Genomic DNA, 114,146 nt, shown 5'->3' with positions numbered 1-114,146 from the left:
GACGGCTACCACGATGTTGCGATCGCCTATCAGGCGGTGTCGCTGTGTGAAGACGTTCGCGCCTATCGTGCCGATGATTTTTCGGTGTCAGTGTCGGGACCCGTCGACCTTTCGCGGGTACCCACCGATGGTTCCAATATCGGTATCAAAGCCGCTCGACTGCTGGCGCGTCGCACTGGCTACCGCGGCGGTGTTCGCCTTGAGATCGAAAAGCATGTTCCCGTAACCGGGGGCATGGGTGGTGGTTCTGCGGATGCCGCGGCAACACTTCTTGCCTGCGACGCACTCTGGGGCACCAACATCTCTCGCGAAGAAATGCTCGGTCTCGCGTCGGAGCTTGGCTCCGATGTGCCGTTCGCCCTCACCGGAGGAACAGCAATTGGAACGGGTCGTGGCGACCAGCTCAGCCCAGCCCTGGCTAAGGGCCAGTTTCAATGGGTGTTGGCCCTGTCTGATTCGGGGCTCTCAACCCCGGCGGTATACGAAGAGCTCGACCTTCACCGCCATCGTCACGCTCAAGACATTTTTCCGGCCGACGCCGCGCCAATCGTCGATGCGGATGTTCTCCAAGCTTTGCGTGCCGGTGACCCGCACATGCTTGCCGAATGTCTCCACAACGATCTGCAGGCTCCGGCGCTCCAGATGGAACCATCGCTGGCCGCGGTTATCGAGTTGGGCGAGAAGAACGGGGCGCTCGCCGGAGTCGTTTCGGGTTCTGGGCCCACTGTCGCGTTTCTCACCGCCGACCTCGATTCGGCCCTTGAACTGCAAATCGCATTGAGTGCGGCGCAGATGAAGGTGGTGCGCGCGACCGGCCCCGTTCATGGAGCGCGAATCATCACCGACTAACCCCGCTAGAATTTCCCGAATGGCACATCTTCTTGGCGCTGAGGCTCTTCATCTCGAATTCCCGACCCGCGTAATCTTTGACAGGGTCACTATCGGCCTTGACGAGGGCGATCGCATTGGCATTGTGGGGCGCAACGGTGACGGCAAAACAACGCTCATGCGCATGCTTGCGGGCACCCTCGAACCCGATGATGGGCGAGTAACTCGCCGCAACGGTGTCACCCTCGGAATGCTCGACCAGGCTGACGAACTTGATGGCACCAAGACGGTGCACGAGACCGTCATCGGCGATATCGATGAGCATGTGTGGGCGGGCGACCCCAAGGTTCGTGACGTCATTGCGGGTCTCGCCGCCGACATCCCGTGGGAGGCCAAAGTTGGCGACCTCTCCGGAGGTCAACGTCGCCGGGTGGCTCTGGCAACCCTGCTGATCGGCGACTGGGATGTCATCTTCTTGGATGAGCCCACTAACCACCTCGACGTCGAGGGCATTTCGTGGCTTGCCGGCCACCTCAAGCGCCGTTGGGCAACGAACTCGGGTGGGTTGCTGGTTGTCACTCACGACCGGTGGTTCCTCGACGAGATCTGTACCGCCACGTGGGAGGTGCACGACCGCCTCATCGAGCCCTTTGAGGGTGGTTACGCTGCCTACATTTTGCAGCGTGTTGAGCGCGACCGCATGGCGGCCGCCTCGGAGTCGAAGCGTCAAAACCTGATGCGCAAAGAGTTGGCGTGGTTGCGCCGCGGTGCTCCCGCACGCACAACGAAGCCCAAGTTTCGTATTGACGCCGCCAACGAGCTAATCGAGAATGAGCCACCCGCCCGCGACAGCGTCTCGTTGTCATCGATGGCGATGCAGCGGCTCGGCAAAGATGTTGTCGACCTCGAAGGCGTGACGGTCACGTACCCCGTTGTTGACCCGGCATCCGGTGTCGCGGGAGAAAAGATGGTGCTGAACGACATAACGTGGCGCATCGCTCCGGGGGAGCGTACCGGCGTTTTGGGCGTCAACGGTGCCGGAAAGTCGACTCTGTTGTCACTCGTCGCGGGCAGCCTGCAGCCCACGAGTGGTCGCGTGAAGCGCGGTAAAACCATCAAGGTCGCGACCCTCACGCAGCAGCTGGCTGAGCTGGAGGACATTTGGGATGAACGCGTTAGCACCGTGATCGGTCGTCACAAGAGCAGCTATGTCACCGGTGGCAAAGAAATGACGCCCACCCAAATGTTGGAGCGTGTCGGCTTTACGAGCGCCCAGCTCTCGACTCCGGTGAAAGACCTGTCGGGTGGCCAAAAGCGCCGGCTGCAGTTGCTGCTCATTCTGCTGTCTGAGCCCAACGTGCTGATTCTGGATGAGCCCACTAACGATCTCGACACCGACATGTTGGCGGCGATTGAGGACCTGCTCGACACGTTCCCCGGCACACTACTTGTCGTGAGCCACGACCGGTACCTCATTGAGCGCGTTACCGACCAGCAGTATGCGGTAATGGATGGCGGCTTCCGACACCTGCCTCGTGGTGTCGACCAGTACCTTGAGTTGCGTGTTCAGCAGCAAAGGGCGTCGTCGGGGGCCAGTGGTGCTGCCGCTGGTGCTCCGGATGCCACAGAAGCCAAGCCGAAGCCGTCATCGTCGTTGAGTGGGGCAGAGCTGCGCAATTCGCAGAAGGAGCACGCGGCTGCCGGTCGCAAGATTGCGAAACTGCAGGGTCAGATTGCCGAGTTGCATCAGAAGATGGCCGTGCACGACCAGTCAGACTTTGCTGGCCTTGGCGCGCTCGTCGGCGAACAGCAGGCCGTGCAAGAGGCGCTCGACACTGTCGAAACCCGCTGGCTTGAGCTCGACGAACTCCTGGCTTAGCCCAGACTTTAGGGGTACTTAGCCGAGCGCAGCGACTCCTGCAGCGCGAGCGATCTCGACGGCACCGAGCGACAGCAGAGCGATGACAGCCCACGAGATGAGGGCGACAGCGAGTGCGCGACCGCCGGTGCGGACGAGGTTGCCGATGCTGATCGTTGCGCCTAGGCCGAACAGGGCCATACCCAGCACGAGCTCTTGGCCGTAGGCGGCGACCTCGAGGAAGCTATCGGGCAGCGGCACGAAGGTACGCACCAGGACGGCCGCGAGGAATCCGACGACGAAGAGTGGCAGGATCGCGGGGCGCTTCACAGGCGTGAGGTCCGCAGCGGTGCCGACTGCAGCATCCGACTCATCCAACTCATCTGACGCACCAGAAGCACCCGCAGCCTTGCGATCGCTACGAGCAACCACAACACCGGCAAGAGCAACCATGGGGGCAAGCATCGCTACCCGCGTGAGCTTAACCACGACGGCAACGGCAAGTGCGGTCGCCCCCGCGATTTGGGCGGTAGCGACGACCTGGCCGACGTCGTGCACACTCGCCCCCGTCCACATCCCGAACTCGGCAGAATCGAGACCGAGCAGTGGACGCAGTGCCGGCAAGACGGCAATGGCAAGGGTTCCACACAGCGTTACGAGAGCGATCGGTGTGGCCGTATCGGAGTCTTTAGCGCGCGTCATACCCGCCATAGCGCCAATAGCTGAAGCGCCACAGATCGAGAATCCGGCAGCAATTAACAACGACTGCTGACCGGGGAGGCGCATCATCCGACCCAACCCCCACGTAAAGAAGAATGTGATCACGACGATCAGCACAATCATGCCGAGCACCAGCCAGCCCAGCTCAGCGATGTTCACGAGGCTCAATTTGAAACCCAACAGCACCACACCGATTCGCAGCAGACGACGGGCAGCAATCGCCAGCCCCGGCTTCACCTCAGTGCGCACAAAATTGCGCCACGGCAGTGCGCTAAACAGGATGCCCAACACCACGCACGCCGTCAACGTGGGTATTGCTGGCACCAGAAAACTGATCAGCAGCGCAAGCCCAAAAGCTACAAGTGCGAGGGCCAGACCGGGGGAGATGCGTCGGAGCGAAGCGCTGTTAGCGGCTCTATTCACCGTCGAGACTCAGTTTTCGAAGCAGAGCACTGAGTCGTTCTTGTTCGCCGGCAGACATGCGAGACAGCAGCGCCGTTTCATCGTGCACGAGCGACGTGATTGCGCCATCCACTCGTTCACGGCCCGTCGCCGTCATCACCACAATCACTCCCCGCCCGTCATTGGGGTCAGTGCGACGTTCGACAAGGTGGCGCGACACCATGCGATCGATGCGGTTTGTCATCGTGCCACTGGAGACCATCGTCTGCTGCACCAGTGCGGTGGGGCTCAACTGGTAGGGAGAACCCGTTTTGCGTAGGGCCGATAGCACATCGAATTCCCACGGCTCAAGACCAGAAACAGCAAAAGCAACTTTGCGAGCTCGCTCCAGGTGCTTGGCGAGACGGCCAACACGACTCAAAACATGCAGCGGCGCAAAGTCGAGATCGGGGCGCTCACGCGTCCACGCTTCGACGATCCGGTCCACTTCGTCGCGTTGGGGCATCCGGTTAGTATCTCAGTTTCGGCACCCGGATGTGCACCGCGTGGCTGTCTTCGAGAGTCCGGCAAACGTGTGTGAAGGCTCCGAATCGCAGAAGGTGCACAAAACAGGTCCAATGATCTGGCAGAATTGGTTGGTGCCTTCGGGCGCGGTCCGCTTTGGTGTAATGGCAGCACGGCAGCCTTTGGAGCTGTCCAGTCTAGGTTCGAATCCTAGAGGCGGAGCTTTTCTTTTACCTTCGGCCACTTCAGGCCCAGCGTTTTGAGTGCCAGTCATTCAGGGCACAATAGGTTCATGACCGAACACAAACTCGCCGTCATTGTTCTCGCCGCAGGCCAAGGCACCCGCATGAAATCTGCGAAACCCAAAGTGTTGCACCGCCTCGCCGGTCGCGAACTTATCGGGCACGTCGTGGCTGCGGCACGTGAGCTGAATCCCGACCACGTGATCGCGGTGGTGCGACACCAGCGCGACGAAGTTGTGGCGACCCTGTCAGAGCTCATGCCCGACATTCTCATCGTTGACCAGGATGACATTCCTGGCACCGGTCGTGCCGTCGAAGTAGCAGTCGATTCGCTGCCAGCCGACTTCGACGGGGATGTTGTGGTCGTCAGCGGTGACGTACCGCTTCTTGACTCCGCCACCCTGGCCTCGCTGCTCGCGCAACACCGCGCGCAGTCCGCCGCCGCCACCGTGCTCTCAGCAATTCTCGAAGACGCCACCGGCTACGGTCGCGTCGTGCGTGACGCCGATGGCGGCCTTGACCGCATCGTTGAGCAGAAGGACGCGACGGTCGACGAGATCGCGATCACCGAAATCAACTCTGGCACCTACGTCTTCCGTGTTGGGCCGCTGCGTGAACAACTGGTGCGCATCACCACCGACAACGCACAAGCAGAAAAGTACATCACCGATGTTGTTGGGCTCCTGCGGGGTGTTGGAGCCATCGTCTCCGCCATGCCCGTCAGCGTCGGCTGGATGGTCGCCGGAGTCAACGATCGCGTGCAACTGGCAGTAGCCGCACGCCGCATGAACGAACTCATTGTGCAAAAGTGGCAACGCGCAGGCGTCACCATCGAAGACCCCACAACAACCTGGATTGACGCAGACGTCACCCTCAACCCCGACGTCGAAATTCTTCCCGGCACCCAGCTCAAAGGCGCAACCCTCGTGCAGTCCGGCGCCATCATCGGGCCAGACACCACCCTCGTCGACTGTGAGGTTGGCGAGAATGCTGTCGTCAAACGCACCGACGCAACGCTCAGCGTGATCGGTGCCGGAGCATCCGTCGGGCCATTCGCCTACCTTCGCCCCAACACCAACCTGGGCGTTGGCGGCAAAATCGGTACCTTTGTCGAAACCAAAAACTCCACCATTGGTGAAGGAAGCAAGGTGCCACACCTCAGCTACATCGGTGACACCGAAGTGGGGGAGCAGTCCAACATTGGGGCCGGAACGATTACCGCAAATTACGACGGAGTGAACAAAAGCCGAACAGTAGTTGGCTCTCACGTGAGAAGTGGGTCGCACAACGTCTTCGTCGCTCCGGTTAGGATTGCTGACGGAGCGTACACCGGAGCCGGTTCGGTCATCCGAAAAGATGTCCCGGCAGGGTCATTAGGCATCACTGTCGCTCCACAGCGCAACATCAGTGGCTGGGTTGAAACCAATCGGGCGGGCACTGCAGCGGCAAAGGCAGCCGAAGCAGCAAACGACGATTCTGACGCCTAACCGACGAACGCCGTAACCGCGGCAGAGAGCGAGTCCCCGTGGCCAGCATCAAGATTTCCGGTCAGAAGCGACTCGTGATTGTCTCCGGGCGGGCACACCCGCAACTCGCGCTCGACATCGCCACCGAACTGGGGAGCGATCTTGTGCCCACCGACGCACGCACCTTCGCGAATGGTGAAATCTATGCCCGCTACGACGAGAGTGTTCGTGGATGCGATGCCTTCGTCATCCAGTCGCACACCGACCCCATCAATGAGTGGCTCATGGAGCAACTGATCATGGTGGATGCCCTCAAGCGGGCATCGGCCAAGCGCATCACCGTCGTCTCGCCCTTCTACCCCTACGCCCGTCAAGACAAAAAAGGCCGCGGCCGCGAGCCGATCAGCGCGCGCCTCATCGCCGACCTCTACAAAGCTGCCGGCGCCGACCGCATCATGAGTGTCGACCTGCACGCCGCCCAGATTCAAGGATTCTTCGACGGCCCGGTCGACCACCTTTTTGCGATGCCAGTGCTGCTCGAGCACTTCCGCAAACTACTCGACCCCGAAACCCTCACCGTTGTCAGCCCCGACATGGGTCGCGTGCGCGTTGCCGACATCTGGAGCGACAAGCTTGGTGCGCCGCTCGCGATCATCCATAAGCGTCGCGACCCGCTGGTTCCCAATAAGGTCACCGTTCACGACATCGTCGGCGAGGTCGATGGACGAGTGTGCCTCATCGTTGACGACATGATCGACACCGGCGGCACCATCGTGAAAGCAGCCGAGGCGCTCAAGCGCGCCGGTGCCCTCACGGTTGTGGTGGCCGCCACGCACGCGATCTTCTCCGACCCGGCACCCACGATTCTGCAGAGCGATTTCATCGACTCGGTGGTCGTCACCGACACACTGCCGATTCCGGAGCACAAGCGGTTTCCCACACTCACGATTCTGCCGATAGCACCAATGCTGGCCCGTGCCATCCACGAAGTCTTCGATGACGGCTCGGTCACCTCAATGTTCGACGGCGCAGCCTAACCGTCCACAGGGAAGCGGTGCGCTCTGGGTAATTGAGTGCGCCAGACCGACATAGAGTTGAGGGATGACTGTGTTGTCCGAACGCCCTTGGCTCGCGAATTACGCCGACGGTGTGCCCAACGAAATTCCACTACCCGACGGGTCCCTTTACGATCTCGTGGCAGCGTCTATCGCTGAGTACCCGCGCGGTGTCGCGCTGGAATTCTTTGGCAGAGAAACCACCTACGCCGAACTCGGTGCGCAGATCGATCGCGCGGCCGAGGGTCTTCGGCTGCTGGGAGTGCAGAAGGGTGACCGGGTAGCGCTCGTGCTGCCCAACTGCCCGCAGCACATTGTTGCTTTCTATGCGGTGCTACGCCTCGGTGCGGTCGTCGTCGAGCACAATCCGCTCTACACGCCTCGCGAGCTTCGGCATCAGTTTGAGGATCACGAAGCGAAGGTCGTGATTGCGTGGAACAAGGTGGTTGATACGCTTCAGGACTTTCCGACTGATGTTGCGGTCGAGAAGATCATCTCTGTCGATGTCACCCGCTCGATGCCATTTCTCACGCGGACGCTACTGCGCCTGCCGATTGCCAAGGCGCGCGAGTCCCGCACTGCGCTCACCACCTCCGTTCACGGCACAATCGTCTGGGAAGAACTGCTCAAGTCAGCCCCGATCGATGCCCACATCGTGAGGCCAGAGGCCGGAGACCTGGCGCTCATCCAGTACACGAGTGGCACCACCGGGTACCCCAAGGGTGCGATGCTTACCCACCTCAATCTTTTGACCAACGCCGCGCAGGCCCGCGCGTGGGTGCCAACAATTCCGCTCGGTACCGCCGTTGTTTACGCGGTGCTCCCCATGTTTCATGCCTACGGGCTCACGCTGTGCCTGACCTTCGCGATGAGTATGGGGGCACGGCTCGTACTGTTCCCCAAGTTTGACCCCGAGCTAGTGCTTGCCGTGATCAAGAAGCATCCCGCAACGTTTTTGCCAGCGGTGCCTCCAATTTACGAGCGACTCACTGCTGCAGCAGATGCGGCAGGCGTGTCACTGAAGGGCATCGAGATTGCGATCTCGGGAGCGATGCCGCTGGCTGCCGCCGTTGTGGAGCCGTGGGAAGAGCGCACGGGTGGCACTCTGGTTGAGGGCTACGGCCTGTCCGAGACGAGCCCGGTGCTCATAGCCAACCCCGTCGGCCCCACTCGTCGTGCGGGCACGGTCGGTCTGCCGCTGCCCAATACCGAAATCCGAATTGTTGATCCGGAGAACCCGACTGTCGATCGAGGCCCGGGGGAGGAGGGCGAACTCATTGTGCGCGGCCCGCAGGTGTTCTCGGGTTATTGGGGCAAGTCAGAAGAGACCACCGAAGTTTTTGTTCCCACCGAAGACGATGGCAAAGACTGGTTTCGCACGGGCGACATTGCCACAGTCGACGCTGACGGTTTCGTGAAAATCGTCGACCGCATCAAGGAGATCATCATCACCGGCGGTTTCAATGTTGCCCCGAGTGAGGTTGAAGAGGCTCTCCGCCAGCATGAATCCATCGCGGATGCCGCCGTAGTTGGGCTCCCAAGCGAACGCAACGGTGAGGATGTCGTTGCCGCGGTGGTGCTTGCCGAGGGTGCAACTCTTGATGAGAATGCGGTGCGCGACTTTGTGCGAACAAACCTCGCCGCGTACAAGGTGCCGATCCGTGTTGTTAGCGTTGAGGAGCTGCCCAAGTCGTTGATCGGCAAGGTGCTGCGCCGACAGGTTCGCGATCAGTTGGTTGATAAGCGTTAAGCTGTGCGGCAACTGCCAGGCAGCCCTAGGTGTTGTCCGCCGGCTGCGACGGAATGATCGCAGGCCCGGGGATGAGCCCCATCGAGCGCAGCAGAGTTTCGGTGCCGTTGAACGCGATCGCATAGCATTTCCAGCCCGGCTCACCCTGCCCCAACAGCTCAAAACGAATGTCGAAAGACACGGCCTGCGGTGCCAAGTAGTCTGTGTAGATGGCGCACGTGCGCGTTGCAGTGCTACTGGCTGTGCCAACAGCAGACACAATGCCGGGCACAACGAGCCCGATCAGCCCAAGCACAACGACGACACGAATCACCTGCATATAGGCGCGCGAACGCAGCGGACGATCCCCGTGCGGCACATAGCCTGACAGCTCTGGCTCGTCGTCGTATTCGCTCATCGTTCACCCATTCTGTCACCGCAGGCAGTGGGCCCGCCGCAACGACGGTTAGTGCGAGTCGGTCACTTCAATCTCGGTGCGGTCGCCCGACCACAGGGTGTGGAAGGTACCATCCATGTCGATGCGCTTGTAGGTGTGCGCACCAAAGAAGTCGCGCTGTCCCTGCACGAGTGCGGCAGGCAGGCGCGGGGCACGCAGGCTGTCGTAGTAGGCCAGCGATGACGAGATCGCTGGTGTCGGGATGCCGGCGGCAGCAGCACCCGCAACAACGCGTCGCCATGAATCTTGTGTGCCCGCCATTGCCTCAGTGAAGTACGGCGCAGTCACAAGAGCGACCAGTGCGGGGTTCTCGGCGTAAGCCTCAGTGATGCGGTTCAAGAAGCGTGCACGGATGATGCAGCCACCGCGCCAGATCTTGGCGATCTCGCCCTTCTTGATATCCCAGTTGTACTCTTCAGCCCCGGCAACGATGGCGTCGAAGCCTTGGCTGTAGGCGATGATCTTCGACGCGTAGAGGGCTTGGCGAACATCCTCGATGAATGCAGCCTTGTCGGCGATCGCCGGTACCGAGCTCGGTCCCGGGAGTGCACGGGATGCTTCACGTTGAGCAGGCCGCGAGGAGACGGCGCGCGCGAACACGGCTTCGGCAATTCCTGACACGGGAACGCCAAGATCGAGCGAGGTTTGCACGGTCCACACGCCGGTACCTTTGGATCCGGCCTGATCGAGGATGACATCCACGAGTGGCTTGTCGGTTGTGGCGTCAACCTGGCGCAGAACTTCGGCGGTGATCTCGATGAGGTAGCTTTCGAGCTCGCCCCTGTTCCACTCGGCGAAGATGTCGGCGATCTCGGCGGGGGTGACTCCGGTGGCTTGGCGGATGAGGTCGTAGGCTTCAGCGATGAGCTGCATGTCGACGTATTCGATGCCGTTGTGGATCATCTTCACGAAGTGGCCAGCACCGTCGGTGCCAACGTGGGTCACGCAGGGCTCGCCGTCGACGACTGCGGCGATCGACTTGAGGATCAGGCCCAGGGTCTCCCATGCTTCTGCAGAACCGCCGGGCATGATCGAGGGGCCGAGAAGCGCCCCCTCTTCGCCGCCCGAGATGCCGGCGCCAACAAAGTTGATGCCCGTCTCGCGCACCGCCTTTTCGCGACGGATGGTGTCAGTGAAGAGCGCGTTTCCGCCATCAACAATGATGTCGCCGGGCTCGAAAACTTTGGTGAGGGCGTCGATGACAGCGTCGGTTCCCTTACCCGCTTGCACCATGATGAGGGCGGTGCGGGGTGTCGACAGTGATGCGGCAAACTCTTCATAAGTGGATGCTGCAACGAAGTGTGCTTCGGGGTGCTCGGTGAGCAGCGTCTCGGTCTTCGAATAGGAGCGGTTGTAGATTGCAACAGTGTTGCCTTCGCGGCTTGCGAGGTTGCGGGCAAGGTTGGAGCCCATAACTGCAAGCCCTACTACGCCAATGTTTGCGGTTGCCTGCTCAGCAGCGTTCATGTGGTGCACTCCTTGACTCTGGGACACAGTGGTGGGTGGTAGCCCAATCATCAAGCCTAGGATACCGCGCGGGCACGGTTTGCGGCATCCGTTCAGGATGCGTGCGGAGCAGAGTTGGGGGGTGCACGTGCTCAGCGATCAGAGAGTAGCGTGAGGGTATGAGCAAGCCAGTGATCGTTACCGCCACATTCCACCTTCGGCTCGAGAGCCGCGAGATTGTGTTGGATGCGCTCCGCACTGCCATTGCCGCAGTGCATGAAGAATCAGGGTGCGAGCTTTACGCCATCCACGAAGCCGCTGATGGCTCACTCGTGATGATCGAGAAGTGGGAGTCGGCAGAGTTGTTGGATGCGCACGGTTCCAGCCCGGCGGTTGCGGCGCTCGGCGCCGCAATAGGGGAGCACCTCATAGCCCCGGTCGAGGTTGTTCGGATGACGGCGATCCCCATGGGAGCTCTGGTGCAGGGCGCACTCTGAGGCCCTCGGTCAGTACCGTTCGGGTTCAGTACCGTTCGGGTTCAGTACCGTTCGGGTTCAGTACCGTTCGGGTTCAGTACCGTTCGGGTTCAGTACCGTTCGGGTTCAGTACCGTTCGGGTTCAGTACCGTTCGGGTTCAGGCCCGAGCGTGAAGCGACGCCCGGAGACCTCGGTTGGAGTGATCTCAACCCACACGTATTTGAGGGTGGGGATGAGTGGGTGCAGCGGCAACTTGTCGGCCTCGTAGATCTCATCCTGAGACTCGATTGCGCGCGCCGTTCCTTTGACTACCACGCTCCAAGCCGTGTGCGCGCCCACTGAGTCTGTCTCCAGCGCGACCTTGTCGTTGATGGTGAGCTTCAGCAGTTTGGTACCCTGCGCTGTGCGCATCAGTAGCCGATTATCGAACGCGATGAAGTTGACCGGCGTGATTTCTGGCTCACCCCGAAAGCTGACAGCAATTCGGCCGAAGCTGGCAGTGCGCAGCAGCTCCCAGCAGGTCTCCAGTTCTAATTCTTCGACTGGATCATTCAGATCCTCGCTCATGGCATCATCCTTCCGTAACATTATTGTGCCATGGTGATCAGATTAATATCAGACTTAACGCGGCGTCGATTGTGAGGAAGACTGTGACTTCACAATTTCTGCCCCTCATCGTGATGGGTGTTTCAGGATCAGGTAGATCAACTGCTGGCGCTTCCCTCGCCCGCGAACGGGGCATGTAATTTATCGACGGTGACGACCTTCACCCCAGCGCCGACGAAAAGAAAATGGGTGCAGGCCACGCCCTCAACGATTACGACCGAACCCCCTGGCTAGAGATCATTGCCGAGCGCATCGGTGCAGAGATCGCCGCGGGCAATCCCACCATCGTTGCGTGCTCAGCTCGCAAGCACTCGTACCGCCAGCTCCTCACCGAGAAGTACCCGGTCTGAACAGCAACCGTGTATAGTCGAACGTTGAACTTCGGCGAGGGAACTTTCGGGTTCCGTTATCGACGCGGCGGGCAAGTCACAGGGCTTTTCCTCACGTGGCAGGCGATCAGCCTGCCGGCGTTCGAGTTGAACAACAGACATCATCTGGGCGCTGTGCCTATAACTACGGTGCCCACCACGGATCACGGTCCTTGAGGAGAAAACAATGGCTAAGCCAGGCGTCAACCACGTAATCACGGATACCCGTGATTCCTTCGGCAAGGGTGCTGCCCGCAAGCTCCGTGCTGCAGGCAAGATTCCCGCAGTGATCTACGGTCACGGCACCGACCCCATCCACGTTGCCCTCCCGGGTCACGAGATTGCGCTCATCCTGCGCAAATCGAACCAGATCTTGGACCTCGACATCAACGGCAAGAGCCAGCTCGCTCTCGTCAAGGATGTTCAGAAAGACCCAGTTCGTCAGATCATCGAACACATTGACCTTGTTGTTATCCGCAAGGGTGAGAAAGTCATCGTCGATGTGCCCATCCACGTTGTCGGAGAGACTGCGCCCGGCACCATCTACAACCTCGACGCACCGACCATCTCGGTCGAATCTGAGGCAACTCACATTCCCGAGTACTTCACCGTTGATATTGAGGGCCGTGAAGAGGGCGAGCACGTCTACGCCAAGGACGTCACCCTCATCGAGGGTTCGTCTCTTCTCTCCGATGATGACCTTCTGGTGATCCTCGTGAGCGTGCCGCGCGCATCTGTCGAAGCTGATGCCGCTGAAGAAGCCTCCGAAGCAACCGCTGCAGAAGGTGCTGCCGCTGCTGCTGCCGCTGAGGACTCCGAATAATCCGATTCTTTCGCAAGCGAGAAATCGTGGATGACCAATGGTTGGTAGTCGGGCTCGGTAACCCCGGGCCCGGCTACGCCGGTAATCGCCACAATGTGGGCCACATGGTGTTGGCCCACTTGGCAGACGAGCTCTCTGCCAGCTTCAAGAATCACAAAGCCAATGCTGCTGTTGCTGAAGGCCGCAGCTTTGGTGACGCCCCCAAGCTCATTCTGGCCAAACCTAATTCGTTCATGAATCTTTCTGGTGGCCCCGTGGCGGCACTGATGCGCTTCTACAAGATTCCTGTAGAGCGACTCATCGTCGTGCACGATGAGCTCGACATTGATTTTGACTCGCTGAAGCTCAAAGGCGGTGGCGGTCATGGTGGCCACAATGGCATCCGCGATATCGCTGCGGCTGTCGGATCGCCAGACTTCACCCGTGTTCGGGTCGGCATCGGGCGGCCCCCCGGTCGCCAACCAGCGGCGGACTTCGTCTTGCGCGACTTCTCGGGCGACGAACGCAGTGTGTTGCCCAACCTTCTTAGCGACGCGGCGGATGCCGTTGCCCTGGTGGCGAGCGACGGCCTCGAAGCTGCCCAACAGCGCTTTCACAGCCCGCGCTAGCGTGCTGCATCGCTTTCGTACCGCCGTACCGCCGTACCGCCATGCTGCCGCACCGCGGCGCGCTGCTGCATGCCGCTGCGCTGTGGGTGAACTCGCATCGTGCTGTCGGTAGCCCCGAGTAGAATTCTCCGGTGACTCTCGACGGACTTATCTCAGCGCTTTCGCGCGCCCATACTGTGGAGAACGCACTGCGATTCTTCGATCAGAGCGCAGATTTCTCGCTCGTTGAGGGCCTTCGCGCACCGCTACTGGGGGGTCTGCTCACGAAGAGCGATGCGCCACGTTCGCTGCTCGCCATTACGGCGACCGGCCGGGAATCAGAATCACTCCGCCGCTCGCTGACGAGCTACCTTCCCGATGCGCAGATCGTGGAATTTCCGGCCTGGGAGACGCTCCCGCACGAACGCTTGAGCCCGAGTGCAGAAACCGTGGGAAAGCGGATGCAGGCGCTACGCGATCTGGCGCGGTGGCAAGAAAATCCGGTAGGCCAGTTTGTTGTGGTGGCATCGGTTCGCGCGGCCCTTCAGCCAATCGCCGACAACCTCACCGCTATCGAGCCCATTGCGTTGACGGCGGGGGGCAGAAACTACGATCTCTCGGCGCTGGCCGAGCGCTTGGTTGCCCTGGCATATTCCCGTGTCGACATGGTGACTCGTCGGGGTGAGTTTGCGGTGCGCGGCGGAATCCTCGACGTGTTTGCCCCCAACCACGAGCATCCGCTTCGCCTCGAATTTTTTGGCGACGAGTTGGAACAGTTGCGCGAGTTCTCCGTCGCCGACCAGCGTTCGATCGACGGCGACATTGTCTTTGCAGAGTTGGTGCCCAGCCGCGAAGTGCTGCTGAGCGACTCGGTGCGTCAGCGTGCGCGCGAAATGCAGCACGAGTTTCCGAGCCTCTCGACAATGCTCGCGAAGATCGCTGAGGGTATCCCCGTCGACGGCATGGAGTCGCTGGCACCCGCCCTGGTAGACCGACTTGTTCCGCTCACCCACTACCTCCCGGCTGATGCCGCCATCGCCGTGCTGTCGCCAGAGAAGGTGTCATCTCGAGCGGTGAACCTCGCCGAAACGAACCGCGAATTCTTGAGCGCCGCGTGGAACGCAGCAACCGCCGGAGCCGAAGAACCCATCGACTTGGATGCCGGAGACTTCGTCACCCTCAACTCACTTCGAGCCTCGGCCGGCTCACGCCCCTGGTGGACCTTCAGCAGCTTCGATTCAGGGGAGGCGGATGCCGACAGCCTGCTCGATGCTGCAGAAGAAGCCTCCGAATATGTGCGCATCGATGCCGCGGCGATGCCCTCATTCGCGGGAACCATTGATGGCGCGCTCGATCACGTCGGCCGGTTACTTGCTGATGGTTGGACGGTGGGGATCATCGCTGAGGGCAGTGGACTCGTGGAGCGCACGGCCGATCTGCTGGCCGAGCGTGAGCTGTCGGGGCGTGCCGTTGAGTCGTTCCCCGCGGTGACTGAGCCAGGGGTTGCGTATCTGCTGCGGGCATCCGTCGACCATGGTTTTGCCATTGAGTCGATCAAGCTTGCCGTGCTCAGCGAGGGCGAGTTCTTTGGTCGTTCTGTCGGTTACGCCTCGCGCCCGACGCGCAAATTGGCGACGCGACGCAAGAACGTTGTCGACCCGCTGCAGTTGAAGACGGGTGACTTGGTTGTGCATCACACTCACGGCATTGGCAAATTTCTTGAGCTGGTGACCCGCCAGGTGAGTACCGGTGGTCGTAACGCGGTGAAGACTCAACGCGAGTTCTTGCTGCTGGAATATGCGCCCAATAAACGTGGATACCCCGGCGATAAGCTCTATGTGCCCACTGATCAGCTTGACCTGCTGTCACGCTATGTCGGCGGCGAAGCCCCCACGCTCAACAAGATGGGCGGCAGCGACTGGTCGGCGGCCAAAACCAAGGCCCGCCGTGCTGTACGCGACATCGCCGTCGAACTGGTGAAGCTTTACAGCGCACGCATGGCCAGCAGGGGCTACGCCTTCTCGGCCGACACTCCCTGGCAGCGCGAGCTCGAAGAAGCTTTCGCTTTCGCCGAAACCCCCGACCAGCTGACCACTATCGATGAGGTCAAGGCTGACATGCAGAGCCCGATTCCGATGGATCGTTTACTGAGCGGTGATGTCGGGTACGGCAAGACCGAGGTTGCTGTGCGGGCGGCGTTCAAAGCGGTTCAGGATGGCAAGCAGGTTGCGATGATTGTGCCCACTACGCTGCTGGTGCGTCAGCACATCGAAACCTTCGCCGACCGGTTTGCCGGGTTCCCGGTGCACTTGCGGGCCCTCAGTCGGTTCCAAACCGACAAAGAGGCGCGGGAAACCCTCGCTGGCCTCACCGACGGAACCGTCGATGTCGTCATCGGAACCCACCGCCTGCTGTCAAAAAATGTTGCCTTCAAAGATCTTGGGCTCGTCATCATCGACGAAGAGCAACGCTTCGGTGTTGAGCACAAAGACGCTCTCAAGAAGCTCAAAACCAATGTCGACATTTTGGCTATGACCGCAACCCCGATTCCTCGAACCCTCGAGATGGCGGTGACGGGCATCCGCGAAATGTCGACGCTCGCGACACCACCAGAAGACCGCCACCCCATCCTGAGCTTTGTGGGGCCGTATTCCGAACGCCAGGTTTCGGCGGCGATTCGTCGCGAACTGCTGCGCGAAGGTCAAGTTTTTTATGTGCACAACCGGGTCAGTTCCATCAACCGGGCAGCAGCCAAACTTGCCGAGTTGGTACCGGATGCCCGCATCGCGGTAGCCCACGGGCAACTGCCGGAATCGGTGCTCGAACAGGTGATGGTCGACTTCTGGGAGCGCAAATTTGATGTGCTCGTCTCGACGACCATCATCGAAACCGGGCTAGACATTGCCAATGCCAACACCCTCATCATTGACCGTGCCGACAAGTACGGCCTCAGCCAACTGCACCAGCTGCGTGGCCGAGTCGGTCGCGGCCGCGAACGTGCCTACGCCTACTTCCTCTACGACGAAGAAAAACCCCTCAGCGAAACTGCCCACGATCGCCTCGACACCATCGCAGCCAACAACGAATTGGGTGCCGGAATGCAGATCGCGCTCAAAGACCTCGAAATCCGCGGTGCCGGAAACCTGCTCGGTGGCGAACAATCCGGTCACATCGCCGGGGTCGGCTTCGACCTCTACTTGCGGATGATCGGCGAAGCCGTCTCGACCTTCCGCGGCGACGTTGCCGAAGGTCAAACCGAGCTGCGCCTCGAATTGCCGGTAAACGCCAACATTCCCGAAGACTATGTGGAAAGCGAGCGACTGCGCCTCGAGGCCTATCAGAAGCTTTCGACGGCCAGCGCCCCGGCGGCATCCGCAGACAGCATCGATCGGGTGTCGGAAGAACTGACCGACCGCTATGGTGAGCCACCAGAACAAGTTCAGCACCTGATTGCGGTGTCTCGACTGCGCCGAATGGCTCAAAAAGCGAACCTCAGCGAGGTCGTGGTGATGGGGGACAAACTTCGGGTTGCGCCCGCCAACCTTCTCGACTCGATTCAGGTTCGTCTGCAGCGCATGTATCCGGCATCGAAATATCACTCGGCAGCATCGACAGCGATTATCCCGCTGCCGACGGGGGCAAGCGACGGTCAACTCATCGAGTGGACCAAAGACTTGCTCATGTCGATCTTCGGTGCGCGCGATACCGTCGCCGAGCTTGCTGAAGTTGCGGCAGCCGAAAAGGCGGCTGCCACCGAAGCCGCCACCGTCACAACAAAGCCGGATGCTGCCAAGGCGTAGCTGAGCGAGCTTGCGGCGTCGGTTCCCGAGTGTTAGCGCTGCGGCGCTAGACCCCAGCCGTCAGTTTTCAGGCGTCTGCGGCAGCGCTGCGGTCGGAGCAGGTTTCGCCGCGAATGCACGCGGGGTGGTGCGCCCGTCAATGCGGTGCACGCCGCCAATCGCCATCGGGATAACCACGAGCGATCTCAGATCGAGCACGGCGTGCGCAATGATCGCAATGAGGATGCTGCCGGTCAACACATAGATCGCCATGAAGATAGCCCCGATGACGGCTGTGCCCACGATCCCAGCGACCCCCTGATACGAATGCATGAGCCCAAACAGCACCAAGCTTCCGACGATCGCGACAATCGCATTGCCGGTGGTCGCGAACAGCAGTGCGGGCAGCGCGAGTCTGAAAAGCAATTCTTCGACAACACCGGCATTGATGGAGAGCAGCCCCCCGAGCACAAGCTCTTGGCGGTTGCGCGGCAAGATCGCTTGAATATCACCAACACTCATGATTTCATCGCCCTCTTTGCGCACCGCGACTACCCCGACGATTGTCAGCGCGACAACACCAATGATCAGGCCGATGATCACACCGCCGGTGACAGATGGTCGCGCCTCGAGAATCGACAGGAGAGCCGACACCCACGGCCATGCCTGCACCTCGGCGAGCAGGGGAGCGGCAAAGCGCCCGCTCGCCAGCAACGCAATAGCCGTCATGCCGCCAAACAGTGTGAAGGAGATGAGCAACCACCGGCGCAGCATGAGCTGGCGACGCTTTGTGGTGCGAAACTTCTTAAAGCGGCGGTATTCGCGCTGGTCCCGACGGATCGTCCGCAGCGTGAGTGTGGCGAGTACCCCAACGAGGGTGAGCCACAAGAGCACGAGCATGACGGGATTGGCGGGGTCGAGCATCCACCAATCGTGTCATGTGCTTGCTGGGATACTGGCTAGCACTGACCCCACCTGCCGAGCTGCGCCGCGAAAGCCTCGTCTTCGGCACTCTGTAGTGCGGGCCAGAAGCGATCGTTTAGTCCCACCTTGAGCGCTTCGGCGGCACCGAGTTCGATCATCGCGAGATTGACGAAGGTTCCATCGCCGAGATAGACGTAGAGCAGCGAGCGCTCGTAGCGATCCTCGGGTTCGCGATCTTCGACAGCCCATACCGCCGTACCCTCCGGGAGAAAATCTCTCAGCAGATCGCGGGCCTCCTCGCCGTAGCATTCGCCGGCATCAGGCTGTTGCGCGCTGTCGAGTTCGGGGGTGTCAATTCCGATCAGGCGCACCGTGAGCTCGGTGCTTCCGTTGTCGAGGTAGAGGGTGTCGCCATCGTGCACGTAGGTCACGGTTGCCGGGAATGCATCATCCGGGATGTCCGGGGCAGCTTCACGGGTTGCTGCCGCTCGCGAGCATCCGGCCAGCGCTACGGCTGCGATAAGTGCAACAACAATAGCGGTACCGGCACTGAGGATGCGAGGGCGTTGTCGGGGGGAGGGCACGGAAAGAGTCTTTCACGCAGACCCGCGGTTATTGAGTTCCCGAGAGGTTTAGAGCGCCGCCGCGGTCGCCGCGCCGAGTTGTTGTCCCCACAGCGCATGGACTGTTCGCCAATTGAGGTTGTCGTGAACAAATTTGGTGCAGGTGTCGAGGCTGGGGAAGGGGGAGTAACTGACGCCGGGGAGCGAATCCACCACCTGAAGCGAGCTTCGATTGAGGCGATGAATCTGCAGGGCAAGAATGCGCTGCACGAATCGTGGCATCGCGCGAAAGCGATACATCGGCGGAATCGCTGAGACAACCACCGCGCACTCGGGGTTGGGCCCCTGCCGCACAGTGCCGATCAGTTGGCGGAGTTTCGTTGACCATTCTGTCGCGGTTGTGCCAAGCAATACGTCTGGCGGCCCCAGGATGATGACAACAACATCCGCGTCGGTTTCGGCGGTCGCGAGGTGAGCTGCCGCGCGCGACATGGTGAGCTCTGCGTCGGTGATGGTGCTCCACGAGCATCCACTGTTCCGCTCTCGTGCCACCGAGCGTGCAGTTTGAGATACAACGGCAAGCCCGTGATTGAGTACCCCATAGCCGGATGCGGCAATGTCACCAACGAATAGCATGCGGCGGGAGTCTGGAGCAACAACTTCGCCCTCGGGGGTGCCCGCGGGGAAGAGAGAATCAGCGACCTCTGCCCGATAAGCCACCATGTTCATTTTAAGAAACGGTCGGAACAGTCGAAGCGCTGCTCCGGTGATTCCGCGGTGAAGGGCACCGCGCGGAACGACGCCGGTGGCGTCAACTGAGCGAGAGCTGTTCCGGACCATAAGTGTCAGTCTGGTGGAGGCTGCGCCCGGCGAAGGTCAAGACATGCCCAAAGGTGGATTATGACCTTCACTTACTTTATTGAGGTGGGAGGATGGTGCCATGACCGAGCCCGCAGCATCCCACCCCGAACTCAAGAAACTCATTGGCACTCTAGAGCGACTGCGCGCCCCCGGGGGTTGTGCGTGGGATCGTGATCAGACGCACGAGTCGCTTGTGCAGTACCTCGTTGAAGAGACGTACGAACTGGTCGAAGCGATTGAGGCTGGCGAGCAGGCAGACTTGGTCGAAGAGCTGGGGGATGTGCTCTATCAGGTGCTGTTCCACTCCGATATTGCTGCCGAAGCGGGGCGGTTCACTCTCGAAGATGTTGCTGCGAACATGACCGCCAAGATGATCGGCCGCCACCCGCACGTGTTTGGTGACGCCACCGCAGAAACCGCCGACGATGTTATCGCGGTCTGGGATGACCTCAAAAAAACGGAGAAACCGAACCGCACGAGTGTCGTGGATGGCATACCGCAGGGGATGCCGGCGCTCGCGCTCGCTGACAAGCTGCTGGGTCGTGCCCACAAGGTTGGACTTCTGAATGCCACGGTGCCGAGTGCAATCAATGTCACGGAAGAAGACGAACTCGGCCCGCTATTGCTCGCGATTGTGGCCTCCGCGAAAGCCAACGGTCTCGATTCGGAGCGGGCGTTGCGCACGGCCCTACGAGGCTTGAGCGCTGAGATTCAGGCTCACGAAACCGAGGGTTCCGAAAGCAGTAACGCTCCACAGGAGTGAGTGTGTGGTGCCCTCCCTAACCCGAATAGAGAGGGCACCGGCGCGACACCACTAGATGAGACATGTGATCGCACGTCGATCATCTAGTTGTTGGCATCGCGCATCGAAGGATCGGTAGGACTATCCGGCCGACCGATCCAGCGTGGGAGAAGCCCTTGGTGAGGAGGGCTTCACGTGTGTCGTGCGCGCACAACTATGTTTGAGCACGAAAGAAAATCGTAACCGTTGCTGACACCATTAGCAAACACCCGTTATGTTAATTATTATGGCACGCAAACCCGACCCCACGCGCAAGCCAGTGCTGATCCAGCAATCCCTCGAGTTTCTGGTGGATAAGCCGCTGTCTAGCCTCACTTTTCGTTCTCTGGCGAGAGCCCTCGACGTCAGTACCTTTACTCTTGTGTACCATTTTGGGTCGCGGGCGGAGCTGGTACGGGAGCTCATTCGCGCCAACGCGCGCGGGTCGAGCCCGGAGCAGGCCCGACTGTTGCCCGCCGACACTCTCGATGCGTACATAGCGAGCATCTCGCTGTCGTGGCAGTGGACTCAGCTTCCGGAGAATCTGTATCGTCAGCGCCTCGAACTAGAAGCGACGCTTCTCGATGCGGTTGAGCACGACGAAGGAGGGATCACCCGCATCTACTTTGAACAGTGGGTGTCGCTCGGAACCGAAGCGCTCGTGGCGTTGGGTGTTGACCGCCACCACGCCGAAGTCGAGTCGCGCCTGCTCATGAACATGTTTCAAGGAATTCAGCTCGACCTAGTGCTCAACGAGAATGTTGCGGCATCCACTGCCGTCTTCGATGCCGCAGTGAGGCAGCATCGCCAACGCATTGACGCACTCATCGGCGAAGTTGCGCGCTAACCGCACAATCGTGGTGTGTGCGAGAGAATGGAGATCATGGCGTCAACTGTTAACCCTCCTCGCGGTATGCGTGACTTTCTTCCAGCAGAAAAGGCCCGCCGTGAGCGGGTGCTCGGCGTGATCCGGGGCAGCTATCGTGCTCACGGTTTCGATGAGATCGAGACACCGGTGATGGAAGACAGTTCACGGCTTCATGCCGGGTTGGGCGGCGATAACGAGAAACTCGCGTTCGCTGTCATGAAACGGGGGCTGACCGCAGAGAAGCTGCAGGCCGCATCCGAGGCTCTCGATCTTGCCGACCTGGGATTGCGTTTTGATCTCACGGTGCCACTCGCGCGCTTCTACGCCACCCACCGAGCCGAGTTGCCCAAAGTGTTTCGGGCGATTCAGATTGCGCCGGTTTGGCGAGCGGAGCGCCCGCAGAAGGGTCGCTTTCGGCAGTTCATGCAGTGCGACATTGACATCATGGGCGAGCCAGGGGTCAGCGCCGAGATCGAGTTGATTGCGGCAACGGCGGCAACGCTCGACGCGCTCGGCATTGCGGGCTGCACCATTCGGGTCAACGATCGTCGCCTGCTCGCAAGTGCGCTCAGTGCTCTCGGTTTTCCGGCGAAAGAGCACGACGCGGTGCTGATCACTGTCGACAAACTCGACAAGCTTGGTGCTGACGGGGTTATCGCAGAGCTGCGCGAGCGCGCGTTCCCCGACGAGCCGGTCGCGGCCCTCGCCGAATTTCTTAGGCGCCCTGCACCGCAAACTAAGCCCGAGTTCACGGCGGAGGCAATGCGCGCCGCCCTGCCGGACGGCGTGAACGAGGCAGTAGTTCTTGAGCTTGCAGCGATCGGTCATGCCGTCGAAGCGAGCCGTGGCACCCCCGGTGCGCTCATCGAGTTTGATCCGTGGCTGGTTCGCGGCATGGGGTACTACACGGGGGCGATCTTCGAAGTCGCTCACCCGTCGCTCGGCTATTCCTTGGGTGGCGGCGGCCGCTATGACGGAATGATCGGTCGATTCTTGGGCAGCGATGTTCCCGCCGTGGGGTTCTCGCTCGGATTCGAGCGCCTCGTCGACCTTGTCGAGTTGGATGACGCTGCCAGCGACGATCAGGTTGCCCTCGTCTATGACGCCGACGTTGACCCCGCAGCGCTGATCCGGCTGCAGGCTGAGCTCATTCACGCCGGCAAGCGGGTGCGTCTTGAGGCCCGGCCACGCAAGTTGCCACAGCTGCTCGAACAGCTCCGCGACAGCGGATTCCACAGTTTTGCGACAGTGCGTACAGATTCTCTCAGCATTGCTAGCCTTGAATTCAAGCCGCTCAATGGGCAGTAGTTTCGTCGAACAGTGCCACGTCCAGGGGGATTCTGTAATGCGTAAGACCGTTCCGATTACCATATTTGTGTTGCTCAGTTTTGGGCTCTCGTGGCTCATCGCGCTGCCGTTATGGCTGGGCGGTGGTCTCGCCAATCCGTTCTTTACGCTTGTTGCGCTCGCGATAATGTTCACCCCGGCAATCGCCGCCCTCGTGGTGGTGTTCTTTGTTGAGAAGCACCCCGATGGGCGTTCGCGTTGGCGCGCTCTCGGTTTAGGCTCTGTGCGGCCAGTTGGTCGATTCTTGCGGTATCTCGCGCTCGCATTGGTCGTGCCGCCGGCACTCATCCTCGCAGCGCTTCTGGTCGGGGCGGTCACCGGGGTCTATCCGGCAGACTTCGTCAACTTCTCTGGCTTTCAGGAGACCGTGGATGCTCAGCTTGAGGCGCTCGGGCAGGCTTCGGTCGCGGTCCCCATCGGTATTCTTGTCGCCGCGCAGTTCATCAACGTAGCGATTGGGGCGGTCATCAACACGATTCCCGCGTTCGGAGAAGAGCTCGGATGGCGCGGGTGGCTTCTGCCCAAACTTTTGCCGTTGGGCGTCGTGCCTGCAATTTTGATCTCGGGCGTTATCTGGGGGCTCTGGCACGCACCCCTCATCCTGCTCGGCTACAACTACGGCGCTGTGCCTGGTGGGCTCGCGCTCGCGGCAATGGTGGGCATGACAATCGTGATCGGTGCGGTGTTCTCGTGGCTGCGCATCCGCTCGGAGTCTGTGTGGCCGGCTGCTCTCGCACACGGTGCGTTCAACGCTGCAGTCGGCTTTTCGCTCGTTTTTGTTATGGCTGGCGAAACCTTTAGTCCACTCAATGCAACCATTCTTGGGTGGACCGGATGGCTGGTGCCTCTGGTACTTGTCATCGTTTTGTTGGCAACCGGGCAGTTCCGTGCCCCAGCGACGCGCCAGTCTGTGGCACCTGTCGAGTCGGTACCGGTTGCTGGCTCGGAGTAGGCTTTCATCCGGACATCCACCACTAATAGTCCAAACAATCTTTCTTGAAGGAGATCCCCTGTGGCTTTGATTGAAGCAGTTGGCGCCCGTGAAATTCTTGACTCGCGGGGGAACCCGACCGTTGAGGTCGAGGTTTTGCTTGACGATGGCATTGTTTCGCGCGCCGCAGTTCCCTCCGGAGCATCCACCGGCGCCTTCGAGGCCTATGAGCTGAGGGACGGCGACAAAGATCGCTACTTCGGCAAGGGTGTGCAAAAAGCTGTCGATGCTGTCATTGACGACCTTGGCCCCGCCATTGAAGGTTTGGATGCCTCAGACCAGCGTCTGGTCGATGCCGAACTCATTGCCGTTGATGGCACCGAGAACAAAAAGAACCTGGGTGCCAACGCGATCCTCGGCGTTTCCCTTGCTGTGGCCAAGGCCGCTGCGGATTCCGCAGATCTGCCCCTGTTCCGCTACCTTGGCGGCCCCAATGCTCATGTGCTGCCGGTGCCGATGATGAACGTCATCAACGGTGGCTCACACGCCGACAGCAATGTCGACATCCAAGAGTTCATGATTCTGCCGCACGGCGCCGACACCTTCAGTGAGGGACTCCGTTGGGGAGTCGAGACCTACCACGTGCTTAAAGGCCTGCTCAAGAGCAAGGGACTCAGCACGGGCCTCGGCGACGAAGGTGGCTTCGCCCCCGACCTTTCCAGCAACCGTGCAGCGCTCGATCTGCTCATGGAAGCCATCGAGAAGGCCGGCTTCACTCCGGGCAAGGACATCGCCGTTGGGTTGGATGTTGCGGCCACCGAGTTCTACAAAGATGGCGCGTACAGCTTTGAGGGCGTCTCGAAGTCGGCCGGAGAAATGAGTGCATACTACGCCGAGCTCGTGTCTGACTACCCGCTGGTGTCGCTCGAAGACCCGCTCGACGAAGACGACTGGGAGGGCTGGGCTCAGCTCACCGCCGAAATCGGTGCCAAGACTCAGATTGTTGGCGATGACCTCTTCGTGACCAACCCGAAGCGTTTGGCCAAAGGAATCGAACTGGCAACGGCAAACTCGATCCTCGTTAAAGTGAACCAAATTGGGTCGCTCACCGAAACCCTCGACGCGGTGTCGTTGGCTCAGCGCAGCGGCTACACGGCCGTCATGTCGCACCGCTCCGGCGAGACCGAAGACACCACGATCGCTGACCTCGCCGTCGCGCTCAACACCGGCCAAATCAAGACCGGTGCGCCTGCCCGGTCCGAGCGCGTCGCCAAGTACAACCAGCTCCTGCGCATCGAAGAAGAGCTAGGCGATGCCGCAGTTTACGCCGGTCGTTCCGCGTTCCCGCGGTTCGTCGGCTAGCGCTCACCAGCGTCGTCTAGCATCGAACGCATGGCGGGGCGAGCACGAACGAAAAAGGTAGCGGTAGCGCTGCCCGAAGAGAGCGCGCCCGAACACTGGTTGCGCACGATACGCTTCTCCGGCTTCACCGTGCTGATGCTTGGTGTGCTCATCCTCGCCGTCGTCGTTCTTGCGCCCAACCTGCGCATCTTGATCGAACAACAGCAGACGATCACCCAATTGCAGACAGAAGTGGATGAAGCTCAAGAGTCTGTCGACGACCTCAGCGAGAATGTGGCCCGGTGGGGTGACCGTGCCTACATCGAGTCGCAGGCGCGTGACAGGCTGTACTACGTGTATCCCGGTGAGGTGAGCTACCTGGTTACGGGCGAAGCTGCCGAGGTGACCACCATCGACGGGGTGCCGGTGAGCACGAGCATCCAGACCACCACCATTGATTGGGTGAAGACGTTAGTCTCATCGATCTATAGTGCTGGGCTCACCGAGAACGCCCCCAATGAGCTGATCGCCCCCGTGATAGAAGGAACAACGCAATGACCACGCCACCGTTTGACACTGTCAGCGATGACGATGTGCGCATTGTGTCGCTGCAACTGGGCCGACCCGCCCGAGACGTGATCGGCATCGCCGCACGCTGCGTCTGCGGTGCGCCGACCGTGGTCTCAACCAAGCCTCGACTGGGCGATGGAACACCGTTTCCTACCATCTACTACCTTTGCCACCCGGCCGCCACCGCATCCGTCTCTACCCTCGAAGCCGAGGGTCAGATGCCCGCATTGGCCGCACTGCTCGAGGGCGATATCGGTGCGCAGTATCAGGCCGCGCATGATGCCTATATTGGTGATCGCGATGGTATCGAAGTTGTTCCTGAGCTTGCCGGTGTTTCCGCCGGTGGCATGCCCACTCGCGTCAAATGTCTTCACGCGCTGGTGGGGCATTCGCTCGCTGCCGGTGCCGGAGTGAACCCGATCGGCGATATCGCGCTTGAGCGTGCCTCGTGGAGCCCCACCGTGTGCCAGTGTCCTGACTATTCGGATACTGGGGAGGCTGAGCAATGAAGCGTTGGGCGGCGGGGGCGGTGCTGATGGCGAGTGTTGCTTCGCTGCTGGTGGCGACACCGGCCCACGCGGATGCCGTTCGTGATCAACAGTATTGGCTGCAGGAATACGGTATCGAGGCCGCGTGGACGGTTACCAAGGGCGCCGGCGTCACAATCGCGATCATTGATACCGGTGTTGATGGCACCGTGACAGAGCTTGTTGGGGCCGTGACCGGTGGCACCGATTTTTCGGGTAAGGGTGCGCCAAACGGGCAGAGGCCCGTGGGTGACGACAACCCTGCCCACGGCACACTTGTTGCGTCCCTCGCCGCTGGACGGGGAACGGGCGCCGACTCTGGTGTGCTCGGAGCCGCACCCGCGGCGAACATTTTGGCCATCTCGATTGGATTCACGGGAGGCCCGATCAGTTCTGACGATCAGATTGCGCAAGCGGTTCGTTATGCGGTCGACCAGGGTGCCGATGTCATTAATCTGTCGCTCACTCGCGAAACCCTGGATTGGCCACTCAGCTGGGATAGCGCATTTCTTTATGCCATGCAGAACGATGTAGTTGTTGTGGCGGCTGCGGGCAACCGTGGCAGCGGAACAACTTCGGTGGGTGCGCCGGCGACGATGCCCGGCGTGCTGACTGTTGCGGGCGTTGATGTGAACGGGGTGGCGAGCTTCAACGCCTCCACTCAGGGCATCACGATTAGTGTTTCGGCGCCGAGCGAAGATCTTGTGGGGGTCGCTCCCGGCGGATCCCACGTGCTCTGGAATGGCACAAGTGGGGCAACCCCGATCGTGGCCGGCATTGTGGCGCTGGTGCGAGCTGCGCATCCCGAACTTGACGCTGCCAACGTGATCAACCGGATTGTGAAGACTGCGCACGACACGGGAGCTCCGGGAACGGATGCCATTTACGGCTACGGGCTCATCGATGCCGAAGATGCCGTCAAGGCGCGGATTCCGCTAGTGGATAAGAACCCGATGGGGAGCCTTGCGGAGTGGATCACGATCTACCGTCGTGCCGCGTCCACTCCGGTACCGCTGCCCACGTCGAGCGAAACATCGACACCAGCGCCTGTGCCGAATGCTGCACCGGATGCCGCGGGCCCGGCTAGCCCGTTCGGAACACTGCTGCCTACCGTGAGCATGCTTCGCAATGTGGGGGTTCCGCTCGCCATTTACGCCATTTTTCTTACAATTTTGGCCGCGTGGGGCCTCGCGGTGTGGCGTCGGTTTAGGTCTACGCGCGAGACAGAGTAAGTTTGGGTGCGAACTTGCCTTTGAGGAGACCTACACTCGTGCCAAAAATCTTGATTGTCGGCGGCGGTTACGCCGGTTTTTATACTGCTCGTAAGCTCGAAAAGTGGCTGCGTCGCGGCGAAGCTGAGGTCACCATGGTTGACCCTCTTCCCTACATGACGTACCAGCCGTTCCTGCCCGAGGTTGCTGCGGGCTCGATTGAGCCGCGCCACGCGGTGGTTCCGCACCGCCGCCACCTGAAGACCACCACGGTGGTCACCGCCAAGGTCACTGCCATCGATCACGCCACGAAAACGGCAACGATTCAGCCCGAGGTGGGTGACTCGTGGCAGGTCGACTACGACATTGTCGTTGTCACGGCCGGTGCCGTGTCGCGAACGTTCCCGATTCCGGGTGTCGCGGATGAGGCGATCGGTATGAAGACGATCGAAGAGGCCGTTGAGGTGCGTGACCGCATCCTCACCAACTTTGATAAAGCCGCTAACTTGCCCGCGGGCCCTGAGCGCGATCGCCTGCTGACCTTCGTTGTTGTCGGTGGCGGCTTTGCTGGTATCGAGGCCTTCGGTGAAATGCGCGGTTTGGCTTCGTCGCTGCTTCCGCTCTACCCGAGCCTCAAGTTTGAAGACACCCACTTTCACCTCATTGAGGCGATGGGGCGCATCATGCCCGAGGTTTCGTTGGAGACCAGCAAGTGGGTTATCAAGGATCTCGCTCAGCGGGGTGCCCAGATTCACCTTGAGACTCAACTGAAGTCTGCTGTGGGCGGCGTAGTTGAGCTGTCGACCGGCGAAAGCTTCGAGTCAGACACCATCGTCTGGACCGCCGGCGTTATGGCGAACCCGGTTCTGCGCGGGACTGACCTCCCGACCGACGAGCGTGGACGCATGCGCGTGCAGGCTGACCTCCGCGTCATCAACGATGACGGTGTCGTCGAGGGTGCCTGGGGCGCAGGCGACGTGTGTGCGGTTCCGGATCTCACCGGCGGTGGCGTTGGTGGCTTCTGTGTTCCAAACGCTCAGCACGCTGTTCGCCAAGCGAAGCTGATGGCTAAGAACGTTGTGGCGTCGCTTCGCGGCGAGGACACCAAGGACTACTTCCACAAGAATCAGGGAGCAGTTGCTGGTCTCGGCCTGTATGACGGTGTTTTCCAATCCGGAAAGATCGCGATCAAGGGCTTCCCGGCGTGGCTAATCCACCGTGGATATCACGGTATGGCCATGCCCATGTTCGAGCGCAAGGCTCGCGTCTTTGGCAACTGGATTACGAACTTCTTCTGGGGTCGCGACACCATTTCCCTTGAGGCAAGTGAAGAGCCGCGCCGCGCCTTCGAAGAGTTCGCCTCACGCCCTAAGTAGTGTGATGCTGTGCCCCACGCGCTGCGTGGGGTGCGCCCCGGTAGCCCAATGGCAGAGGCAGATGACTTAAAATCATCCCAGTCAGGGTTCGAGTCCCTGTCGGGGTACTGTTTGTGATCACGCTGCGGCCCTCGTTGCTGCGCTCGTTTCCGTGCTCGTTCCGGTGCGCGCAAGCGGCGGTGCTCAGTCGGGAAGGATCTCCGCGAGCAGCTTCTGGATGCGCGCCTTGATGTCATCGCGGATGGGGCGCACCTCGTCGAGGCCTTTGCCCCGGGGATCAACAAGTTCCCAGTCCTCGTAGCGCTTGCCGGGGAAGATGGGGCAGACGTCGCCGCAACCCATCGTGATAACGACATCCGATGCCTGCACCTGGTCGGTCGTCATGAGCTGGGGCAATGCCTGTGAGATGTCGATGCCCTCTTCGGCCATGGCCAAAATTGCGGTCGGGTTGATCTCGTTGCCGGGTTCTGAGCCGCCCGAGCGCACATCGACGGCACCATTCGACAGAGCCGTCATGTAGCCGGCCGCCATCTGTGAACGGCCAGCATTGTGGATGCAGACGAAAAGGACGACGGGCTTGCGGTTGGTAGAAGCAGCGGGTGCAGCAGTCTCGGTGATCATAGCTAAAGCATAGATGAATATCTATGGGTTAAGCAGGGCGCGCGAGCGCGGGCCGACGTTAGTTCACTCAGCGTTCATCGACGGCAGCGAGCGCAACAGCTCGCGCACCCGACGATCGATGTCATCGCGCACGGCACGCACACCATCCATCGACATCTCGGCGGGGTCGGGTAGTTCCCAATCGAGGTAGCGACGGCCAGGGTAGATCGGGCACGCATCGCCGCAACCCATCGTGATCACGACATCCGCCCCCCGCACCACCTCATCGGTCAGCGGCTTCGGGTACTCGCCATCAACCGAAACCCCAATCTCATCAAGCACCGCGACGATCTTGGGGTTGATGGTTTCGGTCGGCTGCGACCCCGCGGTCGACACCCGCACCCGGTCTCCGGCCAGAGAACGCAGAATCGCGGATGCCAATTGCGAGCGACCCGCATTCTGCACGCACACGAACAGCACGTCAGTGCCAGAACCGGATGCCGCGTCATCCACGTCAGCCAGAGACCCCAGTCGGTCGGCGGCGAACCGCGACGTGTGTGACGACAAGTGGCGATCGCGCGGAGCGCTCTGACGCAACAATTTGTAGCTGCTGGCAACGTATTCGGCCACCGTTTCGCGCGAAAAAACTCCGGCAAAACGCAACGCGAGATCGTCAGTGATGCGCTCGAGCACGGCAGGGGCAACAGGCGACGGCGAGGCGTCGGTGGGGGAGCGCTGCACAAAGTCAAACACGTCCGCGAGCCGCGATGGCACAAGTGAATACCAGGCCTGACGACCCTCCTGCGTGCCCTGAAGGATGCCATCGTTGGCCATGATGCGCACGTGGTGGCTGACGGTCGGTTGGCTGAGGCCTAAACGACCGGCGAGATCGGTGACTCCGCGGCGGCCATCCGGGGCATCCATGAGCAGTCGGAGAATCTGCACCCGGGTCGGATCGGCAATCGCCCGCATGCTCTGGGCGATACGTTCGGCGACAGCGCGTTCGGAGGCCTGGGGTGCGGTCGCTGACATAGAAGGCAGTCTAAACGCCCAACACCAATTCATAGACAGTTATCAATGTTTCGATATGATCTCCCCATGACCGCGCCCCACCGCTTTGCCCTTGCCCGTCGTCTGACCGCAGAATTCGTCGGCAGCGCCGGCCTCGCCGCCGTCGTCATCGGTTCCGGTATCGCCGCCCAGCAGCTCTCGCCCGGCGACGTCGGCCTGCAACTTCTCGAGAATGCCCTCGCAACCGCATTCGGGCTTGGCGTGCTCATCCTCGTGTTCATGACTGTCAGCGGTGCGCACTTCAACCCGGTCGTCTCCATCGTCGATTCACTCAGCGGTCTGCGCTCGTGGCGAGACACTGCGCTCTACATTCCCGCTCAGATCGTCGGATGCATCGCCGGAGCCATCCTCGCGAACCTCATGTTTTCGCAACCCGCCATCACTTTCAGCACCACCGACCGTCTCACGCCGGGCCACTTTCTCAGCGAGGTTGTGGCCACCGCCGGACTCATCGTCGTGATCTTTGTGCTTGTGCGCACCGGCCGCGCACCGCTTGCCCCCATCGCTGTTGGCGCGTACATCGGAGGGGCCTATTTCTTCACAAGCTCCACAAGCTTCGCCAACCCCGCCATCACCATCGGACGAATGTTCAGCGACACTTTCGCAGGAATCGCCCCCAGCTCCGCTCCCGGCTTCATCGCCGCCCAACTCATCGGTGCCGCCATCGGGTTTGCCCTAGTGCGCTGGTGGCTCCCCGAGCGCCGAATCGCCTCACAGTAATGGCTACCTGAATGCTCGCGAGTTGCAGCGATGGCTGGTGAGCTTCGGCCGACACCCAGAGTTCCGAAACAAACACGATGTCGGGATGCTCGTCGATGACGCCCAAGCGGTTGCGGGGTCTGGGCACAGTGGAACGTTCTATAGTGAGGACATGGAACTCCTGATCGTAATTGGCGTCATCGTACTGCTCGTCGTCATCGTGGGTATTTACCTGTGGGCGACCTACAACTCGCTCGTGACCCTCAATGTTCGCGTTGATGAGGCGTGGAGTGACATCACGGTGCAACTGAAGCGTCGAGCCGATCTTCTGCCAAACCTTATCGAGACGGTGAAGGGCTATGCGGCTCACGAGAGGGGTGTCTTTGAAGCCGTCACTAAGGCTCGTGCCGAAACGCTGAGTGCGGAGGGCCCGGTGGATGCCGCTGCCGCTGAGAATCACATGCAGTCGGCTTTGAAGAGCATCTTTGCGGTCGCTGAGGCATACCCCCAGTTGCAGGCTAGCCAAAACTTTCTCCAGCTTCAGGGCGAACTGGTTGACACGGAGGACAAGGTTCAAGCCAGTCGCCGCTTCTACAACGGTGGGGTTCGTGAGCTCAACACCAAGATCAAGCTCTTCCCGAACACGCTGTTCGTGCGCGGCCTTGGCTTCACCGAGCGTGACTTCTTCGAGGTGGCGGATGCCGCATCCATCGCCGAGCCGCCCCGCGTGCAGTTCTAATTCTGTTCTTCTCCGAGAGCGTCGCTAGGAAACCTCGATGTATCGCGCCATAGCAAAAAACAAGCGCAACACCGTTTTTATCATCATCCTCTTTGTCATCATCATCGGGTTTCTTGGTTTCGCGCTGAGCTTCCTCATGGGAGGCGATCCGCTGACGGTCACGATCGGTACGGTTATCGGTGCGGGGATCTTCACGGCGATTCAGTATTTCGCGGCGTCTCGCCAGGCATTGTCGATGAGCGGTGCGATCGAGATCCAGAAATCAGACAACCCGCGGTTGTACCGGATCGTCGAAAACCTGTCGATCACGACGGGAACGCCGATGCCGAAGGTTTACATCGTTAACGACCCGGCTCCGAACGCGTTCGCCACCGGCCGCGACCCGGAGCACGCTGCGGTCGCAGCGACCACGGGCATTCTCGAACTGCTTGACGATGCTGAGCTTGAGGGCGTGATGGCCCACGAGATGGGTCACGTGCAGAACTACGACATCCGAGTTTCGATGATCGTGTTTGGCCTTGTCGTGGCGGTCGGTTTCATCTCTGACATTGCGCTCAGATTCACCCTATTCGGCGGGCGTGGCAACAATAACAACTCCAACCCGATCATGATCGTCGTCGGTCTTGCCGCCCTCGTCATTTCTCCACTCGTTGCCGCGGCGGTGCAGGCGTCCATTTCGCGCCAGCGTGAATACTTGGCGGATGCCACGGGGGCACTCACTACGCGGCATCCGGATGCTCTCGCCAGTGCCCTGCAAAAACTTTCGGACTACAGTCGACCGATGAAGAAGCAAAACTCGACGATGGCCCACATGTGGATCTCTGACCCCACCAAACCGGGCATCGTGGATCGCCTGTTCAGCACTCACCCGCCGCTCGCCGAACGCGTGAAGCGCCTCGGTGAGATCGGCGGCGGCTTCTAGCAAGCACTGTGCCGAGCACCGGCACCGGCCTCGGCGGCAGTCGGTGTGAGAACGCTAGTGCCGCAGTTCTGCCGCAATCGCGGGCGAAAGAGTGCCGCGACCGACAACGATGATGGCTTCCATGCCCTGCCAGTGCGCGATTTCGCGCAGCGTCGGCACGATCCGCTCCGCGAGAGCGCCGAGTGCGCCAGCCTGTGCCTCTAAGCCGTCCTCATGCCAGGCCGATTGCACGCGCAGCACACGGGCGTGCCGGTCGGTCTTGAGGTCAATGCGCCCGACAAGTGCATCATCCACCAGAACTGGCAGTGAGTAGTAGCCAAACTGACGCTTCGGTTCAGGTGTGTAAATCTCGATGCGGTAGTGGAACCCAAACATGCGTTCGGCCCGTTGGCGATCCCACACCACGGGGTCAAAGGGGGAGAGCAGTGCGACGTGCTCGATGCGGCGCGGCAGGCGGGCATCCCGGTGCAGCCAGGTCGGCTGCTTCCAGCCCTGCACCGTGACGGGTACAAGTTCGCCGCTGTCGGCCAGCTCGGCAATAGTTGCACGAACGTCGACAAGCTTGAGCCGAAAGTAGTCAGCCAGATCGGATGCCGTGGCAACTCCCAGCGCCTGTGCTGCTTGTGAAACCAGGGCGAGGTGCGCGTCGGCGCGGGACACCTCGCGCTCGCGTAGTTGCGCAGGAATGACCTGCTCAGTGAGCGCATAGCGTCTTTCGAAGCGGGTGCGGCCAGCGCTAACGACCTCACCCCAGCGGAACAGCATCTCGAGGCCCTGTTTCACGTCTGACCAGCCCCACCATGGTCCGGTGCGGCGATTGGCGTCGTGCTCAATCTCGCGAGCCGAAATAGGGCCAGTGCTGGCGAGTTCTTCGCGCAACCACTGCAGCATTGCTTGGTTGTTGCGCGCCCAGTCGTAGCGTTCCGGGTCGCGACGGCTGAGGGCATCCATTTTCCACCGCCAGAGAGGCCATGATTCGAGGGGAATGAGGGCTGCCTCGTGGGCCCAGTATTCGATGCAGCGGCGGGGTCTGCTCGCGGTGGCTTTGCCAAAAGTGAGAGCGTCAAGCACGCTCTTGTCATAGTGGCCGAGGCGGGCGAACACGGGTTGGTAGTGGCTGCGCTCGAAGACATTCACGGAGTCGAGCTGAAGCAGTCGGATGCGGTCGAACAGCAGATTGAGCTGTCGCGTTCCGGCGGGTCTAGTTGCTGTCGCGGTGGGCCGACCGAAGCCCTGGGCAGCCAAAAGAACACGGCGCGCCTGGGATGCAGAAAGTGAGTCGACCACAGAGCCGACTTTACCGAGGGGCGAGGACATCCGGCGCGAATGAAGCTCGCGGAGAGTGTATTTGTGTCGTTCATAGATCGTTTACCCGTGGGCAACGGAGCACACCATGCCACTGAGTACGGTCATCAACGGATCGTTTCTGTTTCCTCAGCCCGCAAACTGCGCGGGCGGCCGTCACGATCACTGGAGGAACTCTTGTTCACTAAGCGCACCCTCGCCGCTGTCGCACTCGTTGCAGCTTCGGCGATCACCCTCAGCGCCTGCAGCACGCCTGAGGCAACAGCTGGAGACGTCGACGCATCGGTAGCAACCAGCGTTGAAGACTTCGGCGGCATGGACGCTCTCATCGCAGCCGCGCAGGCTGAGGGAGAACTCAACGTCATCGCTCTTCCCGACAACTGGGCGAACTACGGCGAGATCAAGGCTCTCTTTGAAGAGAAGTACGACATAATCGTCAACTCCGCTGACCCCGATATCTCGAGTGCCGAAGAAATCGCCGCCGCAGACAACCTCAAGGGTCAAGACACCGCACCCGACGTCTTCGACCTCGGAACCGCTGTAGCCCTCGACAGCCTTGACTACTTCGCTCCCTACATGGTTGCCAACTGGGATGAGATTCCCGAGGGCAACAAGGAAGCAACCGGCCTCTGGGTCAACGACTACACCGGCAGCATGTCAATCGGCTATGACTCCAACTCGGTTCCCGAGCCCACGAGCCTCGACGACCTGCTCAAGTCCGAGTACCGCGGTGCTGTTGCGTTGAACGGTGATCCAACGCAAGCAGGAGCCGCGTTTGCTGCTCTCGGACTTGCCACGGTCCACAGTGGTGGAACGCTCGACGATTTCACCCCCGGCATCGAGTTCTTCAGTGAACTCAACAAGGCTGGCAACTTCATTCCGGTCAACGTGACGGGAGCAACGATTGCTGCCGGCGAGACCAAGGTTGCTTTCGACTGGAGCTATAACAACCTCGCTGCGGCGGCAACGGTCGATGGCTGGAAGGTCACCACGCTTTCCGGTCCGGTGTACACGAGCTTCTACAACCAGGCCGTCAGCAAGGATGCCCCGCACCCCGCCGCTGCTCGCCTGTGGCAAGAGTTCCTCTACAGCCCCGAAGCGCAAAATCTGTTCATCGTCGGTGGTGCTTACCCCGTAACGATCCAGGCTATGCAGGATGCCGGAACGGTTGACACCGACGCACTCGACGCCCTCGGTGCGCTCGAGGGCGAACTTGTCACCCCGACCCCGGAACAGGCGGAAAAGAACGCAACCATCTTGGCTGAAAAGTGGGCTGCGGCAATCGGCTAACGCCCATTCCGCTAGAGCTCATTTCACAAAACACATCGTGTCGCTAGCAACTGCGCCGGCGCCCGAACAGGATGGTGTCGAGCACTCCGCTCGGCACCATCCTCGGGTAGCACCGGCCAAGCCGTCGAATCGGCGTCGTCGCCTCGCCTATGCGGGGCTCACACCATTTGCGGCCTACGTTCTCATTTTTCTTGCTCTCCCCACAATCCTCGCGGTCGTCACGGGGTTCTTCTCCGACGACGGCACGCTGACGTTCGACAACGTGACCGGGTTGTTCACTCCGACCATCCTCACCACCTTCGGTGGTTCGTTCTGGCTCTCCGGGGTCACCGCCGTCATCGGTGCTGTTGTCGGCGCTCTCATTTGCTACGCCATGCTTGGCACGAAAGTGGGCGGCCTACTGCGCACCATCATCGAGTCGGCAGCCAGTGTGCTCGCCCAATTCGGCGGGGTGATGCTCGCCTTTGCGTTCATTGCCACAATCGGCGTGCAGGGGCTCGTCACGGTTATCCTGCGTGACACTTTCGGGATCGATATTTTTGCGGATGGTGTTTGGCTTTACCAGGTGCCGGGCCTCATCCTTCCCTACGTCTACTTCCAGGTTCCCCTCATGGTGATTACCTTCTTGCCCGCGCTCACCGCGCTGCGACCGCAGTGGGCTGAGGCCAGCGCAACTCTCGGCGGCACACGCTTTGCCTACTGGCGACACATCGCTGCCCCCGTGCTCGCGCCCGCCTTCCTCGGCTCCCTACTGTTGCTCTTCGCCAACGCGTTCTCGTCGTTTGCGACCGCCGCCGCCCTCATCAGCCAGGGTTCGCAAATCGTTCCCCTACAGATCCGTTCGGCTCTTGTCAGCGAGACCGTGCTGGGCCGCGAAAACATGGCCGGTGCACTCGCGCTCGGGATGATCGTGGTCATGGTCGTCGTCATGTGGGCATACTCGGTGCTGCAGTCCCGCACCTCACGGTGGCAACAGTGAGCGCCAACGTCGCGGCCCCCGTGCATCCGGTCGAGCCGCCGAGCACACGAACGAAGCCCGCAAACCACGCCGCGCGCATTGGGGCCGAACCCAGCGCACTCGCGCGTCGTCTCATCCTCGGAATTATCGGCACGATCTTTTTGATTCCCGTGATCGCGATGATCGAGTTCACGTTCAGGGACGGTCTCGCCGGCAGCTATACCGTCGTTCACTGGACAGGTCTGTTCAGCGAAGACAGTGCGCGCACCTACCGTGGCCTGTACCAAGCGATTGAGAACTCACTCTTGCTGGCCGCCATCACCGTCGGCATCGTGCTCGTACTTCTACTGCCGACGATGGTGCTCGTGCACATGCAGTTTCCGCGCCTCAAGCGCACGCTCGAGTTCATCTGCATCATCCCGATCACAGTGCCCGCCATCGTGCTCGTCGTGGGCCTCGCCCCCGTCTATTCGATTGTGGTGAAGGTGCTCGGTGGCTCAACCTGGACTCTCGCTTTCGCCTACGGCATCACCGTGCTGCCCTACGCCTATCGCGCCATCCAGTCGAACCTTGACGCGATCCCGGTGAAGACCCTCAGCGAGGCGGCCAGCACTCTTGGCGCCGGCTGGCTGACGGTGCTCTGGCAAGTGCTGCTGCCGAACCTGCGCCGAGGAGTGCTCGCGGCATCCTTCATCTCCATTGCGGTAGTGCTTGGCGAGTTCACGATCGCTAGTCTGCTCAACCGTCGTAACCTTCAGACCGCGCTGCTGCAGGTTTCACAATCCGACCCCTGGGTTGCCGTGATCTTTGCGCTCTTTGCGCTCGCCCTGGCCTTCGTCTTGCTACTCATCATTGGTCGACTCGGATCAGCGACACCCGCTAGGAGAAAATCATGACCACAACGCTCACCGACAGTCGTGCAACGAGCGCACCCGTTACCGGAGCGACCGTTCAGCTCAGCGCCGTCGTCAAAGCCTTCGCTGGCCACACAGCGCTCAACAGCATCGACCTAAACGTTGCCCCCGGTGAGCTCGTCGCACTGCTCGGGCCCTCCGGTTGCGGCAAGACCACGGCGCTGCGCAGCATCTCGGGGCTTGAGAGCATCGACGGCGGGCGCATCCTGATCGATGACGAGGATGTCGCGGACATCCCCACAAACAAACGCGACATCGGAATGGTCTTTCAGGCCTACTCGCTGTTCCCCCACATGTCGGTGCTGGAGAATGTGGAGTTCGGGCTGAAGATGCGCAAAGTCCCGGCCGCTCGTCGTCGTGAGCGCGCCCTCGAAACACTCGACATGGTTGGTCTCACCAAGCACCGCGACCGCTTCGCCCACCAGCTCTCCGGCGGTCAGCAGCAGCGAGTCGCTCTCGCCCGCGCGCTTGTCACGCGGCCAAGAGTGCTGCTGCTCGACGAACCGCTCAGCGCGCTGGATGCCAAAGTTAGGGTGCAGTTGCGCGAAGAGATCCGCCGCATCCAAACCGAGCTCGGAATCACCACCGTCTTCGTGACCCACGACCAGGAGGAGGCGCTCGCCGTCGCGGATCGCGTCGCCGTGATGCGAGACGGTCGCATCGAGCAGATCGGCACACCAGAAGAGCTCTACGCGACCCCCAGCAGCGCATTCGTGGCCGACTTTGTTGGTCTCAGCAACCGGATGCCCGCAGACCTGATCGATGGCACAGTCATGCTGCACGGCTGGCGGCTTAACCTTCTCGGTGATCCGATGCCCGATGGCCCCGTCGTCGCGCTGGTTCGGCCGGAGGACATGGTTCTCGCAACGGACGGTATCGCGGGCGTTGTCATTGCGTCGAGCTTCCTCGGGTCGTTGCGTCGCACGCGTGTGCGACTGAGCGATAGCACAGTCGTGGCGGTGCAGCATGAGGTGGAGCGGCATCCGCTGCCGGGGGAATCAGTTTCGGTGCGTTTGAAGGGCGCGCCGGTGAGTGCACTGCCGCTGAACCCGACGAAGTAACTGCGGGCGGAGGCACCCCGCAACGCGCAGCGAGAGCACACTCAAGCCCAACTAGGATAGGCACGTGCTATTCGGAAGACGTACGAAACCTGCGGGTCAGGCGGAGTCACGCGCCAACTCAACAGGGGCCATTGAGGTTCCTGCTGGGCTCTCGGTCGCGGCGGCCTACTCGTGGCGCCTGTTGGTTGTCTTGGGCCTCATTGCGGTGCTCATTTTTCTGATAATCACGTTGAAGTACATTGTGATTCCCTTCTTGGTGGCGATTCTGATCGGGGCGCTTCTTGTGCCCGTGGTGAATTTCTTGGTCAGCAAGAAATGGCCGCGCGGGCTTGCCGTTACTATGACGTTGATCGGATTTCTCGCCGCTGTCAGCGGGCTCGTAGTTGTTGTTGTTACCCAGGTGCGCTTGGGGCTTCCTGCTCTGCAAATCCAATCGGCGGAGGCCTACGACGGCTTTCGCGAGTTTCTTCGTAGCTCCGCACTGCAGTTGACTGACGAAGACCTTGACGGCTATCTGACCCAAATTTTCGACACCGTGCGGCGCGATAGTGAAGCCCTGGTATCGGGCATCCTCTCCGTCGGATCGACGGCCGGCCACGTGCTCGCGGGTGCTGTGCTGAGTATTTTTGCCGCAATCTTTGTGCTGATTGATGGCAAACGTATTTGGGCGTGGACGGTACGCCTGTTCCCTCGTAGCTCACGCAACGCTGTTGACGGTGCAGGCATTTCGGGTTGGCTTACGCTGACGACCTTTGTGAAGGTGCAGATTTTTGTTGCCGCGGTGGATGCCACGGGTATTGGGCTCGGGGCCTTTATTCTGGGGCTCTTCTATGGCGGGTTTCCTCTCGTCATCCCGATTGCGGTCGCGGTATTCCTCGGTTCGTTTATTCCTGTGGTTGGTGCCCTCGTTACTGGCGGGTTGGCGATTTTCATCGCTCTCGTATTCCTAGGCCCGATCCCCGCAGTGATCATGCTCGGTATCGTGTTGCTCGTTCAGCAGCTTGAGGGCCACATTCTTCAGCCGCTTGTCATGGGTACCGCGGTTAAGGTGCACCCACTCGCAGTGGTATTTGCTGTGGCGGCCGGCTCGTTCGTTGCCGGCATTCCCGGCGCACTATTCGCCGTTCCGCTGATTGCGGTCGTCAATGTGATGACCAATTATATCGCCAGTGGCGATTGGCGCGTTAAGGGACCTCCCACGATCAGTGATGTGCTCAGCCATGGAAACTAAGCGGATGCCCGGCCCCACTCTTCGGGACTATGAGAAAGCACGGGAGCGGGTCGCCGAAGTTGCCGACGTCACCCCCATGCAAACGTCGCGTTTTCTCGCGGAGATTCTCGGCTCACCCGTTTTTCTGAAGTGTGAAAATCTTCAGCGCACTGGCTCTTTCAAAATTCGGGGAGCGTACAACCGGCTTGCTGGCCTTACCGACGAAGAGAAGGCGCGCGGAGTAGTTGCAGCGTCTGCGGGCAATCATGCTCAGGGTGTGGCGTTCGCCGCGCGGGAGTTGGGCATCAAGTCCACCATTTTCATGCCTGTGGGTGTGCCCCTGCCCAAATTGCAGGCAACTCGTCACTACGGCGCCGAGGTTATCTTGCGAGGTAACACGATCGACGAGCCACTGCGCGCAGCCGCACGGTTCGCTGAAGAAACCGGTGCGGTTCTCGTGCACCCCTTCGATCACATCGATATCGTTGCCGGCCAAGGCACCCTGGCGTTGGAAGTCTTTGATCAGGTTCCCACCGTTGACACCGTTATTGTGCCCATCGGTGGTGGCGGACTCGTCTCCGGCGTTGCGGGAGCGATCAAGCACCGCGCCCGCGCAGAGGGTCGAAACATTCGAGTGATCGGTGTGCAGGCGGCCAACGCTGCCGCCTACCCACCCTCGCTCGAGAAGGGTGAGATCGTCGAGGTTAAGATGAGCCCCACCATTGCCGACGGTATCGCGGTGAGTAAACCCGGCGAGCTGAACTTCACCATGGTGCGTGACCTCGTTGATGAGGTGATCACCGTCACCGAAGACCAGACGGCGTATGCACTGTTGGTGCTCCTCGAGCGCGCCAAGCAGGTTGTGGAGCCCGCAGGCGCCGTCGGGGTAGCGGCGATACTTTCGGGCAAGATCCCACCAAGCGGCAACACCGTGGTGCTCCTGAGCGGTGGCAATATCGACCCCATGATCATGGAACGCATCATCAGTCACGGGCTATCGGCATCTGAACGGTACCTACGTTTGCGCATCCCGCTGCCTGACCGCCCCGGCCAGCTCGCGCGCATCTCCGGCATCATTGCCGAGGCAAATGCCAACGTGGTCGAAGTGCTTCACAGCAGGCACAATAACAAAGCACAGTTCAGCGAGGTTCAGCTCGAACTGCACATTGAGACCCGAGGCCCCGAGCATGCGGAGTCAGTGCTCGCGCGGCTCAGAGAGGAAGGCTTTGACCCTCAGGTCGATTTCTAAGACGCCGTGGCAGCCGATGAAGGCTCGTGCCCGAGAGGGTGTTAGCCCGAATAGGTTGCGATTTTCACGATCTCAACCATGATCTCTTTGCCATTGGGTGCCGTGTAGGCGGTCGATTCGCCAACCTTGAGCCCGTTGATTGCCATTCCGAGCGGGCTCTTTTCGCTGTACACGTCGAGGTCGCTGTCGTCGGCAACAATTTCGCGGCTGCCGAGCAAGAACACGCTCTCATCGCCCATGATCTTGGCAGTCACGAGAATGCCGGGCTCGACAACACCGTCATCGTCTTGAACATCGCCAACGACGGCATGCCGCAAAAGTTCGGTGAGAACACGGATGCGGGCCTCAATCTTGCCCTGCTCTTCCTTGGCAGCGTGGTAGCCGCCGTTCTCTTTAAGGTCGCCTTCCTCGCGTGCGGCCTCAATCTTTTTGGCGATATCGTGCCGTCCCTCGCCCGTGAGCTGTTCCAGTTCGGCGGTGCGACGATCGAACGCCTCCTGGGTCAGCCATGTGAGGTTCTCTTGACCTGCCACTGTGCTTCTCCCTATACAAACGAGAAACCGGCCGCAATCGACCGGTTTCGAGATTATTTGGTACAGCCTAGGTTAGCCAACACCGGTAGATCAAGCCAGACACAGCTTGTTCTGTGGTGCGGATCGTTTCGCTGAGTGCCCGGTTGCGCTGATCACTGGCCGGAACGTCCACCACTTTCCAGCCCACGATCGCAAATGTTGAGTTGAGCGCTTGGACTGCGCAGCGCGCATCCGTGTTTTCGGGCACATTGAATTGCCAGCGAACAGTGACGGTGGACTCATCGATTAGTTCGAATCCGGTATCTCTCGCTTCGAACTGCGCGGGGGCCTCCAGCAGGCCGCCCCACACCAGCCAGGCCGTGAATACGGCGACGAATCCGAGGGCTACCGTCACAATGATTGCGCGATTGTTGCGTTTCGCTCGGGGGCTGCGCCCGTAGCGCGCATCAAGGTCAGCGTTGGCGCCCGCGGGAGTCGTTATGGTGTCGACCGAGCGAGCACTGTTACCGCTGTCATTGTCGTCGATGGAGCCCGTATTGCTACTGGATACTTCGGGCACGCTGTGCTCCTTTCGACAACGGTATTCTGGTTCTTACAAGGCTATTCGCAAACTCGCATGATGGAATCATCGAGTGCACATTCCAGAGGACAACAGTTGATTTCTTTCGCTTCGCTCGCCCACAGCGTGATTCTCTGGACGGCCACTCCCAGCCCCGAGCCGAGCGTGTATCCGGAGTACACCGGCGACCCCAACTTGGTGACCCCCGGTGTTGTCGGATTCGTTGCAACGCTCTTCATTGCGGTAGCGACCCTGCTCATCATCGCTGACATGAACCGCCGCGTTCGTCGGGTGCGCTATCGAGAACTTGCTCAAGAAACGATTCGCAATGAACAGGCAACGGCTGACGATACAACCGATGATGTCAAAGACGGTGATAATGGTTCCAACCTTCCGCCTACGCTACGGGCGGATTAGTCGCGACAAGGAATATTCCGGCCCAGTGACACAGGAACGCTAGTAGCGTCAGCGTGTGGAAAATCTCGTGGAAGCCAAAAACTCCCGGGATAGGGTTGGGGCGTTTGAGCCCGTAGACGACAGCACCGGCGGTGTAGAACAGTCCACCGGCGAGAATTAGCGTCATCATGATCCAGTTGGTCTGGAAGAAGTCGACGACGAACATCATCGCAGCCCAGCCGAGTAGTACATACAGCGGAACGTACAGCCACCGTGGGGCACCGACCCAGAAGATGCGGAACCCGATCCCGAGGGCGGCACCGCTCCACACGAGCCACAGCAACAGGGTTGCTTTCTCTGGTGCCAGTGCAAGAACAGTAATCGGGGTATATGAGCCAGCGATCAGCAAAAAAATGTTGGAGTGATCGAAGCGCTTCAGCAGCATGCGCGTCCTGTCGCTCCAGTTGAAGCGGTGGTAGAGCGCTGAAACACCGAACAGCATGAGTGACGACGCGACAAAGACCGCCGAACTCACCTTCGCAGGCACCCCATCGGCCATCACGATCAGGATTATGCCGAGCACGACCGCGACGGGAAAGGTTGCGGCGTGAATCCAGCCGCGCCACGTGGGCTTGGCGTCAGCGGTATCGAATGCGATGGCATCCTCGATGAGGGGAAGCTGCGGCAAACCTGCAGCATCCTCCTGGTCAACAGCCTCGACGGCGGGCGTTTCTGAGGCGTCTCGATTCATCTCCATAGTTTACGCCCGTGTCAGTTTCACTTGCTGCGCGCCCGAGTGGTCTAACGTAGTTCCGTGAGTCAGCGAAAGTTTCCCTTCGGTCGTGGTTTTCTCTACGGTCTCTACCAGAAGAAGCTGCGGCGCCAACTAGAGGGCCAGCAATTGCCTCGACACGTTGCCATGATCATCGATGGCAACAGGCGGTGGGCAAAGCTCAAGGACCTTGAGACAGCAGCGCACGGTCACCGCGCAGGCGCCGCCAAGTACCGCGAATTTCTTGTGTGGTGTGACGACCTCGACATTTCGGTTGCCACCCTTTACCTGCTCTCAACCGACAACCTCACCGGGCGTTCAACCGAAGAGCTGGGTGAGTTGTTTACCATCATCGGTGACCTAGCCGACGATCTATCGCACTTTCGCGATTGGCAGGTTCAGCATGTGGGATCAGACGTGGGTCTCCCCGCCACGCTCAAGGCTCAGTTGACTGCCGCGCACAACCGCACGGCATCGAATACTGGGCTTCACGTTAATCTGGCCATTGGCTACGGTGGTCGCCACGAGATCGCCGAGGCAATGCGGCGAATCGTGCGAAACCACAGCGATGAGGGCCAGAGCCTTGACGACTTGGCCGGATTATTAACCCCGGAGCTCATCGGTGAGCACCTGTACACGGGTGGGCAACCTGACCCCGATCTGGTCATCCGCACCTCGGGTGAACAGCGCATTAGTGACTTCATGCTGTGGCAGACCGCGCACAGCGAACTTTATTTTGTGGAGGCGCTCGGCCCCGACCTGCGTGAGGTCGACTTTTTGCGTGCGCTGCGAGACTTCGCGCGCCGCCACCGCCGCTACGGCCAGTGACAGCCAGCGATGGCCAGTGACAGCCAGCGATGGCTAGTGACAGCCACCGCCGGCCAGTGTGATGGGCAGGGTGAACAGTGACGACTGTAGATGACGCAATGGTGTCTCGTGGCGTGTCGTTGCTCGCTGCGGGCCCGACAGGATTAGCGTTCAAATATCAGGTATGGCACCTGATCGAGACGGCCACGTAAGTTCGCTCTCGTAAAGTACTGGCCGTCTTCGCAGACTGGATCCAAGTGCTCGCGCACTCGGGGATGGAGTGCACGTTGGCCGATCTAACTACCCCCAAGACCACGAACGTCACGTCGAAGGCGGGAGGGCGGGCCCAACGACAAGCCGAGCGCACCTACGTGCTCGACACCTCTGTTTTGCTCTCCGATCCAAGCGCGATCAAGCGATTCGCCGAACACAACGTTGTTCTGCCCGTGGTGGTCATCACTGAACTCGAAGCCAAACGAAACGACCCCGAGATTGGGTATTTCGCCAGGCAGGCGTTGCGAAACCTCGACGAGATGCGGATCAAACACGAACGACTTGATTTTCCGATCTCCGTTGGCGACAACGGTGGCACGCTGCGCGTTGAACTCAACCACTCCAACATGTCTGTGCTTCCCTCGGGCCTGCAACTCGGAGACAACGATTCACGGATTCTGGCTGTTGCGCTGAACCTGGCAAACGAGGGACTGGATGTCACTGTCGTTTCGAAAGATCTTCCTCTGCGGGTGAAGGCGGCATCCATCGGACTCGCGGCCGAGGAGTACCGTGCAGAACTTGCCGTCGACTCGGGTTGGACCGGGCAGGCGGAGATCGAACTCAGTGGAGATCAGGTTTCGGAACTGTACGACAAAGAGCAACTGCACTCTCGCACGGTCGGCGATCTGCCGATCAACACGGGGCTCATCGTGCACTCCGAGCGGGGGTCGGCGCTCGCGCGAGTAACCGCACGGGGCACGATGTCGCTGGTGCGGGGTGACCGCGATATTTTTGGTCTTCACGGGCGTAGCGCAGAGCAGCGTCTGGCGATCGAAATGTTGCTCGATCCGGAGCTCGGAATTGTTTCTCTCGGTGGTCGCGCAGGAACTGGCAAGTCGGCCCTCGCGCTCTGTGCCGGGCTCGAAGCTGTTCTTGAGAAGCAGCAGCACCGCAAGATCATGGTGTTCCGACCGCTCTACGCGGTCGGGGGCCAGGAACTGGGCTATTTGCCTGGAGATGCGTCCGAGAAGATGAACCCTTGGGCTCAGGCGGTGTTCGACACCCTGGGGTCTGTGGTCTCCGAAAATGTGCTCGAAGAGGTGCTCGATCGTGGCCTGCTCGAAGTGCTCCCGCTGACCCACATTCGCGGACGCTCACTGCACGATGCTTTTGTGATTGTGGATGAGGCCCAGTCGCTCGAACGCAACGTTCTGTTGACAGTGCTCAGCCGTATCGGTCAAAACTCACGTGTCGTGCTCACCCACGACGTGGCGCAGCGTGACAACCTCCGTGTGGGGCGCCATGATGGTGTCGCTTCGGTAATCGAAACGCTGAAAGGCCATTCGCTGTTTGGCCACATCACCCTGACCCGCTCCGAGCGTTCGGCGATCGCAGCCCTCGTTACCGAGCTCTTGGAGGGCAACGAACTCGCCTAACGATTGCCTTTCAAAGTCTGAGCGCGCCGCGTAAGTGTCAGCGCGGAGCGCTCAGGCAACGTAAGGTTTTCTGGTGGCGTGGGTTTGGTGGTTTATTGCGGTTCCCCTGGGGGTAGCCGCTGTCTGGGCGGTCTTTGCACCCCGAAATCAGTGGCGCAGCCTCTTTTCTTGGTCAGTTGCCGACGTTCACACCTCAGAACCGGGCGGTGCTGCCTACGCGTACCGTCGTCTGATCGCGGCCATTGCCCTCGGCCTTGCGCTCCTGATGATTGTGATTGCCGTTGTCTGGTCTTCTACCCGGGATCCAGTCGAACCTCCCCGAGCCAACCACGTGGAACAAACGTGGGGAACGCCCGAACCGCTGCTGATGCACCGCACTTTTCAACCAGCTCTAGCCCCCACTGACACTCTCGTTGATGTGCCGATCGACAGCTACCTACCGGTGAACGATGATGGGGGCGCGCCGCTATATTTGCTCGATCTTGAACCGTTTTCTCGCCTCGGCACCACCAACATCCCGGGCTATATCGGCAGCATCCCCAGCGAAACTGACGCCATCATTAGTCGTGCAGATGTGATTGTGAAGGTGCGGGGACCACTTCTGTGTGTTCCGCGCACTGTGGTGGCGATTGAGACCCCAGAACGGGTCCACCTTGCGGTGCTCTATGGGCTACCAAATCCCGCTGATGGTTCGACGCCCAACAACGCTGAAGCATGCCCACTGGGTGAGGATCTCACGGGGTCGGTGCTGATCCCGATCACACTGACTGACCCCATAGGGGAACGCATCGTCGAAGCTCTCGACGGTGCGCCCCTAACGATGGCTGGTCTCGGCGACTAACCGGGTGTGGTCATCGACAGAACGTCGAGTGCGGCATCCAACTGGTCGATGGTTACTTCGCCGCGTTCGACAAAGCCTAAGTCGATTACTGCTTCGCGTACCGTCATCGACTGCGCGACAGCGTGCTTTGCAATTTTGGCGGCCGCTTCGTAGCCGATAATTTTGTTGAGCGGTGTCACGATTGACGGCGAGGATTCGGCCAGTGCGAGGGCGCGCGGCAGGTTAGCTTCGAGGCCATCGACGGTCTTGTCGGCGAGTGCTCGCAGCGAGTTGGAGAGCAGTCGGATCGATTCGAGGAGTGATGTTCCCATCACAGGAATCGCCACGTTGAGTTCGAAGGCTCCGGATGCTCCACCCCAGGCGATCGTCGCATCGTTGCCGATCACGCGGGCACACACCATGAGAACAGCTTCGGGGATGACGGGGTTGACCTTGCCGGGCATGATTGAGGAGCCGGGTTGGAGGTCGGGAATGTTTAGTTCGCCAAGCCCGGTGTTGGGTCCGGAGCCCATCCAGCGCAGATCGTTGCAGATCTTGGTGACGGAGACCGCGATGACTCGGAGGGCGCCAGAGGCCTCTACGAGCGAATCGCGAGCGCCCTGAGCTTCGAAGTGGTCCTCCGCCTCGGTGATCGGCAGGCCCGAGTTTTCGGCAAGGATCGTGATTACGCGCTGGGGAAAGCCGAGTGGAGTATTGATTCCGGTACCGACGGCGGTACCGCCAAGGGGAACTTCCGCGACGCGTGGAATCGTTGATTGCGCGCGGGCGATGCCGAGTCGAATCTGGCGCGCGTAGCCAGCAAACTCCTGTCCCAGGGTCACGGGGGTGGCATCCATGAGGTGGGTTCGCCCGGCCTTGACCGCGCCCTTCCAGAGTTCTGCTTTGACATCGAGTGCCGCGGCAAGATGCTCCAACGCCGGGATGAGGTCGCCAAGAAGGGCACCGGTCACAGCAAGGTGCACTGAGGTGGGAAACACGTCGTTGGATGACTGTGACGCGTTCACGTGGTCGTTGGGGTGTACAACGCTGCCGAGCGAGTCGCTCGCGAGTCGAGCAAGCACCTCGTTCATGTTCATGTTCGAGGAGGTGCCGCTGCCGGTTTGGTAGGTGTCTACCGGGAACTGATCGTGATGCTGGCCGTCAATAATCTGATCAGCGGCGCCGACGATGGCCTCGGCAATACCCGAGTCGAGCTTGCCCAGTTCAGCGTTGGCCATCGCCGCGGCGCGCTTGACGCGGGCCAGAGCGACGATTTGGGCTGGTTCGAGACCGGTGCCCGAAATGGGAAAGTTTTCGACGGCACGCTGCGTCTGGGCGCCATAGAGGGCGTCCTTGGGCACGCGTACTTCGCCCATGGTGTCGTGTTCGATGCGGTATTCGGTTGAACTCGTCACAGCGTTATGGTCCTTTGTTTGCGAGCGAATTGGTGGGAGAACGTGGTGGAGAGCGCTACACGGTGCCGACGATGACGTCTGGCACTGCCCTACCTTCAAGCAAGCGATAGTTCGCGCCCACTACTGCAAGCGTACCCGCGGCAATTGCCTCGCTAATAAGTTCTGAGGAGCTCACTAGTTCTGCAATGGTTTCGCGCAGGTGTTCGCGGCCGACATCCGTTGAGCTGATGGTGGTTGTGTCGACGAACCCGGTCTCGCTGCCAGCCACGCGGCGCACGGCGGGCACGATCTTTGCGATGAGTGACTCGATGTGCGGGGGCAGTGCGGGATGCTCGGCCCCCTGTGAGGCAATGGCGGCAGCCACGGCACCGCACTCATCGTGGCCGAGAACCAAGATCAGCGGCACATTGAGAACGCTGACCGCATACTCCAGCGATCCGACCACCGAGTCAGAGATGATCTGGCCGGCGTTCCGCACCACAAATAGATCGCCGAGTCCTTTATCAAAAATGATCTCAGCAGCTAGGCGTGAATCACTGCACCCGAAGAGAGCAGCGTGGGGTGCCTGGGCGTTTGCGAGTTCGGTGCGTCGCTCAACATCTTGACGAGGGTGATAGGGCTCACCGGCAATGAAACGCTCGTTGCCGCGCGACATTTCGTTCCACACCTGTGCCGGTGTGCGTGTGGGAGTCGTCACTCCAGCGACGCCTTGGTGGCGATTGACGCTGCCAACAGTTCGAACTCTGCCGTGCTGGCGGTTCCGTGCAACACAACCGTGCTGTCCGCAATCTGCGCCGACATCGAATAAGCGTAGTTTCCGGTGTCAGGGGAAGAGCGACGGTCATAGATCGTCCAGTCGATTCCATCGATCGTCGTCGTGCCGGTTGCCAGCGCGTTATCGGTGACGATCGCCAACCAGGTGTCGTTGGCATCAATTCCCTGCTCAAGGGCGATGAACTGTGCGGACGGTGATGAGGGCGACAACGGTGTCACCAAGCCGACATACCAGGTCTGAACAGAGGAGTTCGTACCCAGCCTGGCCGAATTGGAGTACCAATCATCGGGCAACGCCGGAGCAAGGAGGGGTTCGCTCGCATCCGTTTGCGCTTCCGCCGCAATGGTTTGATAGTCGGCCGACACTGGTGTGGTGTCGGTGGGGCGAACAACCACCAATACAAGAAAAAGCACAACACCGAGCGAGGCGCCCGTGGCAATTACGAGGTTAAAGAGGGTCTGGTTTGCACGATGCTTGCGAGAGTTTTCGGCTTTGCGCGCGAAGGTCTCCGCTGAGGTCTCTGGGCGCCCCAGCTCGGCCACGACGCGCGGGGTACTCTTCTTGGCCATTACTGCCCCACGCCTGAAGTAGGGGAGGAAGTGCGGGCGGCATCGAGTCGCGCTCGCGCGCCAACAAGCCATTCCTCGCAGCGTTGAGCCAGAGCTTCGCCGCGTTCCCAGAGGGCAAGAGACTGTTCGAGCGTCGCTGAACCCTGCTCAAGCTCACCGACCACGGCGATGAGTTCATCCCGCGCCTGTTCATAGCTGAGGTCGCTGACAGAAATCTTTTTGGGGGTAGCCACGATCTAATTCTACTGCTCTCTAGCTATCGGCCGGCTGGTCGGTGACAGTGGTGGAAATCTTGCCATCAGCCACCGTGAGCAACAACTGGGTGCCCTCGGTGGCATCGGCGCGTGAACGTAGGGCTGTGCCGTCCGAAAGCTGGGCAATCGCATAACCGCGCTGCAGCGTGCGCTGAGGAGAGAGGGCACGCAATTGACCCGTCAATTCGGTCATACCCGCCTGCGCCTTCTCGATCGCACGCTCGACCAGTTCATGGCTGCGAGAGACGTAACGTGAAAGCTCATCGGCGTGGGCATCCACCAGAGACACCGGATTCGCCAGTACCGGCCTCGTGCGCAGTGACTCTAGGCGATCGCCCTCGTTGCTCAAACGTTGCGTGATGCGCAATCGCATTGCCGCGCGCGCCTGCTGCACACGACTCAACTCTTCCGCGACATCCGGAACAACCCGCTTGGCTGCATCTGTGGGCGTGGATGCTCGCAAATCAGCTACCTCATCGAGGAGCGGCCTATCATTCTCGTGGCCGATCGCAGAGACCAGAGGAGTCTGGCAGGCGGCAGCCGTGCGCACCAACGACTCATCGCTGAAGACGAGCAGGTTCTGAAAGTCTCCACCTCCGCGGGCAACGATGATGACATCAACCTCGGGGTCGGCATCCAATAGTCGAATGCCGTCTGAGACCTCTTTGACGGCGCGCTCGCCCTGCACCGCGGCGTGTGCGGTGCGAAACTTCACCGACGGCCAGCGCAATTGGGCGTTGCGCACGACATCTTTCTCGGCGTCACTATCTTTGGCAGTGACGAGCCCGATGCAGTTGGGGAGAAACGGCAGCGGCTTCTTGTGCTCGAAGAGCCCCTCAGCGTGCAGCTTCTGGCGCAGCAGTTCAAGGCGTTCAAGCAGGTCGCCGAGCCCAACATGCCGCATCTCCAGCACCTGCATTGTGAGGGTGCCACCCTTGACCCAGTAGTTGGGCTTGACGAGCGCGACAACGCGGTCGCCCTGCTTCAGGTCGTTCGGAAGCTTGGTGCGAACCGATGACCAAATAGTGAAGGAGATGGTGGCATCAACTTCGAGATCTTTGAGCTTGCCGTAGATGTTGCCGCCCGAACCACCCCACTGGGTGATTTCACCTTCCACCCACGCAGTGCCGAGCCGTTCGATCCATCCGCGAACTTTCTGCGACAGCACCGAGACCGGCCACGGAGTATCGACGGTGGGCGCGCCCTCTGCGATGGTCATCTAGCCTCCTCAAGCTCGTCAGTACAGGGTAAAGGATGCCACTGATGCGGCCGTGCGCTCGGCGTTCGTGCAGCACTGTTCGGTAGAATCGACTAGGTGAGCACCATTTCTAACGGAAGCGCCCAAGCGCTAGCGATGCCCCCGATGCCCGCGCGCCGCGAAAAGTTGAAAGATTTGCCGGTTGTCGGCCACAAACGCGTGATTTTGGCTGCGCCTCGTGGCTACTGTGCAGGGGTAGACCGCGCTGTTATCGCCGTCGAGAAAGCACTCGCCAACTACGGCGCTCCCATCTATGTGCGCAAGCAAATTGTGCACAACGTCCACGTGGTCACGACCCTCGAAGCTCAGGGCGCGATTTTCGTCGACGAGGTCGACGAGGTTCCTGAGGGGTCAACCGTGGTGTTCTCTGCCCATGGAGTCTCTCCGGCTGTAGTGAAGGCTGCTGCCGATCGCGAACTGCACGCGATCGATGCAACCTGCCCGCTCGTCACGAAGGTGCACCGTGAAGCGACACGTTTCGCTCGCGACAACTACCAAATCTTGCTCATCGGCCACGACGGTCACGAAGAGGTCGAGGGCACGATGGGGCATGCGCCCGAGCGCACCATCCTCGTCAATAGCCCCGCTGATGTCCCCAATATCGTCGTTGAGAACACCGACAATCTGGTGTGGCTCTCGCAGACCACGCTGAGTGTCGACGAAACTATGGAAACCGTTCGACTGCTGCGCGAACGATTCCCCACCCTGCAAGATCCGCCGAGTGACGATATTTGTTACGCCACCCAAAACCGCCAGGTGGCCATCAAGAAGGTTGCCGGAGAGGCCGAACTTGTGATCGTTGTGGGCAGTGCCAACAGCTCCAACACCGTGCGACTCGTGGATGTTTCGCTCGAGAATGGTGCCAAGGCCGCCTACCGCGTCGATTACGCCAGCGAGATCAAGCAGGAGTGGCTCGATGGAGTCTCGACCGTGGGCGTCACCAGTGGAGCATCCGTTCCTGAAGTTCTTGTACAAGAAGTGCTCGCCGACCTTGCCGATGCCGGCTATGGCGACGTCTCCAGCGTCGTCACCGCCGAAGAAGATCTGATGTTCTCGCTGCCAAAAGAATTGCGCACTGATGCTGCAGGAAACCCCGACGAGCGCGGCCTTGGCGGGCGCAATCGCAAACTTGATTGGCAGTAGAAGTGACTGATCCGCGACCCCGACCGCAATACGGCGAATACGCGCCGCTCCCATCCGCCGCACCCGAGAAGCCTGCTGACGACTCTGCCGAAACGCCGCCGTCGCCGGATACTGGTGCTCACACACCAGAATTGGCGCCGCCAAGTGCAGCGGAACCCGGTTTCGCGAACACGGCGAGTGCCGCGGTCAAGCCGGAGCGCAAACGACGCATGTGGGATGTTCTGCTCACTTCTACCCTGCTGTTCTTTGGCGTCGTGGATGTCATCAGCACGTTCGGTACGGTTTCAGACTTGGGGCCAGCGCTTCGCGAAGGTCTCGAAGCGCAGGGGGCGGGCACCTTCTCGTCAGATGCGATTGCTGCCGACGCCGGAGCAGTGGCGAACATCGTTCGCGTTGTCGTGCTGCTCATCACGATCGTGTTCGCTCTCCTTCAGATTCAGCGCCGGAGGATCGCATTCTGGATTCCCCTGGTTGGCGCAACGATCGCAGGCATCACTCTTGTTGTCGCCGTGTTCATCGCGGTGCTGAGCGACCCCGGTTTTATCGCCTACGTTGAAAACATGCAGCCGCAGTAGCGGTAGCGGTAGCAGTAGCGCGCGGCCGAAGCGCGCAGCAGAACGGGGCCAACCCGAAAGTTGACGCCGACCCGCGTGAGTGGCTACTTGCCGGAGTGTCCGGCGGAACCGAGCTGCTGCGTTGCCTCAACAACGCGCTTAGCGACGGCGGACTCTGCAGTTTTTCCCCAGGCGCGGGGATCGTAAATTTTCTTGTTTCCGACTTCGCCATCGACCTTGAGGAAGCCGTCGTAGTTGCGCAGCACGGTGTCGGCAATTGAACGGCTGTACGCGTACTGGGTGTCGGTGTCGATGTTCATCTTGATGACACCGTTGGCGACGGCGGTTGCGATTTCGGCGTCTGTCGACCCTGATCCACCGTGGAACACGAGGTCAAGCGGGTTTGCGCCGGTGCCGTACTTGGCGGCAATGCCAGCCTGAATCTCGCCGAGCAGTTCGGGGCGAAGCTTCACGTTTCCGGGCTTGTACACACCGTGCACGTTGCCGAAGGTGAGGGCGGCGATGTAGCGGCCTTGGTCGCCGAGGCCGAGTGCTTCAACGGTGGCGATAACGTCATCCAGCGTCGTGTATAGGCTGTCGTTGATGTCGTGACTTACGCCATCTTCTTCGCCGCCGACAACACCGATTTCAACTTCGAGTATCGAGTTGATTGCCCGCATGCGGGGCAAAATTTCGCGTGCAATGGCGAGGTTTTCGTCGAGCGGAACTGCTGAACCGTCCCACATGTGCGACTGGAAGATCGGGTTGCGGCCCGCCTTAACTTCAGCCTCGGATGCCGCGATCAGTGGGTAAACGAAGTCATCGAGAGCGTTCTTGGGGCAGTGGTCGGTGTGGAGGGCAACGGTCACCGGGTAGTTTTTGGCAACCTCGGTGGCGAATGCTGCAAAGGCGAGAGCCCCGGATGCCCGCGCTTTGACCGACTGGCCAGCAAAGTAGTCGGCGCCACCGGTGGTAACTTGGATGATGCCGTCAGAGCCAGCATCGCTGAGTCCCTGCAGCACAGCGTTGATTGTCGACGACGATGACACGTTGATGGCGGGGTAGGCGAAAGAGTTTTTCTTCGCCTTGTCGAGCATTTCTGCGTACTGATCTGGGGTTGCGACGGGCATAGTTGTCTCTCCTCGAACAGAGCCGAGTACCGCTCTGGTCCGGCTCGCGTCGATTCTATCCACCAGCTCTGTATGGGCGCGAACTGTTTCACGTTTGCCGGTGGAGTCACCGCGCGCCGGTAGAGTGGCCACGATAAATCGGCAACGAAAGGGTACAGGCGATGGCACGAAAGTCTCTTGTGAGTGTTGTTGCGGATGCTCTGCTCGACCGAATCGTCAGTGGCGAGTTCGAGGCTGATGCGGCGCTGCCGACGGCTGCCGAACTTAGTCAGGAGTACGACGTAAGCCGCATGACGCTGCGTGAAGCGCTCGCAACGCTGCAGACCCAGAACGTGGTTCGAGTCGTCGCCGGGCGTGGAGCCTATGTGACTCCGATTGCTCAGTGGACCGATATCGCCCCGGTGTTGCGGATGGCCTCGCACGGTGCAGCCCAAGACGAGGCTTCACTGCAGTTGGTTGAAGTGCGGCGCATGATCGAGACGGGTGCTGCGGCACTCGCGGCTACGCGACGAAGCGATGCGGATGTTGCGTTGCTTGAGATTTACCTTGACGACATGCGTCGGGGCAATGTTTCAGAGGACTTGGAACTTTTTGTTTCGGCGGATATCGCTTTTCACGATGTGATTTTGCGTGCGACCGGCAACGTGTTCGTCGGTGTTTTGTTTGACCCGCTGGCTCGCGTTATGCGCGATAAGCGTCAGCAAACGTCTGCTGTTCCCGAGATTCAGGTGCACGCTATCGCCGAACACGAGTCGGTGCTTGAGGCTATTCGCAGCGGGGACGCCGAGCGTGCTCGACTGACGATGGACTCGCACATGACACAGACATCGAATGACCTGCGTCACTTCGTGTTGAAGTCTCCGAACTAGATCTCGCATTAGCTCGCGGCCTCTAGCGTGAGCTTGATATTGCCCTCGCTTCCGGGTGACCCTTTGGGGGTCGCCCTTGACATTGCTTTCGCAAGATATAAGATATCTGATATCTGTCTACGAGGGAGTGAATGATGATCGATGAGCGCGCCCTACTGGCACCTTTCCCCGCTGAGGTTCTGATCGATCCTCGACGCGTTGCTCTCGACGCCGTTCGCCCCGCCACCGTTCTTGTGGTTCTCGACGATGACCCGACCGGCACTCAGTCCGTAGCAGATATCCCCGTCCTCACCTCGTGGGAGGCATCCGACTTCGCCTGGGCGTTCAAGCAAGACGCCCCCGCCGTCTACGTGCTCACCAACACCCGCAGCCTCGATGCCGAAACCGCCGCCCAGCGCAACCGTGAGATCGTCACGGCCGCGCTTACAGCATCCGTCTCCAGCGGCATCACGGTGTCATTCGCTAGTCGCGGCGACTCAACACTGCGCGGCCACTTTCCGCTCGAAACCGACGTCATAGCCGAGACCGTGCTCGCGGCAACCGGCAGTTCTGTGGATGCCGTGATCATTGTTCCTGCATTCCCTGACGCTGGCCGCATCACGATCGACTCGGTGCACTACATGCGCACCTCCAACGGACTAACCCCGGTCGCGAAGACCGAGTTCGCCCGCGACGCTACCTTCGGCTACGCCAACTCAAACCTGCGCGACTATGTTGCCGAAAAGTCGCACGGCCGCTGGGCGGCTGATGATGTTGTCGCGCTCACGCTCGACATCGTGCGCGGCGGAACCGAGGGTATCGTCGAGGCGCTCTCCATTCTCGCCGACTCGACACCGGTTGTCGTCGACATTGTCACCGAGAACGATCTTCGCGCTCTCGCCCTCGGACTCGCCGCAGCAGAGGACGTAGGTAAGAACCTGCTCTACCGTGTCGGCCCGCCATTCGTACGCGCCCGCATCGGCCAAGCTCAGCGAGCACCGCTCGACTCCCTCGAAGTATTTGGCGCAGACGGTTCTGCGGCAGTCGGAGGACTTATCGTCGTCGGTTCGCACGTTGGTCTGACTACTCGCCAGCTCAGTTCGCTCATCGCGGGCCGACCACTGGCCGCCGTGCTCGAACTCGACATCGAACAAGTCCTCGGCGCAGACACGGCAAAAGTTCACCTAGCAGCGCTCGTTGAGACTGCCGTTGCGTGTCTCGCTGAAGGCGACGTTGTCATCCACACCAGCCGGATGCTGCATAGCGCTGACGACGCCGATGAAAGCTTAGACATCTCCCGTCGGGTATCCGCAGCCGTGGTTGAGCTTGTACAGCAGATTCTCGCTGCTCGGCCTCCGCGCTTCGTGATTGCGAAGGGTGGAATCACGTCAAGCGACGTCGCCTCTCACGGCCTTGGCATCCGCCATGCGATTGTGCGCGGCCCAATGCTGCCTGGCCTGGTCTCGCTGTGGGAGCCCGTTGATGGTCCAGCCCAGGGCATTCCCTACATCGTGTTTGCGGGCAACGTCGGCGGCGACGAATCGCTCACCGAGGTTGTCACGACTCTTTCCAGCATCGCTGCCTAGGTGTAATGCCCGGGGAGGTTAGTTAACCGGCTGAGGGGTGGCTTGTTTCCGATTGCGGAGTGGAGCCTGTGGTGATTGTAGTAGTGCAGCCATGGTTGCAGTGCGGCGCGTCGTTCGGTGTCGGAGCCGTAGAAGCGTCCGTAGGCCCAGCCGCCGCCGAGGGTGCGGTGGAAGCGTTCGATCTTCCCGTTCGTCTGAGGCCGGTAGGGCCGGGTCCGTTTCGGCGTGAGCGAGAGTTCGGTGCAGGCGTCTCGCCAGGCGTGCGACTTGTAAGCGGACCCGTTGTCGGAGAGCACACGCTCGACGACCACTCCGCGTTCGGCGAACCAGAGCACCGCGCGTTGCAGCACCCCGATGGCAGTATCGGCTTTCTCATCTGAGCAGATCTCCGCGTAGGCGACGCGGGAGTTGTCATCGATGACGGTGTGCACGAACGAAGTGCCCAGCCGCGCGGTGCGGTCCGCGGCCCGTATGCCTGTGCGGCGAGTGGTCGCCGCACGATTCGCGCCTCCTTGCTGGCGTCCCACGTAACGATGGCCACCCCCGTCGGGGATGTTGCCGAACTTTGTCACATCAACGTGGATCATCGAGCCGGGATACTCGTGCTCGTAACGGTGCACCGGTTCCCCTGTCTGCCGGGTGATGAACGAGAGTCGGTTGACCCGACACCGCACCAGCACGGCGTGCACGGTCGACGGGGCGATTGTCAGCTGGCCGGCGATCTGAACCGGTCCCAGACGTTTACGCCACCGCAACGCGATGATCTTGCGCTTGAGGGACTCCGGCGTCTTGTTCGGCGAGTGACGAGGGCGGGAGCTGCGATCCTGCATCCCCGCGTCGCCATGCTGGGTGAAACGCTGGGCCCACCGTTTCGCGGTCGGCCACGAGACCCGGAACATCCTCGCCGCCGACGCGATACTCCACCCTTCCTCGACGATCAGGCGCGCCAGCCGCAGACGGGCGCGCGGGGTCAGTTCAGCATTAGCGTGGGACACGAGGGCCTCCGGTAGGTGAAGTGGTTACATGAACATCTCCACTCCACAACCGGAGGCCTTCCTAACGCCCAAAGCTCAGGGCGTGTCACCACACAAACTCAACCAACCTGCCTGGGCAGTACACCTAGGCATCGCTGCCCAAACAACCACTCAGAATCACGAAGGACCCTCATGCCAACGAAGACCACGTACACCGTTGCAGTTCTCGGGCTCGGAGCGATGGGGTTACCCATGGCGACCCGACTCGCGAGCGAGTTGACCGTCCACGGTTTCGATATCGCGGAACCTCGGCTCGCGCTCGCAGCCGAAGCTGGCATCATCCCCTTCAACTCCGCCGCCGCCGCCGTTGAGGGGGTTGATGCCGTTCTGCTCGCAGTACGCAATGGCCAGCAATTGCGTGATGTTCTGTTCAGCGAGAACGGAATCGTTTCTGCGCTCTCGGCCGGTTCAGTTGTCATTGTGACGAGCACTGTCGGCATCGATGATGTGAAGGCTGTCGCCGCTCAGCTCGCACCCCGTAACATCGAACTGGTCGATGCGCCGCTCAGCGGTGGCCCCGTTCGCGCGGGGGAGGGTGACCTCCTCATCGTCGTCGGCGCGTCACCTGCCGCACGCGAAACCGCCCAGCCCGTGCTGGGACTCCTCGCCTCCACCCTCACCGTGCTCGGTGACAATGCCGGCGACGGTCAAGCATTCAAGACTGTCAATCAATTACTGTGTGGAATCCACATCGCAGCAGCAGCCGAAGCGCTCGCCCTAGCGGAAAAGCTCGGCCTCGATGTCGAAACCACTCTCACCACCCTCTCAGCGGGAGCAGCCGGTTCGTTCATGCTCGCCAACCGCGGGCCCCGGATGCTCGACGCCTACGCAGAGGGTGGCGCCGAAGTGCTCAGTCGCCTCGACATTTTCGTGAAGGACATGGGAATTGTCACGAGTGCTGCCCGCAGCGTTGGCCTCCCCACCCCTATCGCCTCAGCCGCCGAGCAGCTCTACCTTCTGGGCGCAACCCAGGGCAAGGCAGCCGACGACGATTCCGCAATCATCACCGTTCTCGCCCCTCGCAACAACTAATTCACCAACAACACCCCATCATTAAGGTCAAAGGAGACACCCCATGGAAACCCCGGTACTACTAGCGATTGCCGCAGCGGGCATAGCCCTGCTGCTTGTGCTGATTATCAAGTTCAAAGTCCAGGCGTTCGTCGCTCTGCTGTTGGTCAGCATCTTGGTCGGCCTCGCTGCCGGCATTCCGCTGACGACTATTCCTGCCACCGATGATGCACCCGAAAAGCTGGGTGTCATCCAAGCCATAACAGCAGGGCTGGGTGGCACCCTCGGTTCGGTCGCCGTGCTGGTAGCCCTCGGCGCCATGCTAGGCCGCCTCATTGAAGTTTCCGGTGGAGCATCCAGTCTCGCCGGTCGCTTCACGAGCATGCTCGGACCCAAGCGCGTTTCGGCAGCTCTCACCGCAGCTGCTCTCGTGCTCGCGATCCCCGTCTTCTTCGATGTCGGATTCATCATCCTTGTGCCGATCATTTACGGCTTCTGCAAGGCTGCGGGCGTCAACCCCGTGAAGTTCGGTCTGCCCGTTGCCGGCATCATGCTCGCCGTGCACGTGGCTGTTCCTCCCCACCCCGGCATTGTCGGCGGTGCTGCTCTGCTCGGTGCAGACCTCGGATGGGTCACCATCCTTGGACTTGCCGTTGCGATCCCGCTCGGTGTGCTTGCTCACTTCGTCGCGAAGATCATCAACCGTCGCGAATTCACGATGCTGCCGGCAACGGCGCGCGACTTTTCAGCGTTCGGTTCGCGCGGAGACGACAATGCGTCCGGTGGCAACACTGGCAACGCTGAAAACAGTGGCAAGGGTGGCACGGGAACCCTCACCAAAAAAGAGGCACCGCCCACAGCCGGCACGATCATGACGCTCATCCTTGTTCCTCTCGCGTTGATTATGGCGGGAACCATCGCGTCGACAGTTCTGCCTGCAGGCGACCCCATGCGCCCCTTGTTTGCATTCATCGGTTCGCCCGTGCTCGCGCTCCTCGTTGCGCTGATTCTCGCGTTCTTCCTGCTCACAGTTCGTCGTGGATGGTCACTCTCACACACCGGTGAAGTCATGGAAGCCGCTCTGCCGCCAGCAGCCATCGTGATCCTGGTTACCGGTGCTGGTGGAGCATTTGCTCGCGTGCTCACAGAAAGTGGTGTGGGCACAGCGCTCGCCGAAACGATGACCGCCACCGGGCTGCCTATTCTGCTGCTCGGATTCCTGATCTCGCTCACGCTGCGTGCCTCGCAGGGCTCGGCTACAGTCGCCATTCTGACCACCGGTGGACTGCTCGCGGCAACCGTCGCAGCTACCGACTACTCGCCCGTTCAGATCGCGCTCATTACGCTCGCGATCGCGTTCGGTGCGCTGGGTCTCTCGCACGTCAACGACTCCGGCTTCTGGGTCGTTACGCGTTACCTCGGATTGAGTGTCGCGGATGGCCTACGCAGTTGGACAGTGCTGACCACTGTTCTCGGTGTTGCGGGCTTCCTGCTCGTCAGCGTGCTGTGGTTCATCGTAAGCGCGGCCGGAATCTAGCACCTTCGTCTCCGATAGACTGGGTCCGCGCTGACCACCACCGGCGCGTCCCCAGTCGAACACGATCTACGAAGGATGCCTTGGTGACTACAGAAACCGGCACGCTTTTTCTCCACCCCGATCGCAACCTCGCTCTCGAGCTTGTGCGGGCTACTGAAGCGGCTGCCATTCGCGCCGTTCCTTTCATCGGTAAGGGCGACAAGCTCGGCGCCGATGGCGCGGCGGTCGATGCGATGCGCAAGTTCTTGGGCACCGTCGATTTTGACGGCCTCGTTGTTATTGGTGAGGGCGAGAAGGATAGCGCCCCCATGCTGTTCAACGGCGAGCATGTTGGTACCGGCCGTGGCCCCGCCTGCGATATCGCGGTCGACCCGATTGATGGCACCTCGCTGACCGCTGCCGGGCGGCAGAACGCGATCTCGATGATCGCTGTTTCTGACCGCGGCACGATGCTTGATGCTTCCAGCGTGTTCTATATGGACAAGATCGTTACCGGGGCCGAGGGCGTCGGCGTTGTCGATATCCGTAAACCAATTGGTGAGAACATTCGTGCGTTTGCCGAAGCGAAGGGTAAGCCTGTTGAGGATGTGGTGGTCGCCGTGCTTGACCGTCCTCGGCACGCCCAACTCATTGAAGATATCCGTGCCAGCGGTGCGGGTTCACGGCTCATGCTTGACGGTGATGTCGCGGGGGGAATCAACGCGGCCCTGTACGGCACTCGCATTGATATGTGTGTTGGTGTCGGTGGCAGCCCCGAAGGCGTCGCGACGGCGTGCGCTATCAAGGCGCTCGGCGGTGAGATTCAGACGATCCTGTACCCGCAGACCGACGATGAGCGCCAACGGGGGATGGATGCTGGCCTCAAGTTCGACCATGTTTATACGGCCAATGAGATGGTCGCCAGCGATAACACGTTCTTTGTCGCGACCGGAGTAACTGATGGTGGTCTGGTGAAGGGTGTGCGCCGCATGGGGCCCATTATTCGCACCGAGTCGATCGTGTTGCGTTCACACTCGGGCACGATCCGTCGTGTTTCGGCCGACCATCTTGCGGCGAAGTGGCTCGACCACTAACTCCGAGCCGCTAGCCGTTCTCTTCGGGGAGTTCGAGTTCCATTTCGACTGCGGTGATGTGCTTGGGCGTTCCCTCTACCGTGTTGGTGGTGCCGATAACTTTTGACTCGTCGAGGGCGTTGAGTTTGCGAGCGGTCACGAGCACGCGTGTCTCGAGTGAGTTCGCGAACTGGTTGTAACTGTTGACGGTGGTGTCTATTGAGCGGCGCAGTTTGTCGGCGTGATCGGCGAGGGTGGCAAGCCGCTGGTACAGCTCTTTGCTGAGGTCGAACAGGGTTTTAGCTTGGTCAGTGAGCACGTCTTGTTGCCACGAGAATGCTACGGTCTTCAGCACAGACCACAGGGTCACGGGGGAGGCGAGCGCGACCCGTTTGCCGAAGGCGTAATCCATGATCGAGGGGTCGGCTTCCATCGCCGATGACACGAGCGATTCGCTTGGGATGAACGCGATCACGAGTTCGGGGGAGGCGTCGAGCCCCGCCCAGTAGGCCTTACTCGCGAGGGTGTCGATGTGGCCGCGCATCACTTTCACGTGTTGCTTAATTAGTGCTTCACGACGGGCGCCCTCTTCGCCGGTGGCGGTGACCGAGATTTGGCTGGCCTCTAAGAAGGCGGTGAACGGAACTTTGGCGTCGACGGCGATGTTTTTGCCGCCGGGAAGGTGCACGACCATGTCGGGGCGGCCGGCGCCGGCATCCGAATTGATGCTTGACTGCACATCGAAGTCGACCCGTTCGATGAGCCCGGCAGCCTGCACGACGTTGCGCAATTGCGTCTCGCCCCACACCCCGCGGGTGGAGTTGTTGCGTAGCGCCGATGCCAAAGATTCGGCGGTGCTGCGCAAACGTTCTTCGGATTCTGTGGCCGACTTCAGCTGCTGGCTCAGCTCGCCGTGTTGCAGGCTGCGCTGCGACTCCAACTCGGTGACCTTGTTTTGCATTGTGCGCAAGGTCTCTTGCACGGGAGTAAGCGCCTGAAGAACTTTCGATTCGCGGCGCTCGCGCTCGGCGAGAGCCTGAGCTTCATCGCGCTGGCGGTCGATGGTCTCCTTATACTGCTGTTGCAGTGACGCGACCTGCTCGCCCAGCGCGCTCGCGCGAGCGGTAATGGATGCCAGCTCGGCCGAGAGCCGCGACTGCTGCTCCTTCTCGGTGGCAGTCACCTGCGCGATCGCCGCCTGGTGGCGTGCCTCAAGCACTTCGGGGTCAACGCGATCGCTCGGTGCTGTCGCGCGAACGCGAGCGACAAGCATCCCGATAACGACGCCGAGAACAGCGCCGAGGAGGAGGCCGATGATGAGTGCGAGGAGGGGATCCATTCCGCCAGTGTGTCAGTCTGCGCAGACATTGTGGGGACCAGTGCGGGAGGGCGAACGGTTCGCGGCTCTAGGCTGGGGCAATGGCCAGCGATTCCGTGCATCCGCTCGAGGTGAGTACTGACGATCTGCGGTACCTCATTGCTGTGGCCCGAGCCGGCCGAATGGTGTCGGCGGCAACCCTGCTCGGCGTCGATCACACCACGGTGCGGCGCCGCATTGACCGGCTCGAAGCCGCGCTGGGTGTGCGCCTCCTCGACCGTGGCGCTGACGGTTGGGAACTCACCGCCATCGGCCGCGAAGTCGCCACCCGGGCCGCCGGACTCGAAAACATTGTCGAAAACGTGGTGGGGGCAACGAGCGGTGGCGCGGACGAGGTGCGGGGCACCGTGCGCATTGTTGCGCCCGATGGGTTCGGGGCCACCTTTGTTACCGCGGCGCTCGCGGCGGTGCAGGCGGAGCATCCGGCCATCACCGTCGAATTGGTCACATCGACCCGGCCACTCAGCCTGCGCGGTGCCGGGTTCGATCTGGCGATCACTATCGGCTCAGCGGCAACATCGCGTCTGGCCTCTGAACCTCTCGCCGCCTACGCGCTGCGACTCTATGCCTCGCCCGACTATGTGGCGAGGCGTCCGCCGATCCGTTCCGTCGCCGATCTCGACAGCCACCCGCTGGTGTTTTATGTGGATGCCCTGCTCACGGTTCGCGAGCTCGACCTGGCTCCGGTGCTCGGCGGTATGCGGGTGGGGTTTGGTTCTACGAGTGTGTTTGCGCAGCTGGAGGCCACCCGTCGGGGAGCCGGCGTTGGGCTGCTGCACGCGTTCATGGCCGAGCACGATGCCGGACTGGTGGCGGTGTTGCCCGATGAGGTGAGTTTCCGGCTGGAATTTGCGCTCTCGGTGCGAAAAGAGGCTGCGGATGTTGAGGCGGTGCAGCTGGTACGTGCTGCCCTGCACCGTGAGGTTGCTCGTCGCTGTTCGGAGTTGCTGCCGCTGGAGTAGCGCGGCGACGCATCGTCTGCGTTTTCGCAGATTGAACGTGCGCTAATAGGTCTTGATTGCAGATGGCGAACGTTGCAGACTGGGGTCACCTCCGATCGAAAGTAGGCTCATGTACTCCACGATTCCGCACTGGATCAACGGCTCAGCCACCGAGGGCGAATCGCCCAACCGGGGCGACGTCTTCAACCCTGCAACCGGCGCTGTTGCTCGCACCGTTCCGCTGGCATCCGCTGACGACGTTAACGCTGGTGTTGCCGCAGCGAAGGCCGCTCTTGGCGAGTGGAGCGACACGTCGCTGGCGAAGCGCACGAGCGTAATGTTTGCGTTCCGCGAGCTGTTCAATGCTCGCAAGGATGAGCTTGCCGCGATCATCACGGCCGAGCACGGCAAGGTCTTGTCGGATGCCGCCGGCGAGATTGCTCGCGGGCTCGAAGTCATCGAGTATGCGTGTGGCATCTCCACGCTGAGCAAGGGTGAGTACAGCGAGAACGTGTCGACGGGCGTTGACGTGTATTCGTTGCAGCAGCCGCTCGGTGTGACCGCAATCATCAGCCCGTTCAACTTTCCGGCAATGGTGCCGCTCTGGTTCTTCCCGCTGGCGATTGCCCTGGGTAACACTGTCGTGTTGAAGCCGAGCGAGAAGGACCCCTCCTCGGCGATCTGGATGGCCGAACTCTTCACCGAGGCTGGGCTCCCGGACGGTGTGTTCAATGTGGTGCACGGTGACAAGCTCGCCGTCGATACCCTGCTCGAGCATCCCGATGTTGCCGGCGTTTCGTTTGTTGGCTCCACCCCGATCGCTAAGTACATTTACGAGACCGCAGCCCACCACGGCAAGCGTGTGCAGGCTCTCGGTGGCGCGAAGAACCACATGCTGGTGCTGCCCGACGCTGACCTTGATCTCGTTGCTGACTCGGCTGTCAACGCGGGGTTCGGTTCTGCGGGCGAACGCTGTATGGCCATCTCGGTTATTGTGGCGGTCGAACCGGTTGCCGACGACTTGATTGCAAAGATTGGGGAGCGGATGTCTGGCCTCACGGTCGGTGATGGAACCCGTTCCTGCGACATGGGACCGCTCATTACGCAGCAGCACCGTGACAAGGTTGCCAGCTATATTGAATTGGCGGAGACGGATGGCGCCACAGTTGTTGTTGATGGCCGCGGTATCGAGATCGATGGCGACGCGAACGGCTTCTGGCTGGGCCCGACACTCATCGATGGTGTCTCAACCGATTCTGACGTGTACAAGCACGAGATTTTCGGGCCGGTGCTTGCGGTGATTCGCGTCGCCAGCTATGACGAGGGTCTCGACCTGATCAACGCTTCGCAGTATGGCAATGGCACCGCGATCTTCACGAGCGATGGGGGGGCGGCTCGCCGTTTCCAACGCGAAGTGCAGGTTGGCATGGTCGGTATCAATGTGCCGATTCCCGTTCCCGTTTCGTACTTCTCGTTTGGTGGGTGGAAGGATTCGATGTTCGGTGACGCTAAGGCGTATGGCCCCGACGCGATCCGTTTCTTCACTCGCCAAAAGGCGGTAACGAGTCGTTGGCTCGAACCCAGCCACGGTGGAATCAACCTGGGCTTCCCGCAAACTAACGGCTAACGTCTGGCTCGTTTTTTGCTTGCGATAGCGGTCTCGTTCCTGGGGGCCGCTATCGCCGGTAGGATTGACCCCCGTGGCTCTCACTATTGCAATCGTTGGACTCCCGAATGTCGGCAAGTCCACTCTCTTTAACGCTCTGACCAAGAATTCGGTGCTCGCCGCGAACTATCCCTTCGCAACCATCGAACCGAACGTGGGCGTCGTCAACCTCCCTGATCCGCGCCTGAAGGTGCTGGCGGAGATTTTCAAGAGTGAGCGCATTCTGCCTGCTCCGGTCTCCTTCGTTGATATCGCCGGTATCGTGCAGGGCGCCAGCGAGGGTGAAGGCCTGGGCAACAAGTTCTTGGCAAACATCCGCGAGGCTGACGCTATTGCGCAGGTGGTGCGCGCCTTCAGCGACCCCGATGTTATTCATGTTGATGGCAAGGTGGATGCCGCCTCCGACATGGAGACCATCAACACTGAGCTGATTCTGGCTGATCTTCAAACTCTCGACAAGGCGATTACTCGCTACGAGAAAGAGCTCAAGACCAAGCGTATCGAGCCTGCTGTGCTTGAGGCTGCGCTCGCGGCGCAGACTGTGCTGAACGAGGGTAAGCCGTTGTCTTCCGCGACAAAGCTTGATTTCGAGCCGATCCGCGAACTGGGCTTGCTCACCTCCAAGCCCTTTATTTACGTGTTCAATGTGGATGAAGAGGTGCTCGGCAGCACCGAAAAGCTCGCCGAATTGGCGGCTCTGGTTGCCCCCGCGAAGGCCATCTTTCTCGACGCCAAGTTGGAGGCCGAACTCATCGACCTCGACGAAGAGGATGCCGCCGAACTGCTTGCCAGCACCGGCCAAGAAGAGAGCGGTCTCGACCAGCTCGCTCGCATCGGTTTCGACACTCTCGGCCTGCAGACGTACCTCACTGCCGGCCCGAAAGAGTCGCGCGCCTGGACTATCCCGAAGGGTGCCAAGGCACCCCAGGCTGCCGGTGTTATTCACACGGACTTCGAAAAGGGTTTCATCAAGGCTGAGGTCATCGGCTTCGAGGATCTCGTCGCCACCGGCTCCATCGCAGAGGCTCGAGCCAAGGGCAAGGCTCGCGTTGAGGGCAAGGACTACGTCATGACCGATGGCGACGTGGTGGAGTTCCGCTTCAACAATTAGCAAACTGCACGCGCGATCGAGTGTTAGGCGTTGACGAGCACCGATTCGGCAGCAGCTTTGGTGGCCGCTGCTGATCGACTACTTGGCTAGGACCGCTACCGCGACTTTGCCCACAATCGTGGTGAGAACGTAGTTAGTCGAACCGCTGAAAACAACACCCACGCCCGCTGGTATCGCTTTAGCCATGGCCTTTTGCGTGAAAACGATGGAGAATCGGGCGAATAACTGTTTGATGGTTACCAAAGCCGGGCCCTTGAGGTACTGGTAAACGAGCTTCTGGGCGACTTTTTGAACGGCAGCCTTGCCTCCGTTCGCCGCAAGCTGTTCTACCGAACCTGCCAATGCGAGCACGAACGCCAGATGCTTTTTATCCTCGTCGCTGAATTCGGCGTTGTAAACCTCTACGAGACACGTGCACATATCGATTTGAAGCTTGAGCGCTAGTGCTAGATCTGTGACCCCGCCCCCAACGACAGCGATGGCTGTGCCTACCCCTGGGATCACGCTTGGCAGTGCAGTTACAGCCCCTGCTGTCGCCGCAAGCTTGGAGTATCTGCCAATAATCTTCTTGGCGATCTGACTCTTGTCCTCCGCGGACTCGGGTGCTCGGTTGAACTTTGTCTCGAAGTTCTCACGGTAACCGTCAACGAGGATCGCGGCCGAGGCCGGTGTGATGGCGATCGCTTCGACCGCTTTCTGGAGTCGAGATGGTTCGATTTCGTCCTTTGTAGCGTTCGTCAAGTTTCTCCCCGATCGGCCCCGCCTCGGGTTGGCGCGACTCGTAACGCGTCTAGTCTTGCACGCAGGGGCGCGGTGCTTTGTGCGGCGCGGTCAGTAATGGCTTCGACGAGCAGTGTCGCTGGAATGAGTGGGAATTGCCCACCCGGAACGGTTCTCCGATGCTACCTACGCTCCTCTAATCGACGCATCTGTTCACCTGGTTCGACGCAGCCTAAGGCTGAACCCCGCCGGTAAATCATGGCGTGCTGTCGGGCACCTCTCCGGTGTTCTCTAGGCCCTCTTGCGCCAGCGCCCATAGCTCGCGGTCCTGGGCCTCGTACCCGGGCTGCCCGACGGTGTTGAATGGGCTCGCTGGCAGAACGAAGGCGTGCGCCCTGTTGTTGAGTTTCTCGCCTTTGGTGCCTTCGCGCATCGACCCCACGAAGCCCTCGACAACCTCGGGATCCACGCTCCGCATTGTACGTCGGACACCTTCGATCTCTTCCTCGGTCGCCGGTGGGACGTCCTGCTCGTGCTGGAGCTGTCGCTTGCCCTCGATGTGTTCACCCGACCTGAGCTGCCAACCGATCTGGTGCACATGGCTGATTACATCGCGCACGGCATCCGCGTCAGCAACCTCCTGGGGAGTGACCGGATCACCATCGGCGGTGACGTCCACGTAGAAGCCGCGCTGCTTGATGAGGTTGTGGTCACGCTTCCACGCCTCGATCGTCCCGAGTACGCGCGCGTTCTCTTCCGGGTTCGCTGGCTCGACGTCGAACCAGTACTCCTCGGTGACTAAGAACTCGTGAACGACTTCGAGCTTTCGCCCATGCTGCCCCCAGAGGTCTTGGAGCCGCTGATCGACAAACGCCGCGCCTTCGGGTGCGTGCGCGATTTGGACCCGGCGCTCGTGCAGCGCGATGGCCTTGCCCGATTCCTCCATACCGAGGATTGCCAGCGACCGCGCGAGCGGCACGTTCTCTCTCTCAAGCATCGCTAAGGCTGCCTGCAACAGGCGATCCGCGTTGGATAGTAAGGCATCCTGAACTGCGATGACCTGCGCGGGGGAGAGATCGCCGGGAAGCGGTAGTGAACGGCCCATGTCTCTAGTGTCCTGCATGACTGAAATAAAGGCACGGGCGACCCTTTGCGAGTCCAGAAAACCTAATGTGTATCGGGTTCGGAACGCGGTGGAGTTCCGTTTCAATAACTAGCGTCGTGCCGATCTAGTATTGTTGCACGCAAAATTACCAATCTTTGGTATTCTGAGCGCATGGCTCAGAACACTTCGATCAGTCTGGACGACCACTTCGCGCGATTCCTTTCCCGAGAGGTTGAGGCCGGACGGTACCGCTCCGCCAGCGAAGTAGTTCGTGCTGCGCTCCGGTTGCTGGAAGATCAGGAGACGCAGATGGCGGCGTTGAGGGCTGCGCTCATTGCGGGTGAAGACAGTGGCGCGCCGGAAGATTTCGACTTCGACGCCTTCGTCGCGTCGAAGAAGCAGTGAAGAGCTACCGCCTCACGCCGGCTGCGCAGCGAGACCTCTCAGAAATCTGGGACTTCACTCAGGAGCGTTGGGATAAGACTCAGGCGGAGATCTACATATCCGAGTTGAGGGCAGCGATCGAGCGGATCGCTGCTGACCCTCGTCGCGGACGTGCTTGCGACGACATTCTTGAGGGATACCGTCGCTACAGCATCGGCAGCCATTCAGTCTTCTATGTCGAGAGGGCCGAAAGCGTGGACGTGATCCGCATCCTGCACCAACAGATGGATCCGACCCGGCACGTGTAGGCGTGTCGACGGCCGGTCGAGAGGTTGCTGTGTGCCGGAACTCGGTGGAGTTCCGCTTCAACAACTAGCGCCTTGGCGGGCGACGCGATGATGCATGCGATGGTTGCCCCACGCGGCCGCTCGACCGCGTCTTGATAGGCTTTCGACCGGCCCTCCCCATGGTCATCTTCGACCGAAGGAGTTCACAATGCCTGTCATCGCCATCATCGGAGCCGGACCGGGACTCGGAGCAGCGGTAGCTCGCAAGTTCGGACGCGAAGGCTTCGCGGTTGCCCTGATCTCAAGGGATCAGTCGAAGCTCGATGCGTTGGCTGCGGAACTCGAAGCGGTTGATGTGACCGCGCGCGGTTACGCTGCGGATGTGCTGGAGCCGGCAGAGCTTGAGGCCGCGCTCGCGCGCGCCGCCGCCGAGTTGGGTCCGATCACGACGTTGCAGTACAGCCCGCTCCCGTCGCGCGACTACCTGAAGCCGGTGCTCGACCTGACGCCAGAGCTGGCGCTGGAAGCGCTGCAGTTCTCCGCGCTCGGCCTCATCCACGCGGTGCGTGCGGTGCTGCCCGCAATGCGCGAAACGGGTGACGGCAGCATCATCCTCATCAACGGCGGAACCTCGGTGAAGGCCCGCGCCGGTTTCGCCGGAACATCGCTTGCCTTCCCGGCCGAGAGCGCCTACGGCGAGATGCTTTATGAAGCGCTCGAGGGGGAGGGCATCCGCGTCCGTCAGCTCGTCATCCCGGGAGGCATTCCCAAGCTTCAGCTGCCCAACGGCATTGACGACGTCGCTTCTCGCCTCTGGGAGATCCACTCCGCCGCCGGACCCTTCCGCACCATGCTCATCCCGCTCGAAGACGGCAGGGAGTAGCGCTCCGCTTCAACGACAAGAGGCACAACCGGTAGACCCTCGAAAAGAACGACGAGCACGGGAGGAATGGTTAGCATCGACGCGGTGAGCAGCGTCTCAGATCGAGTTTCGCTATCAAGTGCTAGCAAGGAGCTGATTCGGATCAGCTGCCATCGGAGCGGTATCCATTTTTATAGATGTCCGTCTATTTTTATAGACAGTCGTCTATTTTTATGTAAAGCTAATGCAGTTCGGTAGCATTCGAGGGAGGCGCCATGCGACTGCAGAACCCATTCTCAGCAATAAGTACCACGGGCATCGACTCGCAGGTGCTCACGGTGCTCGTGCGCAGTGAGCAATATCTCACCATTAGAGAGATCCATCAGTTGCTGCCCGAAGTCGGCTCCCACCAGGGAGTGCGGCTTTCCGCGGGACGACTCGTTGAACAAGGCATTCTTGTGCAGCGTATTACCGGCCGCGGCTATGCGTTCGCCTTCAATCGAGAACACTTATTGGCCGGCGCCATTGCGCAAATTGCTGATGCCAAGCGTGAGCTGATCGCCCGGATGGCTCACACCATTTCGGGTTGGCAATTTCAGCCACTCGCGGTCACTCTTTTCGGTTCGGCTGCCCGCAACGAAATGCGCACGGACAGTGACATCGACGTCTTGATCGTTGTGCCCGACGCTGAAGCCGAAGATGCTGTGGAAGAGTCCGTGCGGCAATTTGCTGCCCAAGTTACTGTGTGGACCGGCAATGATGTGCGCCCTTTGGTGTACCGCGATTCAGAGGTGCAGCCTGCCGCGATTTTTGACTCCGTCCTCGCTTATGGAATCGAGATAGCCGGAGACCACTCGTGGTTGCGAAAGCGGCTTCGAAAAAGTTAGGGAGCGCGCGTGAATCCAAGGCTGACAAGGTCACAACGCTGACGGCCGACAAAGCCGTTGAACAAGGGCGACGCGCTAAAGCCAAGCAGTTCTTGCGCGTCACAGAGGATGTCCGTGAGCTATCAGACGAAGAGGACGTGAGAAATGCCGTCGTCACTCTTTACGTTCACGCGGGAATCGCAGCGGCAGACGCGATCTGCGCAGCTGCAGTCGGGAAACATGCCAAAGGGCACAGCCACCAAGATGCGGTCACATTGCTCGCATCCGTCGATAAACAAGCATCGAGTTCGCTCAATGTTTTGCTGGGAATGAAAACTCGCGCTGGGTATGGCCATGACCCCATCAGCAAGTCACAACTTGCGCGCGCCGAGAAGGCAGCGCGGGCCCTGGTCGATAAGGCGTCGTTTTAACGCCCCAAGCATTCTCGAAGTTGCCGCGCCGAAGTCATTCCGGCCACGGAGGAGGCGGTCCTGTCGTTCCGGGGCGCACTCACCGCCGTCACCGCAGCCGCCCCGAATAGTCGACAGCTCATTACCTTGTCGTTGACCTCGGCGGGGGCTCCACAGCGTACGTCATGAACGGCGGCGACGCGGTGGACGTCCCCTTCAGCAACTAGTGAACTTTGCAGAAGCGTGGCGAAGTCCTTCGAGCGCGAAACCGATGGTAGCCGTTTCGGGCTACCATTCGGTATACTGACGTAATGGCTACGACGATTAAGGTCCCGGTTGAACTCCGCGACCGGATTAACCGGGATGCGCAGGAGCGTGGGGTGACGGCGGCCGGTCTGATCGAAGGGCTTCTCGACGGGCACGAACGGCGCCGGCGCATGGAGTCGTTTGGGCGCGCGTTTCGCGGCGCGGAACAAGAGTATTGGGATGAATTCCAGACATGGGATGTGCTGGTGAGAGATATACGCGATGGCGAATGAACTCCGGCGGGGGATGGTCGTTTGGGCGGAACTCGATCCTGCGCGTGGACGCGAACAGGCTGGGCGTCGCCCCGCACTTGTTATTGCCAGCGATCTCTACCTCCAACAAGCAGACACCCTCGCTATCATCGTCCCGGCGACCACCTCTGATCGGGCGTGGCCAAATCACGTGCCGATGCGGGGTCCCAATCTCGTGCTAAAGCAGACCACATACGCGATGACTGAACAACCGCGGGTGATTACGCGTGAGCGTCTGCATGAAGTTGCGGGCACTGTGGATGCGGCAACCATGCGCGAGGTTGACGTTTGGCTTCGCGACTTTCTCGCGCTGCCGTGATTGACGCTAACGTTCCCCGTGAACACCAAGTTCTCTCCGAAGGAGCCCCATGACCCGTGTTGCCGCTTTTGATTGTGGAACGAACTCGATCCGCCTGCTCATTGCTGACCTTGACGGGCAGGGTGGGCTCCGCGACGTAGTGCGCACGCTCGAGCTGGTTCGGTTGGGAGAGGGCGTCGACCGCACCGGTCGCTTCAGTGAGGCTGCGCTCGAACGCACACTCGCCGCTACCCAGAAGTTTGCCGAGCTCTGTCGCGAGCACGATGTGGAGCGCATCCGCTTCGTAGCAACATCAGCGACCCGGGATGCTGCCAACCGGGAAGAGTTCACCGACGCAGTGCACACAATTCTCGGTGTCCCCGCCGAAGTGATCCCGGGCACCGAGGAAGCAGCGTTATCGTTCCGCGGCGCACTCACTGCCCTAGCCGAACCCGCTCCCGAAGAACCCACACCCCAACACCTCGTGATCGACCTCGGCGGGGGATCCACCGAGTTGGTACTCGGCAACAGCACCCCAGACTCCGCCTACTCGATGAATGTCGGATGCGTGCGCCTAGCTGAGCGAAACATCCACAGTGACCCGCCCCTTGAGACGGAGCTCGCCGACATCCGCCGTGACGTTACCGAAGTCCTCGACGTAGCCACAGCCACCGTCAACCTCTCGCTGGCCACAGAGGTGATCGGAGTGGCCGGCACCGTAACCACGGTCACGGCCCACGCGCTCGGCCTCAACTCCTACGACCCGGAGGTCATCAGCGGTAGCCGCCTACCGCTGGCCGACGTGCTTCGCTCCTGCGACGCCCTCAGCCGAATGCCCCGCGCCGAACGGGCAGCTCTGCCGTACATGCACCCGGGTCGGGTCGACGTCATCACCGCCGGTGCTGTCATCTGGTCGACCATCCTGCAGCGGGTCGCGGATGCCACGGCCGCCACCGGCAGACCGCTCAAGTGGGTCACGACCAGTGAGCACGACATCCTCGATGGAGTCGCCCTGTCACTTGCACCGGATGACTTCGGCGCGCATACCAAGCTGCCCAGCAGATAATGGAACCATGATGCCCCACGAACTTTCCGCACTCTCCTCCGAGCCCTACGTTTCGCTGATCACCTTCCGCAAATCTGGTGAGTCCGTACCGACCCCGGTGTGGGTTGTCGCCGACGGTGACCGCCTGCTCGTCACCACCGCCCCCACCTCCGGCAAGGTTAAGCGCATCCGTCGCACCGACCGTGTCGAGCTGATCGCGTGCGACATGCGGGGTAACTTCGCTGACGGCGCTGTGCCGGTCACCGCCACCGCCGCTGTGCGCACCGATGACGAAACCCTCACAGCAATGGATGCCGCACTCAAGAAAAAGTACGGTGCCAAGTACCTGGCCATTCGCCTCGCGCAAAAAGTGCGCGGATCAGCAGCGCAGTCCGTGGCCGTAGAGCTGCGCGCCTAAGCTGGCCTGCCGCGCTATCGAACGGCCGAACTATCGCGCTGCCGCGCTATCGACCCGCCGCCTTACCGCGCGCAGCAGACCGCGCTACGCGCCAGCCGTCGGCGCCGACTCTGCAGTACCGGCGGCGGGAACGCCGGCAGCAACATCCGCTGCCATCCGCGAACGGCGATCGAGGTGGATTCCCGCGACCATGCAGCGCACCGACCCCCCGGCCAGCTCGATCGTCGGAATATCGAGCGGCACAATCTGGCAGCTCTGCTCAATGACCGAACGCTGCGCGGCCGTCAAACTCTTGAGCGCACGACTCGACAGCGCCAAAACGCGACCGTTCGAACCCTTCAGTTCCAAAGCGTTGCCCGCAAAATTGGCGATCTGGTCGGCGGTGAGATCGATCAGGGTGCGGCCAGGCGCGGTCAAGCGCTCAGCAATCTCCATGCGACGATCACCGGAGGCAATCAGGTCGAGCCCGATCATCGCAAAGTCGGTTGCGATGCACATCATCACATTGGTGTGATAGATCGGCACGCCATGGCTGTCGCGCGCCTCAAACATCATCGGCTCGTAGCCAAATGACGCGCAAAAGCGTTCGAGAGCGAGCGGGTTGGCGCGGTGAGATTCCGCCGCATACGCCACACGGTTGGTGTGGTCGATGACCATTGCCCCGGTGCCCTCAAGGTAGATGCCGTCGTGCTCAAGCCCCGAATAGTCGACAACATCCTGCACCCGAAAATCGTGCTTCAGCATCTCGATTACATCGGTGCGACGCTCCGTGCGCCGGTTTGGTGCATACATCGGATACACGGCAACGCGCCCGCCGCTGTGCGTCGAAAACCAGTTGTTCGGGAACACGCTGTCAGGGCGAGTGCTCTCGGTGTCATCAAACACGTGGATGCTGACGCCAGCGTCGCGCAACGTTTCTGCCACCATCGTCGACTCGTCGTACGCGGCGCGAGCAATCTCATCCGGGGTGCGGGTGGGATCGGTCGACTGGAAGGCGTTGTCACTGGCGGTCTGACCATTCGGCGTGAACAGATGGGGTCGGATCAGTACGGCGGCCGAGGGGGCCTGAACGCTCACCGGCGACCTACGCGAGCAGCGCGGGTGCGCGCGACACGAGCGAGAACAGGTCCTTGGGGTCGGCTGGGTCGGCAATCAGATCAAGGTCGGTGGCATAGTCGGTGCCACGAACCGCGTCAAATACGTAGCGCAATGCCGAGAAGTCTTCGATCGCAAAACCCACCGAGTCGAAGAGGGTGACTTCGTCGACCGACGTGCGGCCTGCGGCGCGCCCGGCGAGCACCTCCCAGAGTTCGGTGATGGGGGAGTCGGCCTCAAGCTGCTGAATCTCACCCTCGATACGGGTCTGCTCGGGAAACTCAACGAACACGGTCGAGTTGCGAACGATGTCGGCTTCGAGCTCCGTTTTGCCGGGGCAGTCTCCACCGATCGCGTTGAGGTGCATTCCGGGTTCGATCATGCCGGTGGTCAGAATCTTCGCGTTTGCCTTGTCTGCGGTACAGGTGGTGACGATGTCGGCGCCAGCAACGGCATCCGCGGCCGAGGTCGCGCGCACAACCTCGAAACCGAGCGGCTCAACGTTACGGATGAACTTGTCGAGAGCGGCAGGATCGGTGTCCCACGCCCGCAGCCGCGTAATACCGAGGCCAGCACGGAATCCGAGAGCCTGAAACTCCGACTGGGTTCCGGTGCCGATGAGGGCGAGCACCTTCGAGTCTGGGCGGGCGAGTGCACGGGCAGCAAGCACCGAGGTCGCGGCGGTGCGGAGTGCCGTCAGCAGTGTCATCTCCGACAGGAAGGTGGGGTAACCGTTGTCGACGCGTGCGAGCATGCCGAGAGCGGTGACGGTCTGAAAACCGTTGCCGGGGTTAGAGGGGTGGCCGTTGACGTACTTAAAGGCATACGTTTCGCCATCGCTCGTGGGCATGAGTTCAATTACTCCCTCAGCGGAGTGAGCCGCAACCCGAGGGGTCTTGTCGAACTGGGGCCACTTGGCATAATCCTGCTCAAGGTAGCCCACGATGCCCATAATGATGGGCTCAATTCCGGTGTCAGAAATCCAGCGTCGCATGTTGTTGACGTCCACGTAGTTGACCATGGTCACTCCTCTCGTTGCAGTATTACTACTCCCCACGCTACGAATGTGCACTATGCACTCACAACACCCAATAGACGCGATTTTTAGCCAGCGACTGTGCATAATTGAGAGCACCGCTGTACACTTTGTGCATGGCTCAATTGGATGATCTGGACCGCCGCCTTCTCGCCGCACTCCGGGCCGATGGCCGCGAGTCTGTAGCGAGCCTAGCGCGCCGCCTCGACGTCACCCGAGCCACTGTCACCAGTCGCATCGACCGCCTCGTCAGCGGCGGAACGGTGCTCGGTTTTTCGGTGCGCGTTCGCGAAGATCGTGACCCCTCGATCATTCGGGCCATCTCCTTTATCGAGGTGGAGGGGAGGTCAACGGATGCCGTGATTCGCAAGCTGCGAGGCTTGCCAGAGATCCACGCACTTCACACCACCAACGGCGCCTGGGATCTCGTGGCCGACATCCGCACTGACAGTCTCAGCAACTTTGATCGAGTCCTCGCCCGCATGCGCAACGTCGACGGCGTAGTTAATAGTGAGACCAGCCTGCTGCTCAGTTCGGCCATGCTGTAGGCCGATACACCCCGCTCATTGCTATGCTGAGCTAATAACTGAACATCGGGCCGCAACACGATGCGGGAGAGCCGAGCATCCGGTGTCATCATGACTCCGAGCACGGCACCGAAGGAGCAAGCCTCCCCGCCAATCTCTCAGGTTCATGTACCGCATCGCACTGGCCACTCTGGAAAGAGAATCTCGAAACATCAGGAGGTTCCGCCGACGGTGAAAGCGCACTAGCTTAAAAGTGCGTGAAGCTCTCAGGCTCATCACAGAGGGGGAGTTCTATTCACCAGCCATGTGCCAGGAGAACTCCGTGATCGATGCAACAACGCCTGCAGCTTCCCCCGCTGACGCCGCAGCGACAGCCGCAGCAACATCCACCGCCGCAGCAATATCCACCGCCGCAGCAATATCCACCGCCGCAGTGACCGCGACCCCGCCCTCCGCGATGAGGTATTCGCCACTTCACGGCATTCATGAACAGCTTGGGGCCGCGTTCACCGATTTTGCCGGCTGGATGATGCCGGTGCGCTACAGCTCCGACCTCGCCGAGCACCATGCGGTTCGCACGGCCGCGGGAATCTTCGACATCTCGCACATGGCCGAAATCCATGTGCGTGGAGCGGATGCCGGCGCCTACCTCGACTTCGCACTTGCCGGCAAGCTTTCGGCGATGGCTCTCGCGCAAGCCAAGTACAGCCTGATCCTGAATGAGACAGGCGGAATCATCGACGATCTCGTCGCCTACCGCCTCGCCGACGATCACTTCTTAGTGGTCGCGAACGCTGGCAACCGATTCGCGGCGGCGACAGCGCTCAGCGAACGCGCTAAAGGCTTTGATGTCACGGTCACCGACGAGAGTGACGACTACGCGCTCATCGCGGTGCAGGGGCCGGTATCGCGCGCCATTCTCGAAGCAACCGCGGGGCTCGGTGACTTCGCCACCCCGCTTGATGAACTCAAGTACTACCGTGAAACCGCCGCCACTTTCATCGGGCACGACCTCATCATCGCGCGCACCGGCTACACCGGCGAAGATGGTTTCGAACTCTACATTCAGGTGGATGCCGCCGCCGACCTTTGGGCGGCGCTCACCGTTGCCGGCGAACCCCTCGGTCTCGTGCCTGCCGGTCTCGCCTGTCGAGACACTCTGCGACTCGAGGCGGGCATGCCGCTGTACGGTCACGAGCTGGGCCTCACAACGTTCCCGGTGCAAGCCGGTCTGGGTCGCGTTGTTGCTCTCAGCAAGGAGGGTGACTTTGTCGGTCGTGCCGCAATAGAGGCGGGTCCGGATGCTGGTGCTCGCGTTCTCGTCGGACTCGCCGCCGAGGGTCGCCGCGCCGGTCGCGCGGACTACGCCATCTATCACGGTGACACCGAGGTGGGAGTGATCACTTCTGGCGCGCTGTCTCCCACGCTGGGTCACCCGATTGCTATGGCGTACGTCGACGCTGATGTCAGTGACGTCGGCACCGAACTCCACCTTGATGTGCGGGGCAGTCGCATTGCTGCATCCGTCATTTCCCTACCCTTCTACAAGAGAGAGGCCTGATCATGGCTGAGAAGAGCGAACTGCAGTACACCGCCGAGCACGAGTGGGTGCTTGTTGAGGGAAACATTGCGACTATCGGAATCACCGATTATGCGGCAGAAAAACTCGGCGACATCGTTTTCGTTGAGCTGCCCAGAGTGGGCGACACGGTCACTGCCGGAAAACTTGTTGGTGAGATCGAGTCCACCAAATCGGTGGGCGAGCTCTTCGCCCCCGTCGCTGGCACGGTCGTTGAGGCCAATGATGCTGTCGCTGGCAGCCCCGAACTCGTCAACAGCGATCCCTTTGGTGAGGGTTGGCTCGTAAAAATCGAGTTTTCCGATCTCCCGTCGATGCTCAGCCTCGACGAATACACCACACTGACAGGCGAGTAATGACAAACCCCATCATCAGCGACACCTTCGCCGATCGTCATATCGGCACAGATGCTGCCGCCCAAGCGAGCATGCTGGCCGCCGTCGGCTACGACAGCCTCGAGTCGCTCGTGGATGCCGCGGTTCCGCCGGCCATTCACCAGACTCCGGTCGAGAATTCCACGATCCCCGCTCCCGCCTCGGAGCGTGAGGCGCTCGCCGAACTGCGCGCCCTCGCCGGCGCGAACAAGGTTCGTCGCAGCATGATCGGTCTTGGCTATTACGACACCATCACGCCGGCCGTCATCAAGCGCAATGTGCTTGAGAACCCGAGCTGGTACACCGCCTACACGCCGTACCAGCCAGAGATTTCGCAGGGCCGCCTCGAGGCTCTGATCAACTTCCAGACAATGGTTGCCGACCTTGCTGGTATGACCACCACCAACGCATCAATGCTCGATGAGGGCACGTCGTCGGTCGAGGGAATGCTGCTGGCGCGTCGGGCCTCCCGGGTCGAGTCGAACGTTTTCATTGTGGATGCCGACACCCTTCCCCAAACCAAGGCTCTGCTCGTGAACCGTGCGGAGGCTGTAGGGATCGAGCTTGTTGAGCTTGACCTGGCGACAATCGGTGCGAGCCCTGAGCTGCCCGCGTGCTTCGGTGCGCTCATCCAGTACCCGGGTGCGTCGGGTCGCGTCTGGGATTCCAGCGAGATCATCGCTGCCGTCAAGGCGCACGGCGGTCTCGCGATTGTGGCGGCCGACCTTCTCTCGCTCACCATTCTGACGTCACCCGGCGAGCTCGGCGCAGACGTTGCTGTCGGAACCACGCAGCGCTTCGGAGTGCCGATGGGCTTCGGCGGGCCACACGCCGGCTACATGTCGGTGCGCAAAGGCCTCGAACGACAACTGCCCGGCCGCCTCGTTGGGGTGTCTCAGGATGCCGCCGGCGACCCCGCCTACCGTCTTTCCTTGCAGGCTCGTGAGCAGCACATTCGCCGCGAGAAGGCGACCTCCAATATCTGTACCGCCCAGGTGCTGCTCGCGGTCATGGCCGGAATGTATGCCGTCTACCACGGTCCGCAGGGCCTGAAGCGGATCGCCCAGCGTATCCACTACGACACCGCCGAGTTCGCTTCCCGCTTGCGTGCTGCCGGCTACACCATCGAGAATGAGACCTTCTTCGACACCCTGTCGGTCACGAAGACTGGCCAGGCACACGCGATTGCGGCCAAGGCGCTAGAGAGCGATATCCTGCTCTATGTGGTGGATGCTGACACCGTGCGTTTGAGCTTTGACGAAGTCTCGACGCAGCCCTCCGAGGGTATCTTCGCCGCGCAGAAGCACGACCTGGCGAAAGCCTTTGGACTGGATGCCGGCTTCGCGTACTTGCCCGACGACGACAGTATTCCGGCCGACCTCGAGCGCACGAGCGAATACCTCACGCACCCCGTGTTCAACACGCACCGCTCGGAGACGAGCATGATGCGCTACCTCAAGTACCTCGCCGACAAGGATTACGCGCTCGACCGCGGCATGATCCCGCTGGGCTCCTGCACGATGAAACTGAACGCGGCGACCGAGATGGAAGCGGTGACGTGGCCAGAATTTGGCAACATCCACCCCTTCGCCCCGGCAGAGGATGTCGCCGGTTACCTTGTCATGATTTCGCACCTCGAATCATGGCTGGCTGAGGTCACGGGCTACGACACCACGTCGCTGCAGCCCAACGCCGGAAGCCAGGGTGAGCTTGCGGGGCTCCTCGCGATTCGTGGCTACCACCGCTCTCGCGGAGATCACGAGCGCACCATCTGCCTCATCCCGTCGAGCGCGCACGGCACGAACGCTGCCAGCGCAGTGCTCGCGGGTATGCGCGTTGTCGTCGTTGCGTGCGACGAACTCGGCAACGTTGACCTCGGTGATTTGCGGGCGAAGATCGCGGAGCATGCGACCGAAATCGCCGCCCTCATGATCACGTACCCCTCGACTCATGGGGTGTACGAGCACGAAGTGCGCGAAATCACGCAGGCCGTGCACGATGCTGGTGGCCAGGTCTATGTTGATGGTGCCAACCTCAACGCCCTGCTCGGCTATGCGCGGTTCGGTGACTTTGGCGGAGACGTCAGCCACCTCAACCTGCACAAAACTTTCTGCATCCCGCACGGTGGCGGTGGGCCCGGAGTCGGGCCTGTCGTCGCGAAGGCGCATTTGGCAGAGTTCCTGCCGGGGCACCCGATGGCTCAGAGCCGACAGCATCCCGCATTCGACATGCAGACCGGTGAGGCGGGCCCCTACGTGCATTCCGGCGGAGCGGTCAGCGCTGCGCCCTACGGAAGCGCGAGCATCCTCCCCATCACCTGGGCCTACGTGCGCATGATGGGATCGGCGGGCCTCAAAGCTGCGACCGGTGCTGCGGTGCTCGCCGCTAACTACGTTGCCGTGCGCCTGCGTGAGCACTACCCCGTGCTCTATGCGGGAGACAACGGACTGGTGGCTCACGAGTGCGTTCTCGACCTGCGACCGCTCAAGGAAGCCACCGGAATCGATAACAACGACGTGGCGAAGCGCCTCATCGATTACGGTTTTCATGCGCCCACCATGTCGTTCCCGGTGTCGGGCACGCTCATGGTGGAGCCCACCGAGAGTGAAGACCTCGCCGAGCTCGATCGTTTCATCGACGCAATGATTGCGATCAAGGATGAAGCGGATGCCGTTGCCGCCGGAACGTGGCCCGCTGACGACAATCCGCTCGTCAATGCCCCGCACACGGCGCAGTCGGCGATCGCGAGCGACTGGCCGCACGCGTACTCGCGCGAACAGGCCGTCTACCCTCTGCGTTCACTCGTTTCGGGCAAGTATTGGCCACCGGTGCGTCGAGTCGACAACGCCTACGGCGACCGCAACCTGGTGTGCTCGTGCCCGCCGATTGAGGCGTTCGCGCACTAGGTGGTGCTTTCGGTGCGTGGGCCAATAATGTCGGGGAAGGTTGCGGCCGCCCATCCGTAGCCCACAAAAATTGCGGCATCGATGAGCGTGTGCGCGATCACGAGCGGGAGCACCCGACCGTATCGGGTGTAAAGCCAACCAAAGAGCACCCCCATCGCAATGTTGCCGATGAATGCGCCGATGCCCTGATAAAGGTGATAGGTGCCGCGCAGGAGGGCGGTTGAGATGATGATCTGCCACCGACCCCACCCCAGATCGCCGAGTCGCGCGTAAAGGTAGCCGATCACGATCACTTCTTCGGTGACGCCAGCGCGCAGTGCAGATAACAGCAGCACGGGTACGGTCCACCAGTACTGATCAAGCGCTGCCGGCACCACGTTCACGGTGAGCCCGAGGTTGCGCCCAACGAGGTAGACAACGATGCCGGGAATGCCGATTGCGAGTGCAAGGGCGATGCCGCTGAGGCTGTCGCGGCCCGGACGGGTGAAGTCGATTCCGAGGCGTGCCAGTCGCGGTCGTGTTGTGCGCCACAGCAGAAACGCGACGAGCGCCACCGGGGCAAGATCGAAGCTGATGCCCAGCACTTGATAGATCAGGTCGAATGTGGGCCGCGAGCTCAGCGATGCGTTTAGGGTCGCAGTCTGCTGGGACAGCGGTTCACTGCGCGTGAGGCGATTGGTTATCGACACGACCGAATATATTGCGGATGCCCCCAGCGACAGCGCAAGAACGAGAGATATTTCTGCCCACAGTCTGCCCCGCGACTGCCCGAGCGGAGGCGACGCGGTCACTCGGGGCGTCGCACCGCGCAGGCAGGGGTTCCACCCGGAAGGCGATGGCGGTAGCGAGCGATGAATCGGTAGGCGAGTGCGCTCAGGGAACTGAATGGTTCGGTGGCGATGAGGTTGCCGAGGAACCGCAACCCGATCGCTGGCTGGCTTCGAAGGATCGCGGAGAACGCAAGGTGACCGACAAACTGTCGAGTGGGAGTCACGAACCAGGCCGCTTTGTCAACGTCGTCTCGGGTGAGCGCGTAGTCATCGAGGTTGACCCACTGCCACGGTGTGCTCGTAGGAAAAGTGGGAAGTATTGCGCGGAGTCGCTCGACCCACAGGCTGCAGAATGCACAGTCTCCATCGAAGATCAGCACCATATTTTCTCGAGTACCCGGAGAAACCTTTTCACCCATAGACCGATGTTAACTCACGATGCTGTGCTCTGGGCGTGGGGGGTGTTGCGCAGCATTTGTGTGAAACTCCATCTTTTCGCGGGAAAAAGCTGCAAACTTTGCGCATAATCTTCACGGGCGTTACCAGTGTGTAACGTTTGTCCGTACAGTTTTGCGGGGGGCACCCCCCCCGTTTAGGGTGAATTATCACGCGCGGTGCGGCACCAAAAATTTCGTATCGTTAGCAAATTCTGCACAGGAGGACACATTGAAAAGATCACGCATAGGAATCAGCGCAATCGCGCTGTTCTCGGCCTCAGCGCTCGCTCTCGCGGGCTGCGCGGCGAGCGAGCCGGCCGCCGACGGCGACACGGCTGCGATCATCACCACCAACGGTAGTGAGCCACAGCAGTCGCTCATTCCCACAAACACCACCGAAACCGGTGGCGGCAAGGTCATCACTTCGATCTTTGCTGGACTTGTTTCCTACACCGCTGATGGCGATGTAGAGAACGAAGTTGCGGCATCCATCGAGTCCGAAGACGCACAGTCGTGGACCGTGACTCTCGAAGAAGGATGGGAATTCACCGACGGTACGCCCGTCACCTCTGACTCCTTTGTCACGGCATGGCAGTACGGAGCTCTGCTCAGCAACGCGCAAAGCTCGTCGTACTTCTTCGACAACATCGAAGGCTTCAGCTATGACGAAGAATCAGAACTCACCGGTCTTGAGGTCGTCAGCGACACCGAGTTCACCGTCAACCTGATCAACCCTGAGGCAGACTTCCCGCTGCGTCTCGGCTACTCGGCATTCATGCCGATGCCTGAGGCTGCATGGGAAGACCTTGATGCTTTCGGCGAGAACCCCATCGGTAACGGTCCGTACATGCTCGACGGCGAAGGCGCCTGGCAGCATGACGTTCAGATCGACCTCGTCACGAACCCCGACTACGACGGTGTCCGTACGCCCGTAAACGGTGGTGTCTCGATTATCTTCTACACCAGCCAGGACGCGGCTTATGCTGACGCTCTCGGTGGCAACCTCGATATTCTCGATGCTGTCCCTGACTCTGCATTCGAGACCTACGAGTCGGACTTCCCCGAGCGTTCGGTCAACCAGCCAGCGGCAATCTTCCAAGCATTCAATATGCCTTACTACCTTGACCACTGGTCCGGGGAAGAGGGAGAGCTGCGTCGTGCAGCAATCTCGATGGCAATTGACCGTCAGGAAGTCACGGACGTCATCTTCCAGGGCACCCGCACTCCGGCAACCGACTTCACGTCACCCGTAATCGCTGGTCACTCGGACAGCCTTGCCGGTGCTGAAGTTCTTGAGTTCAACCCCGAAGAAGCTGCGAGCCTGTGGGCTGAAGCCGACGCGATCGCCCCGTACGGCGACACCGTGTTTGACCTCGCCTACAACGCGGATGGTGGCCACCAGGCATGGGTTGATGCGGTAGTAAACAGCATCAGCAACACGCTCGGCATTGAGGCTGTTGGTAAGGCATACCCCACGTTCGCCGATGCACTCAACGACCGTGATGCCAAGCTGCTGACCGGTGCAACTCGTGCCGGATGGCAGGCTGACTACCCGTCGCTGTACAACTTCCTCGGCCCGCTCTACGTTGATGGCGCTGGCTCAAACAAGGAAGGCTACTCAAGCCCCGAGTTCGAAAGTGTTCTCGCAGAGGGTGCAAGCGCAGCGACTGTAGAAGAAGCAACGGCGAAGTACCAGGAAGCTCAGGAAATTCTCCTGGTTGACCTGCCTTCGGTGCCGCTGTGGTACTCGAACGTCACCGGTGTCTACGCGGACACCGTCGACAACGTGGTCTTCGGTTGGGACTCTGTCCCGCTGTACCACGAGGTAACCAAGGACTAATTAGCTCCTAGTTTTACCCAGTTTCCACTCTCAACGTGTAATGCCCGGGGTCGTAAGTAGCCCCGGGCATTACACTGAGTATCTTCATTCATCGATTGTGACTCCTATGCTTATTCGTTCCAATGAGGGAACCATCTGATGCTGTGGTACGCAGGCAAGCGTTTTCTCCAGATGATCCCGGTGTTTTTCGGCGCGACCTTCTTGATCTACTTCATGGTCTTCGCATTGCCTGGTGATCCGATTGCTGCGCTCTACGGAGATCGCCCACCGGCTCCCGGTGTTATTGAGGTGATTCGAGCTGAGTACAACCTTGATAAGCCATTCATTGTTCAGTACCTCCTGTACATTGGTGGGCTGTTTCAGGGTGATCTCGGAACAACCTTCTCCGGCAGACCTGTGTTCGATGTCATGGCCCAAGCCTTTCCCATCACTGCCCGACTCGCGCTACTCGCACTGGCTATCGAGGCCTTCTTTGGCATCGTCGTCGGCCTGGTCGCTGGCCTCCGCAAGGGAAAGCTATTCGACGCCTCCGCACTCGTCGTCAGCTTGCTGCTTATTTCGGTACCGACATTCGTGGTCGGTTTCGTGTTGCAGTACGTTTTTGGCATCCAACTCGGCTGGGCAAGAACCACTGTCAGTGGCGCCGCACCGTGGGACGAGCTACTCTTGCCGGCGATCGTGCTGGCATCCGTCTCCTTCGCCTACATCGTGCGACTCACCCGCGCGAGTGTCGCAGAGAACCTCGGTGCGGACTTCGTGCGCACCGCTACCGCTAAGGGACTTTCTCGCCGTCGAGTGGTTTCGGTGCACGTGTTGCGCAACTCCCTCGTTCCGGTTGTCACCTATCTGGGAGTCGATATCGGCTCGCTTATGGTCGGTGCAATCGTCACTGAAGGAATCTTCAACATCAACGGTGTTGGCGGAACCGTGTTTCGAGCAATCAGATTGGGAGAGGGCCCCACGGTCGTCTCGTTCGTCGCAGTGATGGTCATCATCTTTGTGCTTGCCAACTTGCTCGTCGACTTACTCTATGCCGCGCTCGACCCAAGGATTCGTTATGCCAAGTAACAACATGGGCCGCCATCGGCCCGGTCAAGAACACTTCATCGCGTCACTTGCCGATACCCCGGTCGCAGAAATAGATCAGGTGGACGAAACCGGTAAAGCACGCAGCACGTGGACCGACGCGTGGGAATCAATGCGCCGTCGACCCACTTTTTGGATTTCGTCAAGTCTCATCTTCGTCATCGTGATCGTGGCAGCATTTCCCGGTCTGTTCGCGAGCGCGGATCCCCGTGAGTGTTATTTGAAGTTCAGCAACGGAGACCCCCAAGCAGGCCACCCGCTTGGATTCAATCGTCAGGGTTGCGACGTGTATGCGCGCATCATTTTCGGCACGCAGGCATCGGTCACGATCGGGCTCTTGACGACGGTCCTCGTGACACTATTCGGTGGCATCGTTGGAGCTCTCGCAGGCTTCTACGGCGGACTTCTCGACTCCTTCGTCTCGCGTGTCGGTGACGTCTTCTTCGCCGTGCCTACCGTTCTCGGGGCAATTGTGCTCTTCTCCGTCATCTCGGTTCGCGATGCCGTCACAGTGTCTCTCGTACTCTCGTTGTTTGCTTGGCCTCAGATTGCGCGGATCATGCGTGGTGCGGTGCTCTCAGCTCGCAACTCGGATTATGTGACCGCATCCGCCGCTCTCGGAGTTTCGCGATTCAAGACGCTCATTCGCCACGTAATTCCCAACGCAATCGCTCCCGTCATCGTTGTCGCGACCGTGTCACTGGGCATCTTCATCGTGGCGGAGGCAACGCTCGGATTCCTCGGAATCGGACTTCCGCCCACCGTGATGTCGTGGGGAAATGAGATCAATCAGGCTCAAGTCACCGTTCGCACACATCCGCAAACGCTGCTGCTGCCCTCGGCCGCACTCTCGATTACGGTGCTTGCATTCTTGATGTTTGGCGACGTTGTTCGCGATGCCCTTGACCCGGAAGCGAGAGCACGCCGATGAGTAACCCACAAACAGTTCCCGTGACAGGACAGTCATCACACGAAGAGACTCCGCTGCTGAAGATTCGCGGACTCGAAGTTGGTTTTGAAACCCAGCGTGGAGTTGTACCGGCGGTTCGCGGTATCGACCTCACGCTCTACCAGGGGCAGTCGCTCGCCATCGTAGGCGAATCCGGTTCGGGAAAGTCCACCACAGCGCAAGCGGTGATTGGGCTACTGCCCGGAACAGGAAAAATCGTCGGCGGTTCGATTGAGTTCGAAGGCAACGACCTCACCAAGTTCTCGGATCCCCAGTTTGCTGAGGTTCGTGGAAGCCAAATCGGCTACGTGCCTCAGGACCCGATGTCGAACCTGAACCCGGTGTGGAGCATCGGATTCCAAGTAGAAGAGGCCATCAAGGCCAACGGTGTCGCGCAGGGCAAAGAGGCGCGTCAGCGCACCATCGAGGTGCTCAACGAGGCAGGGCTCAGCGACGCCAGCGAACGCCTCAAGCAATTTCCGCACCAGTTCTCTGGTGGAATGCGCCAGCGGGTACTCATCGGCATTGGGCTTTCGGCTCGTCCGAAACTCCTGATTGCCGACGAACCTACTTCCGCGCTCGATGTAACGGTGCAGCGGCAGATCTTGGATCACCTGCAGACGCTCACACGTGACTACGGTACGTCGGTGCTGTTCATCACACACGACCTCGGCCTTGCCGCGGAGCGTGCAGAGCAGCTGGTAGTGATGTACAAGGGCAAGGTTGTAGAGTCGGGTCCGTCCCGCGAAATTCTTGAGAATCCGCAGCACCCATACACACAGCGCCTCGTCGCCGCGGCTCCGAGTCTCGCCTCACGCCGCATTCAAGCGGCCAAGTCCTCAACAGCGTCAGACAACGATCTGAGGATCTTTGGTCAGGGCTCGCTCGACGATGCGCTGATCGCGCGTGCTGCGAGTCGCGAGTCTGCTGCAACCACCGATCTCATCACGGTCAAGAGCATCACCAAGATGTACGAGATCCGCAAGCAGGGGTTCCGCAAAGATAAGCTGCTGGCCGTCAACGACATCTCATTCGGGGTCAAGAAGGGCACCACCACCGCTCTTGTCGGGGAGTCCGGTTCTGGCAAGTCGACGGTCGCGAAGCTGATCCTGCAGTTGGAGCCACTCACGAGCGGAAGCATCGAGTTCGACGGTGTGGACCTGGCGGGGATCAAGGGGCAAGAGCTACTGAAGTTCCGGCGCCGCGTTCAACCCGTTTTCCAAGACCCGTACGGCTCGCTCGACCCCCAGTACAGCGTCGGCAACACCATCGCGGAGCCGTTACTCGCGCATCGGGTGGGTACTCAAAAAGAGCGTTTCAACCGAGTGAGCGAACTGCTCGATCAAGTGTCATTGCCACAGGCAACCCGTCACCGTTACCCCGGAGAGCTTTCCGGTGGTCAACGCCAGCGCGTCGCGATTGCGCGAGCGTTAGCCCTTAAGCCAGACGTGCTGGTGCTCGACGAAGCGGTGTCGGCACTCGACGTTCTGGTGCAGGGGCAGGTGCTGAACCTGCTTACCGAGCTGCAGAGCGAGCTCGACCTGACGTATCTGTTTATCACCCACGACCTTGCGGTCGTGCGGCTGGTGGCCGACAACGTCTGCGTCATGCAGGGCGGTCGGATTGTTGAAGCGGCGACAACAGACGAGGTTTTCGAGAATCCGAGCAACCCGTACACCCAGGAACTGCTCGAAGCTATCCCGGGCGCCAACATCAAACTAGGCGCTTAGAATCGTCACCAGCGTGCCACCGTGCACAGCGTGATTGCCTGCAGGAGGATTCAGTGAGCGCCACGAGAATCATGGCGATCATCGCGGTTGCTACCGGTGCGGCGATTGTGCTTGCTGGTTGCGTGCCTCAGGGCTCGAGGATCATTGATGGGTCGGAGTTGACCGTTGCCGTCACTCAGCCCTACACCTCTGGCAACCCGGGCACATCCTACGGCGGTAGCGAAACCAACGCCGCTATTGCGTACGCCACCGGCACCGGGTTCACCTATTTTAACGACAACTCAGAGCTGGTGAGAGACGAGTCTTTCGGGCGCTACGAGAAAGTGTCAGATGATCCACTCACCGTGACGTACACGGTCGCAGACGGTGTGCGCTGGTCAGACGGCACCGCCGTTGACGCTGTTGACCTTCTCTTAGAGTGGGCCGCGACATCCGGTGCCCTCAACGCCTCGGGGGCCGACGCGTCAACCACCGTTGACCCGGAGACGGGAGCACCACTCGACCGCGCCGACAATCGGGTGCTCTTCGATTCGGGTGCGGCAGAGAACACCGGCATCGAATTAGTGACTGAGTTGCCTCAGGTGAGCCGCGATCGGATGTCGCTGACTCTCGTCTTTGATGAACCATTTGCGGATTGGGAGAGTGCATTTTTCGGTGTCGGATCCGCCGCGAAGCCCGCGCACGTTGTCGGCACGATGTCGTTCGCCAGCGACGACGCCCTCAAGGCAAAAGAGCGCGTGTATGCCGCAATTACCCAGGATGACAAGACTTCTCTCGCGGCGATCGCGCGAACGTGGAACACAGTATTCAATTTTCAGTCAATGCCGGCGAACACAGCTCTGGTTGTCTCGAACGGGCCATACGTCGTGTCTGCGTTTATCCCCAATCAGTATGTGACACTGCGCGCCAACGAAAACTATGACGGCGGCCGTCAACCCACTTTTCAAGAGATCACGGTTCGCTTTATGAGCGACCCCCTCGCGCAAGCTCAAGCTCTTCTTGTTGGTGCCGTGCAGATCGCGCGGCCGAAAATGGGCACAGAGGTTCGAGGGGCGCTCGAAACTATGGACGCGACCATAATTGATGGGGTAACCGACAGCTTCGAACACCTCGACCTGCAATTTGCGGAGTCAAAGAACGGCACATTCGATAACCCTCTCGTGCGTGAGGCATTCCTGAAGACGGTACCGCGCAGAGAAATCGCGTTAGCTGCACTCGTCGACAGTCAGCCGCTCGCTTCGGATCGAGACTCGTTTCTCTTTGCACCCAATGACCCCGGCTACCGCAGTGTGACCTCAGTCAATGGCTCAGAGGAGTTCGCCGGGGTAGACATCGCGGGCGCCCAAGAGCTTCTGGTCGAAGCGGGCGTGACCGCGCCAGCCGTGTGCGTGCTTTATGCGGCTGGTGATCCGATGCGCGTGACCGAGTTCGAACTCATCACAGCGTCTGCTGCAGCTGCCGGTTTTGTTGTGAGTGACTGCTCCACCGAAGATTGGCGAGAAACGCTCGGCGAGCCCGGCCTCTATGACGCCGCACTGTTCAGCTGGCACGCTGCGCGGCCGGGAGTTGCCGTCGCGCATGGAGTGTTCACGACCAACGGTGAGGCCAACCTCAACTATTTCAGCGACTCCAGTGTTGACGCCCTGCTCAAAAAGGCAAATGACACCTCGATTGCGGCCGACGCTCGCACCGAATTGCTGGCAGAGGCGGATGCCGCACTCTGGCAGAACCACTACGGACTGCCACTATTCCAGTATCCAGCAACCGTAGCTTTCGACCAGGATCGAGTCTCAGATATCTCGCTCTCGTCACTAGACCCCGGCCTGTGGTGGAACGTGTGGGAGTGGAAACCGTAACCCTTTAGGGCTTCTGAGGGCGCGATCGACGATAAATCTTGTCAAACAGGGTAAACTGGTGGAGCAGGGTACTCTGAACGATCTCTTGCGACCTCCCATGATCTTTACCCGGTGGCATAAGGCCGCCGATCTGCTGCCGAAATTTTCTGCGCAGCGTCTGCGGTGAGAGACCGCACAGCCTCCAATGAATTAAGGAATATTGCTATGGCTATGGCCACTCGCAGCGACTTGCGCAACGTTGCAATCGTTGCCCACGTTGACCACGGAAAGACCACCCTCGTTGATGCGATGCTTCGCCAGACGAACTCGTTTGAAGCGCACGCGCACCTCGAAGAACGCGCAATGGACTCGAACGAGCTTGAGCGCGAAAAGGGCATCACGATTCTCGCGAAGAACACCGCGATCTCCTACAACGGTAAGTACGCCACTGAGGGACCCATCACGATCAATGTGATTGACACCCCCGGCCACGCCGACTTCGGTGGCGAGGTTGAGCGCGGACTCAGCATGGTAGACGGTGTCGTTCTGCTTGTTGACGCCAGTGAGGGTCCGCTGCCGCAGACCCGCTTCGTGCTCCGTAAGGCACTCGAGGCCAAGCTTCCTGTCATTCTGTTGGTCAACAAGACCGACCGGCCGGATGCCCGCATCGATGAGGTTGTTGTCGAGAGCCAAGACCTGCTGTTGGGTCTCGCCAGCGACATGGCGGACGACGTTCCCGATCTCGACCTGGATGCCATCCTTGACGTCCCCGTTGTTTACGCCTCGGGCCGCAATGGTGCCGCGAGCTGGAACAAACCGGAGAACGGCACCCTGCCCGACAACGGTGACCTCGAGCCACTGTTCGATGCCATCCTCAAGCACGTTCCCGCGCCGTCGTACGATGACGCACATCCCCTTCAGGCGTGGGTCACCAACCTCGACTCTTCGCCGTTCCTCGGTCGCCTCGCGCTACTGCGGGTTTTCAACGGAACGATCAAGAAGGGCCAAACTGTCGCCTGGGTCAAACACGACGGAAGCGTTGCGAACGTGCGGGTGACCGAGCTGCTGATGACGAAGGCACTTGACCGTTACCCAGCCGAAAGCGCCGGGCCCGGTGACATCGTTGCCGTTGCCGGATTTGAAGACATCTTCATTGGCGAGACACTGTGTGATCCTGACGATGTTCGTCCGCTGCCGACCATCACGGTTGACGACCCCGCGATCTCGATGACGATTGGCACGAACACCTCGCCGGTCATCGGCAAGGTCAAGGGCCACAAGCTCACCGCGCGTATGGTCAAGGATCGTCTCGACCGCGAGCTGGTGGGTAACGTTTCGCTGAAGCTTCTCGACATCGGCCGTCCCGACGCGTGGGAGGTTCAGGGCCGTGGAGAGCTTGCGCTGGCGATCCTCGTTGAACAGATGCGTCGTGAAGGCTTCGAACTAACCGTCGGCAAACCGCAGGTTGTCATCAGAAAGATCGACGGCAAAGTACACGAGCCGTTCGAGCACCTCACCATCGACGCGCCCGAAGAGTACCTGGGAGCGATCACTCAGCTCTTGGCTGCTCGCAAGGGCCGCATGGATGGCATGAGTAACCACGGCACCGGTTGGGTTCGGATGGAATTCATTGTTCCCTCGCGTGGACTTATCGGTTTCCGCACCGAGTTCTTGACGATCACGCGTGGTTCAGGCATCGCCAACGCCGTCTCCCACGGGTACAACCAGTGGGCCGGCGAGATCGTAACCCGGGTAAACGGTTCGATCGTTGCTGACCGCGCGGGAGTGGCTACGCCCTTTGCGATGGTTGCTTTGCAGGAACGGATGTCGTTCTTCGTTGAGCCGACCCAAGAGGTGTACGAAGGCATGGTCGTTGGCGAGAACTCACGCGCCGATGACATGGATGTCAACATCACCAAAGAAAAGCAGCTCACCAACATGCGCCAGTCGACCTCGGACTCGTTCGAGCGTATGACACCGTCACGCCGATTGACCTTGGAAGAGTGCCTCGAATTCGCTCGCGAAGACGAGTGCGTCGAGGTAACCCCCGAGTTCGTGCGAATCCGCAAGGTAGAGCTCGATGCCAACGCGCGCGCCCGTCAAACGTCGCGACTCAAGAAGCAAAACGCATAGTCTCACCCCGGTAACCTCAGGAGAGTAGTCATGATCAGCCCCCCAAGATTTCTACGTAGATCCCTTGCCATTGTTGTGGCTCTGGCCATGATCCCTGCGCTGTCGGGCTGCTTCGCTAACCCCATCGAGGGGTTGGTTGAGCAGGCCACAGGGGGGCAGATCGATCTGGGCGGCACCGAGATTCCTGAGGACTTCCCGACGGAAGTACCGCTGGTTTCGGGTGACGTGCAGTTTGCTATTGCCGTGGGTGACACCCAAAACCGTGGATATAACGTCACCATTCTTGCCGGCGCTGAGTCGCCGCTTGAGGGTATTGAGACGGAGTTGGCAGAGGCCGGTTTTGATATTCAGTTGCAGGGCAGCGGTGCTGGCGGCGAGGGCACCGTGATTTTTACCAGTGCTGAGTGGGCGGGTGGAGTGATTGTCGCGAATACCGCCGATGGCTACACGGCGAACTACACGGTTGCCCCTGCGGCCAACTAGGCGGCCACAGCACGAGGCATCCAGACCATTGGGCAGCCACAATCTGGCCAGCTGTGCTTATCCTGTCTACTTAGAAACAGATCGGGAGGCGCGACCGTGAAAGATCGTGCGCAGCGCGTACTTGTTGTATCCGCACACCCCGAAGATGAAGCCAGAGTTTTTGGAGCGACCATCTCAACCCTGGTTCAGCGCGGAACCGAACTCATCGTACTCAGCTGCAGTAGTTCTCCCGAGGCAGTCGATCTCGACGCCAGTGTGCGCGAAACTCTCGGCATCACCGCGCACCATGTTTTGCGGCAAGACAGCGGAAACCAGTTCGGCACCCGGACCGCGCGCGATCTGGCGGCAGACCTGGTGGCCGCCATTTCCGCGCTCAAACCGGATGTCGTGGTGAGCTACGCCTCGTCCGCCAGCGGTAGCATCAACGAGCCTGACGCGCGGCTCGCGCACGAGGCGGTGGCTCTGGCTACCGAGCTTGCGGGCGTGCCGTTCTATGCGGCATCCTCAGTGCAGGTTGATCGCGGCGTCGCAGTTTCTTCGGCGGCGGCGATCGCTTTCAAGCGTCGCGCCTGGGAGATGTACAACGATGGGGCCTCCGTGAGAGAGAGCGTTTCGACGCCGGCTGAGTATCTGCGTCGGGTGCGCCGCCGCGAGTTGGTCATCGGTGAGCGCAGCCGGCTCGAGCGTGCGGTGCTCGCTATTGTTGCCACGGCTGTTGGCGCGTTGGTCGGTGTCGTTCTCACGGCGGTTCACCAATCCACTATTACTATTGCCGGTGCGCGAGTTCCCTGGGGCATCATCGCCACTGTTGCGTTGACGACAGCCCTGATCTTGGGATTGCGCCTCATTTACGACACCCGGGTTGCCCCCGGATTTGCCTCCCTCGGTGTGCTGCTGATGTCAGCGCTCTTGGCGACAGCGATGCCTGGTGGCACCGTTCTGATCCCCTCCAACCTCTCAGGGTACGTGTGGACTTTTGCCCCGGTGCTCATCGTTCTCGTAGTTGTTGGCTGGCCAAAGGTGAATCGTCAGGCTCCGGTGGTGAGCCGCGATAGCATTGAGTTGAACTCTCCCGTGAAAGGTGCGGATAACCCGTGACGTACATCATCGCCCAGCCCTGTGTCGATCTGAAGGATCGCGCGTGTGTCGACGAGTGCCCCGTCGATTGCATCTACGAGGGCGGCCGCATGCTGTACATCCACCCCGATGAGTGCGTGGATTGTGGTGCCTGTGAGCCCGTGTGCCCCGTCGAGGCCATCTACTACGAAGATGACACGCCCGATAAGTGGGCAGATTACTACAAGGTCAACGTCGAATTCTTTGACCTCCTCGAAGTCAGTTCGCCAGGAGGGGCAGCGAAGGTGGGGGCTATCGACATCGATCATCCACTCGTCGCGGCGCTTCCCGAGGGCGGCGGATCTTCAGACTGATGGCGCGCACGCCGCTGTCTTTGCCCAATTTTCCGTGGGACGCTCTCGTTCCCTACGCAAAAATTGCGCAATCGCATCCTGATGGTGTCGTTGACCTTTCCGTAGGGTCGCCGGTAGACCCCACCCCGCAGATCATTCGTGACACCCTTGCTGCGGCAACGGACGCGCACGCCTACCCCACGACAATGGGCACCGCGCAGTTGCGCGAGGCAATTGTTGAGTGGTTTGAGCGCCGTCGTGGTGTGACCGGGTTGACGGTCGATAATGTGCTGCCCACGATCGGTTCCAAAGAACTGGTGGCACTGCTGCCGATGCTGCTCGGGCTTGGCAAAGACGATGTTGTGGTGCACCCATCGGTGGCGTATCCGACCTACGCGATTGGCGCGGCACTGGTCGGGGCCACGGCACTCGCCTCAGATAACCCGGCTGAATGGCCCGAGAACACGGCCCTCGTATGGCTTAATAGCCCCGGCAACCCGGATGGTCGTGTTGCCGATGTGGTCGAGTTAGGCGCGGCGGTCGCCCGTGCCCGGGAACTGGGCGCAGTGATCGCCTCCGATGAGTGTTATGCCGAACTGAACTGGAACGGCTCTGACCCCACACCCTCAATTCTCGATCCCGAGGTGGTTGGCAACGATCGCTCATCGGTGTTGGCGGTTTACTCGCTGAGCAAACAGTCAAATCTCGCTGGCTATCGCGCCGCGTTTGTCGCAGGGTGCTCCGGTCTTATCGCGGAGCTGTTGGCGGTTCGCAAGCATGCCGGACTAATCGCTCCCGGGCCAGTGCAGGAGGCGATGGTCACGGCGTTGAGCGATGAGGCCCACGTGGCTCACCAGCGTGAGCTATACCGTTCGCGGCGAGCCAAACTGATTCCGGCGCTTGAACGGGCCGGATTCCACATTGACGATAGCGTTGCGGGCCTCTACTTGTGGGCAACTAAGAACGAGGATTCCTGGCAAACCGTCGGAGATCTCGCTCAGACAGGCATTCTCGTTGTCCCGGGTTCCTTTTACGGTGAAGCACCTCCGCGACACGTGCGCATCGCGCTGACGGCAAGTGATGACACGATTGCGGATGCGGTAGCTCGGCTCGAATTGCTGGCTTAAGTGCACTAACTGCCTCACCCCTTGTCGTCGACCTCCAAAGCATAAGGAGTTTGCTTGGCGGGTGTGACACTGTCCTTTCAAGCCTTGTAGGCTGTAATAGTGAATGATGCCCGTCAAGACTCAGAGATGGCCACCCTCCACTTTCCGGGGGGCAGTGCCGAATTTCCAATAGTCCATGGAGTCGATGGTCACAACAGCATCGATATCTCTACCTTCATGAAGCAGACCGGTTACACGGCACTCGACCAGGGTTTTGTGAATACCGCCTCGACTCGCAGCGAGATCACCTACATCGATGGTGATCGTGGCATTCTTCGCTACCGCGGCTATGCAATCGAAGATGTTGCCGCCAAGTCCACCTATCTAGAAGTAGCGTGGTTGCTCATCTATGGTGAGCTTCCGAGCGCCTCGCAGCTCGCGGAATTCGATGAGAATATTCGTCGTCACACCCTGCTGCACGAAGACCTTCGTCGCTTCTTCGACGCATTGCCACACAGTGCGCACCCGATGTCGGTGCTGTCCAGCGCAGTGTCGGCGCTGTCGACGTATTACGAAGACTCACATGACGTGCGCGACCCTGAGCAGGTTGAGCTTTCGACCATTCGACTGCTTGCTAAGTTGCCCGTCATTGCTGCTTACGCTCATAAGAAGTCGCTGGGTCAGGCACTGCTGTACCCCGATAACTCGCTGAGCTTTGTCGACAATTTTTTGAAACTAAACTTCGGCAACATGGCCGAGGAGTATGAGGTCAATCCTGTTCTGAGCAAGGCGCTTGAGCGTCTGCTCATCTTGCACGAAGACCACGAACAGAATGCATCCACTTCGACCGTGCGTCTTGTTGGTTCGACCGAGGCGAACATCTTCGTTTCGATTTCCGCGGGCATCAACGCCCTCTACGGTCCGCTCCATGGTGGCGCGAACGAAGCGGTGCTCAAGATGCTGAGTGAAATCCAGCAGTCTGGCGAGGGCGTTCAAAAGTTTGTCGAACGCGTGAAGCGCAAAGAAGACGGTGTTCGTCTGATGGGCTTCGGCCATCGCGTCTATAAAAGCTTCGACCCGCGAGCCCGTCTCGTGAAAGAGAGTGCTGATGAGGTTCTTGCTGACCTCGGCGTCAGCGACCCGCTGCTTGACCTCGCCCGCGAGCTCGAAGAGGTTGCCCTCGCCGACGACTACTTCGTTGAGCGCAAGCTGTACCCCAATGTCGACTTCTATACGGGAGTAATTTACAAGGCGATGGGGTTCCCTCCACGCATGTTTACCGTCCTATTCGCCATTGGTCGCCTTCCCGGCTGGATCGCGAACTGGCGTGAAATGAACCAAGACCCGAATACTAAGATTGGTCGCCCGCAGCAGCTCTACACGGGGCCCGAAACACGCGCTTGGCCCCAGCGCTAGGCGTGCAGCACGGTATTCAGCACGACCCCGCTGCCGCTGCGAGGCAAAACCTCGACAGCGCCGGTGAGTGAATTGCGGCGGAACAACAACCCGTTCACACCACTGAGTTCAACAGCTTTGACGGTGCGAGGGGTTGGCGAACCATCAATGATGGTCACCTTGGTTCCCGCAGTCACATAGAGGCCAGCCTCAACCACCGAGTCATCGCCGATCGCAATGCCGATGCCCGAGTTGGCGCCCAAAAGCGCACGCGCACCAATCGATACGCGCTCGGTGCCGCCACCGCTGAGAGTGCCCATGATGGATGCTCCGCCACCAATATCGGCACCGTCGCCCACAACAACACCCTGCGAGATGCGCCCCTCCACCATCGAACTGCCGAGCGTGCCAGCATTGAAGTTGACGAAACCCTCGTGCATCACCGTGGTACCGGGCGAGAGGTAGGCGCCGAGGCGCACGCGAGAGGCGTCGGCGATGCGCACACGCCCAGGGATCACATAGTCGAGCATCCGCGGGAATTTATCGACACCGGTGACAGCGATACCGGCTCGCTGCAGCGAGAATCGAAGTTCGGCAAAGTCGTCGGGATGCACCGCTCCGGCCGTGGTCCACACGACGATCGGGAGGGCGCCGAAGAGACCGTCGAGGTTGATGCTGTTGGGTTCGACGAGAAGATGACTGAGCAGGTGTAGGCGTAGGTAGGCGTCTGCCGTGTTGTGTGGTGCGGCATCCAGATCGATCTCTACCGTCACGAATTGGGTGCTCACTCGGCGGCGCGGATCGTCACCCAGGTGCTGCTCCAGGTCGGCCGGGGTGTAGTGCGGGTCAGTTCCCTGCGGGATGGATCCCAGGTGCGGGGCAGGAAACCACACATCGAGTGTTGTTCCATCGCCGGCGATTGTTGCAAGTCCGTATCCCCATGCTGTGCGCGAAGTCATGCTTCCAGATTATCTACACTGGGTGCATGCCTGTGACCGACCCCACCGTTCCCGTGCTCGATTTGGGTGCCTCCAGCCCCGACCTCACCCGCCAGTTGTGCGATATCGAGTCGGTTTCTGGCAATGAGCGTCGAATTGCGGATGCCGTCGAGACTGCTCTTCGCGCATTCGGACATCTTGAGGTGATCCGTGACGCCGATGCCGTCGTCGCCCGCACCAGTGGCGGGAAGCCTCAGCGTGTTGTGATTGCCGGCCACCTCGATACGGTGCCGGTGAACCAAAATTTGCCCACGACCACCGAAATTTTTGATGGTGAAGAACACCTGATGGGTCGCGGAACGGTTGATATGAAAGGTGCGGTCGCCATCGCGCTGAAGTTGGCCGCGGAACTGACCGATCCGATGATCGACGTGACCTGGATTTTCTATGACCATGAGGAGGTTGAGGCTGAGCTCAACGGTCTTGGCAGGCTGGCCCGCAATCGACCAGATCTCATGATTGGTGACTTTGCCATCATCGGTGAGCCATCCAACTCCAGTATCGAGGGAGGCTGTAACGGCACTGCACGCATCGATATTCGGTTGACGGGGCTGCGGGCACACTCCGCACGCGCCTGGATGGGCGAGAACGCGATCCACGCAGCAGCGCCGGTGCTGGCAATTTTGGCGGCCTACGAGCCAGAGCAGCACGAAGTGGATGGTCTGGTATATCGCGAGGGGCTCAATGCTGTCGGAATCTCGGGTGGGGTTGCCGGCAACGTGATTCCTGATGCTGCGATCGTCACGGTCAATTTTCGCTTCGCCCCCGACCGCAGTCCCGAGCAGGCAATTGCGCACCTGAGCGAGATTTTTGTTGGCTTCGATTTTGAGGTTACCGACCTCGCCGGGGGAGCGCGCCCCGGGCTGGATTCAGCGATCGCCCAAGAATTCATTATGGCTGTCGGTGGTACCCCCGCGCCCAAGTATGGCTGGACAGACGTTGCCCGTTTCTCCGAACTTGGTGTGCCGGCCGTCAACTATGGGCCCGGAAACCCGCTGCGCGCCCACGCTGATGATGAACGGGTGGCCACGCGTGAGATTGTGGCCTGCGAGCAGGGGCTGAGGGCGTGGCTGACCGCTCGCTAGCCTCCGCGGTGCGCCGGGCAACAACGGCGGTGCTTGCCCCCGAACGATGGTGGGTTGCGGTCATCGCGATCTTCGCCGCCTCCCGGGTCGTCACGACATCCATTCTGTTGGCGTACGCATCCATTCAGCCGGCCAATAGCTGGACGGGACCGCGGCCGGACTACTTCTCGTTCGCGAAAATCTGGGACGGCCACTGGTACTACATCATTGCGCTCACTGGGTATCCGACCGAGTTGCCTCGGGATGATGCGGGTTATGTTGCCGAGAATGCGTGGGCATTCATGCCCGTCTATCCGGCCATCGTGCGCTTCTTTATGACGGTGACGACACTCGATTTCGCTGTCGTGGCCGTCATTGTCTCGCTGGGGTTTGCGCTTGCAGCGGCACTAGTGTTTTACCGGATGATGAATCATGTGCTCCCGGCACGCACTGCTCTGTTCTCAGTGGTGATTTTTTGTTTCGCCCCCCTCTCGGCCATTCTGCAGGTCGCCTACGCCGAATCAATGTCGCTGTTTCTGCTCATGCTTGCCCTCTACTGGCTGATGAAGCGTCACTACTGGATGCTGTTTCCCGTCATCGCGGTGATGTCACTCACCAGGCCGAGCGGGCTTGCCTTCGCGCTCGCGCTCGGCTTACACGTTGTCTACCGCTGGTGGGTTCGCGGTCGTGATGGGTTTCCCCGTCGAGAGGCGGTTGCGGCAGTCTCAGCGACGGTGTTTAGCGTGGTCATGGGGTTTGCGTGGTTGTTGATTGCGGCGGCGGTAACGGGGTCGCTCAGCGCCTACACCGACACTGAGTTGGCCTGGCGTGCGCCCTACATCGGCCATGTCGAACTGGTGCCATTTGCGGCGTGGTTTCAAGCTGCCGGTTTTTGGGCCGCTTGGTGGAATGTTCCGCAGTGGCTGCTTTCGGTGCTGATCGTTGCCGGGGTTCTTGGCTTCTTCGGATTTCTTCTCACCCGGCCTGCGCGGCGGTTGGGTGTCGACCTGCGCTTGTGGTTGGTGAGTTACGCGCTCTATATTCTGGCGGTATTTTTTCCGCAGTCGAGCACTTTCCGGCTCCTGATGCCGATGTTTCCGCTCGCGGGCATACTTGCCCAGCCTAAGTCTCCCCGCTACCGAATTCTGCTTGTGCTCGCCTGCATCGCGGGTCAGTGGGGCTGGATTCACATTGGGTGGTGGGTGGATAACTATGACTGGTCTCCGCCATAAACTGAAGAGTTATCCAGAGATGCTTCTGTTGGGTTTCGGTATCCACCTGTTATGCGGGATAATGGGAGTAAGTACCAATGAAAGGGGACTAGCTATGGCAGCCATGAAACCGAGAACCGGTGACGGGCCGATGGAGGCTGTCAAAGAGGGTCGTCTCATCATTGTTCGCGTGCCCCTTGAAGGTGGCGGTCGTCTCGTTGTTTCTGTTAACGACGACGAGGCCAAAGAACTCCATGATGCTCTTGCAGGTGTTGTAGCCGCCGTTTAAGCGGGCTGGTTTCTGGCTTTCCACTTGGCGAGGTGCTCGGCTGTTGCGCCCGGCCCCTGGGCCACGGAGTCGGGAGTTCCTGAAGCGACAACCTGACCCCCAGCATCGCCTCCGCCCGGGCCTAGGTCGATGACCCAATCGCATGCCGTGATCGTGGCGTGATCGTGTTCTACTACGATCACGGTGTTGCCGGCGTCAACAAGTTGTTGCAGCTGATTGAGTAAAAGGCGGATGTCTGCGGGGTGGAGCCCTGAGGTCGGCTCGTCGAGCAGGTAGAGCGCGTGACCGCGCTGGGCGCGTTGCAGTTCGGTTGCCAGCTTGATGCGCTGGGCTTCGCCGCCACTGAGCTCTGTTGCGGGCTGGCCAAGTCGAAGATAGCCAAGCCCGACGTCGCGAAGTGCCGTGAGACTGCGAGTGGCCGAGGGAACATCGGCAAAGAACCCTGCTGCGGTGTCGACGGTCATTGCCAAGACTTCTGCGATCGACCGGTCGTGATAAGTCACTTCGAGGGTCTCGGTGTTGTACCGAGCGCCATGACAGGTGTGGCACGGTGCATAGGTACCGGGCAGGAAGAGCAGTTCGACAGACACGAAACCTTCACCCTGACATGTCTCGCAGCGCCCGCCCGCGACGTTGAAGGAGAAGCGACTCGCCGTGTAGTCACGAGCTTTCGACTCGTCGGTCGCGGCAAACAGTTTGCGAACAACATCAAACATCCCGGTGTAGGTGGCGAGGTTTGAGCGGGGCGTCCGCCCGATCGGGCGTTGATCGACGAGAACGAGGCGATCGAACGCGTCGACTCCCGAAACATCGCCGATATCGACCTGTCGCTCTGCAGCTTCTGGGTCATCCGGAGTTGCGCCGAGGTGCCGGCGCACTATCTGAGCGAGAACTTGGGTGACAAGAGTCGATTTCCCCGATCCAGAAACACCCGTAACTGCGGTCATCACGCCGAGCGGAAAATCGACGGTGACATTCCGAAGATTGTGGAGGGATGCCTCGGCTAATCGAAGCCAGGAGTCGGGCGTGCGAACCTCGCGCGCAGACGGTGCAGCGCGCGGAAACAGATAGCGGCCGGTCACCGATTCTTCGACCGCGGCAAGGCCATCCACGGGGCCCGAGTATACGAGCTGGCCCCCACCCTCACCGGCACCGGGACCAATATCGATCACCCAATCGGCGCGACGGATGACGTCGAGATCGTGTTCGACGACAAAGAGTGAGTTGCCCGAAGCTTTCAATCGGTCGAGAACGTCGAGCAGCGGTTGAGCATCCGCGGGGTGCAGGCCTGCCGAGGGTTCATCCAGAACGTAGATGACTCCGAAGAGACCCGAGCGCAGTTGGGTGGCGATCCGCAACCGTTGTGATTCGCCGGGGGAGAGGGTGGTGGAGTTTCTGCCAAGGCTTAGGTAGCCAAGTCCCAAGTCAAGAAGAACGTCAACCCTCGCGATCACGTCGTGGGTAATTCGGCGGGCAACTTCGGTGGTTTCGGCCGGTGCGCTCTCGCCGCTGTTCGGCGACGCATCGATTCCGTGCCGCAACCGGGTGGCAATATCGGCCAAGGGCACCGCGTTCATTTGCGCAATGGTGAGCCCGGCGAAGGTCACGGCACCGGCGCTCGGCTGGAGGCCGCTGCCGAGACAGTCAGGGCACTGCATGCTCTGCACAAAGCGCAACGCGCGGTCGCGCATCCGCTGGCTCTGAGACTGCGAGAGCACGTTCATGATGTGCTTGCGCGCGCTCCAAAACTTGCCGTAGTAGCCGTTATCTATTCGATCCCGTTCCGGCTTAACCAGGACAGAGGGTTGTTCGTCGGTGTACAGCAACCACTCGCGGTCGGTGCGACTCAACGTGTTCCACGGCTTCTCGATGTCAATGTCGAGACCGCTCACAATGCTGCGCAGGTTTGCGCCCTGCCACGCGCCCGGCCATGCCGCAATTGCCCCATCACGGATGCTCAGTGACGGGTCAGGCACGAGCAGGTCTTCCGTGACATCGTGCACGACTCCGAGACCATGGCAACGAGGGCACGCTCCCGCCGCGGTGTTGGGGGAGAAGGCTTCAGCGGAGAGGTGATCGACACCGAACGGATATGTGCCCGCGCGGGAGTACAGCATCCGCAGCAGGTTTGACAGGGTCGTAATCGTGCCAACGGTCGATCGCGAGCTTGGCGCTCCGCGGCGCTGCTGCAGAGCTACCGCCGGGGGGAGGCCGCTAATTTCGCCAACATCGGGTGCACCAACCTGGTTGAGGAGGCGACGCGCGTAGGGCGCAACTGATTCAAAGTAACGCCGTTGTGCTTCGGCATACAGTGTGCCAAATGCGAGAGACGACTTTCCTGAACCGGAGACACCCGTGAAGACAACCAATTGGTCGCGAGGAATATCGAGGTCAATGTTTTGAAGATTGTTTTCCCGGGCGCCACGTACGTGCACCCAGCCATCCATGTCGTTCACCGTCATTGGCTCCATATTACGTACCGACCCTGAGTGGGAGCTAGTTCAGGCTGGTGGGAGCTGGCGGGGCCAGTGGGAGCTAGTCGCTGAGCTTGGTCAGCTGAAGCAACCCGTCACCGACCGGAATGAGGGAACTGATCACTGCCTCAGACTGCGAAATCTCCCTCAGGAGTGATCGGAAGTTGGAGACTGTCGCATCGCGTTGGGTGGGGTCAGCAACGCGATCGCGCCAGAGCGCGTGTGCCACGGCAACGACGCCGCCGGGCCGCACAAGGCGCAGCCCATGTTCGACATATTCGATCACCGAATGGGGGTCGGCATCGATAAACACTAGGTCGTAGCTTGACTCGTTCATGCGGGGCAGCACTTCGGAAGCCTTGCCTCCGATTTGGCGAACGCGGTTTGCGGCAATGTTCGCATTGGCGAATACAGTGCGCGCGACGTGCTGGTGGTCAAGCTCGGAGTCGATTGTCGTGAGCAGCGCCGTGGGACTTCCGGAGAGCATCCAGAGCCCACTAATGCCCACGCCGGTACCCACCTCGATGATGCTCTTGGCGCTGGTTGCTGCGGCTAACAACGCGAGTTGCGCGCCAACCGCGGGGGAGACAGCCTCGATGCCGAGTTCACTCGCATGCACGCGTGCCGCAGCAATTTCTGGGCGTTCGGTAACGAACTCCTCGGCGTACTTCCAGCTCAGCTGCTTGTCAGACACATTTCTCCCATCGCTGAGACAACTGTAGACGCAGCAGCCGATGCCGCCGGTAAGCTAAACGGGTGTCCTTCGGTCTCACATTTGACAAGCTGCTGATCATTGGGATCCTCGCTGTCTTTTTGCTGGGCCCCGACCGCTTGCCGTATTACGCGTCCCAGCTGGCGCGCCTCGTGCGCTCACTGCGCGACATGGCTAACGGGGCGAAAAACCGCATGCGTGAAGAGATGGGCCCCGACTTTGACGAAATCGACTGGAAACAGCTCGATCCCCGTCAGTATGACCCGCGCCGCATAATCCGTGACGCACTGACGGAAGATGAGTCGCCGCCGGTTACTGTGCGCCCGCCTCGATCTGCGGCCTATGCAGAACGGCAGGCAGCTCTTACTGAGCGCCAGCGTCAGTTCGCGGACGGCGAGAAAGCGCCGTTCGACAGCGAAGCAACCTAGCCTTCGCTTGGGTTAGCGTCGGCGAAGCACCTTCAGCACACCCAGAAGCGTGATCATGAGCCCAGCCATAGCGGCGAACTGTGTGCCAGTGCGCGGCAACTGAATAATCCCATTCGACTGTGAAATGGTGCGCGACTGCACGAACCGCAAGATTCCCTCGGGACCACTACGACGGCCGAGACCCGAACTCTTCATGCCGCCCATGGGGGCATCGACGCTGGAGAGGCTGCCACGGTACCCCTCGTTGATATTCACGCTCCCGGCATCCAATAGATCGGCAAGGCGACGAGCGCGCGCAACAGACCCACTGAAGATGGATGCGTTCAACCCGAATTCGGTATTGTTAGCGCGGTCAATCGCTTCGGTGTCGCTCGCGACCGCCGTGATGGCGACAACGGGCCCGAAGGTTTCATTGGCGAAGCACTGCATCTCTTCGGTGACGCCGTGGAGCACGGTGGGGGCAAAGAAGTAGGGTCCAATCTCGGGCCGAGCCGCACCGCCTGCGAGCAGTGTCGCACCCTTGGCTAGAGCGTCGTCGACGTGCGCTTGAACCCGCTGCAGTTGGGCGGCAGACGTCAGCGATCCGACATCGCCGGAGTAGTCGAGGGCCGCGGTCTGGGTGAGGTCGGCGACTCGGGCGGCGAACTCACGGGTGAAGTCTTCGGCGATGGACTCGTGCACGTAGATGCGTTCGATGGAGACACACAACTGGCCCATCGAGGCGAAGCAGGCGTGGACGGCATCCGCTGCAGCCGTGGCCGGGTTAGCGTCAGCAAGAACGAGGAGCGGGTTCTTGCCGCCGAGTTCGAGGGAAGCTCCGATGAGGCGGCCGGCGGCACGTTTGCCGACGCTGGTACCGGTGGGCGTCGAGCCGGTGAAGCAGACGTAGTCACAGCTGTCGACGACAGCATTGCCCACTTCGTTGCCGGGGCCCGCGACGATAGGCCACAGCTCTGCCGGAACGCCGGCGTCAATGTAGGCCTCGCGGGTGGCAAGCATCGCGAGGGCCCCCTGATTGTCAATTTTTTGGATGACGGCCGAGCCCGCGGCGAGCGCCGGCACAATATCCATGGCGCCGAGCGCGATGGGGTAGTTCCACGGGGTGACGACCCCGATGAGTTTTTTGGGGCTGTAACTCACCCGGGTCGACAACACCAGCGGAATACCTGCGCGCCGTCGTTTAGTGGCAAGAACCCGCTGGGCGGATACGGCGTAGTAGCGAGTGACGGATGCGGCTTGAAAGATCTCTTCGAAGGCGTGGCCCCGGCTTTTGCCCGATTCGGTTTGCAACAGATCGAGTAGCTCTTCTCGGCGCTCAAGCAGCAGATCGTGGGCGCGCAGCAGCACCGCGCGCCGATGAGCGAAGCCCGCAGCTCGCCAAGCAGGCTGCGCCAGCCGGGCAGATTCTGCCGCCTCCTCAACATCGCCGACAGAGCTCTGCGGCAGCTCGTGCAGTGGCTGCCCAGTGAAGGGGGCGATGACGGTGGCAGTCGTGGCGGTAGTGCAGCTCAACTGTGCGACGAGTGCGTCCCGGCGTCGAGCCCCGATCAGTGTGGCGGCGGTGAGAGGTGACATACGTTAACACTACGACCGGGCGTCACAATTTCTGCTGTGGGTAGCGCTAGGCTCACAAAGATGACGACCGCAGGATCGAGAGCTCTGACCCGACCCACTATCGCCACTTACGCCATTGGCTCGCTGGGCACGGGAGGTTTCGCTGCCCTGCCCGGCCTCGTGCTGGTCTACTACCTCACCGACACCCTGGGAATTGCGGCGCTCGCGGCAGGAATTCTGGTGACGCTCGCTAAGGTGTGGGACGTTCTGATCGATCCGGTAATCGGCGCCAGAAGTGACCGCAGCCTTGCCCACCGCGGCACACGGCGGCGGATGATGCTGCTGGGTGCCGTGGTGCTACCGGTGCTCTTTGCGCTGACCTTTGCTGTGCCCGCCGGAATTGGCCCGGTCGCTTCGGGAATTTGGGTGTTTGTGGCGTTTGTCGCTGCGGCGACCGCATTCAGCCTGTTTCAGGTTCCCTACATTGCCCTGCCTGCCGAGCTGACGAGCAGCTACGACCAGCGCACACGATTGCTCGCCACCCGCGTTGTTGTGCTGACCATTGCGATCCTGCTGTTTGGGGCTGGTGCACCCGAAATTCGTGATGCCTTTGCGGATGAACGGCTCGGCTACCTCGTGATGGCCGTCTCGGCTGCCGCCCTCATCGGCGTCTCGCTCATCATCTCGTCTTTCTCTGCACCGACCGGCTCTGCGACCACGGCACCCAGTGTCTCCCTCGTTGACACCTATCGGGTGGGAGTTGCCGCGCTCAATCGCAGCCAGCCATTCCGAGCACTACTACTGACTTTCCTGCTGCAGGGACTTGCCACCGGCGTGATGCTTGCCGGAGCCCAATACGTTGCCACCTGGGTGCTCGGTGCCGGCGTCGCAATTCTCTTCGTCTCGCTCATCGGCCCCGCACTGATTTTCGCACCCGTCTGGGCCGCGATCTCCCGCCGCATCGGCAAAGAACGCGCATTCGTGTGGGCCTCATCCCTCTTCGGCATTGCCGCCCTGTCGATCGTGCTGCAACTGTGGTGGCCCGGCGAATGGATTTACGCTCCCGTGGCGCTCGCCGGGGCCGGCTACGCCGGAATGCAGGCCCTCCCCATGTCGATGCTTCCCGACGTGATCTCACACGACGCCCGTCGCCACCGGAAAGCGTCAGCGGGCACCTTCGGGGGAGTGTGGACGGCGGGTGAAACCACCGGCATGGCGCTCGGCGCTACTGTGCTGACTATCGTGCTTGCGGCATCCGGCTACCTCGAATCGGTGGCCAATCAAGAGGTAACCCAGCCCGATTCGGCGATCGCGGGCATCATCATCAGCTTCAGCGTTGTGCCGGCGGTGATTATCGGGGGCTCGCTGCTCACGTTCGCACGCTATCCACTTCGCCGACATGACATCGAGCACGCCGACACCGCGCACGCCGACACCGACCCTGTTGGCGGTCACGCACCACACAGCACTGAGGAGAGCAAGTGAATTTCGAACACGACCCCACCGACATCTTGGAACGTCTCGCGCAACTGCGACTTGCGGATGCTCCCACTCATGGTGGACGAGTGCTGTCGTATGTGTACGACTCTGGGCTTGCCGAGCTCGACGAGTTAGCTGCCAGCGCCATTCGTGCGGTGCAGCCGGTGAATGGTCTCGACCCCACGACGTTTACCTCGGTTGCTGTCATGGAGCGTGAAGTGGTCGAGTTTGCGCGCGACCTACTCGGTGGCGATTCGGATGTTGTGGGCACCGTAACCACCGGCGGCACCGAAAGTTGTTTGCTGGCCGTCAAGACGGCGCGCGACGTGTGGCGCGGTGTCGGTTCCGCGGCCCGTTCCGGCACCCCGCGGTTGCTCGCACCGGTGACGGTGCATGCGGCGTTCCATAAGGCTGCCCACTACTTTGGGCTCCAACTTGACCTGGTGCCGGTGGGTGCTGACGGGATCGTTGTCGCGAGTGATCTGATTGCGCGCTTCGGTGATGATGTTGCACTGGTGGTGGTGTCTGCCCCCAGCTATCCGCACGCGGCGATGGACCCGGTGGCCGAGGTTGCTGCCGCTGCGGCCAAGCAGTCCATCGCCTGCCATGTCGATGCGTGTATTGGCGGCTGGGTATTGCCGTTCTGGGATGGTGTCGCGCCGTGGAACTTCGCGGTGCTCGGTGTGACGAGCATCAGCGCCGACCTGCACAAGTTTGGTTATGCACCTAAGGGGGTCTCGGTGCTGTTGCAGCGTGGTCGTGACCGCCAGCGTGCTCAATTTTTTGCCACGACCGAGTGGCCGGGCTATCCGGTCGTGAATCCGACAATTCTGGGCTCGAAATCTGCGGGCCCATTGGCGGCGGCGTGGGCGATCATTCAGGCGCTCGGCACTAGAGGGCTAGCCGAGCTTGCGCAGTCGTGTGCCCGGTCGACACGGGCGGTGCGTGATGTCATCGCCGAGATTGAGGGCTTGCGTGTTGTTGGTGACCCGGTGGGTCCGCTCGTTGCGGTGGCCTCCGATGAGGCGGTGCCGGCTGATCGTCGGGTTGACGCGCACCACTGGGCTGATCAGGTGCGCGCGCATGGTTTTCTTTTGCAACTGCAGCCGAGTTTGGCTCAGAGTGATGGCACCGTACTTCCCGCGACGACCCACCTCACTATTACCCCGGTGACGGAGAGTGTGCTCGACGAGCTGAGTGCGGCCCTGCGCTTGGCCGCTGACGAAGTTCGCGGAACGCCCGCAGTGTCGGCAGAGGTTGTGCTCGCCGCGTTGCCGTCCGAGGTTGGTGCTGCGCTGTTGGCCCCGGATGCTCCTCCGTTGAGCGCTCAGGAGGCTGCAGCGATTCTGACCATGATGGGCCTTGAGAAAGCCAGCGAGGGCCTGCCAGCACGGATGGCGCCGCTGCTCGCTCTCATCGGTGCGCTGCCGGCATCGCTGACCGAGAGGCTGCTGACTGAACTCATCGCGCGGCTAGTCGAACCCACGCCTTAAACCGCTTGCACACCGTTCTGCTAGGCCGTGCGTTCGAGCTCGAAACGTTTGGCCTCATCAACGAGCGCTTTCACCACCGCGCGCACTGACGGACGTTCGGCGCGGTCGGGGCGCAGCAGCGCGGAAATAAGCCGCGAAGAGGGTACGCCCTTGAGGGGTCGCGTAACCAGACCGTTCTCGCGGTCTCGGGTAGTGAAGCGTGGCAAAATCGCAATGCCGTGGCCGGCGGCGACCACCGCCTCGACAATGCTGTTGTCTGTGAGCCGCTGCGCGATCTTGGCTGGTGCACCGTTGGCTGCTTCGATGCGTCGAAGGATCCGATCGAAGGGGAGTCCCGAGGGTACCCCGATCCAAGTTTCATCGATGAGATCTGCGGGAGTGAGCGCCGGCTTGCGGCCAAGGGGATGATCTTCGGGTAGGGCGACATCCAGTGACTCCCGCATGAGGGGAACAACAGCCAGCCCGCGTTCGGTCCACGACGGGAGTACGTGCGGGGAGTCGGACACAACGACGTCGTAGTCGGCGGTGAGGTTGGCAACATTCTCAAGGATGGAATCCTGATCGTTGCAGGAGAGGATGAGCCCGGGCAAATGGTTGACAGCGTGAAAGAGTCCGGGCAGCAGCATCTCCCCACCCGTGGGAAATATGGTCATCGTCACCTCACCTCGGGGTGACTCACGAAAGTCATTCCAGAGCGCTTCTGCCTTCTCAATTGCGGTTGCTACGTCTGCCGCGGTCTGGGCGAGGGCACGCCCGGCGGAGGTGAGGGCGATTCCTCGACCGACCCGCTCAGTGAGGGGGATGCCAGCCTCACGTTCGAGGATCTTGAGCTGTTGCGAAACTGCTGATGGCGTGCGCATGGTGGCTTTCGCGACCGCGGTGATGCTGCCGCGATCAGCCAGTTCACGCAGTAGCTCGAGCCGCCGTATTTCCATGTAGTTATTCTACATAGTCAGCTAAGAAAGATCATCTTGTTCTAACAGATCAATTACGATGGAATATAGACATGAACATCGAACTCGTCATCATTGGGGCCCTGTCCGCATACGGCATTGCCGCAACCCTGCGCGCCGTAGCAACCGACGGATACCGTCGCATCCCCACCCGCCGCTACAACCAAATGACGTAGCCACCGCCCGTCGGTACACGCAACACCGCAGCACACTCGTGCTGTGGTGTTTTTGCGTTAACCGGGGCACGCTAGTTGGTGCTCAACCCCAACTTGCGGCCAGCAACGCTGCGCTTGTGCGACCGAAGAGTCACCGCCAGGGCATGGATTGCTTGAGCCGCCGGATCCGCTGGAGCCGCAATCACCACGGGTACCCCGACATCGCCACCCTCGCGCAGGGCAATACTGAGCGGGATCGACGCCAACACCGAGACCGGCTCCTCTGGAGTTGAGAGTTTAGCTGCGGCATCCACCCCGCCACCGGAACCAAAAAGTTCCAGCACACTGCCATCGGCCTGGGGGAGCCCCGCCATATTCTCGATGACACCAATAACCCGCTGACCGGTTTGGCGGGCAACGAGTCCGCTGCGCTCAGCAACGTCGGCGGCCGCCGACTGCGGCGTTGTGACGACCACGACGTCGGAGTGCGGCAGCAACTGGCCAAGCGAAATCGCTACGTCACCCGTGCCGGGCGGAAGGTCGAGTAGCAACACATCGAGGTCACCAAAGAATACGTCAGTAAGGAACTGCTGAATCGTGCGGTGCAGCATGGGCCCACGCCATGACACGGCCGTGTTCTCCTCGACGAACATGCCGATCGAGATCACCTTCACGTCGTAGGCAATGGGGGGCAAAATCATCTCGCCCACCTGGGTTGGCTTAGTGCCGTGAAGACCCAGCAACCCCGGGATCGAAAAACCGAATACATCGGCATCAATGACGCCGACCCGCAAACCGCTCTGAGCGAGAGAAACAGCAAGGTTTGCGGTGAGCGTCGACTTACCCACACCACCCTTGCCACTGGTCACGGCCACAATTTGGGTCAACGAGTCGGGCCCAAACTGCATCGTCTTTGGGCGCCCTTTGCGCAGCTTCTCGGTGAGAGCATCGCGCTGGGCGCGAGACATGATCGACACGTCTACCGTCACCGCTGTGATGCCGGGCACACGGGCGGTAGCCTCACGCACATCGCGTTCGATCGTTGTCGCGGCCGGGCATCCCACAATCGTCAAAGTGAGACCGACGGATGCCGCACCGGCATCATCAACCGAGACCTCAGAGATCATGTCGAGCTCCGTCACCGGTCGACGAATCTCGGGGTCGATCACGGAGGAAAGCGACCTCCGAACCGCCGCCTCGATGGCGCTGTCAGCGGTCACGAAGACGCCACGTTCTCGTCGTCAGCCTGGTCATCTTTTTCCAGCTCTTCGAGCAGGGCACGAAGCTCGGCGCGAATAAAGTCTTTGCTGGCCAGATCGGTCATCGCCAAACGCAACGCAACCACCTCGCGGGCCAGATATTCGGTGTCATTGAGGTTACGCTCGGCGCGCTGGCGGTCCTGTTCGATCTGAACGCGGTCTCGGTCATCTTGACGGTTTTGGGCGAGCAGGATCATGGGAGCTGCGTAGGACGCCTGCAGTGACAGAATTAGGGTCAGCAACGTGAAGTTGGTGGCACGTGGGTCAAACTGGGCGTCGAACGGTGCGCTGGTGTTGTAAATCAACCACACCCCAACAAAGGCGGATAGTCCGACCAGAAACCACGGGGTCCCCATGCCTCGAGCGAACGCTTCTGAGTAGCGGCCCATGCGATCGCGGCGCTGAAACATGCCGAAACCGCTGCGAAGACCCTTGGGAGTGTCGAGCCGCAACTCGTTTCGCTGTGATCGTGCTGATCTTTTAGCTGATGCCACGGGGTGACCTCCCTGCGCGAATTGCTTTCTGCTGAACGATGGTGAGCGGTCTCGTAGAGGTGTCGTCGAAACTCGCCGACTCGTCGGTGGTACTTCGCCAGTCGTCGGGAAGCAGATGATCAAGCACGTCGTCAATGGTCACCACCCCGAGTAGTCGGTGGTTGTCATCGACCACGGGCACAGAAACGAGGTCGTAGCTGGCAAGGATGCGCGAAACTTCTGCGGCCGTCGTTGACGAGCGCACCGGTTCAAGAGACTGATCGATCAGAGCACCCAAGCGTTCGTTGGGTGGGTAGCGCAGCATCCGCTGAAAGTGCACCATGCCGAGCAGTCGACCGGTGGGCGGTTCGTAGGGAGGAAGCGTGACACAGATTGCGGCGCCGAGTGCCGGTGCGAGTTCGTGACGACGGATGAGGGCGAGACCCTCTGCGACCGTCGCGTCGGCAGACACAATGATCGGTTCGGTCGTCATCAGACCACCGGCGGTGTCGGAGTCGTAGCTGAGGAGAAAGCGAACGTCTTCGGCTTCTTCGGGCTCCATGAGATCAAGCAGAGTTTCGCCGCGCTCATCGCTGAGGTGGGCGATGAGGTCGGCCGCGTCATCCGGTTGCATCTGGTCGAGCACGTCGGCGGCGCGGTTGTCGTCGAGTTTGTTGAGCAGGTCAACCTGCTCCTTTTCAGGCATTTCTTCAAGAACATCGGCGAGGCGATCGTCGGAGAGTTCCTCAGCAACTTCCATCATGCGCTGCTCGGGCAACTCGAGCATGGCGTTGGCAAGGTCGGAGGGCAGCAGGTCCGAAAAACTTGCCGCCAGTTGGGTGGCCGACTGTGCCTCACCGGTGCGGACATTCTGTTTAATCTCATTCCATGCCGCGAAGTCGGTTGGTCCCTTGCCGAACAGCGGCGACCCGGTGGTTTTGGGGCGGCGGAGGAAGAGTTGGCTGATCTCCCACTCGCCAATATCGACCTCTTCAATAGCCACGTCTTCAATTTGGGCTTCGCCGGACCCGTCAGCAAGGGCAACTTTGCGGCCCAACAACTCCGCCATCACACGAATCTCTCCACCGCGCTGCTCAAAGCGGCGCAGGTTTAACAGCCCTGTGGTGATGATCTGGCCAGAACCGATACTCGTGACGCGCCCGATGGAAAGAAAAACATGACGCTTGCCCGGAACTTCGGCAATCATTCCGATCACGCGGGGACTGTCATCTGCGCGCTCAACGACAAGCACATCGCGCACCTTGCCGACACGGTCGCCGTTAGGGTCGAAGACCGAGCAGCCCACCAACCGGGCTGCGAATACTCTTGATGTGCTCACACCTAAAACCCTACCCCTGCATGGGAGAATGAACCGATGAGTAACTTCAGTGGATTTTCCCGCCGTGCCGCCGCTCAGACGAGTATGCCCCGCGGAGACGTTCTCGGCAGCTACAACAGCCATGCTGACGCCCAGAGCGTCATCAACCGTCTAGCCAAAGCTGAGTTTGACGTCAAAGGCATCGCCATTGTCGGCCGCGACCTCACCACGGTCGAAATGGTGACCGCCCGTCTCAGCTACGGCCGCGCAGCCCTGGCAGGTGCAACCACCGGAGCGTGGCTCGGGCTCTTCTTCGGGCTAATCACAACCATCATTGCGCCGATCAGCCCCCAGCAGGTGGGCATCTTCTTTGCGGCGATTCTTACCGGTGCGGGCATCGGAATGATCTTCGGCGTGATCAACTACTCAATCATGCGTAAGCGTCGTGACTTTGCCGCGACATCCCAACTCATCGCTGACCGCTACGAGATCATCATCTCGCCCGATCGCATCATTCAAGCGCAGAGCGTTTTGGCCAGCAATAGTGCGGGAGACTCACCCCGCTAAGAGCGTGCCATCCACGCTTCCACGGCATCCGCGGTGCGCGGGATGTTGACCGACAAGTTTTCGGCACCATCTTGGGTGACCAGAATGTCGTCTTCGATGCGCACACCGATACCGCGGTACTCTTCGGGAACGGTGAGGTCATCCGGCTGAAAGTAGAGACCGGGTTCGATCGTAAATACCATTCCGGGCTCAAGCACCCCGTCGAGGTACATCTCGCGCCGTGCCGCAGCACAGTCGTGGACGTCGATGCCGAGGTGATGGCTCGTACCGTGCACCATATAGCGACGGTGATACTGGTTGTCAGGAAGCAGCGACTCTTCGGCAGAGACCGGCAGCAGCCCCCACTCGGCGGTCTTCTCAGCGATCACGCGCATCGCCTCGGCATGAATGTCACGGAACTTGATTCCGGGGCGCACGATGGCAAAGGCGGCATCTGCCGCTTCCAGAACCGCGTCGTACACCCGACGCTGAATCTCGGTGAAGCTGCCGCGGATAGGAAGGGTGCGAGTGATGTCAGCCGTGTAGTAGCTGTCTAGCTCGATACCGGCGTCAATCAAAATGAGGTCGCCCGGCGTGACGGGTCCATCGTTGCGAGTCCAGTGCAGCACGCAGGCATGCGGACCAGAAGCCGCGATCGTGTCATAGCCGACCGTGTTGCCCTCGGCGCGGGCCCGACGGTTGAAAGTGCCTTCCACAAGTCGTTCCCCGCGGGCGTGCGCAACAATGTTCGGCAGGTCAGCAATGATGTCGTTGAAGCCCTGCTGGGTAGCGTTCACCGCGGCGCGCATTTCTCCGACCTCATAGGAGTCCTTGACGAGACGCAGCTCGCTTAGGTCACGGCTGAGGTCATCGTCACCGTCGTGTTCGAGAGCTTCGGAATCGGCCATCAGAAGGCGGCGACCATCGACCTGGTCGGTCATGTCGCGGTCAGCATCGCGAACGATCAGGGCGCTGGAGTCGACGAGGTCGAGCACTGCCTCGAACTGAGCAAGCGGAAGCGTCGCGAGGCCGAGATCGGTGGCGACATTACTGAGCGATGGGCGCGGTCCTGTCCAAAATTCGCCGACATCCGAATTGGCGTAAAACTCGTTGGTGTCGCGGCCGGCAGCGGGGCGAAAGTAGAGGGTGGCGGTGTGGCCAGCATCGGTGGGTTCCATCACGAGCACACTGCCGGCGACCGCATCCGAACCCCAGCCGGTGAGGTGGGCGAACGTGGAGTGGGTGCGGAAGGGATAATCGGTGTCGTTGGAGCGCACCTTTGCGGCGCCGGCCGGAACGATAAGACGCTTGCCGGGGAAACGTTGCGAGAGACGGTTGCGCCGGTCAGCCGCAAACGCCGCCTGATCGCGAGCAACTACGTCGACTTCGGAGCGCTCTGCCCATCCCGACGAGATGTAGTCAGTGAAGCTTGACGATTGGGGAGTCGTCGAACGATTAGAAGTCGCGCGGGGGCGGGGGGTCGATGAATCTGCCATACCTCTAGTGTCACCCTTGCGAGGCAAAAAGGCACTATTGCGTTGGCGTGAGGGTGGCCACAATGGGCCGGTGGTCGCTGCCGTCACCGTCGTGCGACTCGATGACGCGCATCCCCGTGACCGTCCAATCGGCGGATGCCATGATGTGATCGATGGGGGCACCCAGCAGTGATGGCAATTGTGTTGGCCACGTGCCGACCGCCGCATTGTCGGTTGCTGAGGCGGCGTCGACACAACTCCCGAGAGCAAAATCGCCGCCGTCCGCGAGCGTGGCATAGTGATCGAGAGTGGAGTTGAAGTCACCAGCGAGAATAGTGTTGCTCGTTCTGCACTGCTCGGCGAGCCACTCAAGGTCACTGCGCCAGTTGGTCATCTCCCCCTGAATTGGCGCAACAGCATGAACGGCAACAAGAGTGGGGCCCTCGCCGTTCTGAGGAACGGCAACAAGGCTCGGCAGCGTCATTGTTGTGCGAGCCGACTCATCAACGGTGTACTCGCCCAGATCGGTGGAAATCAGAATTGTCGTCGACCGCGCCTTCGAGACCTGATCGTACGCCACCGTGTGCACCCACATCGGCCGCCCAGAATCTGCCATGAGCTGGGCAATCTCAAACCCCAACTCGCGGGTAGTTTCGGGCAGAGCCACGACATCCGCGTCATTCAGTAGTGCAAGTTCGGCGATCGTTGCAGCACCGGGAGCATCGCCAAGCGTGTTCCAGGAGAGCACCGTGACATCACCCTCCGCTTTTGTCTCGAAACCGGGGCTTCCGAAGCCGCGCGTTGACAGCACCGCCAGAGTCAGGGCGCTGAACGCGAGAGCAACGATGGCGAGGGATGCCGCGAAGCGTCTGAGGCTGACCGACAGGAGCGAAATCAGTGTGAGCCCCACCACTGCGACAAAGGCGGCGGCGGCGGCTAGCCCACGCAGAGACACGACCTGGGCGACTCCCGCAGCCTGCTCAAGAGAAAATAGCTGTGGCCAAGCCGCAACAAGGAGGGCGGCGGCGATGGCGACAATAAAGGTCGCTGCGAGGATGCGTCGAAACATAGCGCCCTGAGCCTAGAGCAATAGGCTTGCATAATGCGCAACACACCGATCGACCTGCACACTCATAGTGTGGTGTCCGACGGCACCGAAA

Annotated in this window: 113 protein-coding genes, 2 tRNA genes and 2 riboswitches (2 of these 117 only partly in view); of the genes, 77 read left to right on the top strand and 38 right to left on the bottom strand. The window is 60.7% G+C overall.

What is annotated here, in order from left to right; translation table 11 throughout:
* A protein-coding gene (locus FB472_RS04140) for a 4-(cytidine 5'-diphospho)-2-C-methyl-D-erythritol kinase (protein ID WP_141989771.1) crosses the window boundary here: on the top strand, window positions 1-849 show its 3' portion. It extends 90 nt beyond the left edge of the window; only the last 849 of its 939 coding nucleotides appear in the window; the start codon falls outside the window, past its left edge; the stop codon is at window positions 847-849.
* Between the two features lie 19 nt (window positions 850-868).
* Window positions 869-2,707, top strand: coding sequence for an ABC-F family ATP-binding cassette domain-containing protein (locus FB472_RS04135; protein WP_141989770.1), 1,839 nt, complete (start codon window positions 869-871; stop codon window positions 2,705-2,707).
* A gap of 18 nt (window positions 2,708-2,725) precedes the next feature.
* On the opposite strand, the gene FB472_RS04130 is transcribed toward FB472_RS04135, so the two are convergent.
* Both FB472_RS04130 and FB472_RS04125 read right to left on the bottom strand, forming a co-directional pair.
* Window positions 2,726-3,829 (bottom strand): YeiH family protein, encoded by a 1,104-nt coding sequence (locus tag FB472_RS04130; protein WP_141989769.1) that lies wholly within the window; start codon window positions 3,827-3,829, stop codon window positions 2,726-2,728.
* Entirely contained in the window at window positions 3,822-4,313 is a 492-nt protein-coding gene (locus FB472_RS04125; RefSeq protein ID WP_141989768.1) for a MarR family winged helix-turn-helix transcriptional regulator, read from the bottom strand. The genes FB472_RS04130 and FB472_RS04125 overlap by 8 nt, the downstream gene beginning before the upstream one ends.
* A 149-nt stretch (window positions 4,314-4,462) precedes the next feature.
* On the opposite strand from FB472_RS04125, the gene FB472_RS04120 reads away from it, so the two are divergent.
* The 4 genes from FB472_RS04120 (at window position 4,463) to FB472_RS04105 (ending at window position 8,825) form a co-directional block, all read left to right on the top strand.
* Window positions 4,463-4,534 (top strand) — tRNA-Gln (locus FB472_RS04120).
* A gap of 70 nt (window positions 4,535-4,604) precedes the next feature.
* The gene (gene glmU, locus FB472_RS04115; protein WP_141989767.1) at window positions 4,605-6,041 is read left to right on the top strand and encodes a bifunctional UDP-N-acetylglucosamine diphosphorylase/glucosamine-1-phosphate N-acetyltransferase GlmU; all 1,437 of its coding nucleotides are present in this window, start codon (window positions 4,605-4,607) and stop codon (window positions 6,039-6,041) included.
* A 38-nt stretch (window positions 6,042-6,079) separates the two neighbouring features.
* Complete coding sequence (locus tag FB472_RS04110) at window positions 6,080-7,057, top strand: ribose-phosphate diphosphokinase (RefSeq protein WP_141989766.1); 978 nt, start codon at window positions 6,080-6,082, stop codon at window positions 7,055-7,057.
* Between the two features lie 64 nt (window positions 7,058-7,121).
* Complete coding sequence (locus tag FB472_RS04105) at window positions 7,122-8,825, top strand: long-chain-fatty-acid--CoA ligase (RefSeq protein WP_141989765.1); 1,704 nt, start codon at window positions 7,122-7,124, stop codon at window positions 8,823-8,825.
* A gap of 25 nt (window positions 8,826-8,850) precedes the next feature.
* Here FB472_RS04105 and FB472_RS04100 read toward each other — a convergent pair whose 3' ends face one another.
* Window positions 8,851-9,222: a hypothetical protein gene (locus FB472_RS04100; RefSeq protein WP_141989764.1), complete on the bottom strand. Its 372-nt coding sequence runs from the start codon at window positions 9,220-9,222 to the stop codon at window positions 8,851-8,853.
* 48 nt (window positions 9,223-9,270) lie between these two features.
* Window positions 9,271-10,728, bottom strand: coding sequence for an NADP-dependent phosphogluconate dehydrogenase (gene gndA / locus FB472_RS04095; protein WP_141989763.1), 1,458 nt, complete (start codon window positions 10,726-10,728; stop codon window positions 9,271-9,273).
* Between the two features lie 158 nt (window positions 10,729-10,886).
* Between gndA and FB472_RS04090 the strand changes: the two genes are divergently transcribed.
* Window positions 10,887-11,204 carry a putative quinol monooxygenase gene (locus tag FB472_RS04090; RefSeq protein WP_141989762.1) on the top strand — a complete coding sequence of 106 codons (318 nt, stop codon included), beginning with the start codon at window positions 10,887-10,889 and terminating at the stop codon, window positions 11,202-11,204.
* 121 nt (window positions 11,205-11,325) lie between these two features.
* On the opposite strand, the gene FB472_RS04085 is transcribed toward FB472_RS04090, so the two are convergent.
* Entirely contained in the window at window positions 11,326-11,751 is a 426-nt protein-coding gene (locus FB472_RS04085; protein ID WP_141989761.1) for a pyridoxamine 5'-phosphate oxidase family protein, read from the bottom strand.
* Window positions 11,752-11,975: 224 nt separating this feature from the next.
* Here FB472_RS04085 and FB472_RS14130 point away from each other — a divergent pair, with 224 nt between their 5' ends.
* From FB472_RS14130 to mfd, 4 genes are all read left to right on the top strand, one after another.
* Entirely contained in the window at window positions 11,976-12,140 is a 165-nt protein-coding gene (locus tag FB472_RS14130; protein WP_215730378.1) for a hypothetical protein, read from the top strand.
* 205 nt (window positions 12,141-12,345) lie between these two features.
* Window positions 12,346-12,981 carry a 50S ribosomal protein L25/general stress protein Ctc gene (locus FB472_RS04075; RefSeq protein ID WP_141989760.1) on the top strand — a complete coding sequence of 212 codons (636 nt, stop codon included), beginning with the start codon at window positions 12,346-12,348 and terminating at the stop codon, window positions 12,979-12,981.
* A 26-nt stretch (window positions 12,982-13,007) separates the two neighbouring features.
* Entirely contained in the window at window positions 13,008-13,589 is a 582-nt protein-coding gene (pth, locus tag FB472_RS04070; protein WP_141989759.1) for an aminoacyl-tRNA hydrolase, read from the top strand.
* A 131-nt stretch (window positions 13,590-13,720) separates the two neighbouring features.
* Window positions 13,721-17,368, top strand: a complete 3,648-nt coding sequence (mfd, locus tag FB472_RS04065) for a transcription-repair coupling factor (RefSeq protein WP_141989758.1) — start codon at window positions 13,721-13,723, stop codon at window positions 17,366-17,368.
* Between the two features lie 60 nt (window positions 17,369-17,428).
* On the opposite strand, the gene FB472_RS04060 is transcribed toward mfd, so the two are convergent.
* Genes FB472_RS04060 through FB472_RS04050 form a run of 3 tightly spaced genes read right to left on the bottom strand, consistent with a single transcriptional unit; the run spans window position 17,429 to window position 19,674 of the window.
* Complete coding sequence (locus tag FB472_RS04060; RefSeq protein ID WP_141989757.1) at window positions 17,429-18,271, bottom strand: CPBP family intramembrane glutamic endopeptidase; 843 nt, start codon at window positions 18,269-18,271, stop codon at window positions 17,429-17,431.
* A gap of 35 nt (window positions 18,272-18,306) precedes the next feature.
* Window positions 18,307-18,855 (bottom strand): thermonuclease family protein, encoded by a 549-nt coding sequence (locus FB472_RS04055; protein ID WP_141989756.1) that lies wholly within the window; start codon window positions 18,853-18,855, stop codon window positions 18,307-18,309.
* A 48-nt stretch (window positions 18,856-18,903) separates the two neighbouring features.
* Window positions 18,904-19,674, bottom strand: coding sequence for an SGNH/GDSL hydrolase family protein (locus FB472_RS04050; RefSeq protein ID WP_246078070.1), 771 nt, complete (start codon window positions 19,672-19,674; stop codon window positions 18,904-18,906).
* A 100-nt stretch (window positions 19,675-19,774) separates the two neighbouring features.
* Between FB472_RS04050 and FB472_RS04045 the strand changes: the two genes are divergently transcribed.
* From FB472_RS04045 to FB472_RS04000, 10 genes are all read left to right on the top strand, one after another.
* Window positions 19,775-20,458 carry a nucleoside triphosphate pyrophosphohydrolase gene (locus tag FB472_RS04045; protein WP_141989755.1) on the top strand — a complete coding sequence of 228 codons (684 nt, stop codon included), beginning with the start codon at window positions 19,775-19,777 and terminating at the stop codon, window positions 20,456-20,458.
* Between the two features lie 265 nt (window positions 20,459-20,723).
* Window positions 20,724-21,323: a TetR/AcrR family transcriptional regulator gene (locus tag FB472_RS04040; RefSeq protein WP_246078069.1), complete on the top strand. Its 600-nt coding sequence runs from the start codon at window positions 20,724-20,726 to the stop codon at window positions 21,321-21,323.
* A gap of 36 nt (window positions 21,324-21,359) precedes the next feature.
* The gene (gene hisS, locus FB472_RS04035) at window positions 21,360-22,652 is read left to right on the top strand and encodes a histidine--tRNA ligase (protein WP_141989753.1); all 1,293 of its coding nucleotides are present in this window, start codon (window positions 21,360-21,362) and stop codon (window positions 22,650-22,652) included.
* 37 nt (window positions 22,653-22,689) lie between these two features.
* Complete coding sequence (locus FB472_RS04030) at window positions 22,690-23,643, top strand: CPBP family intramembrane glutamic endopeptidase (protein WP_141989752.1); 954 nt, start codon at window positions 22,690-22,692, stop codon at window positions 23,641-23,643.
* A 60-nt stretch (window positions 23,644-23,703) separates the two neighbouring features.
* On the top strand, window positions 23,704-24,984 hold the full coding sequence (eno, locus tag FB472_RS04025) for a phosphopyruvate hydratase (protein WP_141989751.1): 1,281 nt from the start codon (window positions 23,704-23,706) through the stop codon (window positions 24,982-24,984).
* 30 nt (window positions 24,985-25,014) lie between these two features.
* Window positions 25,015-25,521 (top strand): FtsB family cell division protein, encoded by a 507-nt coding sequence (locus tag FB472_RS04020; protein WP_141989750.1) that lies wholly within the window; start codon window positions 25,015-25,017, stop codon window positions 25,519-25,521.
* Window positions 25,518-26,042, top strand: coding sequence for a DUF501 domain-containing protein (locus tag FB472_RS04015; protein WP_141989749.1), 525 nt, complete (start codon window positions 25,518-25,520; stop codon window positions 26,040-26,042). The genes FB472_RS04020 and FB472_RS04015 overlap by 4 nt, the downstream gene beginning before the upstream one ends.
* Window positions 26,039-27,292, top strand: a complete 1,254-nt coding sequence (locus tag FB472_RS04010) for a S8 family serine peptidase (RefSeq protein ID WP_141989748.1) — start codon at window positions 26,039-26,041, stop codon at window positions 27,290-27,292. The genes FB472_RS04015 and FB472_RS04010 overlap by 4 nt, the downstream gene beginning before the upstream one ends.
* A gap of 38 nt (window positions 27,293-27,330) precedes the next feature.
* Window positions 27,331-28,647: an NAD(P)/FAD-dependent oxidoreductase gene (locus FB472_RS04005; RefSeq protein WP_141989747.1), complete on the top strand. Its 1,317-nt coding sequence runs from the start codon at window positions 27,331-27,333 to the stop codon at window positions 28,645-28,647.
* A gap of 34 nt (window positions 28,648-28,681) precedes the next feature.
* Window positions 28,682-28,754: transfer RNA gene (locus tag FB472_RS04000), tRNA-Leu, on the top strand.
* A gap of 76 nt (window positions 28,755-28,830) precedes the next feature.
* Here the strand turns inward: FB472_RS04000 and FB472_RS03995 are convergent.
* Window positions 28,831-29,268, bottom strand: coding sequence for an arsenate reductase ArsC (locus tag FB472_RS03995; protein ID WP_141989746.1), 438 nt, complete (start codon window positions 29,266-29,268; stop codon window positions 28,831-28,833).
* Between the two features lie 63 nt (window positions 29,269-29,331).
* Window positions 29,332-30,279, bottom strand: coding sequence for a metalloregulator ArsR/SmtB family transcription factor (locus FB472_RS03990; protein ID WP_141989745.1), 948 nt, complete (start codon window positions 30,277-30,279; stop codon window positions 29,332-29,334).
* Window positions 30,280-30,345: 66 nt separating this feature from the next.
* Between FB472_RS03990 and FB472_RS03985 the strand changes: the two genes are divergently transcribed.
* From FB472_RS03985 to FB472_RS03970, 3 genes are all read left to right on the top strand, one after another.
* On the top strand, window positions 30,346-31,038 hold the full coding sequence (locus tag FB472_RS03985) for an aquaporin (protein ID WP_141989744.1): 693 nt from the start codon (window positions 30,346-30,348) through the stop codon (window positions 31,036-31,038).
* A gap of 151 nt (window positions 31,039-31,189) precedes the next feature.
* Entirely contained in the window at window positions 31,190-31,756 is a 567-nt protein-coding gene (locus tag FB472_RS03975; protein WP_021810466.1) for a LemA family protein, read from the top strand.
* 37 nt (window positions 31,757-31,793) lie between these two features.
* Entirely contained in the window at window positions 31,794-32,678 is an 885-nt protein-coding gene (locus FB472_RS03970) for a M48 family metallopeptidase (RefSeq protein WP_141989743.1), read from the top strand.
* Window positions 32,679-32,732: 54 nt separating this feature from the next.
* On the opposite strand, the gene FB472_RS03965 is transcribed toward FB472_RS03970, so the two are convergent.
* Window positions 32,733-33,965, bottom strand: a complete 1,233-nt coding sequence (locus tag FB472_RS03965; protein ID WP_141989742.1) for a winged helix-turn-helix domain-containing protein — start codon at window positions 33,963-33,965, stop codon at window positions 32,733-32,735.
* A gap of 195 nt (window positions 33,966-34,160) precedes the next feature.
* On the opposite strand from FB472_RS03965, the gene FB472_RS03960 reads away from it, so the two are divergent.
* The 6 genes from FB472_RS03960 (at window position 34,161) to ilvA (ending at window position 40,665) form a co-directional block, all read left to right on the top strand.
* On the top strand, window positions 34,161-35,273 hold the full coding sequence (locus FB472_RS03960) for an ABC transporter substrate-binding protein (protein ID WP_141991453.1): 1,113 nt from the start codon (window positions 34,161-34,163) through the stop codon (window positions 35,271-35,273).
* Window positions 35,274-35,310: 37 nt separating this feature from the next.
* On the top strand, window positions 35,311-36,252 hold the full coding sequence (locus FB472_RS03955; RefSeq protein WP_141989741.1) for an ABC transporter permease: 942 nt from the start codon (window positions 35,311-35,313) through the stop codon (window positions 36,250-36,252).
* Entirely contained in the window at window positions 36,249-37,127 is an 879-nt protein-coding gene (locus FB472_RS03950) for an ABC transporter permease (protein ID WP_215730377.1), read from the top strand. The genes FB472_RS03955 and FB472_RS03950 overlap by 4 nt, the downstream gene beginning before the upstream one ends.
* Window positions 37,124-38,206 carry an ABC transporter ATP-binding protein gene (locus FB472_RS03945; protein WP_141989740.1) on the top strand — a complete coding sequence of 361 codons (1,083 nt, stop codon included), beginning with the start codon at window positions 37,124-37,126 and terminating at the stop codon, window positions 38,204-38,206. The genes FB472_RS03950 and FB472_RS03945 overlap by 4 nt, the downstream gene beginning before the upstream one ends.
* A 64-nt stretch (window positions 38,207-38,270) precedes the next feature.
* Entirely contained in the window at window positions 38,271-39,437 is a 1,167-nt protein-coding gene (locus tag FB472_RS03940; RefSeq protein ID WP_141989739.1) for an AI-2E family transporter, read from the top strand.
* On the top strand, window positions 39,415-40,665 hold the full coding sequence (gene ilvA, locus FB472_RS03935; RefSeq protein WP_141989738.1) for a threonine ammonia-lyase: 1,251 nt from the start codon (window positions 39,415-39,417) through the stop codon (window positions 40,663-40,665). Before FB472_RS03940 ends, ilvA begins: the two co-directional genes overlap by 23 nt.
* Window positions 40,666-40,706: 41 nt before the next feature.
* Here ilvA and greA read toward each other — a convergent pair whose 3' ends face one another.
* Window positions 40,707-41,198 (bottom strand): transcription elongation factor GreA, encoded by a 492-nt coding sequence (gene greA / locus FB472_RS03930; protein ID WP_141989737.1) that lies wholly within the window; start codon window positions 41,196-41,198, stop codon window positions 40,707-40,709.
* Window positions 41,199-41,265: 67 nt separating this feature from the next.
* Window positions 41,266-41,757, bottom strand: a complete 492-nt coding sequence (locus tag FB472_RS03925; RefSeq protein ID WP_246078067.1) for a DUF4307 domain-containing protein — start codon at window positions 41,755-41,757, stop codon at window positions 41,266-41,268.
* A gap of 60 nt (window positions 41,758-41,817) precedes the next feature.
* On the opposite strand from FB472_RS03925, the gene FB472_RS03920 reads away from it, so the two are divergent.
* Entirely contained in the window at window positions 41,818-42,174 is a 357-nt protein-coding gene (locus FB472_RS03920) for a hypothetical protein (RefSeq protein WP_246078066.1), read from the top strand.
* Here the strand turns inward: FB472_RS03920 and trhA are convergent.
* Complete coding sequence (gene trhA, locus FB472_RS03915; protein WP_141989735.1) at window positions 42,155-42,904, bottom strand: PAQR family membrane homeostasis protein TrhA; 750 nt, start codon at window positions 42,902-42,904, stop codon at window positions 42,155-42,157. The two genes, FB472_RS03920 and trhA, sit on opposite strands and share 20 nt — an antisense overlap.
* 63 nt (window positions 42,905-42,967) lie before the next feature.
* Between trhA and FB472_RS03910 the strand changes: the two genes are divergently transcribed.
* The 3 genes from FB472_RS03910 (at window position 42,968) to FB472_RS03900 (ending at window position 46,222) form a co-directional block, all read left to right on the top strand.
* Entirely contained in the window at window positions 42,968-43,753 is a 786-nt protein-coding gene (locus tag FB472_RS03910) for an isoprenyl transferase (RefSeq protein ID WP_021810456.1), read from the top strand.
* A gap of 254 nt (window positions 43,754-44,007) precedes the next feature.
* Complete coding sequence (gene phoH2, locus FB472_RS03905) at window positions 44,008-45,381, top strand: RNA 5'-3' helicase PhoH2 (protein WP_425467226.1); 1,374 nt, start codon at window positions 44,008-44,010, stop codon at window positions 45,379-45,381.
* A gap of 73 nt (window positions 45,382-45,454) precedes the next feature.
* Window positions 45,455-46,222: a fumarate hydratase gene (locus FB472_RS03900; protein ID WP_141989733.1), complete on the top strand. Its 768-nt coding sequence runs from the start codon at window positions 45,455-45,457 to the stop codon at window positions 46,220-46,222.
* On the opposite strand, the gene FB472_RS03895 is transcribed toward FB472_RS03900, so the two are convergent.
* Genes FB472_RS03895 through xseA form a run of 5 tightly spaced genes read right to left on the bottom strand, consistent with a single transcriptional unit; the run spans window position 46,219 to window position 50,433 of the window.
* The gene (locus FB472_RS03895; protein WP_141989732.1) at window positions 46,219-47,616 is read right to left on the bottom strand and encodes a class II fumarate hydratase; all 1,398 of its coding nucleotides are present in this window, start codon (window positions 47,614-47,616) and stop codon (window positions 46,219-46,221) included. The two genes, FB472_RS03900 and FB472_RS03895, sit on opposite strands and share 4 nt — an antisense overlap.
* 55 nt (window positions 47,617-47,671) lie before the next feature.
* Window positions 47,672-48,271, bottom strand: a complete 600-nt coding sequence (locus tag FB472_RS03890) for a carbonic anhydrase (protein ID WP_141991450.1) — start codon at window positions 48,269-48,271, stop codon at window positions 47,672-47,674.
* A gap of 38 nt (window positions 48,272-48,309) precedes the next feature.
* On the bottom strand, window positions 48,310-48,960 hold the full coding sequence (locus FB472_RS03885; RefSeq protein WP_141989731.1) for a DUF4245 domain-containing protein: 651 nt from the start codon (window positions 48,958-48,960) through the stop codon (window positions 48,310-48,312).
* Window positions 48,960-49,193, bottom strand: coding sequence for an exodeoxyribonuclease VII small subunit (locus tag FB472_RS03880; protein ID WP_141989730.1), 234 nt, complete (start codon window positions 49,191-49,193; stop codon window positions 48,960-48,962). The genes FB472_RS03885 and FB472_RS03880 overlap by 1 nt, the downstream gene beginning before the upstream one ends.
* A 19-nt stretch (window positions 49,194-49,212) precedes the next feature.
* Entirely contained in the window at window positions 49,213-50,433 is a 1,221-nt protein-coding gene (gene xseA / locus FB472_RS03875) for an exodeoxyribonuclease VII large subunit (RefSeq protein ID WP_141989729.1), read from the bottom strand.
* A 135-nt stretch (window positions 50,434-50,568) separates the two neighbouring features.
* Here xseA and FB472_RS03870 point away from each other — a divergent pair, with 135 nt between their 5' ends.
* Both FB472_RS03870 and FB472_RS03865 read left to right on the top strand, forming a co-directional pair.
* Window positions 50,569-51,615 carry a 4-hydroxy-3-methylbut-2-enyl diphosphate reductase gene (locus FB472_RS03870; protein WP_141991449.1) on the top strand — a complete coding sequence of 349 codons (1,047 nt, stop codon included), beginning with the start codon at window positions 50,569-50,571 and terminating at the stop codon, window positions 51,613-51,615.
* Window positions 51,616-51,617: 2 nt separating this feature from the next.
* Window positions 51,618-52,190, top strand: coding sequence for a DUF6264 family protein (locus FB472_RS03865; protein WP_141989728.1), 573 nt, complete (start codon window positions 51,618-51,620; stop codon window positions 52,188-52,190).
* 83 nt (window positions 52,191-52,273) lie between these two features.
* Here FB472_RS03865 and fbaA read toward each other — a convergent pair whose 3' ends face one another.
* The gene (gene fbaA, locus FB472_RS03860; protein ID WP_021810445.1) at window positions 52,274-53,299 is read right to left on the bottom strand and encodes a class II fructose-bisphosphate aldolase; all 1,026 of its coding nucleotides are present in this window, start codon (window positions 53,297-53,299) and stop codon (window positions 52,274-52,276) included.
* Between the two features lie 161 nt (window positions 53,300-53,460).
* On the opposite strand from fbaA, the gene FB472_RS03855 reads away from it, so the two are divergent.
* Window positions 53,461-54,168, top strand: a complete 708-nt coding sequence (locus FB472_RS03855; RefSeq protein ID WP_141989727.1) for a FadR/GntR family transcriptional regulator — start codon at window positions 53,461-53,463, stop codon at window positions 54,166-54,168.
* A 134-nt stretch (window positions 54,169-54,302) separates the two neighbouring features.
* Window positions 54,303-55,733, top strand: a complete 1,431-nt coding sequence (locus tag FB472_RS03850) for a four-carbon acid sugar kinase family protein (RefSeq protein WP_141989726.1) — start codon at window positions 54,303-54,305, stop codon at window positions 55,731-55,733.
* Here the strand turns inward: FB472_RS03850 and FB472_RS03845 are convergent.
* Window positions 55,730-56,728, bottom strand: coding sequence for an IS481 family transposase (locus FB472_RS03845; protein ID WP_141989725.1), 999 nt, complete (start codon window positions 56,726-56,728; stop codon window positions 55,730-55,732). The genes FB472_RS03850 and FB472_RS03845 overlap by 4 nt on opposite strands.
* Window positions 56,729-56,899: 171 nt before the next feature.
* On the opposite strand from FB472_RS03845, the gene FB472_RS03840 reads away from it, so the two are divergent.
* The 3 genes from FB472_RS03840 to glpX all read left to right on the top strand — a co-directional run bounded on the left by FB472_RS03840 (window position 56,900) and on the right by glpX (window position 60,388).
* A complete protein-coding gene (locus FB472_RS03840) occupies window positions 56,900-57,799 on the top strand; it encodes an NAD(P)-dependent oxidoreductase (protein WP_141989724.1) in 900 nt (299 codons plus the stop codon).
* Between the two features lie 43 nt (window positions 57,800-57,842).
* Entirely contained in the window at window positions 57,843-59,315 is a 1,473-nt protein-coding gene (locus FB472_RS03835) for a GntP family transporter (RefSeq protein WP_141989723.1), read from the top strand.
* An 83-nt stretch (window positions 59,316-59,398) separates the two neighbouring features.
* Entirely contained in the window at window positions 59,399-60,388 is a 990-nt protein-coding gene (gene glpX, locus FB472_RS03830) for a class II fructose-bisphosphatase (RefSeq protein WP_141989722.1), read from the top strand.
* Between the two features lie 10 nt (window positions 60,389-60,398).
* On the opposite strand, the gene FB472_RS03825 is transcribed toward glpX, so the two are convergent.
* Complete coding sequence (locus FB472_RS03825; RefSeq protein WP_141989721.1) at window positions 60,399-61,706, bottom strand: DNA recombination protein RmuC; 1,308 nt, start codon at window positions 61,704-61,706, stop codon at window positions 60,399-60,401.
* A gap of 80 nt (window positions 61,707-61,786) precedes the next feature.
* Here FB472_RS03825 and FB472_RS03820 point away from each other — a divergent pair, with 80 nt between their 5' ends.
* The 3 genes from FB472_RS03820 to ychF all read left to right on the top strand — a co-directional run bounded on the left by FB472_RS03820 (window position 61,787) and on the right by ychF (window position 65,463).
* Window positions 61,787-62,707, top strand: coding sequence for a LysR family transcriptional regulator (locus FB472_RS03820; RefSeq protein WP_141989720.1), 921 nt, complete (start codon window positions 61,787-61,789; stop codon window positions 62,705-62,707).
* 109 nt (window positions 62,708-62,816) lie between these two features.
* Window positions 62,817-64,313, top strand: coding sequence for a CoA-acylating methylmalonate-semialdehyde dehydrogenase (locus FB472_RS03815; RefSeq protein WP_141989719.1), 1,497 nt, complete (start codon window positions 62,817-62,819; stop codon window positions 64,311-64,313).
* 73 nt (window positions 64,314-64,386) lie between these two features.
* On the top strand, window positions 64,387-65,463 hold the full coding sequence (gene ychF, locus FB472_RS03810; RefSeq protein WP_141989718.1) for a redox-regulated ATPase YchF: 1,077 nt from the start codon (window positions 64,387-64,389) through the stop codon (window positions 65,461-65,463).
* Between the two features lie 78 nt (window positions 65,464-65,541).
* Here the strand turns inward: ychF and FB472_RS03805 are convergent, their stop codons facing one another.
* Window positions 65,542-66,204: a hypothetical protein gene (locus FB472_RS03805; RefSeq protein ID WP_141989717.1), complete on the bottom strand. Its 663-nt coding sequence runs from the start codon at window positions 66,202-66,204 to the stop codon at window positions 65,542-65,544.
* Window positions 66,205-66,439: 235 nt separating this feature from the next.
* Complete coding sequence (locus FB472_RS03800) at window positions 66,440-67,288, bottom strand: AbiV family abortive infection protein (RefSeq protein ID WP_141989716.1); 849 nt, start codon at window positions 67,286-67,288, stop codon at window positions 66,440-66,442.
* 171 nt (window positions 67,289-67,459) lie between these two features.
* Here FB472_RS03800 and FB472_RS03795 point away from each other — a divergent pair, with 171 nt between their 5' ends.
* From FB472_RS03795 to FB472_RS03750, 9 genes are all read left to right on the top strand, one after another.
* Window positions 67,460-67,693, top strand: a complete 234-nt coding sequence (locus tag FB472_RS03795) for a type II toxin-antitoxin system ParD family antitoxin (RefSeq protein WP_141989715.1) — start codon at window positions 67,460-67,462, stop codon at window positions 67,691-67,693.
* Window positions 67,690-67,980 (top strand): type II toxin-antitoxin system RelE/ParE family toxin, encoded by a 291-nt coding sequence (locus FB472_RS03790; protein ID WP_141989714.1) that lies wholly within the window; start codon window positions 67,690-67,692, stop codon window positions 67,978-67,980. Before FB472_RS03795 ends, FB472_RS03790 begins: the two co-directional genes overlap by 4 nt.
* A 187-nt stretch (window positions 67,981-68,167) precedes the next feature.
* The gene (locus FB472_RS03785) at window positions 68,168-68,842 is read left to right on the top strand and encodes an SDR family NAD(P)-dependent oxidoreductase (RefSeq protein ID WP_141989713.1); all 675 of its coding nucleotides are present in this window, start codon (window positions 68,168-68,170) and stop codon (window positions 68,840-68,842) included.
* Window positions 68,843-69,096: 254 nt separating this feature from the next.
* The gene (locus tag FB472_RS03780; protein ID WP_141989712.1) at window positions 69,097-69,708 is read left to right on the top strand and encodes a nucleotidyltransferase domain-containing protein; all 612 of its coding nucleotides are present in this window, start codon (window positions 69,097-69,099) and stop codon (window positions 69,706-69,708) included.
* On the top strand, window positions 69,678-70,118 hold the full coding sequence (locus FB472_RS03775) for a hypothetical protein (RefSeq protein ID WP_246078065.1): 441 nt from the start codon (window positions 69,678-69,680) through the stop codon (window positions 70,116-70,118). The genes FB472_RS03780 and FB472_RS03775 overlap by 31 nt, the downstream gene beginning before the upstream one ends.
* Window positions 70,119-70,408: 290 nt before the next feature.
* A complete protein-coding gene (locus tag FB472_RS03765) occupies window positions 70,409-70,636 on the top strand; it encodes a toxin-antitoxin system protein (protein ID WP_141989711.1) in 228 nt (75 codons plus the stop codon).
* On the top strand, window positions 70,626-70,973 hold the full coding sequence (locus FB472_RS03760) for a type II toxin-antitoxin system PemK/MazF family toxin (RefSeq protein WP_141989710.1): 348 nt from the start codon (window positions 70,626-70,628) through the stop codon (window positions 70,971-70,973). The genes FB472_RS03765 and FB472_RS03760 overlap by 11 nt, the downstream gene beginning before the upstream one ends.
* 49 nt (window positions 70,974-71,022) lie before the next feature.
* On the top strand, window positions 71,023-72,018 hold the full coding sequence (locus FB472_RS03755; RefSeq protein WP_141989709.1) for a Ppx/GppA phosphatase family protein: 996 nt from the start codon (window positions 71,023-71,025) through the stop codon (window positions 72,016-72,018).
* 7 nt (window positions 72,019-72,025) lie between these two features.
* Window positions 72,026-72,415, top strand: coding sequence for a PPOX class F420-dependent oxidoreductase (locus FB472_RS03750; protein WP_141989708.1), 390 nt, complete (start codon window positions 72,026-72,028; stop codon window positions 72,413-72,415).
* Between the two features lie 84 nt (window positions 72,416-72,499).
* Here the strand turns inward: FB472_RS03750 and ctlX are convergent, their stop codons facing one another.
* On the bottom strand, window positions 72,500-73,492 hold the full coding sequence (gene ctlX, locus FB472_RS03745; RefSeq protein ID WP_141989707.1) for a citrulline utilization hydrolase CtlX: 993 nt from the start codon (window positions 73,490-73,492) through the stop codon (window positions 72,500-72,502).
* Between the two features lie 7 nt (window positions 73,493-73,499).
* Window positions 73,500-74,531 carry an ornithine cyclodeaminase gene (locus tag FB472_RS03740; protein WP_141989706.1) on the bottom strand — a complete coding sequence of 344 codons (1,032 nt, stop codon included), beginning with the start codon at window positions 74,529-74,531 and terminating at the stop codon, window positions 73,500-73,502.
* 131 nt (window positions 74,532-74,662) lie between these two features.
* Between FB472_RS03740 and FB472_RS03735 the strand changes: the two genes are divergently transcribed.
* From FB472_RS03735 to gcvP, 4 genes are all read left to right on the top strand, one after another.
* Window positions 74,663-75,094 carry an Lrp/AsnC family transcriptional regulator gene (locus FB472_RS03735; RefSeq protein ID WP_021809973.1) on the top strand — a complete coding sequence of 144 codons (432 nt, stop codon included), beginning with the start codon at window positions 74,663-74,665 and terminating at the stop codon, window positions 75,092-75,094.
* Between the two features lie 53 nt (window positions 75,095-75,147).
* A riboswitch (glycine riboswitch) is annotated at window positions 75,148-75,257 on the top strand.
* A 1-nt stretch (window position 75,258) separates the two neighbouring features.
* A riboswitch (glycine riboswitch) is annotated at window positions 75,259-75,361 on the top strand.
* A gap of 169 nt (window positions 75,362-75,530) precedes the next feature.
* The gene (gene gcvT / locus FB472_RS03730; RefSeq protein WP_141991447.1) at window positions 75,531-76,634 is read left to right on the top strand and encodes a glycine cleavage system aminomethyltransferase GcvT; all 1,104 of its coding nucleotides are present in this window, start codon (window positions 75,531-75,533) and stop codon (window positions 76,632-76,634) included.
* Between the two features lie 2 nt (window positions 76,635-76,636).
* The gene (gene gcvH, locus FB472_RS03725) at window positions 76,637-77,008 is read left to right on the top strand and encodes a glycine cleavage system protein GcvH (RefSeq protein ID WP_141989705.1); all 372 of its coding nucleotides are present in this window, start codon (window positions 76,637-76,639) and stop codon (window positions 77,006-77,008) included.
* A complete protein-coding gene (gene gcvP / locus FB472_RS03720) occupies window positions 77,008-79,932 on the top strand; it encodes an aminomethyl-transferring glycine dehydrogenase (protein WP_246078064.1) in 2,925 nt (974 codons plus the stop codon). The genes gcvH and gcvP overlap by 1 nt, the downstream gene beginning before the upstream one ends.
* Here the strand turns inward: gcvP and FB472_RS03715 are convergent.
* Both FB472_RS03715 and FB472_RS03710 read right to left on the bottom strand, forming a co-directional pair.
* On the bottom strand, window positions 79,929-80,723 hold the full coding sequence (locus tag FB472_RS03715) for a CPBP family intramembrane glutamic endopeptidase (RefSeq protein ID WP_215730376.1): 795 nt from the start codon (window positions 80,721-80,723) through the stop codon (window positions 79,929-79,931). The two genes, gcvP and FB472_RS03715, sit on opposite strands and share 4 nt — an antisense overlap.
* Complete coding sequence (locus FB472_RS03710) at window positions 80,720-81,121, bottom strand: thiol-disulfide oxidoreductase DCC family protein (RefSeq protein ID WP_141989703.1); 402 nt, start codon at window positions 81,119-81,121, stop codon at window positions 80,720-80,722. The genes FB472_RS03715 and FB472_RS03710 overlap by 4 nt, the downstream gene beginning before the upstream one ends.
* Before the next feature lie 247 nt (window positions 81,122-81,368).
* Here FB472_RS03710 and FB472_RS03705 point away from each other — a divergent pair, with 247 nt between their 5' ends.
* The 11 genes from FB472_RS03705 to FB472_RS03655 all read left to right on the top strand — a co-directional run bounded on the left by FB472_RS03705 (window position 81,369) and on the right by FB472_RS03655 (window position 95,126).
* Complete coding sequence (locus FB472_RS03705; protein WP_141989702.1) at window positions 81,369-82,979, top strand: peptide ABC transporter substrate-binding protein; 1,611 nt, start codon at window positions 81,369-81,371, stop codon at window positions 82,977-82,979.
* A gap of 138 nt (window positions 82,980-83,117) precedes the next feature.
* On the top strand, window positions 83,118-84,047 hold the full coding sequence (locus tag FB472_RS03700) for an ABC transporter permease (RefSeq protein WP_021809980.1): 930 nt from the start codon (window positions 83,118-83,120) through the stop codon (window positions 84,045-84,047).
* Window positions 84,037-84,996 carry an ABC transporter permease gene (locus FB472_RS03695; RefSeq protein WP_021809981.1) on the top strand — a complete coding sequence of 320 codons (960 nt, stop codon included), beginning with the start codon at window positions 84,037-84,039 and terminating at the stop codon, window positions 84,994-84,996. The genes FB472_RS03700 and FB472_RS03695 overlap by 11 nt, the downstream gene beginning before the upstream one ends.
* A complete protein-coding gene (locus FB472_RS03690) occupies window positions 84,993-86,744 on the top strand; it encodes a dipeptide ABC transporter ATP-binding protein (protein WP_021809982.1) in 1,752 nt (583 codons plus the stop codon). The genes FB472_RS03695 and FB472_RS03690 overlap by 4 nt, the downstream gene beginning before the upstream one ends.
* A 53-nt stretch (window positions 86,745-86,797) precedes the next feature.
* Window positions 86,798-88,600, top strand: a complete 1,803-nt coding sequence (locus FB472_RS03685; RefSeq protein WP_246078063.1) for an ABC transporter family substrate-binding protein — start codon at window positions 86,798-86,800, stop codon at window positions 88,598-88,600.
* Between the two features lie 204 nt (window positions 88,601-88,804).
* Window positions 88,805-90,712 carry a translational GTPase TypA gene (gene typA / locus FB472_RS03680; RefSeq protein ID WP_141989701.1) on the top strand — a complete coding sequence of 636 codons (1,908 nt, stop codon included), beginning with the start codon at window positions 88,805-88,807 and terminating at the stop codon, window positions 90,710-90,712.
* 30 nt (window positions 90,713-90,742) lie between these two features.
* Window positions 90,743-91,195, top strand: coding sequence for a hypothetical protein (locus FB472_RS03675; protein ID WP_141989700.1), 453 nt, complete (start codon window positions 90,743-90,745; stop codon window positions 91,193-91,195).
* 96 nt (window positions 91,196-91,291) lie between these two features.
* Complete coding sequence (locus FB472_RS03670; RefSeq protein WP_141989699.1) at window positions 91,292-92,293, top strand: PIG-L deacetylase family protein; 1,002 nt, start codon at window positions 91,292-91,294, stop codon at window positions 92,291-92,293.
* Window positions 92,290-92,625: a ferredoxin gene (gene fdxA, locus FB472_RS03665; protein WP_021809987.1), complete on the top strand. Its 336-nt coding sequence runs from the start codon at window positions 92,290-92,292 to the stop codon at window positions 92,623-92,625. The genes FB472_RS03670 and fdxA overlap by 4 nt, the downstream gene beginning before the upstream one ends.
* Window positions 92,625-93,731 (top strand): succinyldiaminopimelate transaminase, encoded by a 1,107-nt coding sequence (gene dapC, locus FB472_RS03660; protein WP_141989698.1) that lies wholly within the window; start codon window positions 92,625-92,627, stop codon window positions 93,729-93,731. The genes fdxA and dapC overlap by 1 nt, the downstream gene beginning before the upstream one ends.
* Before the next feature lie 126 nt (window positions 93,732-93,857).
* Complete coding sequence (locus FB472_RS03655; RefSeq protein ID WP_141991444.1) at window positions 93,858-95,126, top strand: citrate synthase; 1,269 nt, start codon at window positions 93,858-93,860, stop codon at window positions 95,124-95,126.
* Here the strand turns inward: FB472_RS03655 and dapD are convergent.
* Window positions 95,123-96,064, bottom strand: a complete 942-nt coding sequence (gene dapD, locus FB472_RS03650; protein ID WP_141989697.1) for a 2,3,4,5-tetrahydropyridine-2,6-dicarboxylate N-succinyltransferase — start codon at window positions 96,062-96,064, stop codon at window positions 95,123-95,125. The genes FB472_RS03655 and dapD overlap by 4 nt on opposite strands.
* A gap of 26 nt (window positions 96,065-96,090) precedes the next feature.
* On the opposite strand from dapD, the gene dapE reads away from it, so the two are divergent.
* The 3 genes from dapE (at window position 96,091) to FB472_RS03635 (ending at window position 98,667) form a co-directional block, all read left to right on the top strand.
* Window positions 96,091-97,188, top strand: coding sequence for a succinyl-diaminopimelate desuccinylase (gene dapE, locus FB472_RS03645; RefSeq protein ID WP_141989696.1), 1,098 nt, complete (start codon window positions 96,091-96,093; stop codon window positions 97,186-97,188).
* A complete protein-coding gene (locus tag FB472_RS03640; RefSeq protein WP_141989695.1) occupies window positions 97,170-98,399 on the top strand; it encodes a mannosyltransferase family protein in 1,230 nt (409 codons plus the stop codon). The genes dapE and FB472_RS03640 overlap by 19 nt, the downstream gene beginning before the upstream one ends.
* Before the next feature lie 94 nt (window positions 98,400-98,493).
* Window positions 98,494-98,667 carry a DUF3117 domain-containing protein gene (locus FB472_RS03635; RefSeq protein WP_010206141.1) on the top strand — a complete coding sequence of 58 codons (174 nt, stop codon included), beginning with the start codon at window positions 98,494-98,496 and terminating at the stop codon, window positions 98,665-98,667.
* On the opposite strand, the gene uvrA is transcribed toward FB472_RS03635, so the two are convergent.
* Window positions 98,664-101,129 (bottom strand): excinuclease ABC subunit UvrA, encoded by a 2,466-nt coding sequence (gene uvrA / locus FB472_RS03630; protein WP_141989694.1) that lies wholly within the window; start codon window positions 101,127-101,129, stop codon window positions 98,664-98,666. The genes FB472_RS03635 and uvrA overlap by 4 nt on opposite strands.
* Window positions 101,130-101,202: 73 nt before the next feature.
* Window positions 101,203-101,835, bottom strand: coding sequence for an O-methyltransferase (locus FB472_RS03625; RefSeq protein WP_141989693.1), 633 nt, complete (start codon window positions 101,833-101,835; stop codon window positions 101,203-101,205).
* Between the two features lie 62 nt (window positions 101,836-101,897).
* Between FB472_RS03625 and FB472_RS03620 the strand changes: the two genes are divergently transcribed.
* The gene (locus FB472_RS03620) at window positions 101,898-102,281 is read left to right on the top strand and encodes a twin-arginine translocase TatA/TatE family subunit (RefSeq protein ID WP_141989692.1); all 384 of its coding nucleotides are present in this window, start codon (window positions 101,898-101,900) and stop codon (window positions 102,279-102,281) included.
* Between the two features lie 12 nt (window positions 102,282-102,293).
* Here FB472_RS03620 and FB472_RS03615 read toward each other — a convergent pair whose 3' ends face one another.
* On the bottom strand, window positions 102,294-103,856 hold the full coding sequence (locus FB472_RS03615) for a succinic semialdehyde dehydrogenase (RefSeq protein WP_141989691.1): 1,563 nt from the start codon (window positions 103,854-103,856) through the stop codon (window positions 102,294-102,296).
* A 60-nt stretch (window positions 103,857-103,916) separates the two neighbouring features.
* Here FB472_RS03615 and FB472_RS03610 point away from each other — a divergent pair, with 60 nt between their 5' ends.
* Both FB472_RS03610 and FB472_RS03605 read left to right on the top strand, forming a co-directional pair.
* Complete coding sequence (locus tag FB472_RS03610) at window positions 103,917-105,320, top strand: MFS transporter (RefSeq protein ID WP_141989690.1); 1,404 nt, start codon at window positions 103,917-103,919, stop codon at window positions 105,318-105,320.
* Window positions 105,317-106,807, top strand: a complete 1,491-nt coding sequence (locus FB472_RS03605; protein WP_141989689.1) for a pyridoxal phosphate-dependent decarboxylase family protein — start codon at window positions 105,317-105,319, stop codon at window positions 106,805-106,807. Before FB472_RS03610 ends, FB472_RS03605 begins: the two co-directional genes overlap by 4 nt.
* A 20-nt stretch (window positions 106,808-106,827) precedes the next feature.
* On the opposite strand, the gene FB472_RS03600 is transcribed toward FB472_RS03605, so the two are convergent.
* Window positions 106,828-107,742, bottom strand: coding sequence for a LysR family transcriptional regulator (locus tag FB472_RS03600; RefSeq protein WP_021810000.1), 915 nt, complete (start codon window positions 107,740-107,742; stop codon window positions 106,828-106,830).
* A gap of 71 nt (window positions 107,743-107,813) precedes the next feature.
* On the opposite strand from FB472_RS03600, the gene FB472_RS14470 reads away from it, so the two are divergent.
* Window positions 107,814-107,936, top strand: coding sequence for a hypothetical protein (locus FB472_RS14470; protein WP_281283076.1), 123 nt, complete (start codon window positions 107,814-107,816; stop codon window positions 107,934-107,936).
* A 71-nt stretch (window positions 107,937-108,007) separates the two neighbouring features.
* Here the strand turns inward: FB472_RS14470 and FB472_RS03595 are convergent, their stop codons facing one another.
* Genes FB472_RS03595 through FB472_RS03585 form a run of 3 tightly spaced genes read right to left on the bottom strand, consistent with a single transcriptional unit; the run spans window position 108,008 to window position 110,986 of the window.
* Complete coding sequence (locus FB472_RS03595) at window positions 108,008-109,135, bottom strand: P-loop NTPase (RefSeq protein WP_141989688.1); 1,128 nt, start codon at window positions 109,133-109,135, stop codon at window positions 108,008-108,010.
* The gene (locus tag FB472_RS03590) at window positions 109,132-109,668 is read right to left on the bottom strand and encodes a DUF1003 domain-containing protein (protein WP_141989687.1); all 537 of its coding nucleotides are present in this window, start codon (window positions 109,666-109,668) and stop codon (window positions 109,132-109,134) included. Before FB472_RS03590 ends, FB472_RS03595 begins: the two co-directional genes overlap by 4 nt.
* Window positions 109,655-110,986 (bottom strand): magnesium transporter MgtE N-terminal domain-containing protein, encoded by a 1,332-nt coding sequence (locus FB472_RS03585; RefSeq protein WP_141989686.1) that lies wholly within the window; start codon window positions 110,984-110,986, stop codon window positions 109,655-109,657. The genes FB472_RS03590 and FB472_RS03585 overlap by 14 nt, the downstream gene beginning before the upstream one ends.
* 36 nt (window positions 110,987-111,022) lie before the next feature.
* On the opposite strand from FB472_RS03585, the gene FB472_RS03580 reads away from it, so the two are divergent.
* The gene (locus FB472_RS03580) at window positions 111,023-111,532 is read left to right on the top strand and encodes a YflT domain-containing protein (protein WP_215730375.1); all 510 of its coding nucleotides are present in this window, start codon (window positions 111,023-111,025) and stop codon (window positions 111,530-111,532) included.
* On the opposite strand, the gene FB472_RS03575 is transcribed toward FB472_RS03580, so the two are convergent.
* Both FB472_RS03575 and FB472_RS03570 read right to left on the bottom strand, forming a co-directional pair.
* Window positions 111,529-113,007: an aminopeptidase P family protein gene (locus tag FB472_RS03575; RefSeq protein ID WP_141989685.1), complete on the bottom strand. Its 1,479-nt coding sequence runs from the start codon at window positions 113,005-113,007 to the stop codon at window positions 111,529-111,531. The two genes, FB472_RS03580 and FB472_RS03575, sit on opposite strands and share 4 nt — an antisense overlap.
* A gap of 34 nt (window positions 113,008-113,041) precedes the next feature.
* Window positions 113,042-114,055: an endonuclease/exonuclease/phosphatase family protein gene (locus FB472_RS03570; protein ID WP_141989684.1), complete on the bottom strand. Its 1,014-nt coding sequence runs from the start codon at window positions 114,053-114,055 to the stop codon at window positions 113,042-113,044.
* Window positions 114,056-114,088: 33 nt separating this feature from the next.
* On the opposite strand from FB472_RS03570, the gene FB472_RS03565 reads away from it, so the two are divergent.
* Window positions 114,089-114,146, top strand: the 5' portion of a protein-coding gene (locus tag FB472_RS03565) for a PHP domain-containing protein (RefSeq protein WP_141989683.1). It continues 815 nt past the right edge of the window; the window shows 58 of its 873 coding nt (coding positions 1-58); the start codon lies at window positions 114,089-114,091; the stop codon falls past the right edge of the window.

The sequence above is a fragment of the Rhodoglobus vestalii genome (assembly GCF_006788895.1).
Lineage (GTDB): Bacteria > Actinomycetota > Actinomycetes > Actinomycetales > Microbacteriaceae > Rhodoglobus > Rhodoglobus vestalii.
The sequence above is the reverse complement of the archived record's forward strand: the minus strand, read 5'-3'. Positions and strand labels throughout refer to the sequence as shown.

Excerpts from the sequence above, each read along its gene's own strand:
- FB472_RS04135 (WP_141989770.1), top strand. The coding sequence starts at position 869 with ATGGCACATCTTCTTGGCGCTGAGGCTCTTCATCTCGAATTCCCGACC.
- FB472_RS04125 (WP_141989768.1), bottom strand. The coding sequence starts at position 4,313 with ATGCCCCAACGCGACGAAGTGGACCGGATCGTCGAAGCGTGGACGCGT.
- glmU (WP_141989767.1), top strand. The coding sequence starts at position 4,605 with ATGACCGAACACAAACTCGCCGTCATTGTTCTCGCCGCAGGCCAAGGC.
- FB472_RS04105 (WP_141989765.1), top strand. The coding sequence starts at position 7,122 with ATGACTGTGTTGTCCGAACGCCCTTGGCTCGCGAATTACGCCGACGGT.
- FB472_RS04100 (WP_141989764.1), bottom strand. The coding sequence starts at position 9,222 with ATGAGCGAATACGACGACGAGCCAGAGCTGTCAGGCTATGTGCCGCAC.
- gndA (WP_141989763.1), bottom strand. The coding sequence starts at position 10,728 with ATGAACGCTGCTGAGCAGGCAACCGCAAACATTGGCGTAGTAGGGCTT.
- FB472_RS04090 (WP_141989762.1), top strand. The coding sequence starts at position 10,887 with ATGAGCAAGCCAGTGATCGTTACCGCCACATTCCACCTTCGGCTCGAG.
- FB472_RS04085 (WP_141989761.1), bottom strand. The coding sequence starts at position 11,751 with ATGAGCGAGGATCTGAATGATCCAGTCGAAGAATTAGAACTGGAGACC.
- FB472_RS14130 (WP_215730378.1), top strand. The coding sequence starts at position 11,976 with ATGGGTGCAGGCCACGCCCTCAACGATTACGACCGAACCCCCTGGCTA.
- FB472_RS04075 (WP_141989760.1), top strand. The coding sequence starts at position 12,346 with ATGGCTAAGCCAGGCGTCAACCACGTAATCACGGATACCCGTGATTCC.
- FB472_RS04060 (WP_141989757.1), bottom strand. The coding sequence starts at position 18,271 with ATGCTCGACCCCGCCAATCCCGTCATGCTCGTGCTCTTGTGGCTCACC.
- FB472_RS04050 (WP_246078070.1), bottom strand. The coding sequence starts at position 19,674 with ATGGTCCGGAACAGCTCTCGCTCAGTTGACGCCACCGGCGTCGTTCCG.
- FB472_RS04045 (WP_141989755.1), top strand. The coding sequence starts at position 19,775 with ATGACCGAGCCCGCAGCATCCCACCCCGAACTCAAGAAACTCATTGGC.
- FB472_RS04040 (WP_246078069.1), top strand. The coding sequence starts at position 20,724 with ATGGCACGCAAACCCGACCCCACGCGCAAGCCAGTGCTGATCCAGCAA.
- hisS (WP_141989753.1), top strand. The coding sequence starts at position 21,360 with ATGGCGTCAACTGTTAACCCTCCTCGCGGTATGCGTGACTTTCTTCCA.
- FB472_RS04030 (WP_141989752.1), top strand. The coding sequence starts at position 22,690 with ATGCGTAAGACCGTTCCGATTACCATATTTGTGTTGCTCAGTTTTGGG.
- FB472_RS04020 (WP_141989750.1), top strand. The coding sequence starts at position 25,015 with ATGGCGGGGCGAGCACGAACGAAAAAGGTAGCGGTAGCGCTGCCCGAA.
- FB472_RS04015 (WP_141989749.1), top strand. The coding sequence starts at position 25,518 with ATGACCACGCCACCGTTTGACACTGTCAGCGATGACGATGTGCGCATT.
- FB472_RS04010 (WP_141989748.1), top strand. The coding sequence starts at position 26,039 with ATGAAGCGTTGGGCGGCGGGGGCGGTGCTGATGGCGAGTGTTGCTTCG.
- FB472_RS03995 (WP_141989746.1), bottom strand. The coding sequence starts at position 29,268 with ATGATCACCGAGACTGCTGCACCCGCTGCTTCTACCAACCGCAAGCCC.
- FB472_RS03990 (WP_141989745.1), bottom strand. The coding sequence starts at position 30,279 with ATGTCAGCGACCGCACCCCAGGCCTCCGAACGCGCTGTCGCCGAACGT.
- FB472_RS03985 (WP_141989744.1), top strand. The coding sequence starts at position 30,346 with ATGACCGCGCCCCACCGCTTTGCCCTTGCCCGTCGTCTGACCGCAGAA.
- FB472_RS03975 (WP_021810466.1), top strand. The coding sequence starts at position 31,190 with ATGGAACTCCTGATCGTAATTGGCGTCATCGTACTGCTCGTCGTCATC.
- FB472_RS03970 (WP_141989743.1), top strand. The coding sequence starts at position 31,794 with ATGTATCGCGCCATAGCAAAAAACAAGCGCAACACCGTTTTTATCATC.
- FB472_RS03945 (WP_141989740.1), top strand. The coding sequence starts at position 37,124 with ATGACCACAACGCTCACCGACAGTCGTGCAACGAGCGCACCCGTTACC.
- ilvA (WP_141989738.1), top strand. The coding sequence starts at position 39,415 with ATGTGCTCAGCCATGGAAACTAAGCGGATGCCCGGCCCCACTCTTCGG.
- FB472_RS03920 (WP_246078066.1), top strand. The coding sequence starts at position 41,818 with ATGGAATCATCGAGTGCACATTCCAGAGGACAACAGTTGATTTCTTTC.
- trhA (WP_141989735.1), bottom strand. The coding sequence starts at position 42,904 with ATGAATCGAGACGCCTCAGAAACGCCCGCCGTCGAGGCTGTTGACCAG.
- phoH2 (WP_425467226.1), top strand. The coding sequence starts at position 44,008 with ATGGAGTGCACGTTGGCCGATCTAACTACCCCCAAGACCACGAACGTC.
- FB472_RS03890 (WP_141991450.1), bottom strand. The coding sequence starts at position 48,271 with ATGTCGCGCGGCAACGAGCGTTTCATTGCCGGTGAGCCCTATCACCCT.
- FB472_RS03885 (WP_141989731.1), bottom strand. The coding sequence starts at position 48,960 with ATGGCCAAGAAGAGTACCCCGCGCGTCGTGGCCGAGCTGGGGCGCCCA.
- xseA (WP_141989729.1), bottom strand. The coding sequence starts at position 50,433 with ATGACCATCGCAGAGGGCGCGCCCACCGTCGATACTCCGTGGCCGGTC.
- FB472_RS03870 (WP_141991449.1), top strand. The coding sequence starts at position 50,569 with ATGCCCCCGATGCCCGCGCGCCGCGAAAAGTTGAAAGATTTGCCGGTT.
- fbaA (WP_021810445.1), bottom strand. The coding sequence starts at position 53,299 with ATGCCCGTCGCAACCCCAGATCAGTACGCAGAAATGCTCGACAAGGCG.
- FB472_RS03855 (WP_141989727.1), top strand. The coding sequence starts at position 53,461 with ATGGCACGAAAGTCTCTTGTGAGTGTTGTTGCGGATGCTCTGCTCGAC.
- FB472_RS03850 (WP_141989726.1), top strand. The coding sequence starts at position 54,303 with ATGATCGATGAGCGCGCCCTACTGGCACCTTTCCCCGCTGAGGTTCTG.
- FB472_RS03840 (WP_141989724.1), top strand. The coding sequence starts at position 56,900 with ATGCCAACGAAGACCACGTACACCGTTGCAGTTCTCGGGCTCGGAGCG.
- FB472_RS03835 (WP_141989723.1), top strand. The coding sequence starts at position 57,843 with ATGGAAACCCCGGTACTACTAGCGATTGCCGCAGCGGGCATAGCCCTG.
- FB472_RS03825 (WP_141989721.1), bottom strand. The coding sequence starts at position 61,706 with ATGGATCCCCTCCTCGCACTCATCATCGGCCTCCTCCTCGGCGCTGTT.
- FB472_RS03820 (WP_141989720.1), top strand. The coding sequence starts at position 61,787 with ATGGCCAGCGATTCCGTGCATCCGCTCGAGGTGAGTACTGACGATCTG.
- FB472_RS03815 (WP_141989719.1), top strand. The coding sequence starts at position 62,817 with ATGTACTCCACGATTCCGCACTGGATCAACGGCTCAGCCACCGAGGGC.
- FB472_RS03800 (WP_141989716.1), bottom strand. The coding sequence starts at position 67,288 with ATGGGCCGTTCACTACCGCTTCCCGGCGATCTCTCCCCCGCGCAGGTC.
- FB472_RS03795 (WP_141989715.1), top strand. The coding sequence starts at position 67,460 with ATGGCTCAGAACACTTCGATCAGTCTGGACGACCACTTCGCGCGATTC.
- FB472_RS03785 (WP_141989713.1), top strand. The coding sequence starts at position 68,168 with ATGCCTGTCATCGCCATCATCGGAGCCGGACCGGGACTCGGAGCAGCG.
- FB472_RS03780 (WP_141989712.1), top strand. The coding sequence starts at position 69,097 with ATGCGACTGCAGAACCCATTCTCAGCAATAAGTACCACGGGCATCGAC.
- FB472_RS03765 (WP_141989711.1), top strand. The coding sequence starts at position 70,409 with ATGGCTACGACGATTAAGGTCCCGGTTGAACTCCGCGACCGGATTAAC.
- FB472_RS03760 (WP_141989710.1), top strand. The coding sequence starts at position 70,626 with ATGGCGAATGAACTCCGGCGGGGGATGGTCGTTTGGGCGGAACTCGAT.
- FB472_RS03755 (WP_141989709.1), top strand. The coding sequence starts at position 71,023 with ATGACCCGTGTTGCCGCTTTTGATTGTGGAACGAACTCGATCCGCCTG.
- FB472_RS03750 (WP_141989708.1), top strand. The coding sequence starts at position 72,026 with ATGATGCCCCACGAACTTTCCGCACTCTCCTCCGAGCCCTACGTTTCG.
- FB472_RS03740 (WP_141989706.1), bottom strand. The coding sequence starts at position 74,531 with ATGGTCAACTACGTGGACGTCAACAACATGCGACGCTGGATTTCTGAC.
- FB472_RS03735 (WP_021809973.1), top strand. The coding sequence starts at position 74,663 with ATGGCTCAATTGGATGATCTGGACCGCCGCCTTCTCGCCGCACTCCGG.
- gcvT (WP_141991447.1), top strand. The coding sequence starts at position 75,531 with ATGAGGTATTCGCCACTTCACGGCATTCATGAACAGCTTGGGGCCGCG.
- gcvH (WP_141989705.1), top strand. The coding sequence starts at position 76,637 with ATGGCTGAGAAGAGCGAACTGCAGTACACCGCCGAGCACGAGTGGGTG.
- gcvP (WP_246078064.1), top strand. The coding sequence starts at position 77,008 with ATGACAAACCCCATCATCAGCGACACCTTCGCCGATCGTCATATCGGC.
- FB472_RS03710 (WP_141989703.1), bottom strand. The coding sequence starts at position 81,121 with ATGGGTGAAAAGGTTTCTCCGGGTACTCGAGAAAATATGGTGCTGATC.
- FB472_RS03700 (WP_021809980.1), top strand. The coding sequence starts at position 83,118 with ATGCTGTGGTACGCAGGCAAGCGTTTTCTCCAGATGATCCCGGTGTTT.
- FB472_RS03695 (WP_021809981.1), top strand. The coding sequence starts at position 84,037 with ATGCCAAGTAACAACATGGGCCGCCATCGGCCCGGTCAAGAACACTTC.
- FB472_RS03690 (WP_021809982.1), top strand. The coding sequence starts at position 84,993 with ATGAGTAACCCACAAACAGTTCCCGTGACAGGACAGTCATCACACGAA.
- typA (WP_141989701.1), top strand. The coding sequence starts at position 88,805 with ATGGCTATGGCCACTCGCAGCGACTTGCGCAACGTTGCAATCGTTGCC.
- FB472_RS03675 (WP_141989700.1), top strand. The coding sequence starts at position 90,743 with ATGATCAGCCCCCCAAGATTTCTACGTAGATCCCTTGCCATTGTTGTG.
- dapC (WP_141989698.1), top strand. The coding sequence starts at position 92,625 with ATGGCGCGCACGCCGCTGTCTTTGCCCAATTTTCCGTGGGACGCTCTC.
- FB472_RS03655 (WP_141991444.1), top strand. The coding sequence starts at position 93,858 with ATGGCCACCCTCCACTTTCCGGGGGGCAGTGCCGAATTTCCAATAGTC.
- dapD (WP_141989697.1), bottom strand. The coding sequence starts at position 96,064 with ATGACTTCGCGCACAGCATGGGGATACGGACTTGCAACAATCGCCGGC.
- dapE (WP_141989696.1), top strand. The coding sequence starts at position 96,091 with ATGCCTGTGACCGACCCCACCGTTCCCGTGCTCGATTTGGGTGCCTCC.
- FB472_RS03635 (WP_010206141.1), top strand. The coding sequence starts at position 98,494 with ATGGCAGCCATGAAACCGAGAACCGGTGACGGGCCGATGGAGGCTGTC.
- uvrA (WP_141989694.1), bottom strand. The coding sequence starts at position 101,129 with ATGACGGTGAACGACATGGATGGCTGGGTGCACGTACGTGGCGCCCGG.
- FB472_RS03615 (WP_141989691.1), bottom strand. The coding sequence starts at position 103,856 with ATGTCACCTCTCACCGCCGCCACACTGATCGGGGCTCGACGCCGGGAC.
- FB472_RS03610 (WP_141989690.1), top strand. The coding sequence starts at position 103,917 with ATGACGACCGCAGGATCGAGAGCTCTGACCCGACCCACTATCGCCACT.
- FB472_RS03600 (WP_021810000.1), bottom strand. The coding sequence starts at position 107,742 with ATGGAAATACGGCGGCTCGAGCTACTGCGTGAACTGGCTGATCGCGGC.
- FB472_RS14470 (WP_281283076.1), top strand. The coding sequence starts at position 107,814 with ATGAACATCGAACTCGTCATCATTGGGGCCCTGTCCGCATACGGCATT.
- FB472_RS03580 (WP_215730375.1), top strand. The coding sequence starts at position 111,023 with ATGAGTAACTTCAGTGGATTTTCCCGCCGTGCCGCCGCTCAGACGAGT.
- FB472_RS03575 (WP_141989685.1), bottom strand. The coding sequence starts at position 113,007 with ATGGCAGATTCATCGACCCCCCGCCCCCGCGCGACTTCTAATCGTTCG.
- FB472_RS03570 (WP_141989684.1), bottom strand. The coding sequence starts at position 114,055 with ATGTTTCGACGCATCCTCGCAGCGACCTTTATTGTCGCCATCGCCGCC.